This is a genomic window from Gilliamella sp. Pas-s95 (genome assembly GCF_009795795.1).
Classification (GTDB): Bacteria; Pseudomonadota; Gammaproteobacteria; order Enterobacterales; family Orbaceae; genus Gilliamella; species Gilliamella bombicola.
Genome location: NZ_WTFC01000005.1, coordinates 1 through 88,460, shown reverse-complemented (window position 1 = coordinate 88,460; position 88,460 = coordinate 1). Strand labels below are relative to the sequence as shown.

Genomic DNA, 88,460 nt, shown 5'->3' with positions numbered 1-88,460 from the left:
TGGTTATTAGGGCCGTCGTTACTATTCAAACCGAGGTTATTGTTTAAACCTTCATTGTTATCTAAATCGGCATTGTTCTTCGTGGTATTGTTGTTGTCGTATTCACAGGGTTCTGTGGCATTAACGGCAAATACAACCAATACTATTCACGGAAGTGCGCCATATTTAACATTTGATGGAGGTCGAACAAAGGCAACGGATACAGACAGCTTTTTTGCAATAGAGTTGCCGAATGGTAGAACTATCACGCCTTCAACTAACACATCGAGTTCTACCAATCCGATAATGTTACCTAGTGGTAATTATACATTTAATGATATTCATATGGTGATACCGTTGGAGGCAACATATACCACTTTAAGTCGTCTAATGAGCGAAGGGAAGTGGGGAGATGATGATGGAGATGGCCGGGGGGTTAATGGAGGAGTAACAGCATCAGGTATTATATCGTTATCAATAAAGGATAAAGATGGCAGAACTGTTCGTAGTCGTGGTGAGACATTAAGTAGATGTAGTGCCCCGTATAAGGTAACTTTAAGTAGTGCAGGGGGAAGTATAACTACACGATATGGTTTGCCGAATAGTACTACTTTTAGTGAAGGTGCTGCGACGTATTACATCAAGCCAGATTCTTCTGGTGGTTGTTATTTTGCGAGTCACGCAAGGCCGAATCGCAACCATGGCACAGGCAATTACGCCGGCCCAGCTAACATATGGGACCCTAATAAGGGTTTTTTAACTCAGTCTACAAATTCATCCTCTTACGGCCAAAATTTTCCTACAACGGGTGCTGATGGGTTGTATTTTGACTTAGAGATGCCTACAGGAGTTAATGCAAGTCAGTTGACATGGTCTGTTGTCACGAATGGTGATATAGAAGCTACAGTCAACTGGGTGTCAAATAGGACAAGGGTAAAATTAAGCGGTCCTAGGGCTAGTGATACTCAAATAAACTCAAATAATCCTAGTCCTCTAGATGTACCCTCTTTGCCACAGAAGTTTGAGTTGGTCGGTGGGGATGGTCAAGGTAATCAGGTGAGGTATGGGTTTGTCTTAAAGCAGTGGTTCGTCCATCGGTATGATAAACGGGATACACAGTCTAATCAAATATCTTGGTGTAGTAGTTTGGGTTATCGTGCGCCACAGGTTAAGGATTTAACCAATGCAGTCAGAACTGGTAGTTATCCTATTTCTGGCGCCTTGCCTCATTCATCTGGTAATAATTACCAGCGTAACATAGGTGCAGGATTTTTCACGGAGTGGGGCCGCATTTTCAACTACGCTGATGCGGGCTTCGCCTACAGCCTCTACTGGACGAGCGACGCAACAGGTAGCAAGGGGGTCCTTGTCGGCCCGACCGACGGCCATGTCATCAGCGACGGTGCTTCCTACAGCAATTATGCTGTTTGTACCGCACCTTAGTTTTTAGCGTTTATTCCTTAATCCTTGGGCCGCGGGGGCGGTTATGGTGCCTGAGAGGACAATCTAACAAAGAATAACGCCCCCGCGCAAGTTGGGGGCTACAACTTGGCTCTGTTGATGTTTTTTGTGATAGAGCATTTTTTTTGTTATTAATAAATTTTAGCAATATCACTCACTAGCAACGGTAAAACGTTGCTTAATATGCTTCGCTTTTTCTGCCTCATCAATCATGGCAATTGCATAATCGGCATAACTGATTTGGCTTTTTCCTTGGCTGTTAAATAACACCTCTTCACCACCCAAGATATAATGACCAGTTCTTTCCCCGTCAGCGTTAAACTCAATGGCTGGGCTTAAATAAGTCCATTGCACATCATCGCACGTTCTAAGCGCATCAAGTGCTTTGGCCATATTAGTGGCTAATGGTTTAAATGCCTCAGGAAAATCAGGTGAATCAACCAAACGTAGTGAATGCTGTGGATTAACATATAAACTGCCTGCTCCCCCAACCACTAATAGGCGATTTGTTTTACCGCTTAATATATCCGTTAAATGCTTTAAACTGGTTTGATGTAACGGCAGTGATTCCAGTGCCCAAGTACCAAATGCATCGATAATCACATCAAAGGGTTTTAAATCAGTATAGGTTAATTCGAATAGATCTTTAATCATCACGGTTGCTTTGGGATCGAGCTGTTGACTTGCTTTACGCACTATTGCGGTAACATCATGCCCTCGTGAAATCGCCTCTTTTACTAAAAGTTGCCCTGTTTTACCACTCGCACCAATGACTGCAATTTTCATATTTTGCTCCTTTCAAGCGTTTAATGATTAATATGATATAAGAATGGTTTTAGATTAGTCTTTAACGTTTCTACTGTAAAGTAGGTACCAAATAGTGCTATAGTATCTTTTTTGAAACTATTGTTGAATTTTAAGCATTAATGATTAAATTAAATGAAGAAAACCCCGTTTGTCCTGTTGAAATAACATTAATGTTAATGGGCGATAAGTGGAAAGTCTTAATTGTACGAGACCTGCTTACGGGAACCAAGCGCTTTGGTGAACTAAAAAAATCGCTGACCGGCATCTCGCAAAAAGTCTTAACTCAGCACCTGCGTGCTATGGAAAAAAATGGGTTATTAACTCGCAAAGTGTATGCCGAGGTTCCGCCAAGAGTTGAATATACGTTAACCGAGGTTGGACAAAGTCTAAAACAGGTACATGATGCCATGTTAGCGTGGGGAAAGGCTTACAACAAATTAAAAGCGGATGAGTAATCTTTTCCTCATCCGTCAATCAATCATAATTAGCCGTCAAATGCTTCACAGCCAAAATAAAACTCATCTGATTTGGCATTTTTGTCACGACCGATAAGAATGATACTAGGAAAATGATTTTCTTTTGTGATTGGGGCTGTATATCGATAATATTGACCTATATCACCCCAAGACATTTCTTCTTTTAAATCGGCTGGGATTGGGATTGCCCCCATTGCTTTGGCAAATGTATCTATATCACCTTTAGCAATCGCATAAAAGTATGAACCACTATCGCCTTGGTGTTTAATTTGCGATACAGTCGTATTCATTATTTCCAGAGGTTTGGCAAAGTGATACTCTAAATTAATCAGCCCATCATCTTCTAAGTTTTTTACGGTAATGTTTTGTTGGTTAAGTTGTTTAACCACTTTTGCATCACGACCATCAATCGGAGCAACCTTGCATAATAAAGCCGCTTTAAATTGTGCTTCAATTGTATTATTTGTTTCGGTCGCTAATGCATATGTTGAGAAACCGAAAATGAGCAGTGAACTGCATAAAAATCTGTATGGCACCTTTATTTTTTCCTTTTAAAATCATCATTTCAATTATTTTATATTATTGCAAAAAATAAATGATTGATATTACATCTTATACCAAATTTGTGATTGACAATGAATTAGAATGCATAATTTTATAGCCTAATTTAACCAATTTCTTTTGACTAGTAACAAGATCATTTTATGTAAAAAAATTCAATCCGATATGTGTACATAACACTTCAATTGGACGGGATAAAAACATATTGGTTTTTAGGTGTTAACTATATAAGTCTTGTTTAGATTTACATGGGATTAATATAACTTGCTGTATTTTCATTGTTATGATTTAAATTTCTAAATTAAAACAAAGCATTGATAGTTTACAATAAAGTATCGGTTGTATATAATGTCGCACTCTTTTCTAAAGAGAAAAGTTGTAGGAAAACAGTAAAGTAGAGGTTAAGCACGTTAAAATCCAATATTTTTTTCATGTGTATTAACTGTTACAGCAATCATTGAAAATTAAATTGTTATGTAGTTATTTTTTTACATTATCTGTTTAATAATCAATAAGTTTTTAATTATTATAAATATTATATTTATTTGAATTATCTTTTATTATTTAAAGTAAGGAGTTTTTATGGAAACCAATTCTGATTTTGTAGGAAGTAACCGTTCAGTTGTTGTAGCTCTTTTATTGTGGTTTTTTTTCGGTACATTTGGTGTTTATAGAATGTATTTAGGTAAAGTTGGTACAGGTATTTTAATGCTTATATTAACACTATTAGCGTTTTTGACTTTTGTTTTTTTTATCGGTATTTTTATATTTTTAGGGCTTTTCATCTGGTGGATAATTGATTTAGTTAGAATACTAAAATCACCTAAAATGGCTAATATGCCTTAATTTTGAAGTTTTAAGGACGATATAATTACTAAAACGACAAAATTAAAAGATTATTTTATTAATCCTGATTTTATCTTTAATAGTAAGCAAACTGAAGTAGTTATAACAATTATTGAGAGGAGACTTCTTTTTAAAGAAGTAAACCTAATTGAATTATAGCTTTCTTCCTAAAAGTTGAAATTTTAATTTAATTGAAATTTCAACTTTTACCTACAATCATTATTCTTGCATTTTCCCTGTTCATTAATTTTATTAAATCAACCTTAAATGCTAGTAAGTAGCATCAATTAAAAAAATCTTTAATAAATTGCGAATGACTAATCAAATAATGATTTCAAATTATATCAAATTTTATTCTACAGAAGTTGTAAATATCCCAAACTTAGTACAATGTGGCGGTTGGTAAAGGGAATTCAGATTGGTTATGGTCTTGCTCGCATGGTGCGGGTAGAGCTGAAAGACGGCAATCAATGCGTAGCAAAAAAGTGGTGATTGATAAGGTTAATTTGCCATGGCAATGTATTACCTTAAAAGAGGAACGTCTACGTGAAGAATCCCCTGCGGCTTATAAACCGATCACACCGGTAATCGAATCGCAAGAAAATGCTGATTTAATTCAGTCTTTGGTAAAACTTAAACCTTGGATCACGTTTAAAGCGTGATCAAGCAAACAGCCCAAGCTTTGTTAGTTTGGGCTGTTTTTATAATCAATTACTATTCCAAATTTTTAGCATTGTATTTTGTTTATGTTGTAATATCACTAGGTATTGAGTTTGGAATAAATTGCGCAATAAAAAGCTTTAAAGATTGAGTTTGTTTTACTCATCTAGCTCTCGGCATTATTAACCCAATAAGTTTGAGACAATATTTTTTCCTTTTAACCGATTTAGCATTCATACATGACAATCGACAATCCCTATTGCAAACAAGAGAAATACAATAAATAGGTTTATTATAGAATTTAGTGACAGAATTAACCATCAACTTTATTATTTATTATTATTTTTTTCCTCTATACAAAAACAGGCAATGTTATGTTCGTTATAATTAATCAGCTGCGGTTGTTCAATTGTACAACGTGGAAATGCCAAACGGCATCGAGCATGAAAAGCACAACCCAAAGGAGGGTTAAGAGGGCTTGGTAACTCGCCGTCTAATTTAATTCTATCTCGCCTAAGATCTGGATTTAATCGTGGTGTTGCTGATAATAGTGCCTGCGTATACGGGTGCTTAGGGTTATGATAGATTTCATCTTTCCGTCCTTGTTCAACGCAACGGCCTAAATACATCACCATTACTTCATCAGCAATATGCTCAACAACGGAAAGATCATGAGAAATAAAAACATAAGATAAACCAAGTTCTTGCTGTAGATCCATCATCAAATTTAGCACTTGTGCACGCACAGAAACATCTAATGCCGAAACAGGTTCATCGGCAACCACTATTTCAGGATCAAGCATTAAACCTCTTGCGATAGCAATACGTTGCCGTTGCCCTCCTGAAAACATGTGGGGATAACGATTATAAAACTCTTCTTTCAAGCCAACTTTTTGCATCATTGATAGCACTTTTGCTTTACGATCATTTGCGGTTAAATCCGTATTGATAATTAGAGGTTCTTCTAATATGGAACCGATTTTTTTGCGTGGATTGAGTGATGAGTATGGATTTTGGAAAACGATTTGGATCTTTTGGCGACGCAATTTTTGAGCTTGCAGATCATCATCTAACAGATTCTGATCTTTAAAATAAAGTTCTCCCGATGTGGGTTTTTCGATCATGGTCAATAATCTTGCCAATGAAGATTTACCACAGCCTGATTCACCAACAATTGCAAGTGTTTTACCTTTACCTAATGTAAAAGATACACCATCAACAGCTTTAACTTGTTTAGCTTCAGAAAAAAAACCAGTTTTAACATGGTAATACTTTGTTAAATTTCGGGCATCAAGCAGTAATTGTTTATTTTCCATATTATTGTTCATATTGTGGTATCCCTTCGCTCGATAATGGATAATGACATTTTACTTTTCTAGTTTCACTATAGCTAAATAATGCTGGCTCTTGGGTATAACAACGTTCAGTAGCATAAGGACAACGCGGATTGAGTAAACAGCCCATTGGTCGATCATATTTCCCAGGTACAACACCCGCTAACGATGCTAACCGCTCTTTATCTTGCGTAAATTCAGGCAGCGAGCGTAATAATGCTTGCGTGTAAGGGTGTAATGGCTTTTTAAAGATAATTTCAGCATCACCTATTTCAACGACTTGTCCGGCATACATGACAATAATTTTTTGCGCTGCTTCAGAAACTAACGCTAAATCATGCGTAATCAAAACTAATGCCATATTATTTTTGCGTTGTAACTCAAGCAATAATTCGATAATTTGTCCTTGAATTGTGACATCCAGTGCGGTTGTTGGTTCATCAGCAATTAATAGTTTAGGGTTACATGCAATTGCTATTGCGATCATGACGCGTTGGCTCATACCACCAGATAATTGATGCGGATAAACGTTTAATCGATTTTCCGCATCAGCAATACCCACTAATTTAAGCAATTCAATCGCTCTTGCTTTGAGTGCTTTTTTACTGCCACCTTGGTGAATTTTCAAGGTTTCAATGATTTGATAACCTACGGTAAAACATGGGTTTAAGCTTGTCATCGGATCTTGAAAGATCATTGCCACATCTGCACCGACAATTTTACGACGCATTTTAGTTGACAGCTGTTGCAGGTCTTTACCATCAAAATGTAATGCATTGGCATTGACTTTACCTGGAAAGTCAATTAACCCCATAATAGCGAGAGAACTTACTGACTTTCCTGAACCTGATTCACCCACAATGCCAACAACTTGTCCTTGTTCAACCTCATAACTAATGTGATCTACCGCTTTAAATCCACCAAATTGAACAGATAATTCTTTTACTTCTAATAGTGCCATAACTGTATCTCCATTACTGCTTCAATTTAGGATCAAGCGCATCTCGCAAACCGTCTCCCATTAAGTTGAAAGCTAACACGGTCATTAAAATGACTAAACCAGGAAAGGTAACTACCCACCATGCAGATTGTGCAAATTGCAATACGTCAGCAAGCATGGTTCCCCATTCTGGTGTCGGCGGCTGTGCACCCATGCCTAAAAAACCTAATGCAGCCATGTCTAAAATCGCATTAGAAAATCCTAATGAAGCTTGCACAATTAATGGTGCCAAACAGTTTGGCAGTATATTTATAAACATTTGCCGTAAGGCTCCTGCTCCAGCAACTCGTGAGGCAATGACATAATCTTTATTAATTTCAGCAATCGTTGCGCTACGGGTTAAACGGACATAATGTGGTAATGCAACAAAAGCTAATGCCATTGAAGCATTAATAATAGATGGACCAAATATCGCAACTAAAACAAGTGCAAGTAATAAGCTGGGTAAAGCAAGCATGATATCGACAGCACGCATAATTATATTATCTAAAAAACCCCCTACATAACCGGCAATCAATCCCACTGAAATTCCTAAAATCAATGAGATAATAACGACTAAGCAACCAACTAATAAAGATAAACGCGCCCCATAAATGAGTCTAGATAAAATATCCCGCCCCACATCATCAGTCCCTAAAATAAATTGCCAACTGCCATCTTTCATCCAAACCGGTGGCGCTAATAAGGCATCTCTAAACTGTTCAGAAGGAGAATGCGGTGCAACAAAATTAGCAAAAATAGCGAGTAATACAACAATAATAATAAAGACTAATCCAACGACAGCACCTTTATTTTTTGAAAAATAAAACCAGAACTCACGCATAGGCGTTAATGGTTTAGGTTCAACCAAACTGGTGTCCCTCATATTGGTTGATTCAGTAATAACCTGTTTATTCATCTGTAAACACACTCTTATTTATGTCTAATACGCGGATTGATAACGCCGTACAACACATCAACTAATAAATTTACCAAAATAATCATGACCGCAACAATTAAAACGCCACTTTGCACTACGGGATAATCTCGACGTTGCAGCGATTCAATTAACCAACGACCAATTCCCGGCCATGAAAAGACGGTTTCGGTCAATATTGCACCAGCAAGCATTGTACCAACTTGTAAACCGATGACTGTCACCACAGGAATCATCGCATTGCGTAATGCATGAATAAGGATGATTCGCATTCGACTAACGCCTTTAGCTCGTGCAGTTCGGATATAATCTTCACTCAACACTTCTAACATAGAAGAACGGGTCATGCGGACAATGACCGCTAATGGAATGGTACCTAATACAATGGACGGTAAAATTAAGTGAGTAACGGCATCGATAAAATCTTCTGTTTCGCCCCATAGTAAAGTATCTATTAACATAAATCCGGTTAAAGGATTACTTTCATCTAAGAAAAGCATATCACTCACACGGCCTGATACTGGGGTTAAATTTAAGTGCACAGAAACTAACATTATTAGCATCATTCCCCACCAAAAAATTGGCATGGAGTAACCTGTTAAAGATAGTCCTATTGCTGTGTGATCAAATATTGAACCGCGTTTTACAGCGGCAAGTACGCCGATTGGGATCCCAAAACTAATTGCAAACAACATCGCGCAAAATCCAAGCTCAAAGGTGGCTTTAAAGCGGGGTACAAATTCATCCCATACCGGAATTTGGCTTTTAAAAGAGATGCCTAAATCGCCATGAAGCATGTTTATAATATATTGAAAATATTGTTGATACAGTGGTTTATCTAAACCCAGTTGAGTCATTAATTCAGCATGGCGCTCTGGGGTTAAGCCTCGCTCTCCTGCAAGGACCGTAACGGGATCACCCGGAATAAGGTGAACAAAAATAAAAGTCAGCAGTGTAATACTAATAAAAGTCGGAATAAGTACACCTAACCGTTTTAAAATAAATTGAAACATGTAGTGGCTCTTAAATATTGCTTCTAAACTATCGTTTATAAAATAGATTTATAGCTCTAAATTTAGCAAAACCCAACGTAGTGATTAACCACACCTGGGTGGTTAATCGCAAGGAATACTATTTTTCAAGCGTAACTTGGTTAAAATTATGTAATGCTAAAGGAGCCATAATGTAGCCTTTAACCTCTTTACGCATCGGCAAATAAATCATTGAATGTGCAATCATTAATGCAGGTGCTTGCTCACGCATCTCAACTTGCGCTTGTTTATATAGCTCCACTCTTTTTTCGTGATTTGACTCAACACGAGCTTGCTGTAATAAATCATCAAATGGTTTATAGCACCAGTGTGAATAGTTTGAACCTGCTTTAACCGCATCACAACTCATCAAAACAGAATAAAAGTTATCAGGATCACCATTATCCCCCGACCATCCCATTAACACTGCATCATGTTCACCATTACGAATACGAGATAGATATTCTCCCCATTCATAACTCACAATTTTAGCTGTTACACCAATTTTAGCCCAATCAGCTTGGATCATTTCAGCCATACGGCGTGCATTTGGGTTATATGGACGTTGTACTGGCATTGCCCATAAGTTGAGAGTAAATCCGTTTTCTAATCCTACTGATTTTAATAACTCTTTTGCTTGCGCTGGATCATAAGGATAATCTTTTACTTCATCGTTATAACCCCACATAGATGGTGGAATAAAGTTTTTAGCCGGTTCAGCCGCGCCTTGAAAAACAGCTTTTATAATCGCATCTTTGTTCACGGCCATATTTAATGCTTGACGAACTTGCAACTTATCAAGTGGTGGCTTATCTATATTGTAGGATAAATAGCCAATATTAACCCCAGCCATTTCTTTAACAACAATATTATTGTCTGATTTCATTCGCTCAATATCTGCTACATTTGGATATGGCATTGCATGACATTCTCCTTTTTGTAACTTGGCATAACGAATTGCAGGATCTGGTGTAATTGAAAACACTAAACGATCAAGCTGGGCTTTAGGGCCAAAATAATCGGGATTTGCTTTATAAAGAATTCTTGAATCTTTTTGGTATTGAACAAAAGTAAACGGACCAGTACCAACGGGGACTAAATCAACTTTTTCGGGTGTGCCATTTTTAAGCATCACATCGGCATATTCGGCTGATAAAATAGAAGCAAATGACATTGCTAAATCGGCTAAAAAAGGGGCTTCTGGATGGTTTAATTCAAATACGACAGTATAGTCATCAATCTTTTTAATTTCTTTGATTAAATCTGGAAATCCCATACTTTCAAAGTATTCATATTGCCCACCTGAAACGTTGTGATAAGGATGATTCTTATCCTTTTGTCGCATAAATGTAAAAATAACATCATCAGCATTTAAGTTTCGGGTTGGTTTGAACTCTTTATTGCTATGCCACTTAACATCATCGCGTAAATGGAAAGTATAAGTTAAACCATCTTGGCTGATATCCCAAGATTTCGCTAAAGCAGGTTCAATTTCGGTAGTACCTAATTTAAATTCCACCAAACGGTTAAAAACAGGAACTGCACTCGCATCCATTGAAATACCGCTGGTCACTAACTGTGGACTAAATGTTTCAGGTGAAGCCTCTGCACAATAAACTAATGTTCCTGCAGCATGAAGTTGTGCACTAGCAAGCATTGTTATTAGCCCTGCGCCCAACAAAAATTTACGTTTATATTTCCTTAGATTCCTCATAAAATCACCCCAATTATTGAACTGTAAACCTATTTTGTAATACTTAACCAAAGTTAAGATCATCATATTTATAATATTTTTTAAATACAGATTGAGTAAAATGTGCCAATTTTGATTTTTACATCAATTAACTTTTATTTAAATTTATATTTTCGCTATCTATCGCACTAATATGGTGCAAAAATGCACCATAATTAAAATTACGATATTGCCTAGCAATCTACAATAACATTCCATTTTTGATTAAAATAATTTCTAACACGAGCATAACGGAAGTCAAGTGCTGTGTAACAGATATAACATGCAAAAATAGTGCCATTTTTAATTCACATTAAAGGCAATACTAAAAAAGAGCATATAAATATGTTCTTTGTATTTTGTTCAATTTATATAGTTCTAAATTTATTATAGAGTTTGTTTCTTAATAATTGATTTTTATAGAATGTATTATAATTATTGTAAATAAAATAATCATTAAATTAATGATGTAAAATTAACTTATTACTGGATTTAGCTTAATTTCAGTTGAACACAGTTGAGGAGTAAAACAAGAAGAAAAGCTTATCTGAAAAGGCTTTAGGCATAAAAAAACAGTTAAATGCAGGTCTTAGAATTTGGTGATTGGGGCTCGGATACGGGTTTAAGCCTTGTGGTTACTGGATTTAAAAAATTTAGATGAAAAATATACCCGTATTTGTATCCCTAAATTGAGCTACTTTTAAAATGTATAATTAAGCTCAATTTTATTACCATAAAGAGATTAGCATTGTTCTTTCCTGAATTCCTGAATCAACAAATCCAAATTTAATATAAAACGCATTGGCTTCATCTGTTAAGCTATGTACCAATAGTGCTCTAGATCCAACTTGTTTAGAGACTTCTTTCGAGCGTAATATAGCATCTTTTAATAATGCCGCACCTAATCCTTTTGCTTTGTAATTTTTATCAATAGCTAAACGGCCTAAGATAATAACCGGAATAGGATTGGGCATATTGCGCTTAAATCTACTCAATGTTAGTTGTCGATGTTGGATACTACCAGTTGATAAACAATAAAAACCGATTACTTTGTTATTGTCACAAATCACAAATGTACGCGAAGCACCACTCTTTTGATTTTTTAAGGATTTTTTCTTCAACCATTCATTCAAAGACAACTCTTCACAATCAAATGATGTAAAATCATGATGTTCATTCAATAAGTGCGGCGCTTCTATTTTTCCCATGGTGACTTCCGAGACAATAAAGCTTGTATTTTTTCATTACTATCAAAAGAGGCTTCTATTGCATGATTGAAGGCATTTATCTGTTCATCGTCGATTAAAAAAAGACGCTGATCAAGCAATACATCTTCAGCCTTTGAGCAGGCCGCTTCTAAAATAAAATCAGTGCGTGATTTAGATAGTAAATGAGCCGCAATATCAATCAATTCTTTTTGGGATGCCTTAGCTCTAATATTAATAGGCGATTCTTTGGTTTCAGTTCTCATTTTAATTGCCGTTTTTTAATTTAGTATGAATATGCATTGTATAGCAAATTGATATACAGGTGAAGTGGTGTTTAAAAATCAAAGAAATAATTAAATAGCATAAATGCCAGTGAGTATAAAACATTAAAACAAGCAGCATGGTTTTCTACGTTAGTTGTGTACTAAGTTGGGGGTATGTACAGGTTTGGCTTATCCCATTCGCCAAGGCGCCTTAATTCATTAAAAACAGCTCTAAAATAGATTAACTCTTTATTTAATGAAATTGCTTTCTTTTTTCTGTCCGGAAGAATTCGCTGGACATTCTTTTTTTTACGATAATTGGTAAATGTTTTAGCGGTAAAATTATCAATCAATGAATTATTAACACATTCACAAATAAAAGTTAAAATACTTTTTACCTTTTCACCATTATCAGTGCTTAATAATTAAACCAAGTATTAATTAAATCAGAAATTCTCCGGAGATAAATCTTTTCACCTAACCACGGCTTATCATTAGCTTGTTCTTCTAAATAATTTTCATTAGCCAACGTCTTGCCTTTGGTCGCAAAAGTCTTACGTACTCGCCGACCACCACCAAGGTATTTTTCAAAAAGCCATTTACCGCGAGTTTATTTGAGGACTGACAAAGTTGATTTCTTTTGAAATTATGATATTTATATATTTATATATTATAATAGAGAGTTAATTTGAGTATAAAATCAAAAAAATTAACCTATTGATTTATTATTGTATTTAAGGTCTGTATTATGAAAATAGAAGCAGTTGATTTGTTTTGCGGGGCTGGGGGATTGTCATACGGCTTAATGAAAGCAGGTATAACTGTGAATGCTGGTATTGATTTTGAAGAGGCATGTAAATACCCATTTGAGCAGAATATTAATAATGCAAAATTTATTCATTACGATATAAGTAAAATTCCTGAATCACTAATAATTGAACAATACAATGCCGGTACAATAAAATTGTTAGCAGGTTGTGCTCCATGTCAGCCATTTTCATCACTTAGTTATAGCCTCACCAAAGATCGAAAAAAATCAGATAAATGGCCTTTGTTAAATCATTTTTCTAGATTGGTATCAGAAGTAAAACCAGATTTAGTAACAATGGAAAACGTCCCTCAATTAAGTAAAGAAGATATATTTCAAGATTTTTTAAAACTATTAGTTTCTGAAGGCTACCATGTATTTTATGAAGTTGTAAATGCTGAGAAATATGGTTTACCGCAAAGACGTAGAAGACTTGTTTTGTTGGCATCTAAATTAGGTGATATACGATTATTAACACCAGAAGAGTTAAAAATTTCTCGAAAAACAGTAAAAGACGTAATTTATGATTTACCAAAAATAAATGCTGGAGAGAAAGATCCTAATGACATGTTACATTTTGCTCGCGCATTAAGTGATATTAATTTAAAAAGGATGAAAGCATCTAGGCCAGGTGGAACTTGGAAAGATTGGCCAGAATCATTACGTTTAGAATGTCATAAAAAAGATTCTGGAAGTACCTATACCAGTGTCTATGGGCGAATGGAATGGGATAAACCATCGTCGACAATAACAACTCAATGTACACATTTTGGCACTGGTCGATATGGTCATCCTGAACAACACAGATCAATTACACTTCGAGAAGCTGCTATACTTCAATCCTTTCCTAAGGATTATAAGTTTATTGAAAAAGAAGAGGATTTTTCTTTCAAAAAATTAGGTTTAATGATAGGCAATGCCGTTCCTGTTGATTTGGGTTATGTAATAGGAAAATCTTTTGAAGAGCATATAAAAAATTTTAAACTAATTGAGGATTTGGACTAAATGGAAAAAGAATATAAATTGAACATTGACCCAAAAATACTTGAATTACTAGGACCTAGCTTATATACAAATATTTATTATATATTAGCTGAATTAATTGCAAATGCATATGATGCAGATGCGCATAATGTATACATAATTGCCGATAAAGATTATATCGCTGTTGAAGATGATGGAACTGGGATGTCTTATGAAAAAGGTGATATCGCTAAATATTTGAATGTCGCAGGAACATCCAGACTTACGGCTGAAGATTCTGTTACAAAATTGAACAGAAATAAAATGGGCAGAAAAGGTGTAGGTAAACTTGCGGCTCTTTCTGTTTCAGAAAATGTATTTATAAAAACTATTTCTAATGGTGAAAAATCTGGATTTATATTATCTAGAAATATAAATCAAGGAAATTTATTAACACCATTGGATGAAAATGACATTACATTTTGTAAAATATCGGGTAACGGTACAGCTGTTGTAATGACACATCCACAATACAAATTACATTCAACTTTGAATGCAATCAAAAGAAATTTATTAAAAATTTTCCCGTTGGTTAGTAATGACTTTAAAATTCATATAATAAGAGATAATGAAGAAATTATAATTGATAAATTTGATAAAGAAATGATCAAAGAATTATCTACCCTTATAATTTTAGGGGATGAATTTGAATATCTTAATGAATTTTTTACAACGCCATATGATGCTCAAATAAATGAATTATTAAAAATTCAGCCAACAAAAATAATACCTATAAGAATGGCTGATAAACAGGGAGATAAAAATGATTATTCTCTTGAAATAAAAGGATGGATCGGTACCTATATGACAACTAGAGGTAGAAAAGTCGAAATGACCGATTTTCCAGATAATTTTATTTCATTATATTCCAACAAAAAAATGGGAGAATTCAATATATTACCTTTTGTTGGACAAAATAAACTACCTGAAGTATATGTTGTAGGTCAACTTCATGTTGATATTTTTGAACGAACTGAACTTCCTGATATGGCATTAAGTAATAGGCAGGGTTATAAATCTGACGACCCTCGATATCAAGCTGTTTTAGCATTTGTTAGAAATACCTTGTTACCTGATGTTTTAAAAATACGCGACTATTTTGTCACATTAGGAAAGGAGAAGAAAAAATTATTAGATATTAAAAAACAAAAAAATTTAGAAATAGATTTCAAAAAGTCAGTTGATACTTTTAGAGAAAATACAACCAATAATGCCACATCAAAAATATCATTATCTTTAGGTTTAGATAAAGCTAAAGAGGAAAATATAAAATCAATTATTGCAGAGCAAATAAATACTAACAGCCCTGATATGGGAATAAAAAGCAAAATTGACTCACAAAAGAAGAAAATCTTAATCAGTCAAACATATCCAGATAAAGATTTAGCTGATATAGTTTATGAGATGTTGTTATTCAATAATGTACCGCCTGAAGATATCATTTATACTAATTGTGATGATGAAATTTCTCGTATCCCAGAGGGTGATGTTGGTAATAGTGGTATATACGGTTACTTAAGACAGTTTTTTGTTGATAGTTATTCCACTCAAAAAATATACGTCATATTTGTTACTAGTGATAATACAAAAGTTTCGTGGGGAGCTTTAGTCGAAGTTGGGGCTGCCTGGATAACACAGATTGAACATAAAATTTTTAATATTCGTAACTTTAGACCAGAACATCCTCTTGATGATGAACAACAATGGCATTCAAGTAGCCGAGATCCCGAGGATGATAATAAATTATATATGCCAAAAGTCAGCGCTGATATTTTTTGTCAAAAAATTGAATACATTTGTGACAAATTAGAATACACAAAACAAAAAAGGATTGATAACATGAATCGTCTACAAACATTAGTGAAAATAACAACAAAGTAGCCCTAAACGGCTACTTTACTATTGATTCGCTGCAAGATCACTAAAATACTCGTCATATCAAAAATATTAATCACCGAAGTTAAATAGAATAAATGAATGAATGATCAATTTCAGACTGTTTTGCTTTTTTTTCTACCTGTGGGTCAATATTTCTTGTAAATACCCCAAACTTAGTACAAGATTCAAGTAGAAAATCATGCTGCTTGTTTTAGTGTTTTATACTCAATAGGCGTCATATTATTTAGTGCTTCATGAGGTCTTTCGGTGTTATAACTGGTTAGCCATTCTTCGGTTACCTTTCTTACTTGTTCCAGATTATTAAATAAATATAAATCTAATACCTCTGTGCGATTAAATCGTTCAATATACCCGTTTTGATATGGGCTGCCGGGCTCTATATAATCAATGGCTATATCATGTGATTTAGCCCAGTTTATCTAAGTAACGAGTAACTCTCCCTGCCGGTAAGCTTACTGCAATATCAATACCTAATGCCTCACGATTAAAGTCATGGATGACATTGAAGGTCCTAAAGCGCGTTGATTACGGATACTATCACTCATAAAATCCATTAACCAGCATTCACCTTGTTTATTAGGAACCAATAGCTTTTCTGGTGTTCGTGGGGGGATACGTTTTTTACGTTTAGCCCTAATATTAAGTTTCAACTCACAATACACCCGATACACTCGTTTATGGTTCCATTTATAGCCGAGCTTTCTGATACGATTAAAGCATTTAGGAAAGCCCCAGCGTAAATGCCGGTCTGTGATAGCATTCAACACCGAAATAATCACCGAATCATCCTGTAACTTAGGTTGATAATAGTAAGCACAACGGCTTAAGCCAACAATGGCACAACTCATAGCAATAGTAACTGAATGATTTTGTTGTAGTTGCTGTGCCCACGTTTTACGTGCCTTTGTGGGCACTAAAGCTTTTTTATAATTTCTTCCTGAAGCTGGGATTTTAAGCTCAGTTCGGCAAACATCTGCTTAAGCTTGCGGTTTTCAGCTTCCAGCTCCTTTAAGCGTTTGATGTCCGAAGTTTCCATGCCGCCGTATTTTTCCCGCCATTTATAGAAAGTTGAATTACCCATGCCATATTTACGGTACAGTTCTTTAACGGGAATACCCGCTTCAGCTTCTTTTAAAATAGCGACGATTTGATGTTCAGTCATTTTTTTCATATTTAAATCCCCTTTTACTTTTATCATAGAGAATTTTCTACTTTTTTGCTGTACTATTTTAGGGGATAGTTACACCGAGCTAAATTGGGATTTATCAGGGTAAATGTCTGCATAGAGCTAGCATGAAAAATCATCAATGCCGACAAATAAATATCTTCTAGTTTTTCAAATTACAGTAAACAACGCAAGTAATTTCTACAGCATAAATTAAATGCAAGCATTCTTCCATAACCCTTGCAAACAAAGGCTTTAAAGCTATTTTATGGATACACGCCATTATCGAACCAAATGTATCCGGGTTTGTATCCGATTTTCCTCTTGATTTGGGGTAATTCCAGTTGAATTCGGTTGAGTAGTGAAACAAGGTGAAAGGCTTATCTGAAAAGGCTTTAGGTATAAAAAAACCTGCTAGAAGCAGGTCTTAGAATTTGGTGATTGGTGCCCGGACGCGGAATCGAACCACGGACACGGGGATTTTCAATCCCCTGCTCTACCGACTGAGCTATCCGGGCAACAATGGATGCACATTAAACACGATTCGTGATTATCAGTCAATCCTTTTTGTAATATATTTTAAAAAAAATATATTGTTTGATTGAAAAATAGCTAATCACCTTCATATTAATAGCTAGTTTCTAATAATATGTCTTTATGCTTATAGGAATTGTTATATGCGATTTATTGGTTTTATTATTTTTTTTATTTACGTTTATTGTGAGGTTAGTTTTTTCATTGCAGTTGCAAATACAATTGGGGTTTTCCTCGCTTTAATTTGTATTATTGCAACGTCTATTCTTGGTTTTTCATTAGTCAAGACTCAAGGTTTGAAAAATCTTAGTATTATGCAACAAAAAATAGCAAATAAACAAAGTCCTAAAGATGAAATCATTAAAAGTGTTGCCTTGCTTTTCGCTGGTTTTTTATTGTTTATTCCGGGTTTTTTGACCGATATTTTAGGAACTGTTCTTTTAATACCTAACGTTCAAGAGCATATTGTGAAGTTTATTGTGCGAAAAATGCCGATTAAATCGAGATTTGTATCGTCACAAACACTTTACCAAAATAATGATATTATTGAGGGTGAGTTTAAATATAAGGATGATGAATAAATAGTCAATTAAAAAATTTTTTATTTTATCCTCTTGAAGAGTTTGAAATAATCCCCATGTAAAGTGAACAATATTATAAAATCGTAATTTTATGATTTATTTTTAATAATTATCTATTTGAAAATTAGTGCTAGGAGATAACTAATGAAAATTCGTCCATTGCATGATCGTGTGATCATTAAACGCAAAGAAGTAGAATCAAAATCAGCTGGTGGTATTGTGTTAACTGGTTCAGCAGCAGGTAAATCAACACGTGGTGAGGTTTTAGCTGTGGGTAATGGTCGCATTTTAGAAAATGGCCAAGTTCAGCCGTTAGATGTTAAAGTTGGCGATATCGTAATTTTTAATGAAGGGTATGGCGTTAAAACAGAAAAAATCGATAATGAAGAAGTGCTTATCTTATCAGAAAGCGATATTCTAGCCATTGTTCAAGCATAATTAGTAACTAGTTTAACTTATATACAGAATTTAGGAGAAAGACGAAAATGGCAGCTAAAGATGTAAAATTTGGTAATGACGCTCGCGTTAAAATGCTTAAAGGCGTTAATGTATTAGCTGATGCAGTTAAAGTAACTTTAGGTCCAAAAGGACGTAATGTAGTATTAGATAAATCATTTGGTGCACCAACTATTACTAAAGACGGTGTTTCTGTTGCGCGTGAAATCGAATTAGAAGATAAATTCGAAAATATGGGTGCACAAATGGTTAAAGAAGTTGCATCTAAAGCAAATGATGCAGCGGGTGACGGTACAACTACTGCGACTGTGCTTGCTCAAGCAATTGTTAACGAAGGTTTGAAAGCGGTTGCTGCTGGTATGAACCCAATGGATTTAAAACGTGGTATTGATAAAGCGGTTGTTGCTGCTGTTGAAGAGCTTAAAAAATTATCCTCTCCTTGTGCTGATTCTAAAGCGATTGCCCAAGTAGGTACTATTTCAGCTAACTCTGATGAAACTGTTGGTACTTTGATTGCTCAAGCAATGGAGAAAGTTGGTAAAGAAGGTGTTATCACTGTTGAAGATGGTACAGGTTTACAAGATGAACTTGATGTTGTTGAAGGTATGCAGTTTGATCGAGGTTACTTATCTCCATATTTCATTAACAAACCAGAAACAGCAACAGTAGAATTAGACAATCCATATATTTTATTAGCCGATAAAAAAGTATCTAATATCCGCGAATTATTACCAGTGCTAGAAGCCGTTGCTAAAGCAGGTAAATCACTATTAATTATTGCTGAAGATGTTGAAGGTGAAGCACTTGCAACGTTAGTGGTTAACACTATGCGTGGTATTGTTAAAGTTGCTGCGGTGAAAGCGCCTGGTTTTGGTGATCGTCGTAAAGCAATGTTACAAGATATTGCAATTTTAACTGCTGGTACTGTTATTTCAGAAGAAATCGGTTTAGAACTTGAAAAAGCAACACTTGAAGATTTAGGTCAAGCAAAACGTGTTGTTATCAATAAAGACAACACCACTATTATTGATGGTGTGGGTGAAGAGTCATTAATCAATGCTCGTGTTGAACAAATTCGTAAACAAATCGAAGAGTCAACTTCTGACTATGATAAAGAAAAACTTCAAGAACGCGTTGCAAAACTTGCTGGCGGTGTTGCTGTAATTAAAGTCGGTGCTGCCACTGAAGTTGAAATGAAAGAGAAAAAAGCACGCGTAGAAGATGCTTTACATGCAACTCGTGCTGCTGTTGAAGAAGGTGTGGTTGCTGGTGGTGGTGTTGCTTTGGTTCGTGCAGCATCAGCAATTTTAGACCTTAAAGGTGCTAACGAAGATCAAAACGTAGGTATTAAAGTTGCATTACGTGCAATGGAAGCACCATTACGTCAAATCGTAACTAACTGTGGTGAAGAAGCATCAGTTGTTGTTAACGCTGTTAAAGGTGGTAAAGGTAACTATGGTTATAATGCTGCTACAGAAGAATATGGCGATATGATTGCAATGGGTATTTTAGATCCGACTAAAGTTACTCGTAGTGCATTACAATATGCTGCATCAGTTGCAGGCCTTATGATTACAACTGAATGTATGGTAACTGATTTACCTAAAGATGATAAAGCTGATTTAGGTGCCGCTGGTGGTATGGGTGGCATGGGCGGTATGGGTGGAATGATGTAATTTCCGCGTCAGTACAACAGATACATTTCAATATAAACCACTCGGTTATGCGAGTGGTTTTTTTTATAAATTCTTTTCTTTTCTAGCATTAATAACTGTTTTCACTTGTCAAAATAAAATGTTGAATAGATAATAACATCATGAAAAGATGAAACTTATCTTTTTAAGAATAAATTTGTATTTCACGATTTATCTTTTTTATTTGAAATAGGATTTAAAGTCGGTAAATAATCAGTAAATATAGAAACAAATAATATAATAAGGAAAGAAATAATGAATGTATCTTCAAGAAAAAAAGTGGCCACTACTGAACAGAGTGATTATTCGGTTAGACAGCGACAAAAAGCAGTTAAAGTAGAAAATCCGCTTGATAAAATTAAAGAAAATACTTTTTTTAAAGTTATTTTTTCAGATAGTCTTTCTCTTGAACAAAAAGTAGAAGAAGTCACTCACATTTTAGAATTTACTGATAATAAAGAGGCTGATCGAGCCAAAATTCAAGAATTTGATACATTTAAAGAATATTTGCAATCCATTTCAGAAGAGATGTCTAAGCAACGTATCGAGATGACCGATACCGAAGTATTTGCTGAGTTACAAAGAGTTTATGCGGATTTTAATAATGATCTTAATGACTTTATTGAAAAAATAAAACCCCTTACCGAGCTTACTGATGCACTGTATAACTTACGCCAAAATGGTGAAACTCGAAATGCTTTAGCTCAAATCAAAGCCGATCAAGAGTGGGATGAAGAAAAGGCTGCGCAAAAAACCAATGTGCAAGGCGAAATTACAAATATAGAAAAACAAATATCAGGACTACAAAAAGAAATAGTTTTATTGCAGCAAGATAAAACATTCTTTGGTTTTGGGAAAATTAAGGCTTTATCAAAAGAAAAAATTGATCTTAATGAAGAAAAAATCACTCAGTTAAGAGAACAAATCCAAAATAAGAATAAAGTGTTAAATGATATCCAAACAGAAATTACACAACGCCATGAGCAACGTACGGAATCACTGGATGTTGAAAAATTAAAAGAGTTGCTGAATTTAACTTCAGAACAGCATACATTGCGCCAAGCAGATATGGTTGAATCAGCGTTAAAATTTGTTAATCAAGGCAAAGAACGTTTTGGTGCAATTCGTAATCATCTGGAAAAAATGGTTAAACAAATTGAAGGGCTTAGTGACAATAATGGCAATATGATACAAATTTATGCCATTATGAACGAAGCCACTAAAAAAGTTGAAAAAGTACATAGGGAACGTAGACAAGAGCTTGAAAATAAAGATGTTGGTGATAATCTGTTAGAGTCAATGAAGCTTGATGAGGCTAGACGCAATTTAGATGAACATATCGACACTGTGTCAACTGCCACGGTTGATACCATGCAGACCTATGGCGAATTAACAACAGAAGCCATCAAAATTCGCAATATGCAAGCAGCAACGAAAAAACAAGTTGAAAGTGCAAGAGCAATGCATTCACGAGGTATTGCATCGGTGGCCTCACAACTTAGTGTTGTGGTAACTGCTGTTAACTCAGCAGCGATTAATGAGGCACAATCAATGGCAGGTAATACTTTAGCCGAAATGACTCGAGTTACAAATGATATTGCAAAAAATGAAGCAATTCGAATTGCAACTGGGCGTGATGAAATTAATAACGATTTAGAGGCTATGCTACAAAACCTAGCAGAATTTGGTGATACCCAAAAAGAAGCGACTGAAATCACTCGTTCAGCACTAGAAACAATGCGTGCGAATTTAGAAGAAATTGAAAAAATGTCTAAAGACGTTCAAAGTGATACGAGAGAGTTTATTGCGGTGACAGGAGATGTTTTATCAGAAAAATCTGAAACTAAAAAAGAAAGCACTAGTGGCACAACGTCACCCTTTAAACTGTAATAAAGGAACGCATAATGTTGTTAGTTAGAGGGCGTGAATATTTAGCGCAATATCCTAATTTTACCTTAGTAGGTAGGGAACATGATTTAGAACGAATATCATCTATTCTAATTCGAAAATCATCAAATTCACTTTTATTAACAGGACCAGCAGGGGTAGGTGTTTCAATGCTTACTCTTGGTTTACAGGCTATTAAAAATAGTCCAGATACACCATTTGATTTGATTGTAAAAAAATTATTTTGGTTGAATTGCGATGCGCTCTTTTCGAGCGGTGATAGTGCTAAGATTAATAATGAATTTCAAAGTATCTTAAAAAAGTTAATGCAAACGCCTGAATCTGTGTTAATTATTACCGATACAGCTAATTTTTTAGAGGGGGCACATAATACTGGTAATGCTCATTTTATTAATGCGTTAAATAACGCCGATAAATCAAATAATTTTCAAGTTATTTTGGAGGTACGAGACGATAAACTGAGTAGTGTATTAAAAGCTAGTACGAAAATGCCAGAACTTTACACGCTTTACGATGTTAAAGAGCCGGTTGGTGATGATTTGAAAAATATTGTTTCGGTGGTTGCAAAAGATCTTTCTGATCATCATAAAATTCAAATTAATGAAGGTGCTATTGATGAAGCGATACATTTAACTAGTAAATATCGCGATAGTTTAGGCTTAGGTGGAGCACAACCTCAAAGAGCGATTTCGTTACTTGATCGCGCACTGGCTAGTTACCGACAACTTACGCATAAACAGCATCCTAAAATTGTTGAATTAATGGATAAAATTGCAAAAAGTAACAATGAAACAGAACGGCAAGATTTGCAACAACAACTTGAACAATGGCAGAAAGATTGGCATGAACTGAAGTCAGAAATTAATAAAACTTATCAATATCAACGTGATGCTGAAACATTACGCTTTCAATTGCAAGATGAAATCACTCAGCTGCAAGAAGAAGAGGATAACAACAATAATTCACAGCCGACTACTGTAAAAACGTTTGCTCAGTTTACGGCTGGCGGATTTGATTCTCCTTCAGTAGCTAAATTGAAAGAAAAGATTCGACAAATTGATACCGAAATTGCTCAAAATAACGAACGACACCAGAAATTGGTCATGCTAGCCAATAAAGACTTGCGACTTAATCGCCAAGAAGTAATCATTGAGTTTAGTAAAGTTTCGGGAATACCTGCAAACAAACTGGATGAAAATGAAGTTGAAAACTTGATTAATTTGGAGGCAAATTTATTATCAAGAATTTTTGGTCAGGATAGTATTGTCAAACATGTAGCTAATTCAGTAAAAGTTGCTAAGGTTGATGCTTTAGAAGAACCCGGCCCTGCAATGTCTTACCTATTTTTAGGACCATCAGGAGTGGGTAAAACTGAAATGGCTAAAGCGTTAGCTAAATATGTCTATGGTGATGAAAAGTCATTAGTTCGTTTTGATATGTCTGAATACATGGAAAAACATGCAGTTGCTAAATTGATTGGGGCTCCCCCTGGATATGAAGGATTTGAAGCTGGTGGTATCTTAACTAACTCAGTTAGATCAAAACCTATTGGTATCTATCTATTTGATGAAATCGAAAAGGCACATCCTGATGTATTTAATATCTTTTTACAGATCTTATCGGATGGGCGGTTAACTGATAATGTTGGTAGAACAGTAGATTTTTCTGATATTATGATTATTATGACTTCAAATATTGGACAACCTTACTACTTAGATCCCAACCTTTCAGATGAAGCTGCACGCGAATTAGCGACAAATGAACTTAATAATACTTATCGTTCTGAACTGCTTAATCGATTTAATGGACGTGAAAATATTCTCCATTTTAAACGTCTTCCTATGGAGGTTATTGAGCAGATTATTCGACGCGAAATAGATAAGCTAAATCAAGCATATCAGCCTCGTGGTTTTACTGTAGAGATATCAGATTCTTGTATAAGTGCATTTTGTCATGATCATTACGATTTAATTCGTGGTGCTCGGGGATTGCCTGGTTATATTAAAACTAATATTAGGCCATTTATCGTAAATCATATTTTACAAAATCCTAATGATAAAGGTGTATTCCAAGCAGTTTATAATCAGCAGACTCGTAGTTTTGATATGACATTTTGTAAAATTTAAAAAGATGTAAAATAGAGATGTTTTCCACAAACTGTTATCAGCAAAGGTAACAGTTTTATTCTACATTACCATGGGTTTACTTTAAGGGCATATGATAACGCTATAAGAATCCTCTTTAAAATAAGAAGTTCGGCAAGATAAAAACCAGAGAAGGGCTAATTAGATAGATGTTGATAAAGTGTTATTGTTCCAATCATGATAAGCACTAGCCCCCCTAAGAATTCAGCTCGCTTACCAATTAAACATCCCATTTTATTGCCCAATAATAATCCGAAGGTGACCATTAAACAGGTTGCAATCCCAATCATTGTTGCAGCAAAACAGATATTGACACTAGCGAGTGCCAATCCAACACCAACAGCAAATGCATCTATGCTGGTTGATATAGCAGTAAAAACTAACATCAAAAAAGATTTTTTTGATGATGCAACTTCATTTTCTTGACAATTATCATCAGTCTGTTTGAAACTATTATAGATCATGTTAAGTCCTAAAAATAACATGACGCCAAAAACAACCCAATGATCCCATTGTTCGATATATTGCAGTGCAATATAACCAATTAACCAACCGAGTAAAGGTGTAATAGCCTCAACAACACCAAATAAAATACCGACTTTTAATGCGTCAATGAATGGTATTGATTTAAGGGAAATCCCTCGACAAATAGCAACTGCAAAGGCATCGGTTGACATTGCCAATGCTAATAACAAAATAGCCCAAAAGCTCATGACATATACTTTTATTGAAAATTATAGTGATATTAACGGTTTAAATAATAATTGTTTGTGACTTATTCTTTTGTTACTGAAAACAAATAATTTGCAATTTTAGTATCCCCCTTTTTTTCATAAATTGCAGCTGCTTTTTTGACATTATCTCGTCTATTTCCGTCATACTGGAAAAGTTGTTTAAACATTAAATCAGCTGTTTTTTTATCATTATTTTGGATAGCACAATAACCATATTGCTCATAAGCATCAGCTTTCCAACGATGGCGATCTAACTCAATACTTTGTTCAAACTGTGCTTTTGCTTCTTGATAACGATTCAGACCACATAAAAAAGAACCATAATGTACATGATATAATCCATTACCTGGCTGCATTAACGTAATACGTTTGTAAATCATTTCGGCTTCGTTATATTCACCCACATGTTGATCAAACATTGCCATCGCCAACATGACTTGAGGGTTGTCTGGTGAGTATTGCGCTGCTAATTTTAGATTATAATGTGCTGCTTTAATATTCTCTTCTGACTCATTTGCTTTAGCAAGATAACCTAGCCCAAGTCGCATTCTTGCTAAAGCTGCTTTTTCTGGGTTAAATTCATCGTTGCTTTTCATTTGACAACCAGACAGCATTATTATCAAAAAATAGCTAAATAACATTAACAATTTTTTCATCTATCTTTCCTTTCTTTATAAAGGTTTATTTTTATGCTATTTGTTGGACAATATTTTGTTTTTTATAAAGTGTTCTTTTAGTACGGTCAACAACTTCGCCAGCTAATTGGCCGCATGCGGCATCAATATCATCACCACGTGTTTTACGGACAATGACAGTAAATCCATATCCCATTAATGTTTTCATAAAACGGTCAATACGAGTATTTGAGCAACGTGAATAAGGCGCACCAGGAAACGGATTCCAAGGAATCAAATTAATTTTACTTGGCACATTTTTTAAAAATGTAGCAAGTTCATGGGCATGTTCAACACTGTCGTTAATTTGATTAAGTAGCACATATTCAATTGTTACCTTGCCATGATTAGCATTTGAAGTAGAAAGATAACGCAAAATAGAATCACGTAACATTGCCATATTATATTTTTGATTTATTGGCATAATTTCACTTCTAATCTTATCATTTGGAGCATGAAGTGAAATGGCTAATGCAACATCAATCATACCGGCAAGCTTATCTAAGGCAGGAACTACGCCCGAAGTGGAGAGTGTTACCCTCCTTTTGGATAAACCATAGCCAAAATCATCTAACATAATTTCCATTGCGGGAGCGACATTAGATAAATTAAGTAGTGGTTCGCCCATTCCCATCATCACTACGTTGGTTATAGGTCTATCAGCTAATTTACCCGTTACCCCAATAGCATTTGATGCACGCCAAACTTGGCCAATAATTTCAGAAACAGTTAAATTACGATTAAATCCTTGTTGAGCAGTTGAGCAAAATTTACACTCCAAGGCACAACCAACCTGAGAAGAAACACATAATGTAGCACGATCTCGCTCAGGTATATAAACAGACTCAATCAATTGGTTGTTACCCACATCAAGAGCCCATTTTATTGTACCGTCAGACGAACGTTGTTCTATGGCAATCTTCGGAGCTTTAATTTCAGCTAAAGTTTTTAATTGCTCTCGTAGTTTCTTATTGATATCGGTCATTTGATCGAAATCATCTATCCCAAAATGATAGATCCATTTCATCACCTGATCAGCTCTAAATGGTTTTTCGCCGAGTGAAACGAAGAACTCTCTTAATTGTTGGCGTGTGAAATTGAGTAAATTTATTTTTTCGTTACTTGGATTCATTGTAGTTAAATTCATTGCGTTTGGAGAGTCTGAACAACTTGCAGACATAGTGGGTGTACATGGTGTTGACATAAGGCCTCGTTTTTACACATTATGGCTATTTCAATTTTTAGAAAAAAGATTATACTGTTTTTCACCTTATCTTGCTATTAAAGAATAGATGTAATATTTAAAATGAAAGGTAAATCAACAAAATTAAAAACCATTCTTTGTTTAATTCAATCATTAACGTTACTTTTATGTTCGACTGCTACTATGGCGCAAACAATATCATTAAATAAACTAACAGGACAATTTGATGAAAAAAAGGACAAGGATTTTATTACATTAGACTCAACTGAGTTGCCTGTTAATAAAAAGGGAATGTATCTACAAAAAGAAGCAGCAGAGCAGCTAGTAAAAGCATTTAAAGACTTTAAAAAAGAGTATCCAAATATCCCTTTTATTGTGGTAAGTGCAACACGTAACTACACTTACCAAAGTGGAATTTGGCAACGGAAATGGGATGCATTGTCTGCTAAATTTAATGATCCTCAAAAAATTGCGGAAGAAATTTTAAAATATTCATCAATGCCAGGTACTTCCCGTCATCACTGGGGAACTGATGTCGATATTACTAGTGTTTCTTCGGAATATTTTAGAAATGACCCAAAAGGTATTATTCTTTATAAATGGCTTCAAGCGAATCTACCCAAATATGGATTTTGCCAAGCATTTAATAGCGGAAGAAGCGGCGGATATCAACTTGAAGAATGGCACTGGTCATACCAGCCTATTTCTAGTCAATATATTGCGCAATATAAATCTATATTAGAGCGTGATCCAGATGCAATCATGAGGATCTTAAACTTCACTGGTCACGATAAAATTAAACTAGAAAGCCTTGTGAAAGAGTATGTATTGACCGTTAATGCCGACTGTTATTAACAGTAGAGTTAAAGATTTCTCCAATAAGGCAAGCAAATTGTTACAATAAGCCCACCGCCATCCCGATTTGTTGCTTGGATAGTACCGTTATGCATAATGACGGTTTTTCTGGCTATTGCTAACCCTAAACCATAGCCTTTACCTAATTGAGGTGACTGAATTCGGACAAACGGTTCAAAAATACTGGATAATTTATTTGCTTCAACACCAGGTCCACGATCTTTAACTTCAATTTGTAAATACTTGCCTGTTTCTTTTAAAGAAACTTCTACCGCTTGTCCTGATTTTGAAAAGCGGATTGCATTTCGTATAATATTTTCAACTGCGCGGCGTATCTGTTCTGAATTGCCTTTAACAATTGAATGAGTAATTGATGATGAAGTGAAATGTACATCAATTAATTGGTGATTAGCCTCGTAGTTAGCATCGTTGATAACGACACTTATTAAGGCTTTTAAATCAAAATATTCATCAGTACGATTATTCATTTCAGCACGAGAATAATTTAGAATCTCACCAATTAACTGATCTAATCGTTGTGATTCTAATTCTATTCTAGCCAAAGCTGTATCAATATTCTGCTTATTTTGTTGAGCAAGCCCAATTGCTAACTGTAAACGGGCCAGTGGCGTTCTAAGTTCATGAGAAACATCATGAAGGAGCGATTGACGATCAGAGATTAAGATATTAAGTTGTTCAACCATCATATCGAAATCTTTACCTAGCTCACTTAACTCATCGCGACGAGGTTTTAATTTATTGAATAATCTAACTGAAAGGTCGCCTTGAGATACTCTGAAAAAACCTTGTCTTAATAGCCTCATTGGCCTGGTTAAATTCCACGCCAAAAAAAGGCTAAAAACAAGCCCAACACATATCCCCATTAACACAATTGGCATTGGCATATTAAACAACGCTTTTTTGTTATGGTCATCTTTATCCTCTTTAAATGAAATAGAATAAAGTGTGCCGTCTGGTGCTACGGCCATGCGTTGATAGGCATAGGTTGGTGTTTCTAATTCATCGGTTAAAATATTGACTTGCTCATTAATAGGGGAAACTAATTTTATTGACAATAAACTCCTTTCTTGTTCAGGTAAATGTGCTATAAAATTAAGCGTCTCATCTTCACCCGCCACATGTAATAACTGAGCAATCATATCGACTTTTGTCGGCATATGATTGAGGAATCTTTGCGTTTTATTTTCTACATAAATTGAAAACGCAATCCAAGTTAATTGGAAGGTAAGATAAAAGATGACCCCAAATATAATGAGTATTTTCCAAAATAATCGATGATTCATTTCAAGCCTATTGGATCATTAACGAATACGGTAACCGACAGCCCTAATCGTTTCAATTGTCACATCATTTTGTGCAACTTGATGTAATTTTTGACGAATGTTACTGATATGTACGTCTACACTACGATCGTAAAGTTCTCGTGCTCGTCCAAGACCAATTTCGGATAATTCTTCTTTTGTTACTACACGTTCGTTATGTTTTACCAATAGAACTAACAAATTAAACTCAGTGGATGTTAAGTCAATAACTTGTCCATTCCAAGTACATAATCGCTGTGGTAGATCCAGCGTCAAGCCGTTAAAATGGTATTTTTTATCATCAACCATTTCAACTGAACGTTCGTCAAATCGTCGTAAAACAGCACGTAATCTTGCCAATAGTTCACGCGGATAACATGGCTTAGGAATATAATCATCAGCACCTAATTCTAATCCCAAGACGCGATCAATATTATCGCCTTTGGCTGTTAGCATTATAACAGGCATATTACATTGTTGACGGATACTTTTTAATACATCAATACCATTAATATCTGGTAGCATCACATCTAAGATTGCTGCACGATATTTACCCGACAATGCTTCATCGATGCCATTTTTACCCAAATAAACGCTTTTGATATTAAAGCCTTCATTAGTCAAATATTCACTAAGCATCTGTGATAATTCAATATCATCATCAATTAATAAAATATTTATCATATATCGCCATTATTATCTAATTTTAGGTAGTTACATTATTGCAATAATAAAAAAAAAGTCAGGTAGTTTTACTAAAATATTACATATTTTAAGCTATTCCTGATTATTTAATTTACTATCAAATTACGTAAAAAAGTTCATATTAACTATACATTTCAGTATAAATTTTAAACTAAAAATAAAATATAAGTGAAATTGAATGATTATTAGGAGATCATATCATTCAATTCTTAACTAAGTTATACAAAATAACATTCGTAATAACATATGTAATATTTTATCAACGAATATTATTTTATAAATATAATATGGAGATAAAAAGTGAAACAACAAGTATTATGAAACTAATATTTATGAATATCCAATCATGTTAGAAGCATTTAAGGTTGTCAAATTTTATACTTCTAACGCTTTTTATATAATCAATTGATGTGTTTTTTTAAAATTATACTGGACAATATTATTTTTTATGCGTAATATTTTGTCCTGCTTCTATGGTGGCTATAGCTCAGTTGGTAGAGCCCTGGATTGTGATTCCAGTTGTCGTGGGTTCGAATCCCATTAGCCACCCCATTTAATAGAGCACCCATCTAACGGCGAGTAGCGCAGCTTGGTAGCGCAACTGGTTTGGGACCAGTGGGTCGGAGGTTCGAATCCTCTCTCGCCGACCAATTTTAAATTAAAAGCCTATTTATTTTAGTAGGGTTTTATTGTCTTCTAAATGATCGATTTATTGCTGATATTCTAACAAATAATTCAAAATATTGTTTATTCTCTTCATATTATAAATTCCATCTCAAGTTACTATGTATTTCTACCATTTTTTATTTTTACCTTAATGATTTTGTGTATTGATACTGAAAATTGTGATCAAGGCAACAATATTGGCACTAAAAATTAGTAACATGTATTTTTTTATTTCTTTTTCACAGATTGTTGTGTAGATTTAAATACACATTTTGGATAAATGAATCCAAAAAATGGGGGAAGTGCCTTTGGAATATCGTGATGTTGCCTCTAAAACTTATGTTGAAGAACAAATTAAAGCAAATCCGTCTGTTATTAAGAAAATACCAACAGAAAGAGGGCTTGCTGAACACTTTAATGTTAGTCGAACAACAGTAAAAAAAGCATTACATAGCTTAATGCTAGAAGGCTATTTATTCAATAATGGGAAAAATTTAGAATGTAGTAAAGCTTTTGAAATAAATATGTTAAAAATGTCTTCATTAAGTGAAGAAGTTAAACAAGCTGATAATGCTCAAATCAAAATAAAAGTCATTTCTAATAAAATCATTACAATGCCCGCTGAACTAAGAATATTTTTTGGTTCAAATGAACAATTAACTAGAATTATAAGACAGCGTGTATTAGGTGAAATTCCACTATCATATGAAATTACCTACTTATCATCCCAAAAGTTCAAAAAACTAGATCAAATGGATTTAAATAATGTTTCTCTTTATCAGTTTTTGAAAGATCACTACCACCTTGTTCCAAGCCATGGGCGTGAAGAGATTACTTATGAAGTAGTAACCAAGGATAAAGCAACGTATTTACAATTGATTGAAGGTACACCGATTTATAAGGTGTCAAGTTACAGTTTTGATATTAATTTTCAGCCTTTTGAACATACCGTTCAATATTTAGTAGGAAATAAATTTAGATATCATTTGTCTGCTAAAAATATTTTTGATTACGGGGAAAAATATAAATGAGTTTATTTGTAAAAATAGCAGCTCATTTAATGGAGCAAATTAAAGCAGGGCAATATGGCGTAGGTTCAGAATTACCCCCAGAAGGGAAATTACAAAAAGATTATGATGTAAGTAGAACAACTATTCGGAAAGCAATTGATATATTAGTTGATAAAAATTTAGTTGTTAGGAAAAAAGGTGTTGGTTTATTCGTTGCACCAACTCTTTCCACTAAAACGATTCTAAAAATGACAGGCATTATTAAACCTCATATTTATGGAAACCATAAGAAAGTTATTAAAGAATCTTACCTAAGGCAAGCAGGAAACTATTATAGTCAATTATTAAAAATAAAGCCTACTGAACTCATGTATTACATTAGCTTTTTAGAGGTCTCTGAAAAAAATGTAGTGAAAGAAATTTTTTTATTGCCTCTTAGCTATTTCCCAGACTTTCAAGTTTCCATAATAAAAGTTTTATCGCCGCTCGAAATTACTAATTCAGGAAAGAAAAAAGTAGATAAATTAGAACAAGATTTGCAGTTAACTGCAGCCAATGCTGAATTAGCCAAACAGTTACAGTGCAAAATAAATGATCCATTATTTAAAATTTCTAACCATTATTTTGATATTAATAGCGAACCGATTGCCATTGAATATAAGTTTGCCTGCAATACTAAATATGTGGTCGATTTCACCTAGGAGGTACACCAATGATTAAATTATTACGTGTTGATCATCGCTTATTGCATGGTCAGGTTGTTGTTTCATGGTTCAAAAATGTTGGAGCAAATACTATTTTAGTTGCTAACGATATTGTTGCAAGTGATGAATTACGTAAGTCTGCTATTCGTTTAGCTAAGCCTGAAGATGCGAAATTAGTGATGAAATCAATAGATGACAGCATTGACGCTATTAATTCAGGTATAACCGACAAATATCAAATGCTAATTGTTGTTGAATCTGTTGCTGACGCTGAAAAACTAATACGAAACACTCAAGATAAAATAGTAAGCCTCAATTTAGGTGGAACTAAACCTCGAGAAGGAACCAAAAATTATTCTAAAACTATTAATCTAACCGATCTAGAAGCAGATTTATTGACAGGATTACAACAAGATGGAGTTGATGTCTACATTCAACAAGTTCCAAATGAATTAAAGCAAAAATTTGAAAAATAGTTTAGAGGGTACATAAAATGAGTATCGAATTAACAGCCATTTTTTTAGCTTTGATTGCGATGTTAGCAAACGGTGAATATTTTTTAGGTTCATCAATGTTATCAAGACCGTTAGTGACTTGTACCTTGGCTGGTTTAGTCATGGGGGACATCACACAAGGCATTATTATTGGGGCAACATTAGAATTAGCTTTTGTTGGATCGTTTTCTATTGGGGCATCTATTCCCCCTGAAATTATCTCTGGGAGTATTTTAGGTACCGCCTTTGCAATAGGTGCAGGTAAAAGTACGGAAATAGCTTTAACGCTAGGTATTCCGATTGCTTCATTTGTTTTATTAGTTAAAAACTTATGCTTTCTTTTTATCCTTCCTTATTTTGTTCATAAAGCCGATCAATACGCATGTGAAGGTAATGGTAAAGGTATGGATCGAATGAATCTATTAGGTGGATTTTTTTCTGTTAATCTTCCAATTGGTTTAGTTGTAGGATTATCTTATCTATTTGGCAGTTCTGCTATCAATGACTTATTAGAAATGATTCCTAAATTTATTATAGATGGTTTAGGTATAGCAACAGGATTATTACCTGCGTTTGGTTTTGCTATGTTAATGAAAATAATGATAAAAAAAACCAATGTAACATTCTTTGTTCTTGGTTTTACTTTGGCTGTTTATATGAAAGTGCCTGTTACTGGAGTGGCCATCTTCGGTGCGTGTATTGCTCTAATTTTGACAGGTTATTCCGCATTTAATGGAAAAAAAGACGTAATAGAGGATGGTAATCAAAGGTTAAATAATAATACTGGCGACACTTTAGGTATACAGGAGATCAATTATGAAAATGAAGAATTCTAAATTAATAACCAATAAAGAATTAACAAGGACGTTCTGGCGATCTTTTACTGCTGAGTGGTCATGGAATTATGAACGACAAATGAACTTAGGTTATTCCTATGCTATGCGTCCTGCTTTAGATAAAATTTACAGCAATAACAAAGAAGAATTAACTGATGCTTATCAACGGCATTTAGAATTCTACAATATTACACCATGGTTAATCACTTTTCCTCTAGGAATTTCTATTGCTATGGAAGAACAAAATGCGACAGATAGTAATTTTGATAAAAGCTCTGTTAATGACGTCAAAATAGCGTTAATGGGACCATTAAGTGGTTTAGGTGATTCATTTTTCTGGGGAACACTACGTGTTATAGCGACCGGAATAGGTACTTCTTTAGCACTTGAAGGTAATATTTTAGGTCCTCTTTTATTTTTATTAATTTTTAATATTCCTGCAATGTTAGTACGTTATTTTGGTTTATTAATCGGATATAACATTGGGGCATCGTTTATTGAAAAGGTTCAAAAGACTGGACTAATGGATAAATTATCCTATGGCGCATCAGTTTTGGGACTTTGTGTGGTTGGGGCTATGGTTGCCACCATGGTGACATTAAATATGCCATTAAAATTAGGTTCGGGCACAAACGCTTCATCTTTACAAGATATTTTTGATGGTGTTATGCCACAAATCTTACCTTTACTTTTTACACTATTTATCTTTGTGTTAGTCAAAAAAGGGATTAAAGCCCACTGGATTCTCTTATTAATTGCTGCTATTGGTATTTTTGGTGCTTGGAGTGGATTATTAGGCTAGTAAGGAGAAAAAATGAAAAGTATCGCAGATTATGTCGCATTAGAACCTGAATATTATCAAAATATTTTAAATAACCATCAAACATTATTTGGCAATACCATTGATTTAAGTAAAGTTAAACAACTTAACGCAATTGTTATATTTGCAACAGGTTCAAGTGCTAATGCCGCTTATGGTGCAAGACCTTTAATGAGCAAATTATTAAAGGTACCTGTCTATATTGAAGATCCATCAATGGCAGCCAATTACTTACACTATGGTGATCTTAATACCTTATATCTTGCTATTTCACAAGGGGGAGAAAGCTACTCAACTATTCACTTGGTTGAACAATTTGTTCATAATAATCAAACTATTTACACACTTACCAGTAATTCACAAAGCCCATTATATCAGGTAAGCAACCATGTGTTATCTATGGGAATGCCTGTTGAAGAAATGCCTTATGTAAGTGCTGGTTATAGTGTAACGATTCTCGATTTAATATTAATCACGTTAACTATTGGTCAAAAAATAGGGGAAATAAATCAAGAGCAATTTGAATTATATTTTAATCAGATACAAAAAATAACTCAGTCACTACCACAAATCATTAAACAATCACAGGCTTGGGTAAATCAAAATCAAGATCTTTTTTATCATTCCAAAAGAGTGATCTTGATTGGTTATGGTGCAACTTATGGTGTAGCCAGAGAAGGAGAGACCAAATTCACAGAAACAGTACGAAATACTGCTTTTGGTAAAGAACTAGAAGAGTATATGCATGGTCCATACCTAGGTCTACATACGGATGATTGTATTATTTTTATTGAACCTCATGGGCGACTAACACAACGGGCGGAATCTTTAAAAGAATTTTTAAAGCAATATGTCTCCAATATTTCAACCATTTATGCAAACACTACCAGTCGCTTCAAAGCGGGGGATTTATGCCTAAATATTGAATGTGATGAATTGTTAACTTCGTTATTTATGACAATACCTATTCACTTGTTAAGTTATCAAGTATCACAATTAAAAGGACACAATCTTGAAAAATCAACATACCCGGAATTTGACCAAATAACTAAATCTAAAATTAAGAGGATTATAAAATGAGAAAATTTGATGAACAAAAAGAACTAGACAGCATGAATGGCGCATTAGCTTTGCGTCCAAAAATCAATCAATTTATCGATCAAATCCACAAACGTGGTTATAGCAATGTCTGTTGGTTGGGTATTGGTGGTACTTATGCATCTTCAATGCAAGCAGTTGTACACATGAAAGAAAAATCAGCTATTGAAACTTTTATTCAACATGCAGCGGAATACTTAGTAACAGGTAATAGAAGAATTACTAAAGATACATTGATTATTATTTCATCTGTTACAGGCTCAACCCAAGAGGTAGTTCAAGCTATCGATAAGATTCAAAAAGAAGTTGGCGCTACGGTTTTAGCTTTTTTGGATAAAGCTGACTCCCCATTAGGTAAAATGGCTGATCATGTTATCTCTTACCCAATGAATGAGCAATTAAAATTCTTTATGGCTGCTGATCGTTTAATGTTTTTAGCTGATGAATTTTCTGATTATGATGAATTTTATCAACAAATGGATCAACATTTTGCAAAAAATATCGTCGCTATAGCCAAAAAAGCTGATAAATTTGGACAAGAAGTTGCTGAAAAACATCATAATGATGCGATGCATTATTTTGTGGGAGCAGGAAATCAATGGGGGGCGACTTATTCACATGCAATGTGTTATTGGGAAGAACAACATTGGTTACGCTCAAAATCCATTGAATCAGCCGAATTTTTCCATGGTACTTTAGAAGTTATCGATCGTGATACCGCAGTTACTGTTTATGTTGGTGAAGATACTCAGCGCCCATTAAGTGAAAGGGTTGCAAGGTTTTTACCTCAAATTTGTGGGAATTACACCATTATTGATACTAAAGACTACGAATTGCCGGGTATATCAGAAAAATATCGCGGCAATCTTTCTCCATTTGTTTTTCGAGCTATTAATAATCGTATTGATGCATATGTTGAGCATTTAAATCGTCATCCAATGACAATTCGTCGTTATTATCGTTGTTTGGATTATTAAGGGGTGCAATATCAATGATTGCAGTATTAGTAAGCACTCATGGATCTACAGCTAATAGCATGATTGAAACAGCTGAAATGATTTGCGGTAAACAAACTCAATGTGAAGCAGTGCCTTTTCTAATGGGGCAATCTTTAGATGATTTTCAACAGCAGATTGAGCAGAAGTTAGAAAAGTTAACCCGTGAAAGCTCTAATGTTTTATGTTTTGTTGATTTAAAAGGAGGGACACCGTTTAATACGTTGGTTAATTTGGTTTCTAAATATCCTCGATTAGAAGTCATAGCGGGTGTTAATATTCCAATGTTATTGACAACTTTTACATTAAGAAATGATGACGGAAATAAATTGAATGATTTGCTATCAGAAGTAATTGATGTATCGGTAAAAAGTATTGAGCGATATAACATTGTTTCAATAATGGATAATAAAAGTCAGGATGAGGATTTCTGATTTCATCCTATATTTTGTGTATTTTCTATTTATAGGTGACAGTTAATTCTGTCACCAAATTCTATAATATGCCCTAATAATGTTTACATCTTTGTCATATATCCATATGCGCTAAGTTAACAATCATTTTAATTTTATGATTAAGTTATTTATTTGAGTTCTTTTCAAGTTTTTTTATTCTTTCTTGTTTCTTTATTTCTCTTTTGTGTTTTTTATTATGTTCTTTATTCATAAAAAATAGACAACTTTTTTACTCTGTTTGTACCAACACGCACGAAGAAGTATTTCAGCTAAGAAAGTGTTAGAGACATATAAGCTATTATAAATAAGTCGGCTAATAACCCGATCATTTAAAAAATAAAATTAATCAACATTTTAAAATAATAAATGAAATTATTCAGAAAAAGTATTTGGTATAGATGATGATTTGTTTTTTGTTTGTTATTGTCGTTGTTTTGTCTTTCAATATATAACACCACGTTATTATTTACTCTTATGTAAAAATAATTCTTATCTTACTTGTTTTATGGTGATATTTTGTTTTAATAGATAAAAATATTGCTTTATATAACCTCTACTTATTGGAAATAAATTATGAAAAATGTTGGTTTTGTCGGTTGGCGTGGAATGGTGGGCTCTGTGCTTATGCAACGTATGGTTGAAGAGCATGATTTTGATTATATCAATCCTATTTTCTTTTCTACTTCTCAAGCTGGTCAAGCAGCCCCAACTTTTGGTGGAAAAACAGGTATATTACAAAGCGCAAATAATATTGATGCTTTAAAGGCATTAGATGTTATTGTCTCTTGCCAAGGTGGTGATTATACCTCTGAGATTTATGCAAAATTACGCGCAACAGGTTGGCAGGGTTATTGGATTGATGCAGCTTCAACGTTACGCATGGAAGATGATGCAATTATTGTTCTTGATCCTGTAAACAAAGCTAACATTTATGCAGCTTTAGATAGAGGTATTAAAACTTTTGTTGGCGGTAACTGTACGGTTAGTTTGATGTTAATGTCATTAGGTGGGTTATTTGCTGAAAATCTTATAGATTGGGTTTCTGTTTCGACTTATCAAGCGGCATCTGGTGGTGGTGCTCGCCATATGCGTGAGTTATTAACTCAAATGGGTATGTTAAATGCCGAAGTAGCAAAAGAGCTACAAGATCCGCATTCCTCTATTTTGGATATTGAGCGTAAAGTGACACAAAAAATGCGTGATGGTAGTTTACCTACAGATAATTTTGGTGTGCCACTTGCAGGAAGTTTAATTCCTTGGATCGATAAAGCACTAGATAATGGACAAAGTAAAGAAGAGTGGAAAGGACAAGCCGAAACCAATAAAATTTTGGGAACAAGTCAGATTATTCCTGTTGATGGACTTTGTGTCCGTATTGGAGCTTTGCGTTGTCATAGTCAATCGTTTACGATTAAATTGAAAAAAGATATTAGTGTGCCAGAAATTGAAAAGCTTCTTGCTGCGCACAATGATTGGGTAAAAGTCGTTCCTAATGATCGAGAAATTTCAATGCGAGAATTAACTCCTGCAGCGGTTACAGGTACGTTAACTACACCTGTTGGGCGTTTACGTAAATTGAATATGGGTAAAGATTATCTTTCCGCTTTTACAGTGGGTGACCAATTATTATGGGGTGCGGCTGAACCATTACGAAGAATGTTACGCATTTTAGCCTAAATTTAGAAATAAAATAGCAAAGCCCGATTAATTGGTCGGGCTTTATTTTTTATCACAATAGATTACTGTTGTGTATCGTCTAATAATGTCATTAATAACGATCCATTAAATAAAGCTTGCTGCACTAGTGCAAATGCCCCAATTGCCGATCTATCATTAAGTGATGAGCAAGTAATAGTCAGGTTTTTGCGTAAATCTTCTAAGCTTTGAGCGTTTAATGCACTATTGACTGCGTTTAATAGTATTTCGGGCGACTTGGTGAGTTCACCGGCTAATACGATTCGTTGGGGATTAAATATGTTTACCATAATTGCAACTGCTCTGCCAAGGTTTTCACCAGCATCTTTAACTAGTTTTATAGCTAGCTCATCACCTTGATTGGCGTATTGACAGATATGATTGATGTCACAGTGCTTGGCTGTCAATTTGGATACATAACCTTGTTCAATCATCTGTTTAGCTCGGTATTCAATGGCTTTGTTCACTACACGGTTTTCTAAACAACCAAAATTACCGCAATGGCAGCGTTCACCTAATGCATCGACTTGAATATGCCCAACTTCGCAAGCGCTTTGATTATGGTTTGTAAGTAGTTGCTGATTAACGATAACGCCAGAGCCTACACCACGGTGTACACGAATTAAAATTGAATCATCAATATATTGTGTTGATCCAAAATAACTTTCAGCTAATGCTAAACTTTGAATATCATTACCTAAGAAAATAGATACATTAAATTTTTCTTGTAGGACTTTGGCTAAAGCCCACTCTTTCACTTGAATGTGTGGCGTATAACGGATAACGCCATTGACAGAATCAATTAAGCCAGGAAGTACAACGGATATTGCAACTAAATGTTTTATTTTTTTTCTATTTTCCTCAATGAATTCTTTAATCAATGTAATTAAATATTCTTGTACTTTTCGTTGGGTAAAATTGGTAATTGGATATGTGTTTGACGCAAGACATTTAGCCCCTAAGTCAAAAAGCTCAATGGTGACATGAGAACGGCTTAATTGCACAGCAATGGCTTGGTAGTGTCCAAATTTAGCTTCAATTGAAACCGCAGGTCGTCCCCCTGTTGATTGCTGGGCATCGACTTCTTTAATTAATTTCTTTTTAAGAAGTTGGCGGGTTATTTTAGTAATACTTGCTGGTGCTAATTGACTAATTTCGGCCAATTGAATACGAGAAACAGGCGCTTGCTGAACAATCAAACGATAAATCATTGCATAATTTAGCTGTTTGATTAATTCAGCATTACCAACTAAGTTCAGATAATTAAATGTCATATATTACTCAATATTTTTCATTAATTATCTGATATTCTAGCGATTCATTTCTCCATTAACAACCGTTTTAACTACCGTAAAGTCACGATTAAAGATAACAAGGTTTGCAATTTTACCATCACTAATACTACCAAGATGTTTATCCACACCAATTGCTTTGGCAGGATAAAGTGTCGCCATTCTTAACGCTTCATCTAATGCAATGCCTACATATTCCACAGCATTTTTTACTGCATCAATCATGGTTAATGCTGAACCACCAAGAGTGCCTTTTTCGTCCACACAGCGACCATTTTTATAATAAATGGTTTTACCTGCAAATATGCCAGATTCTAAATTAGAGCCAGCAAGTAGCATGGCGTCGGTAATTAAGATTAAATGATCTTGTTTAATTTTGTGACTATTGCGAATATTTGCCCAACTGACATGTTGACCATCAGCAATAATGCCAACATATACTTCAGGTTCATCATAAATTGCACCAACTACGCCCGGTTCTCGTCCAGAAATATAAGGCATGGCATTGAATAGGTGAGTTCCTAAACGAATACCATCGTTAAATCCGCGACGACAATCATCATAATGACCATTGGAATGCCCAACAGAAACATGAATACCTGCGTTAACCAGTTGTTTGATAAAATGACTTTCAACTTTTTCTGGTGCTAAGGTAATAATTTTAATGACATCAGCATTTTCACATAGAAAATCAATCATTTCTTGCGAAGGCTGACGAATAATATTTTCATCATGGATCCCTTTCTTTTCTGTACTAATATAAGGACCTTCAAGATGTAAACCAAGTGCTTGATTGGCATGCGTGGCTAAATATTCACGCATCACTTTAACCGCCTTTATCATAAATTCATCAGTTGATGTAATTAAAGTCGGTAAATAACTTGTACATCCATAAGTTAGGTTTGTTGCTTGCATTGCTTCTAATGTTTCAATACTTAGGGCATCAAGCGTTTCATTAAATTGCACCCCACCACAGCCATTGACTTGAATATCAATAAAACCAGGTGCAACCATTGCACCTTGTAAATTTTCAATTTTAATATCCACAGGTAATTCATCTTGTTTGCAGATCTGTGCAATTTTATCTCCGTTGATAATAACAGCGTGATTTTCAAGAATTTCATAACCTGTATAAATACGACAATTTGTTAATGCGTACATTGATTTATCCTTTATAAAACGGTAACTTTAAGATTATCAGCTTCCATTTGTTTAAAATATTTTAGTGTTTTCACTTTAAGATCATCAGTACTTGGTTCATCACAAACAATGATTGAAGCCGGATGCATTTGTAGTGCAGTTACTGTCCAAAGATGATTAACGGAACCTTCAACACCAGCTTGTAACGCCAAGCTTTTGTTATGGCCACAAACTAACAAAATGACTTCCTGTGCATCCATTAAAGTGGCAACACCAATAGTTAGCGCATGTTTTGGTACTTGATTAACATCATTATCAAAAAAGCGAGAATTCGCAATGCGTGTATCTTCAGTTAATGTTTTGATACGAGTACGAGAGCAAAGTGAAGATCCTGGTTCATTAAATGCGATATGTCCATCTTGACCAACCCCACCTACAAAAATATTGATTTTGCCATAAGCTTTGATCTTCGCTTCATATTGACGACATTCTTCATCAATATCTGGCGCATTACCATTTAATATATGGATGTTGTTTTTATCAATATCAATATGGTTAAAGAAATTTTCGTACATAAATGTGTGATAACTTTGTGGATGATCTTCTGGAAGTCCAACATATTCATCCATATTAAAAGTCACAACATGTTTAAAGCTAACATGACCTGCTTTATAATGTTTAATTAATTGTTGATACATGACTAACGGTGAGCTTCCTGTTGGTAAGCCTAGTAAAAATGGTCGGTCTGCGGTTGGTTTGAATTGGTTAATTTTATTCACAATACGCTGTGCAACCCAAGCACCGACTTCTTGTGCATTTTCTAAAGGAATAAGTCTCATGTAATAACACCTCTTCTGATATAATTAAAATGGTTTCTTTTTTTCTAAGGTAAAATATGTTGACTATATTTTACTATATTAAAGGAATTAATCCAAAAAAATAGTGATAAAAGTCACAAAAAATAAACAATTAATTTGCTAAGTAAAATAATATAATATGAAATATGAATAAAGTGATTACTGGTACCTAAAAGTGTTTTTTAGGTATAGTTCAATAATATATGAGGTTAACTTATGGGAATTTTAGCTTATTTACAACGTATCGGGCGCTCACTGATGGTACCTGTAGCGGTATTACCAGCTGCTGCAATACTACTAGGGATTGGTCAGTGGGTTAGCCATATAGAGTGGGTTAGTCATGTAAACTTGTTTGGACTGATGGAATGGGATGCTAGTATTGTTGCTAAATTTTTAGTGACATCTGGTAGTGCTATTCTAAGTAATATGCCAATACTTTTTGCTATTGGTGTGGCTTATGGTATGTCTAAAGATAAAGATGGAGCAGCTGCGCTTTCTGGTTTAGTAGGTTTTTTAATTATCACTACCTTATTATCACCGGAATCTATTGCGTTTTTTCACGGAATAGATATAAAAGCAGTTAAAGATTGGCAAAAACTAGTACCACCAGCATTTAATAGTATCAACAATCAATTTATTGGCATTTTAGTTGGGATTATTTCAGCAGAGTTATACAATCGATTTAGTTCCATCGAGTTGCATAAGGCATTAGCCTTTTTCAGCGGTAAGCGCTTTGTTCCTATTATTGTCTCAGTTGTGATGTTACTTGTGTCTGTACTCTTCTATTTTATTTGGCCTGTTGTTTATAGCGGATTAGAATATTTTGGCCAATTGATCCAAGGATTAGGCTCTGTTGGCGCAGGTATTTATGGATTCTTCAATCGTTTACTTATTCCGGTCGGTTTACACCATGCTTTAAACTCAGTATTCTGGTTTGACGTGGCTGGTATTAACGATATTCCTTATTTCTTAGGCGGACAAGGCTCTATTGATGCAGGTAAAGCTGTTGTAGGTATTACTGGTCGTTACCAAGCTGGATTCTTCCCTGTTATGATGTTTGGCCTGCCTGGTGCAGCATTAGCCATGTACCATACAGCTAAAAAAGGCAATAAAGAGAAAACTGCATCAATTATGTTTGCTGCCTCTATTGCTGCATTCTTTACTGGTATTACTGAGCCACTAGAATTTGCCTTTATGTTTGTAGCACCAGTGCTTTATTTTATCCATGCGGTTTTAACAGGTATCTCATTGTTTATTGCTGCGACTATGCAATGGATATGTGGATTTGGTTTTAGCGCTGGCCTGATAGATATGTTACTTCAGTCAGGAAATCCACTAGCAGTACATTGGTCTATGCTAATTCTTCAGGGCTTAGTATTCTTTGTGGTCTACTATGTGGTATTCCGTTTTGTTATTGTTAAATTTAACCTTAAAACCCCTGGTCGTGAAGATGAAGATATCACGGTTTCATCAACTGAAAACACTCAGCAAAAACAAGCAATTGGTGATACATCTAAACTTGCTGAACAATATTTAGTAGTTGTAGGAGGTAAAGAGAATCTAACCAATATTGATTCTTGTATTACACGCTTACGTTTAGGTGTAAATGATTCAGAGTTGGTTGATGAACAAGCCGCTAAAGCACTAGGTGCGATGGCAGTCATTAAATTAGGTAAAACTGGTGTGCAAATTATTGTCGGTACTCAGGCCGAAAAAATTGCCGATCAAATGAAGAAATTAGTCTAGTTTAATAAGATAAAAGCTAAATTAAATGAACAATAATCCACTCTATATTAAACATAATAAAAATAGAGTGGATTCTTTATTGGCTTTAACCTTACAGAAACTCTATTAGTCTATCTATCAACGTAGAATACATCTTTTATGAAAAATTGGTTATTTTGCTAAAAACAACAAAATAAATAAAATCAAAATGTTTTCTGTATGTTTTTTGTTTGGATATCAAGCTTATTATTGTGGTGTGAGATTTTTTATTTCAATATAAAATTAAAATCGTAATATTACATCCTGAATGGTTAATAATTGAGTTAATAACTGATTATTAATGAGTTTACTAGGGATATTACGAGGTAGCTGCACTAGATTTCTTGATTTAAGTGAAGATTCACATACGTACACATTATCAATGTCATAAAGCTCAAGCATATTGAAAGTTGCAATATAATCGCGCATTAAAATTTCATCTGGTTGCTGATTAGGTAACAAATGAAATACACCATCATCGACAAAAAAAACAGAAATTTGATTAAAAGCTGAGGTAGCCAATGCGATATCTAGTGCTTCTCGGCCTTTGGCATTTCCGTGAGGTGGCGAGCTAATGATTATTGCTACTTTTTTCATTTGCCCTTAACCTTAAAATTGAATAGTGCGATCTGTTGTTGCAATTGATTCACTCAATTCACCAAGGCCAGTTAATTGAAAATGATCAGCTAGGTTATTTTCGATAATGCCACGACGCTGTGCTGCTGCTACACAAATCGTCAAAGCGAAAGCGTGTTTTTGAGATAATTCTTGCCATGCAGAAATTAAATCAAATTCATCGCTGGCAGGATCGGTATAGCGGTTACCATTATAAACACCATCGGCATAAAAAAAGATATTCTTAATCGTATGAGGAGTATTAGATAGTAAAACTTTTGCAAATTGATATGCACAATAAGCAGATTGGGTCCCATAAACAGGACCCATAACAATAAGTGTATAGCTTAATGAGTCAAACAAGTGAGTCTGTTGATTATTATTCAGCTTGCTCTGACTCTGGCTCTGATGTTGGTTCTTCAGCTGGTTCTTTATTTGTATCATTTTTATTATCAATACCAAGTAATTCAACTTCAAATACTAATGTTGATGCAGGTTGGATTCCTGCTTTACCTTCTTGACCAGGAATGTCTTGATCGCCATAAGCTAGATCTGGTGGTACAACAAGTTTAATTTTACCACCAACACCAACTAGTTGAATGCCTTCAATCCAACCTTTTATCACACCATTAAGAGGAAATTTAGCAGGCTCATTACGATCATAAGAACTGTCAAATTTACGTCCATCAGTTAAAGTACCTTTATAATGAACGATAACGGTATCATCGGCAGTCGGATGATGGTCTGAGCCATTTTCCAAAATTTGATAAAGCAATCCAGATTTAGTTTTTTTAACACCATCTTGTTTAGCAAATTCTTCACGGAATTTGTCACCGGCAGCTGTATTTTCGGTTTTTTGTTTTTCAAAACGCGCTTGGCTTTCTTCTTGAACTCGTTTACTAAACGCTACTAAGATAGTTTTAACTTCATCTTTACTTAGTTGTGATTCACCACTGAATGTTTCATTAAAACCACTGATTAAATATTCTTGATCTGGTTTAACTTCATTTTGTTCTAAATTTGCTTTCACGTATGTTGCAAATGATGAACCTAATGCATATGCCTCTTTCTGTGCATCTGTTGAAATTGTTATTTTATCTGTTTTTTTATCACAGCCAGCTAATGCCAATACAATTGCGCTACTTACTAAGGTTATTTTAATCAATGATTTCATTCTACTTCTCCAAGTTAGAAATTCTTTTAGATTGTTAATTCGACTATTATATATTATTTAACAAAAGATAACATAGTGTTTACCAATCATTTATTTAATAATTTATATTACTGTGCTGATAATAAAATAGGATAAGTAATATTGTGTACTTTAAATCATCCTTGAGTGAATGAGGCTTCATCAGTTATAATGTATAAAATTTATAGCAAATAATGTATAAGGATAGCTATTTTGACTACCGAACTTAATGCCCTTGATATTGAAGAAATTATCAGTTTATTACCCCATCGTTATCCATTTTTGATGGTTGATCGCGTACTTAGTTATGAAAAAGGTAAAACATTAAAAGCGATAAAAAACGTTACTGTAAATGAACCATTCTTTCAGGGACACTTCCCTAATAAGCCGATTTTCCCTGGTGTATTAATTTTAGAAGCTATGGCACAAGCTACAGGAATTTTGGCATTTAAAAGCATTGAAGAGTTATCTCCAGGGCAACTTTATTACTTCGCTTCAATTGACAAAGCACGTTTTAAACGTCCTGTTGTACCGGGTGATCAACTTGTGTTGGATGTTGAATACATTAAAGAGCGTCGTGGCATTGCGCTATTCCATGGTATTGCAACCGTTGATGGCAAGTTAGTTTGCGAAGCTGAAATGATGTGTGCTCGTAAATAACATTTGGTATTTTACATATTCCAAATTGTTTTAAGGAAATACTATGGCAACAGAAATACACCCAAGTTCAGTCATTGAAAAAGGTGCTAAAATCGGCGATAACGTCAAAATTGGTCCTTTTTGTTTTATTGGTGAAAATGTTGAAATTGGTGACGGAACATTTTTGAAATCACACGTTGTCGTCAATGGCCACACTAAAATTGGTAAAGATAACCAAATTTATCAATTTGTCTCAATTGGTGAAGTAAACCAAGATTTAAAATATCGTGGAGAGCCAACGCGTACCGAAATCGGCGATCGCAATATGATTCGCGAAAGCGTTACTATTCACCGTGGTACGGTTCAAGGTGGCGAGTTAACTCGTGTTGGTAGTGATAATTTATTGATGATTAATGCCCACGTTGCGCACGATTGTTATATTGGTAATCACTGTATTTTAGCAAATAACGCCACCTTAGGTGGACATGTTCAATTAGACGATTATGTCATTGTTGGTGGCATGACAGCTGTTCATCAATTTTGTGTGATTGGATCGCATGTTATGATCGGCGGTTGTTCTGGCGTTGCGCAAGACGTTCCTCCTTATGTTATTGCCCAAGGTAATCATGCAACTCCTCATGGCGTAAATTATGAAGGCTTAAAGCGCAGAGGTTTTAGCAAAGATGCCTTACAGGCGATTCGCAATAGCTACAAGGTCCTTTATCGAAATGGCTTAACGTTGGATGAAGCTAAATCTGAAATTGCAACCATTGCCGAACAATATCCTGAAGCCCAACTCTTTGTTGACTTTTTTGCACGTTCAACGCGTGGCATTATCCGTTAATGACCAATAAACCATTAACCATTGCCTTAGTCGCGGGAGAAACTTCTGGCGATATTCTTGGCTCGGGATTGATTCGTGCGCTAAAAAATCATCATCCCAACATTGAATTTGTTGGTATAGCAGGTCCTAAAATGCAAGCCGAAGGTTGTAGGGCTTGGTATGAAATGGATGAATTATCGGTTATGGGCATTGTTGAAGTATTGGGACGATTACGCCGTATTTTATCTATTCGCCGAGATATCACTAAACGTCTAATTGAACTTAAACCCGATATATTTATTGGTATTGATGCACCTGATTTTAATCTTTTCCTAGAGGGTAAGCTAAAGCAAGCAGGAATCAAAACCATTCATTATGTTAGCCCCTCTGTTTGGGCTTGGAAGCAAAAACGGGTTTTCAAAATTAAACGTAATACCAATCTTATTTTAGCTTTTTTACCGTTTGAAAAAACATTTTATGATAAATTTGATGTGCCTTGCCGCTTTATTGGTCATAAAATGGCGGATGACATTCCCCTTATTCCCGATCAAATAGCGATGCGTCAGCTATTAGGTGTTCCGACTGATTGCCCCTGTTTAGCATTATTACCGGGTAGTCGTCATGCTGAAGTGACATTACTATCAGCTCCTTTTTTAGCAGCCGCGCAACTATTACGTCAACTTTATCCTAATTTACATATTGTTGTGCCATTAGTGAATGAAAAAAGACGAAAAGAGTTTGAACAGATTAAAGCAGAAGTTGCCCCACAACTTGACATACAATTATTAGATGGTCATGCCCGTGAAGCAATGATTGCCAGTGATGCTGCAATTTTAGCCTCCGGTACTGTGGCACTAGAATGTATGTTAGCCAAATGTCCTATGGTTGTAGGTTATAAGATGAAACCTTTGACTTTTTGGCTTGCTAAAAAATTAATTAAAACACCTTATGTCTCTTTACCTAACATTTTAACTGGTAAAGCCCTGGTTCCAGAGTTATTACAGCAAGATTGCACACCTGAAAATATCGCCAATCACATTATTCCCTTGTTAGAAGGTGATAATTCTGAGCTAAAACAGACATTTTTATCTTTGCATAAACAAATCCGTTGTAATGCCGATGAACAAGCGGCTAAAGCAGTACTTGATGTATTAGAGGATGTACATTGTTGTTAGACTTTACTTATCCAGATATAACACTTATTGCAGGCGTCGATGAAGTAGGACGTGGTCCACTGTGTGGTGATGTGGTCACTGCTGCGGTTATTTTAGATCCTAACAAGCCAATTAAAGGCTTAACTGACTCTAAAAAACTGACCGAAAAAAAGCGAGAACAGCTGTTTGATATAATCAAACAGGATGCTTTAGCGTGGAATATTGCCCGCGCTTCAGTGGATGAAATAGATAAATTAAACATATTACATGCCACTATGCTAGCAATGCAGCGTGCTGTATCAGGTTTATCTATTAAACCCAATTTTGTATTAGTCGATGGTAATCGTTGCCCTGATTTTGGTATTCAATCTCAAGCGGTCATTAAAGGCGATTTATTGGTGGCAGAGATTAGCGCTGCTTCAATTTTGGCTAAAGTTACACGTGATCGTGAAATGGTTGAGCTGGATAAGTTGTATCCACAATATGGTCTTGCTAAGCATAAAGGTTATCCGACTAAAGCGCATTTAGCGGCAATCGAACAACACGGTATTAATCATCTATATCGTAAAAGCTTTGCACCAGTTAAGAATTTAGCGTTATTTTAATACTAGCTTTAATCCTACCATTGCTTATCAACCGTTATCAGCTATGGTGAATTATACATAGAAAGAGATAAAACAACTATTTCTTAATAAAGGCATCTTATTATCGTAACGTTTTCTATTTTTAATAAAAATAATACCCATATGGCTGTATGGCGAGTTTATTGTTTGTTTAGTAGCTAGGTTTTATTCTGATTGTGAAGATGGAAAAATGTTTATAGCTAGCAATACTAATTAAAGTGAATTAAAAACAGCATAGACACTAAAACAAAACGTATATACATCAATAATGCTATACCTATTTTGAATAAATAGCTACTTATCAAAGGTATTTTGTAAGTAGCTATCAAAAGGAGAAGAACCTAATCTTGATGAGTAAAGATAGATGCAAATTTACTTTTGTACATTTCTTTGCTAGCTTTAGCAAATCGGATTGTTTTGAAAATACCCAATAAGCTTGCTTGATGCATACGATACAATAGGCGATGAATAGTTAGAGCAAAAAATCCTTTAACATTCATTTCTCGTTTGCCTGCAATTTTAACCACACCTTGTGCTGTATCATGCAGGGAAATAATCGTTCCATTATCGGTATAATTAAACGATTTCATTGACTTATTATTTAACATGTTAACAATATTTTCATAACAGATTTTTGCCATCTGATGTGCAGCTTGTGCTGTAGCGGGAGCGGCTCGTCCGCTGTCTTGCATCGCGTAAGCACAATCACCAATAACAAAAATATTATCATCGCGTGTTGTTTGTAGCGTCGGTTTAACTACAAGTTGATTAGAACGACTTGATTCTAAACCAGCAATATCTTTTAGATAGTCAGGTGCTTTTACACCCGCAGTCCAGATCATAATATCAGCGTTAATGGTATCGCCTTCTTTTGGATAAAAGCCATCACTTTCCGCTTTAGTTATCATGGTTTTGGTTAACACATGAATACCACGTTTTTGTAATGTTTCGGTAATACCTAATGCTGTTTTTTCAGGTAATGCAGGTAAAATACGATCAGTTGCTTCAATAACCGATACATCTAGCAAATCTGAACACATTTTATTACGTCCACAAACACCGAATGTTTCAACCATATGGGGTAATTCTGAGGCCAATTCAACACCTGTCGCACCGCCGCCAACAATAGCTATACGAATTTTATCTTCAGTTGTTGCTTCATGTTCATCAATAATTGAACAAAAACTAGAGAATTTTGCAATGAGTGTTTCACGTAAACGAATAGCGGCATTTTGATCATCTAAAAAGATACAATGTTCTTTAACACCAGGTGTACCAAAATCGTTTGAAGTGCTGCCTATTGCTATAACTAAAATATCATATGGAATAGAAACAGACTCGTGATTTAAGTTTTCAATAATAACTTGTTTTTCTTCACGATTAAGATTAGTAAACGTACCTTGATTAAATTGGAAATTGTGTTGTTGCCCTTGTTTTGCGTAGTCAATTCTATCAGCTTGTTCGTTCAAAATACCAGTAGCAACTTCATGTAATAAAGGTTTCCATAGGTGATAACTATTTTTATCAATTAGTGTAATTTCGGCTTGGTTGCTTTTTCCTAGTTTATCACCAAGGTCTGTAGCTAGTTCTAAACCCCCAGCTCCACCACCAATAATTATTATTTTTTTCATAAATTTCAAACCTTATCGTAATCAATTAAAAATATCATACTAAATAAGTAGGTTTTTATCTATTTCTTTTAACGAATATCATTTATAAACAAAACCTATTAAAGTGGTGTTTTACTATTATTAAAATTTATTTAAAACTCAAATGGAGTATAGTCGTATCTATTATTGATTGTGTTGATATATTCTTTTTTTAAATAAAAATTTCTCTTTATTCGTTAAAATAAAGCACTTTTAGTATAGTTTGTAATACAGTAATCGTTACATTTTATAAATGTGAGATCTATAATGCATACCATCATCCTAATTGTTTGGGCCATATTTAATCATTATCACTCTATGCAAAATTTATGAATAAAAAAATTTTTATTATTATTGTGTTAATTGTTATTTTAATTTCAATGACAATTCTAATTCGATCACATAATAACCAGCTTATATTACAAGGCGAGGTTGATGCACCTAATGTTAGCATTTCGTCAAAAGCGAAAGGACGTGTGCAGGTTATACACGTCAATCGAGGTGATGATGTAAGACCAAGCGATATATTGATAACGCTTGACAGTCCAGAGCTATTAGCACAAGTCAAAGCTGCGCAAGCGGCTTGCGATCAAGCACGAGCTCAAGTTGCGCTTTCTGAACATGGGACACGTGAAGAAAGCATTCGTTACTATGAAGCGTTACTTCAACAAGCTAAAGTTTCTTATGATAATGCATCTAAAGAATATGATCGTAACAAAGCTATTTCGGCCAAAGGTTATGTTTCTCAATCGATCTTAGATAATGCATTAAAAACGCGTGATGCAGCTTTTCAACAAGTTCAGTCAGCGCAAGCTAATTTAGATCAAGCTAAAAATGGTGATCGTATTGAACAACGCGAAATTTATGATGCTAAATTAAAAGAAGCGGAAGAGCAACTTAAACAATTACAAATTCAATACGATGATTTACAAGTAAAAGCCCCTGTTGAAGGAGAGGTTGGTTCAATACCAGCTGAAGTTGGCGAGTTATTTAATGCCAATAGTCCATTATTGACCGTAATTCAACTACCAAAAGCGTACTTTATATTTAATCTTCGTGAAAATATTATGCCTAATATTCATAAAGGTGATCATGTTAAGCTTGAAGTCCCTGCTCTTGGTAATAAAGAAGTTGAGGCTGAAATTCGTTATATTGCACCCATGGGGGATTATGCAACAAAACGTGCAACACGAGCTACCGGTGATTTCGATTTAAAAACCTTTGAAGTTAGACTTTATCCAACAACTCCTATTGTTGGTTTACGTGCAGGTATGAGCACACTATGGAAATTAGACAACTAATTTGGGATTTTTGGCACCGCTTCAAAGAAGCGTTTAATGCTGAAATACCTGTGATATTTAAGCGGTTTACTTTCCATTGGTTAATGTGGATCTTACCGTTAATTATTTTTATATTAATCAGTAGTATCTTTTATCGTGGTGTACTTTTTGATCTACCTGTTGGCTATATCGATAATGATAAAAGTGTTTTGTCGCGTGAAATCGTGCGTGATCTTAATGCTGGAGCACATGCCAATCTGGTCAATTATGATAGCCAGCTTTCTGAGGCTGAACGTGATTTGCAAAAAGCAAAAATTTATGCCATTTTTTATATTCCACCGAATTTTGAAGCAGATGTATTAGCCGGTCGCCAGCCAACACCAATGTTATATTATAACGCGTTATATTATAGTGCTGGGTTATATTCTATTATGGATTATTCTGGCCTAATTGCGGCATTAAATACCCAATACCGTAGCACCATGGCAACTAGTATTGGGATACCGGTACCTAAACTTGCAAAAGTAAATTTCAATTATGATGGGTTATTTAATGCCAGTGGTAACTCAATGTACTTTCAGCAATTCTCAGCTGTCGTGCATCTACTACAACTATTTGTTGTCACAACAACGATTCATCTATTAGCACAATTACCAAAGCGAACTCGTCCTAATTATCCTTTTGTTTTAGGAAAATTAGCTCCTTACACAATTTGGTTTACCATGTTGCTTATTTTTGAAATTGCGATGCTTGTTCTGTTTTCTCATGCTCGTGTATCAGGTTCGCCTTTTGCCATGGTAACGGTGGTATTTTTCTATGTGATTGCCGCACAAAGTATTGGTATTTTGCTATACACTTTTACTAAAACACCTATTGATGCTTATACTTATATAGGTATTTTAGTCGGACTTGCGTTAACTTATTCTGGTGTTGTTGTGCCCGAACTATCTATGCCTTGGATCGCAAGGTTTATTTCATCATTAGAACCATTAACTTATGCTCTCAATAAGCTGTTTGATCTATTTTTACGTCACTCTAGTTATCTTTCAGTATTAAAAACCTGTGGTATTTTAATGGTCTACCCAATAATTATTACTGTATTAGTGAGAAAACGTCTAGTAAGACGACTACATTCACAGTAAGAGGAAACACCAAGATGCTTAAAATATTTTGGTCTTCATTTATAAAAATATTTTTGCTTTTATTAGTTAGACCAATGTGGCTGTTGCTATTATTGTCTGTCTCATTAATGAGCTTAGTTTATAGTAATGGCACCATTACCAGTTTGCCGGTTGCGATAGTCGATCAAGATCATACGCCAACTAGCCGAAGTTTAATTCGTTCTTTAAATACTAGTTCAAAAATAGAGACCATTATATATGAGAGCTCTTTGCAAGCTTATGATGATATTAATAATCACCGACTCTTTGCGGTATTTACGATTCCAAGAGATTTTGAAAAACGGTTATTAAATGGTGAAGAAGTAACAATACCAGCATATGGCGATGCTTCAAGTCGTTTAGCCAATGGTTTAATACAAGTCGATATAAAAGGGATCTATCAACAGATATTGACTCAATATAATACTCGAATAATGCGTAATAGTGGGTTTTCAGATAAACAGATCAATATTATTCTATCACCAATAAACGGTCAAACTGAACCACTTTATAATCCTGGCGTTAGTTTTGCTGCTATTACTTTTCCTGGATTATTGGTCATGTTATTGCAACACTCATTTTTAATTGCTTCAACACGTACTAATATTACATTAAACTCGTTATCACAGGGTAAACCACCTAAAATTGTGATGTTGGGTAGCTTGTGTGGTCTTATACCGATATGGTTATTTTTATCCATTGTATTATTTGGTTTATGGCCTTGGGTACTTGGTTATCGACAGCTTGCAAATATACCTGAAATTCTAATTATGACATTCCCATTGTTACTTGGTGTTTTAGGGTTAAGTAAATTACTGACAGAATGTTTACGTAAAACTGAAATGATTTATCTAACACTTGCATTTTTGACAACACCAGTGTTTTACCTATCAGGCACAATTTGGCCACTTGATGCTATGCCTCTTTGGGTACAAATTGTTTCTAAAATGTTGCCATCAACTTGGGCAACGAATATGATTGCAGGCGTAAACCAAATGGGATTAGGTTTAATAGATAATTTATTTAATGTTTTTATGATTTTATTACTGGGAATCATCTATGGTTCACTTGGCTTCTTTATTGCAGCATTGCGGGAAGGTCGAATAAGACGATTCTTAAAGGGTTATTGAGCATAAAATCAGAAAAGTAACATAATAAGTAAAACATAATGAACACTTAAAATGCAAAGATAATATAGTGGCTTATTTATACTAATATTATCACTATTTATTAAACATATTGATGCGGTTTTACAATTTAATAAACATAAAGATGGAATACTGTTGTTATTACAGATGCTCAAACTTGCTTTATTGACTAATTTACTTTATTGTTTGGGTATTATTTTGAGCTAGCTCACGTTTATTTAAATTTAATATCGTTTTACTCAATGTTAGCGTTATACTAAATTTAATTAAAAATGACAGCAAAAGGAGAGTAGGTGATGGAGTTTGATACTTCAATTCTTTGCGATTATTACCCTGAAGATATTAATGTCGTTGAACCGATATTTAGTAATTTTGGTGGTGTGACATCATTTTCAGGTCAAGCAGTAACGGTTAAATGTTTTGAAGATAACGGCTTACTATACGAAATTTTACAATCAAGTGGCTCAGGTAAAATTTTAGTAATTGATGGTGGTGGTTCTGTTCGCCGTGCATTAATTGATGCTGAACTGATTGATATCGCTATTCAAAATCAATGGGCAGGTATTATTGTTTATGGCGCGGTTCGCCAAGTTGATTATTTGGCAGAAGCTGACATTGGTATTCAAGCAATTGCAGCCATTCCTGTTGGAGCCGAAGATCAGGGGGTTGGTGAAATCGATATTCGTGTAAATTTTGGTGGAGTGACCTTTTTTTCTGGCGATTTTATCTATGCTGACAACACGGGTATTATCTTATCTGAAATTGCACTTGAAATTGAAGATAAATAAAAATAGCCATACCGCCGATGAATTATCGGCGGATTTTATTCATAACTAAATGCTTTTCTAAAATTTTTTAATAAAATAATTCTATTTTTAAAGTGTTCTATTACGAATATAACCACCAGTCACCGTTTTAATTAATCCTTTTAATTCCATATCTAATAATTTAGTCGTCACTTCTGAAATCGACATATTAATTTGCTGAGCAATTATATCTACCGGAATAGGTTGATGATGAATCACAGCAAAAATTTCAGGATACAAAATAGAATTATTTTGTTCTTTTTTAAACTGATTATGCGAGTTATTGGCTACTGATAAATAACTACAATAATGTTCTAAAATATCAGTTGGTTTAGAAACCAAATAGGCGCCTTGTTTAATTAGATAGTGTGTTCCACTACAGTTTTCATTATTAATATCACCAGGTAAGGCAAACACATCGCGATTTTGCTCAAGTGCATAGCGCGCAGTAATTAACGAGCCACTTTTTTCTGAAGCTTCAACCACAAAGGTACCTAAACTTAATCCACTAATAATTCGATTTCGACGAGGAAAATAGACCGATCTAGCCTTTTCAAAGGGAAAAAACTCGGACACAATGGCACCATCTTGAGCTAAAATATCATTGGCTAAGTTTAAATTTGATCTTGGTGCAATTTTTGCTAAACCACTACCTAAAACTGCAATAGTATGGCCAGATACCTCAAGCGCACCACGATGGCAAATCGCATCTAACCCTAGCGCCAGACCACTGGTTATTGTTAAGCCATTAATAGCCAATTCACTTGCAAAATATCGTCCCCATTGGGCCCCATATTCACTAAATTCACGGCTTCCAACCATAGCTAGTTGAGGAGAATGTAATAACTGTCGATTACCTAAAACAAATAGTAACAAAGGTGGGGAGCAAATTTGTTTGAGTAATAATGGATAATCACTATCGCAATAGGCAATAAGGTATTTTTGTGGGCCGGGTGAATCTAACCATTCAAGTATTGGTTCAAAATGAAGATATGAAGTTTCATAAAAACGTGCTAATTGAACATCCCATAAACCTAGCTTATCTAACAAAAAAGGCACATTTTGTATGTTATCAGGTAAATCATTTGCAGTAAGTTGTCCAATTCTTTTAAAAATAGCTTGTTTGCCATGTCCAAGCATTGAAATTCGTAATAAGAACTCATATTTACTCATCATAACTTTTTTGTTCTCATGTTAAATAATTTAACTATCTTGAATTGATAAGATAAATACTAGTAATAGCCAACAAAGACTATTCATCAGTATGATAAATGTTTACAATGTGCAAAAGTTTGAATAAACCCGAAATTTGAGGAGTAGATCGAATAATTTATGGCTATTTTACCGGTATTACGTTTCCCTGATGAGCGACTTCGCAAAGTTGCTAAGCCAGTTACCCAGTTCACACCAGAGTTACAAACGATCATTGATAATATGATTGAAACCATGTACGCCGAAAATGGCATTGGCCTTGCGTCAACTCAAGTGGATGTGCATGAGCAAATTATTGTGATTGATGTATCAGAAGATAAAAGTCAAGTTTATGTGATTATCAATCCAGAAGTTATTAGCCAAGAAGGTGAGACCGGTATAGAAGAAGGTTGCCTATCAGTACCTGATTGTCGAGGTTTTGTACCAAGGGCTGAAAAAATCAAAATTAAAGCACTTGATCGTAATGGTAATCCTTATGAAATTGACGCCGATGAACTACTTGCTATCTGTATTCAACACGAAATGGATCACTTAAAAGGTAAACTATTTGTTGATTATCTTTCACCATTAAAACGTCAACGAATCGAGCAAAAAATGAAAAAGCTTGCTCGTGAAGAACAACGGAATAAGTAAAATTAACCGCCAAAGCGATGGCGGTTAACCCATTTAAACTAAACTATTTAGCAACAATGACCATCGCAGGACGAATTAAACGACCATTTAAGGTATAACCTTTTTGAATGGTATTAACGATTTGGCCTGATTGATGTTCTTGCGATTCAACCATGCTAATTGCTTGGTGTACATCAGGATTTAATTGTGAATCTTCGGTATTAATTACTTCAATACCAAATTTTTTGACCGTATCTAAGAATGATTTTAATGTCAATTCTAACCCTTCCACAGTGGCCTTATGTTCTGGATTAGCTTTGTCTGTTGATTCTAAAGCGCGTTCTAGATTATCAATAACTGGTAATAATTCATTAGAGAATTTTTCTAGTGCAAATTTACGTGCTTTATCAACATCTTGCTCAACACGTTTACGAACATTATCAATTTCAGCTCGTGCACGAATCATCGCTTCACTTTCATTTTTTTTAGCTAATTGCAACGCTTGCTCAAGTTCTGCAATGCGTACATCTTTTGCACTTAATTGCTCTTCAAGATTTGGCTGTGACGCTGCTTCTTGTTCAATTGTATCTTCTGCCGGTGTGTCAATGCTAGTTTCATTTTCTGACATATTTTTATCTTGTTCTGTCATAAGGTACTCCAAATAATGTAGTCGAAAACTTAGTGAATAACGGTTATTATGGGGACAATTTTTCTGATTACAAGCTTATCGGCACATTGATATGTAATTTTTTGACCTGTGACAAAAAAAATACAGATTTTTTATGTAACAAATTACAAGGATATTTTATGCGAACACCGTTTAAATGCATTGGTCTAATTGGACTTCCGCGTAAGTTAGAAGCAATTGAAACCCATCAAGTGCTTTATGATTGGCTTGTTAAACTTGGCATTCGTGTGTTAGTTGAAGAGCGCTTGGAGGACCATATTCAATTTCCCGTTAGCCATTATGCTTCTTTAGAAACAATTGGCCAGCAAGCTGACTTAGCCATTGTTGTGGGGGGAGATGGCAATATGTTACGTTCTGCGCGTTATTTATCACCATATAAAATTAAAGTGATCGGTGTAAATCGTGGCAATTTAGGTTTTTTAACCGACATATCACACGAACAAGTGATTGAACAATTAAGCCCAGTGATTGCCGGCGAATATGACGATGACCCTCGCTTTTTACTAGAAGTTTCTATTTATGATGAAGGCAATTTAATTAATTCAAGTTTTGCTGTGAACGAAATTGTTGTGACCCCCAATACGGTTGCCCATATGATTGACTATGATGTTTACATTAATGAACGCAATGCGTTTTCACAGCGGGCTGATGGATTGATTATTGCAACACCGACAGGCTCTACTGCCTATTCACTATCAGCGGGTGGACCTATTTTAGCGCCTCATTTAGACGCATTAATTATTACACCAATGTTTCCGCATTCGTTAGCAGTTAGACCATTAGTTATTAAGGGAGATAATCCTATTCATCTTAAATTTCCAACAACTGCGCTTGATATAAATATTGCCTGTGATAGCCAAATTATTTTACCGGTCAAACCAACACAGGATGTAATTATTCGTCGTTCATCGTATGAATTTAATTTGATTCATACCAAAGATTATGATTACTTTAATAATCTTTCAACCAAATTAGGTTGGTCACAAAAGATGTTTTAGTCTAATTTTGTCAAAAACTTTCAGGAAAGCATGTGTTTTAGTATAAAATTTCATCTTAAATAATCAATGTCATGGCATAAACGGTGAATGATGAAAAGATAGCGGCAAGCACATCATCTACCATAATGCCAAATCCACCCGGTACACGTTTATCAAACCAGCGAATTGGCCAAGGTTTTACCATGTCAAACACTCTAAATGCCACAAAAGCTATGGCAACCCACATAACTGAAAGTTGCGGAATAAAAAATAAGGTGATCCACATGCCGACAAATTCATCCCAAACGATATGCCCTGAATCGTGAGTATGTGTATCATCCGAGGTTTTTTGACAAATAAAACAACCAAAAATAAAAGTCACTAAAATAAATATCCAGTATAAAGCTGGCTGTAATCCATAGAACAAAAGCCATAACGGGATTGCCATTAATGAACCCATGGTACCTGGCATAATCGGTGACATGCCACTACCCAATCCTACTGCTAAGAAATGAATGGGATTGGTCAGTTTTAGGTATTTTTTAAAATCTTTATTTCGCTCTTGTTTGGTCATGATTCAATATTCTTTTTAGATAAAATTATGCCGACATTAAGTCGGCAATAAAGAAAGGCGCTTATTTTAACAAAACACCTTTGTATTGATTGTGATAATATTATTCGTCTTTGGTTAATGTTGCAACCATTACCGCTTTAATGGTATGTAGCCTGTTTTCCGCCTCGTCAAATACAATACTATGCTCAGATTCAAATACGTCATTAGTTACTTCAAGCCCATTGATTAAACCATATTGTGCTGCCATCTGTTTGCCCACTGTCGTATTGGTATCATGAAAAGCTGGCAAGCAGTGCATAAATTTGACATTTGGATTATTGGTAAGTTTGATTACATTTTCATTTACTTGATAAGGCGTTAATAATTTAACTCGTTCATCCCAGACTTCTTTTGGCTCCCCCATTGAGACCCATACATCAGTGTATAAAAAATCAACATCTTTAACACCCAAAGTAACATCTTCAGTTAAGATAATTTTGGCACCGGTTGTTTTGGCAATATCTTGGCACTTTTGCACAAGTTCGGCTTCCGGCTGACAAGCTTTTGGGGCCACTAATCGAATTTCCATCCCCATTAACGCAGCACCTTCCATTAATGAATTTCCCATATTATTCCGAGCATCGCCTAAATAGGCAAATTTAATACTGCTTAATGGGCGATCTCCTATATGTTCTTTCATTGTCATAAAATCAGCTAATATTTGGGTTGGATGTGCTTCGGTCGTCAGACCATTCCAAACTGGCACCCTTGCATATTTTGCTAACGTTTCAACAATTTGTTGACCATAACCACGATACTCAATTCCGTCATACATTCGACCCAGTACGCGTGCAGTATCTGCAATTGACTCTTTATGCCCAATTTGACTACCACTTGGTCCTAAATAAGTGACATTAGCACCTTGATCAAATGCACCAACCTCGAAAGCACAACGAGTACGGGTAGAGTCTTTCTCAAAAATTAATGCAATATTTTTACCTATCAAATGTTGTTGTTCTTGCCCTTGTTGTTTGGCTTGTTTTAATTCAATAGCAAGATTAATTAATTGATTGATTTCACTAGGGCTAAAGTCGAGTAATCGTAAAAAATGGCGCTGATAAAAACCGTGCATAATATTGCTCCTAATAACCGTAATTATTCAAATAATTCTATTTGAATAATTATGCAAATTCAAGTTAAACATTATAATAATCCCAATATTTTATCTTTATGTTGAGAAGCGTCTCAAAAATTAGACTTATTTATTAAGATAATTTTTATAATATTGCTTCTTTTGTACAAAAAAGTGTAATAAAATGGTCAATTATTGTATCTTTATAGATAAATGAATTTGAATTTATATTCAAAAATATCGATAAATTATTCAAAAAGGTCTTTTTAATCATGCAAACTTATGCCCTGCTTATGTTACAAGATGGTTCGCAATTTATCGGAAAATCCATTGGTGCTGATGGTCAAACTGTTGGAGAAGTGGTTTTTAATACCTCAATGACCGGCTATCAAGAAATTCTTACCGATCCCTCTTACTGTGAACAATTGGTTACATTGACCTATCCTCATATTGGTAATGTAGGGACAAATGATGATGATGCCGAATCCGGTCAAGTTTATGCAAAAGGGCTGGTTATTCGTGATTTGCCATTATTAGCTAGCAACTACAGAAGCGAACTCGATCTTTCCAGCTATTTAAAAAAGCATAATGTTATTGCCATTGCTGATATTGATACACGGCGCTTAACGCGTATTTTGCGTGAAAAAGGGGCACAGCATGGTGTTATCATAACGGCAACGGATAAAAAGACCTTACTTGAAAAAGCCGAAATAGCCAAACAGCAGGCGATAAATTTTAAAGGATTAAGTGGGCTTGATTTAGCTAAAGAAGTGACGTGTTCAACAAGTTATATTTGGACTGAAGGAATATTATGGACAGGGCAACAACAGCAGACTAATCCAATACCAGAGACTCAATTACCATACCATATTGTTGCCTATGACTTTGGCGTAAAACGCAATATTTTGCGCATGTTAGTTGAGCGTGGTTGTAAATTAACAGTCGTACCAGCTAAAACAACAGCCAAAGAAGTCCTTGCATTAAAGCCCGACGGAATATTTTTATCTAATGGTCCAGGTGATCCTGCCCCTTGCAGTTATGCAATTGAGGCTATTAAGCAGTTTTTAAATACTGATATTCCTATCTTTGGCATCTGCTTAGGCCATCAACTTTTAGCGCTGGCATGTGGTGCCAAAACGATCAAAATGAAGTTTGGTCACCATGGCGGAAATCACCCTGTGAAAGATCTGGAAAATAATCAGGTGATGATTACCGCACAAAACCATGGTTTTGCAGTAGATGAAGCAAGTTTACCCGCTCATTTACGCGCGACGCATAAATCACTGTTCGATGGTTCACTGCAAGGTATTCATCACAACCAAAAACCAGCTTTTAGCTTCCAAGGTCACCCAGAAGCCAGTCCCGGGCCGCATGATGTCGCACCTCTTTTTGATCATTTTATTGAGTTAATTAAAATTTATAAGCAGGAGCAATAATTATGGCTAAGCGAACAGATATCAAAAGTATATTAATTATTGGCGCAGGCCCAATTGTTATTGGTCAAGCATGTGAATTTGATTATTCCGGTGCACAAGCTTGTAAGGCACTACGTGAAGAAGGCTATCGCGTTATTTTAGTTAACTCCAATCCTGCTACTATTATGACGGATCCTGAATTGGCCGATGCCACTTATATCGAGCCAATTGATTGGACATGTGTTCGCAAGATTATTGAACAAGAAAGACCCGATGCTATTTTACCAACCATGGGGGGGCAAACAGCATTAAACTGTGCATTAGAGCTTGAAAAACAAGGCGTATTAAAAGAGTTTAATGTCGAAATGATTGGCGCAACAGCCGACGCTATAGATAAAGCCGAAGATCGTAAACGTTTTGATGAGGCTATGAAAAAAATTGGTCTTGATACTGCAAGATCAGGCATTGCTCATTCGCTTAAAGAAGCGTATGCCGTTCTTGAGCAAGTTGGTTTTCCCTGCATAATTCGCCCGTCCTTTACCATGGGTGGCACAGGAGGTGGAATTGCGTATAACACGGAAGAATTTGACGAAATCTGTACCCGTGGGCTCGATCTTTCACCGACTAATGAACTGCTCATCGATGAGTCATTAATAGGTTGGAAAGAGTATGAAATGGAAGTGGTGCGAGACAAAAATGACAATTGCATTATTGTTTGCTCAATTGAAAACTTCGATCCAATGGGGATTCATACCGGTGATTCAATTACCGTTGCGCCAGCACAAACATTGACAGATAAAGAGTATCAAATCATGCGTAATGCATCAATTGCCGTACTGCGTGAAATTGGCGTTGAAACTGGTGGTTCCAATGTGCAATTCTCGGTCGACCCTAAAACTGGACGATTAATTGTTATTGAGATGAATCCGCGAGTATCACGTTCATCAGCGTTAGCTTCTAAAGCTACCGGTTTTCCAATTGCTAAAATTGCAGCTAAGTTGGCAGTTGGTTACACTCTTGATGAATTATCTAATGATATTACTGGCGGTAAAACCCCCGCCTCATTTGAACCGTCGATTGATTATGTGGTCACTAAAATCCCACGCTTTAATTTTGAAAAATTTGCGGGCTGTAACGATCGTTTAACCACGCAAATGAAATCGGTTGGTGAAGTCATGGCTATTGGGCGTACTTTCCAAGAATCATTACAAAAAGCATTGCGAGGGCTTGAAGTTGGCGCTTCAGGTTTTGATCCTAAAATTGATGATTATACCGATGAAAAAAATATCACTAAAATTCGTTATGAACTCCAAGAAGCGGGTGCCGATCGTATTTGGTATATTGCCGATGCCTTTAGGGCTAGATTGAGTTTAGATGAGATCTTTACATTAACCAATATAGATCGTTGGTTTTTGGTGCAAATTGAAGAGCTAGTTAATTTTGAAAACAAGCTAAAAGAGCAGTCACTAGCACAGATAGATCAAGAAACATTATGGCAATTAAAACGTAAAGGTTTTTCAGATTTACGCATTGCCAAACTACTTAATACTACTGAGCAATCGGTTTGCGATTTACGTCATCAATATCATATTCACCCTGTTTATAAGCGGGTAGATACCTGTGCAGCTGAATTTGCAACAGATACCGCTTATCTTTATTCAACCTATGAGCAAGAGTGTGAAGCTAATCCTCAATTTAGCCGTAAAAAAATTATGATCCTAGGTGGTGGTCCTAATCGGATTGGACAAGGTATTGAGTTTGATTATTGCTGTGTGCATGCGGCATTAGCTCTGCGTGAGGATGGTTATGAAACCATTATGGTTAACTGTAATCCCGAAACTGTGTCAACCGATTATGACACTTCTGACCGCCTCTATTTTGAGCCAGTTACGCTTGAAGATGTGCTTGAAATTGCACATGTTGAAAAACCAAATGGTGTTATTGTGCAATACGGTGGGCAAACACCGCTAAAACTTGCTCGTGCGCTTGAAGCCGCTGGCCTACCAATTATTGGTACCTCACCCGATGCTATAGATAAAGCCGAAGATCGTCAACGCTTTCAAGAAGTCGTCGATAAACTGAAATTAAAACAACCTGTCAACGCAACAGTGACCGATATTAATGAGGCAGTCATCAAAGCAGAAAAAATAGGTTATCCATTAGTGGTTAGACCTTCTTATGTATTAGGGGGGCGCGCAATGGAAATTGTCTATAATGAACAAGATTTAAGGCGTTATTTTAAAACCGCAGTAAGCGAATCAAATAATGCACCAGTCTTACTCGATCACTTTTTAGATGATGCCATTGAAGTTGATATTGATGTGATTGCTGATGGCGAACAAATTGTGATTGGTGGCATTATGGAACATATTGAACAAGCAGGCATTCACTCTGGCGATTCCGCTTGCTCACTGCCAACTCACACCTTAAGTGCAGAGATTTTAGACAAACTACGACAGCAGGCCAAACAATTGGCACTTGAACTTAATGTAAAAGGCTTAATGAATGGACAATTTGCCATCAAAGATAACCAAATTTATCTGATTGAAATTAATCCTCGTGCAGCACGTACCGTACCGTTTGTCTCAAAAGCAACAGGTTTACCATTGGCTAAAATTGCCGCTCGTGTCATGACAGGGCAATCACTTGCCAAGCAACATGTGACTAAAGAGGTGATCCCTCCTTATTATTCAGTAAAAGAAGTGGTATTGCCATTTAATAAATTCAGTGGTGTTGATCCAATCTTAGGTCCAGAAATGCGCTCAACGGGGGAAGTGATGGGGATCGGTAAAACCTTTGCTGAAGCCTTTGCTAAAGCGCAACTTGGTAGCCTATCGAATATGAAAAAATCAGGAAAAGCATTATTATCGGTTCGTGATCAGGATAAAACAAGGCTGTTAGAAGTTGCTAAACGATTAATTGCGCATGGATTTAGTATCGACGCAACTATCGGCACGGCAAAAGTGTTACAACAAGCAGATCTACCATGCCAAATTGTAAAAAAAGAAAACGAAGGCCGACCAAATATCCATGACCATATAAAAAATGGCGAATATAGCTACATTCTTAATACCACTTCTGGACGAGCAGCCATTGAAGCGTCAAAAATATTGCGTCGAAGTGCCATTCAATATAAGGTACATTACGATACCACCATGAATGCTGCTTATGCTACAACTGCAGCGCTAGATTACGATCCAGCACAAACTGTAACGCCATTACAGCAACTTTATTGCTAATCACAAAGATAAAGACGAGCATCGCTCGTCTTTAAAAATCCCTGCCATAATCTAATAACTTTGCAATAACTCAATTGCTCGTAATAGACAATAAAATGCTCGTTTTTCATATAAAATAATGTTAATTTGTTTGTTATATTTCAATTAATTTAATCAGTTATCATCATGGATATGATTCATGCTTCTGATCTAAAAACGATCATGCATTCCAAGCGAGCCAATATTTATTATTTAGAGCATTGTCGTGTTTTGGTTAATGGTGGACGAGTTGAGTATGTGACCGAGCAAGGTCAGCAGTCGTTATATTGGAATATCCCAATAGCAAATACCACCTGTATTTTATTAGGTACGGGAACATCATTGACGCAAGCGGCAGTGCGAGAGCTTTCACGAGCAGGTGTTATGATTGGCTTTTGTGGTGGAGGTGGAACGCCTCTATTTTCATCAACCGAATCTGAATTTGCCTGTCAGTTTTTTTCACCACAAAGTGAATATCGTCCGACACAATACCTACAAAGTTGGTGTCAATTTTGGTTTGATGACAAACGTCGATTACAAGCAGCAAAATTATTGCAACAAACACGGCTTAATATTATTAGTGAATGTTGGCCACAATTTGATTGGGATGTTGATACAACGCAGTTAGCGCATATTCTTACTGATGCAACACAACAATTTACCGATGTTGATAACAGCCAAGCACTTTTAGCTGCAGAAGGGCGAATTAGCAAACGTCTTTATGGCATGGCAAATCAATTAACCTTACAAGATGACAAATTTAAACGAGAACAAGGCACACGAGGCAAAAGTCATGATCCCGCTAATCAATTTTTAGATCATGGTAACTATTTAGCCTATGGCCTTGGCGCAACGGCTTGTTGGGTATTAGGTTTACCACATGGGCTGGCTATTTTACACGGAAAAACTCGGCGTGGTGGCTTAGTTTTTGATGCGGCAGATATTATTAAAGATGGCATTGTATTACCTCAAGCTTTTTTATCAGCCAAACAAGGCGACAGTGAAAAAGAATTTCGTATGGCATGTATTGCGCAATTTGCCCAATTAGGTGCACTTGATAGGATTATTGATACTTTAAAACAGATAGCAGATCAAATATGAATATTTTACTTGTTAGTCAATGCAAAAAGAATGCCTTAACCGAAACACGGCGGATTATCGATCAGTTTGCTGAGCGCTGCGGTGAACGAACATGGCAAAGCCCAATGACCGAAGCTGGGTTACAAACGCTTTATAAATTATTACGCAAAACCGCACGAAAAAATACTGCTGTTGCATGTTATTGGACACATGGTAAAAATTTAACTGATCTTTTGTGGATTGTGGGTGATCGTAGTCAGTTTAATCAAGAGGGACGAGTCCCAACTAATCGTACTAAACGTAATATTTTACGCAGTGACAGCGAAAATTGTTGTCAATATGCAACCGCCATTCAATTAATCACAACTATAGCAGCCCTACTTCATGATTTAGGCAAAGCAACGGTTGGTTTTCAATCTAAATTACGAGCGGAAACGGCTGTGGCTGCTGATCCTTACCGACATGAATGGATTTCGTTGCAATTATTTTTATTAATGATTCAAGACTGCACCACGAACGAAGCCTTATTTAATCGATTAGCGCATTTTACTCAATATCAACAACAGAATCCTAATTGGTACCAGCAACTTACCAAAGTTGACAAAAATGATCTCACGCAGTTACCGTTATTGGCACAATGGATTGCGTGGCTCATTGTGTCGCATCATCGAATGCCGTTTTTAACGACTTCATTAGATGGTGATAAAAAAAAGAAACAAGAAAAAGATTCATATCTCTCAGGCTTAAAAATAACTACCTTTTATAAAATATTGAATGCAGTTGATGGGTGGGTTAAAAATAGTCATAGTCAGCATACTTCGCCCGATGATTTTTTGCAGCTTAAAAGCGATATTACCTTAAGTCAGCTTTGGCTGAAAAAACTAAGCCGTTATGCAACCAAAGCCCTAAATCATGTTCCCTTAATGCAATTGTCTAATATTGACGCGTTTTTATTGCATATTTCACGTTTAAGCTTAATGGTGGCTGATCATAACTACTCAAGTTTATCTTTATCAAATGACGAGGCAAAAAAAAATAGGGCAATACTGATTGCCAACACAAATTACCAAAAAGAAGCCAAACAGTGTTTGGATGATCATTTGGTCGGTGTTGCTAATTTTTCAGCCCGTTTTGCTCGTTTATTACCTAAAATAATCACTGAATTACCCGCAATCAATCAACATAAACCTTTTACCAAACGAACAACTATAAAACGATTCCAATGGCAAAATCATGCTTTTGATTTAGCAAAAAGTTATCAACAACAATCTGATGAATGTGGCTTTTTTGGCGTGAATATGGCATCGACTGGCTGTGGTAAAACCTTAGCCAATGGGCGGATTATGTATGCGCTTTCAAATCCAAAACGGGGCGTGCGTTTTACCATTGCATTGGGATTACGTGTTTTAACGTTGCAAACAGGTAAAGCATTAAGAGAAAGATTACACTTAAGTGATGAACATCTGGCGATTTTAGTGGGTGGGCGAGCCACAAAAACCTTGTTTGAACTGAGTAATGAAGACATTGAACAAAACGATTCTCAAAAAAAATCAGAAAACCAAGGTAGTGAATCTATCGAATCGTTACTTGATGAATATATTGATGTAGCAGAAAGTGGTATTGCTGATTGTGAATTAGGCACCATTATCGAAAACAGTAAAGCAAGACAATTACTCTATGCGCCCATTGTGACATGTACTATTGACCATATTATTCAAGCGAGCGAATGTACGCGAGGTGGTAAATATATTGCACCAACGTTAAGATTGTTAACCTCAGATTTGATTTTAGATGAGCCAGATGATTTTGATCAACACGACTTGCCAGCGCTGGCGCGTTTAGTCCATTTAGCTGGATTGTTTGGGAGCAAAGTACTACTGTCATCGGCGACCTTAACGCCAGATTTAATTGCTGGATTATTTGATGCTTACCAAGCAGGACGAAAAATTTGGAATCAAAATAACCAATATGCCGATAATACCATAGTATGTGGCTGGTTTGATGAATATGAACAGTCGATATCACAAATTGCTGATACTAAAACGTTTAGCGATCACCATCAACAATTTGTAGCAATGCGCATTCATCAATTAGCACAAAGTGCAATCCGCCGTAAAGGGCATATTTTGGATCTACTAAATTACCAAGAAAATAAAACAGAAAACTCAAAAATCAATTATGGTGTGCTAGCTAAACAATTATTAGATCAAGCTTATCAATTTCACCAAAATTATCATCAAATTGATAAAAAATCACAAAAAAAGGTAAGTATCGGTTTAATGCGTTTTGCCCATACAGAAGATGTTATTTCACTTACACAACAAATTTATGCACAAACGAAGTTACCTAATGATACTGCTTTTCATATCGTGGTTTATCATGCTCGGCAACTGCTGTTATTACGTAGTCAATTAGAAGAAAAGCTCGATAGAATTTTAAATCGCAGTGATGAACAAGTACTATTTAGCCAACCCGAAATTCTCCAAGCGATAAAAAGTAGCAATAAAGAAAACCATATTTTTATTGTAATAGGTACGCCAGTCACCGAAGTTGGGCGCGATCACGATTATGATTGGGCAATTGTAGAACCATCATCCATGCGATCTATTATTCAGTTAGTTGGACGAGTATGGCGTCACCGGCCACAAAAAATTGCTCAAAAAGCTAATGTAGCCATATTAGGATCGAATTTAAAAGCGATTGAATCTAATTATCGTACTGATCAAGCCTGTTTTACTAAACCAGGATTTGAAGAAAAGCCATTATTTTTGCTGAAAACCCATAAAACAAATGAACTAATTCCTGAGCATCAGTTAGTAAATGTTGATGCGGTTCCACGTATTCATTCTTGCCCTGAAGATGGACTAACGCTAGCTGAATTAGAACATAAAGTCATGGCAGATCTGTTTGCAATTAATGCCCGTAAAAGTAATTATGTGACCAGCTATTGGCAACAAGGCTTAGCTCATCACCATTGTGTGCATTTACAGGCGATTTCACCATTTAGAGGAAATGATAAGACACAAGATGAATATATTTGCCAACTTGACGATGATGGCGATTATCAATTTAGCTATGCAGATATCGCATGGCAAACACCAGATGAATGCTGCAAAGATACACAAAATAGTATAATTGAATATAAAAATTGGTCATTTGCTAATCCTAACATCCAACCTTGGCTAGTTAATAGTGTCGAGCAAGCCATAGCAAAAATAACCGAATATTTTCCAAATAAAACGCCATATCGATTAGCAAATGAATTTTGTAGCGTAAGCTTATATCGTAATAGCAGTTGGTATTTTCATCCTTATTTAGGATTTTATAAAAAGAAAGGATAAAAGAATATTGTTTTTATACTAAAACACATAGTTTCCTGAAGCTTTTTGACAAAATATCGTCAGGTGAATAATGGTTGCTAGTAAAAAAGAATTAATTCTTTTATACTCTGAACGGACAGCCGTATAGGTTGCTGAGAAATGTTAAGTATTTACTTTTCTTTGAAGTGAATTTTACCGCTGAATAAGCGGTCTATAAAAGCGTTAATCTCGGACGGTGTAAATTAGCTAGCTTTACTTATAATATTGATTTTTTTAAATTATTTTTTTGTTTTTTATGTAATATACCTGTTAAGTTTTAACTTTTTCTTTGCTTCTTTCTTTTTTATATTTTATTTTTAGATTATTTTTTGTATTATTTGCTTGATTTTTAGCAAGGGTTATTTTATTCTAATTATATTAAAATTTAAGATAAATAAGGATGGGCAATGAATGACATAGCTTGGCAAGATATAAGAAAAGTAATTTTAGATTTTCTGCAACAACGGCTTGCCAATAATAGTAATTATAAAACTGAAACGTCTAAGCTAGAAAAAGCAAAAGAGTTAGGCGATCAGGTCGCAGTGAATGAAGTTCAGCAAAAATTAGATGAATTAGCCAAGCGATTTGAATTTGAAACGTGGATGGAAGATGCAGCTATTCGTCGTATTTCATGGCTTCTTATTGCTACCCATATAGCTAAAGGAGTGCACCCGAGCTCGAAGGCTTGTAACGCAAATTACAATACACAGATAAAGCCTAATAACCTGAATAATTTAGTATCATCTGCTACAGTGAACACTTTGCCTTTTGATGCCAGTGGCGCTGCGGCTTTAGACATATTTGGAATGCTAAACCAAACTGTTAAAAATGATATAACAATTTTACAGCTTATTATTAATAATCACCCTGCTGTTCAAGAAGCTTTATCTGATGATAAAAATAAATCTGCTCTTTATTTGGAAAATTTTCAGCAGTTACTTAGAGATAATTGGAGTGATGCGCAGGCTTCGGAACTTAATAAGCAATTTTTCTGGCCGAATAGTGAAGAAACTTATTTGTCACAGCATGAAAATAATTACCGCTTACTGATTCCACTACATCCTAGTGCTTTGTGCCATTTAGTTTATCAAAAGATACAAACCAGATTTTCGGAAGAAAATAAAAGTGCACGAGAGTTGCGTAGAAAAAAAGATGTTGAGTATCAACCTTATTTTTCTTTTCATGATTTAGCCGTTGTTAAACTGGGTGGCAGTAATGCTCAAAATGCAAGCCAACTTATTGGTAGTCAAATGGGACGCAATTTTTTATTACCCTCTATGCCACCTAAATTCCAAAAATCTCAATTCCCATCCATTTCTAAACAACAAGAAACAATTTTCAATAATGCACTGCAATATTTTTGTCGATTTGGTTTTAAATTACTGTTTGATATGGTTGAATCGCCAAAAAATATTGTAGAAGAACGAGATGATCGTAAAGATGCATTTGCGGTGATTTTATCATTGCTACTTAAGTTTGCTCGTCATATTCAAACTACTCAACCAGCTGGTTGGAGCCGTGATTATTCACTCAGTTTTAATGAAAAACTTTGGCTTGATCCACAGCGGGCACAATTAGAGAATGAAGAGGATTTTAAAAAACAGTATGAACAAGGCGAATGGCTACTTGATTTAGTAGATCAATTTGCTTTTTGGATTCAAACAATTTTAAAAAATAAGTTTGATAATATTCAAGAGCAATTTTCAGATTCTGAATATAGAGAGTGGTGCCGTGAATTTAGTACTGCGGTAAAAGTAAGTCAACGTAAAAGGGAGGGGATCTTTTAATGGCATTACCAGATTATTATTTATTTTTTGATCATGTCAAAATTCATAATGCTAATGCGATTTCTAGCCCATTAACGTATGGATTCCCAGCTATTTCGGGGTTTTTAGGCGCTATTCATGCTTTAAGTCGTAAAATTGAATCAGAAAATCCTATTTACTTAGATGGCGTGTTAATTGCATGTCATGAATGTGATGTACAAGTTTATCGGTCAAACAACTATGCGGATTATACTTTTCGATTAACACGCAATCCATTAGCTAAAAATGGTAGTACTCGTTCAATTATTGAAGAAGGTCGAGTACATCTTGATGTATCATTATTAATCGAAGTGAGAATAGAAGATGTAGAAACATTATATGATGCCGAGCAACAGAAATCCTTTATCCAACAGATGAAACAAAAACTTTACCAACAACGTATAGCTGGTGGTCATGTAGTATCTATTGGTGATGTCAAGTTAATTTCTTCTGATGAATCAGATGCTGATTTAGCTAATTTACTATTACCAGCTTTTGTTTTAGTTGAAGCACCGCAAGATTTGCAAGATATCACCGTTGAACTACAGCAAAAAGATCCAAATGCTACAGCGCTTGATGCCTTGGTTGAAACTGCAATGTTACATCATCATCCTCAAGAAAAAGATCATTGGCAAACTACATCAGTTAAACAAGGGCGCGGTTGGCTTGTGCCTTTACATTTAGGCTATCAAGCTATTTCGCCACTATTTTCAGCAGGTAAGGTTGAACATGCGCGCAGTAATGAGCATGCCACGCAATTTGTGGAGTGTATTTATGGGCTTGGTAAATGGGTCTTTCCTTTACGCTTGAAAGAGAATTTATCACAGGCTTTTTGGCGTTATAAATGCAGTGAATTGCAATCTAATGATGCAGAAATTTATGTTATTAATCAAGAAACCAATTAAGTAAATTTAGAAAATTATAGGATAAGGAATACATTATGAGTAAAGATAAAATCACCACCGCCAGCGTACTTGCTTTTGAACGTAGTTTTGATATTTCTGATGCGATTTTTGCACAGCAAGATAATAGGGATTCCAATAAATTATCTCCTGTTACAGTCACTGAAAAATCAGTCCGAGGCACTATTTCAAATCGCCTTAAAAATGCAGTTGCAAACGATCCAACCAAATTAGATGCTGAAATACAAAAGCCAAATTTACAAACAGTTGATGTTGCTGCGTTAGATGCCGATAAAGATACTTTGGTCGTGACATGGAGCTGTAAAGTGTTGCCATTTTTAGGTAAACCTTCCGTGTGTAATGATATCGAATATCAAAAAGAACTAGAAAAAACAACGCAGGATTATATTCAAACGCAAGGAATGCTTAACTTGGCTAAGCGTTATGCCATTAATATCTTAAATGGTCGTTGGTTATGGCGTAACCGTATGACCGCGGAGCACATTAGCCTTTCAGTTACTCGAAAAGATGATAAAAAACCATTCATTGAAGTCAGCGATGTTAAACAATATCAGCTTAATGTATTTGATTATGACGATAAATCGGTAAATGATCTTGCTAAACTGATTGAAGCTGGATTATCCGGTAAAGAGTTTGTGATTTTTAACGTTGAAGCCAAACTGAAAATGGGCTTAGGTCAAGAAGTCTATCCATCACAAGAATTAATCCTAGATACTGGCAAAACTAAAAGTAAAGTATTGTATGAGAAGAACCAACAAGCCGCCATGCATTCACAAAAAATCAGTAATGCAATTCGAACCATCGATACTTGGTATGAAGATAATGCACAATTTCCAATAGCGATAGAACCGTATGGCTCGGTCACTTCAATGGGGCATGCTTTCCGCCAACCAAAACAGAAATCAGACTTTTATACCCTATTTGATAATTGGGTTTTAAAAGGTGAAAAACCAGCGCTTGATCAGCAACATTATGTGATTGCGGTATTAATTCGTGGTGGTGTATTTGGGGCCAGCGGTAAGGAGTAAATAAGATGCACTCACACTATTTAGAGTTGCGAGCGATTTCGCAAATTGAGATAACCGAAGTGGATGTAATGAATCAAGTGATGCAATCATTACACCAAATTTTGGTCAATCACCAAGGCAATATCGCAATTAGCTTTCCTTGTTACAGAGTGCACCAAACATTAGGCGGAGTGATTCGCCTATTGGGCTCCGAGCAGGAACTGCAAAACCTTAAAGCAGATATACAGCAAAAATCGACAATTAGTGATTATGCTTTATTGATGCCTATCACTATAGTACCAACGACGATAAAAGGCTATTTACGGTTTAGTCGTGTTAATCCGAAAGGTCAGAGTGCATTAAGGCGTGCCGAACAACGATTAACAGCACAAGGAAAATGGACGCCTGAAGTAAAAAATAAAATGATTGAAAAGTGGGGAAGCGTTCATTTGCAATATCCACATTTTCATTTGCATAGTAAAAGTACAGGGCAAAAATTTATTTTGTGGATAAAACAAGAAAAATGCCGAGAGCCAGTACAAGGCAACTTTAATAGCTATGGACTAAGCCAAACCGCAACAGTTCCCGATTTTTAAATTTCTAACCCTTTTTTTGAGGATGATTTTAACATATTGATTATTATTGATATTAAAATAGAATCAAAAAAAGGGTAAAATTGGGTAAAGTGCAATATGCTCTTTTCCAATAAGGAACTATTGGGCACCAATTTGCGTGCTCACTTTTATCTCTCGATTATCGGTAATTTCTAAATTCGATAGCACCACTAATTGAGGAAAGCTCGGTCTTAAAAATTGCGATAACATCGGTCTTAATGCATGATTCACTAATAATACTGGTGGAGCGCCGATGGCATCTTGTTGATTAATGGCTTGTCTAATTTGTTCAATAATGTGTTCGGCAAGTCCCGGTTCAAAATTACTGGTATTTTGCAGCGCTTGTAATAACAAACGTTCTAAATTGATATTTAACCCTATGACATTAATTGGAGCATAGCCCGGAAACCATTGCTGTGTAATCACTCTGCCTAATGCTATTCTAACTATACTTAGTAATTGATAAGCGTCATTTTGGGTTGGTGCATGCTCGCAGATTGTTTCAATGATGGTTCGCATATCTCGAATTGATACTTTTTCGGCGATCAGATTTTGTAAAATTTTATGAAAAGTAGTTAATGTTACAACACCAGGAATAAAGTCTTCCACTAATTTAGGGATATCTTGTTTTATTCTGTCGAGAAGTTCTTGGGTTTCTAAGCGCCCTAACAAATCGCCAGCAAATTGTTGTAGTAAATGATTAAAATGAGTAGCGATCATAGTACTTGTGTCTACAACGGTATATCCCAATATTTGTGCATTTTCTTTATCGTTTTCATCTATCCAAATTGCAGGCAATCCAAAAGCGGGTTCAGTCGTTGCAATACCCTCAATGGTTTCTGTTACATTACCCGGATTAATGGCTAACCATTTGTTATTAACAATTTCCCCATTGCCTATTTCGCCACCTTTGATAAATATTTTATATTGATAAGGTGCTAACGAAAGATTGTCTCTTATATGCACCTGTGGGGGTAAAAAACCCAGTGTTTGAGCAAATTTTTTACGTAAACTACGGATTCGACCTAACAACTCACCGTTTTGAGTTTGATCGACCATTGGAATTAATCCATAACCAACTTCCATTGCTAATGTATCTTCAATATTAACATCAGACCATGTCGCTTCTATATTGGTCGGCGTGGTTGCTTGTACATTAGCTTGTTTGGGCGTGGCTGTCTGTTCTGTTTTTTTCTGTTTAGTTAGCCACCAAGCAATAATAGATAAAAAAGCTGTGAACAGTAAAAATACTAAATTTGGCATGCCCGGAATGAGTCCAAGTAAACCAATTACGACAGCGGTTAAAATCAAAACTTGTGGATTATTAAATAGCTGCTTGAGCATCTGCTCACTGACATTGTCTTGTGATGTGACTCGAGTCACAATAACCCCTGCTGCCGTTGAAATAATCAGTGATGGTATTTGTGCAACTAATCCATCGCCAATAGTTAGCAACACATAGGTTTTACTCGCATCGGAAAGAGCCATATCATGTTGCATAACTCCTACCAATAAACCACCAACAATGGTAATTGCCATGATAAGTAATCCGGCAATTGCATCTCCACGCACAAATTTACTGGCACCATCCATCGAACCATAAAAGTCAGCTTCTTGAGTGACTTCTGTACGACGAGCTTTGGCCTCATCTTCACCAATTAAACCTGCATTAAGATCGGCATCGATTGCCATTTGTTTACCTGGCATGCCATCTAATGCAAAGCGTGCTCCTACTTCGGCTATCCTGCCTGCACCTTTGGTGATAACCATAAAGTTAATAATGACCAAAATAATAAATACTACAATACCAATAGCAAAATTACCGCCAACTAAAAAGTGCCCAAAAGCTTCAATCACCCGTCCAGCAGCAGCGCTACCTGTGTGCCCTTTTAATAAAACAACTCGTGTAGAGGCAACGTTTAATGATAACCTTAATAAAGTTGCAAATAATAAAACGGTTGGAAATGCCGCAAAATCAAGCACTCGTTTAGTAAATAATGCCACAATTAATATAATAATTGATAAAGCAATATTAAATGTAAAAAACAGATCCAAAATAAATGCTGGCAAAGGTAATACCATCATTGAAAGAATCAATAAAATGAGCATTGGTCCAGCTAATATCTGATAGTGGCCATTTTTTAATGTATTAATTGATAATAAATTAAGTAGTTTAGATTTAATCATAAGATTAGTTATTGCCTTTATTTATTTACGGATAGTGACTCTGGTACGGGTAAATTATTAGGTTTTACTGGTTTATTTCCACCATATTTATGCCAATGTTTTAATTGATATACCCAAGCTAAGATTTGAGCAACAGCGGCATATAGTTCGGTTGGAATTGTTTCGCCTATTTCGCCGTGGCGATATAAAGCTCGTGCAAGAGGAGGTGCTTCTAATTGGGGAATGTTATGTTCACTAGCAATTTCTTTAATGCGCAGTGCAAGTTTGTCAGTACCTTTTGCCAATAACTTTGGTGCCATCATTGTTTTTTCATCATATTGCAATGCAACGGCATAATGAGTTGGATTAGTAACAATAACATTGGCTTTAGTAACATCTTTCATCATTCTTCGTCTAGCGATCGCTTGTTGCATTTGGCGAATTCGCCCTTTAATTTGCGGGTTTCCCTCTTGCTCTTTAAATTCATCTTTGATCTCTTGTTTTGACATTTTTAATTTTTTTAAATTACTCCAAATTTGATAAAAAATATCAAATCCCACCATAGGTATTAACGATATAACGCTTAGCATTCCACAAAGAATGACTAACTGTATTGCTTTAGCTAAAGCATTATTAAAATACATATGTGGTAACGAAAGCATATTAGGGAAATGGTGCATTAAAAACCATGTTGAAGTCATAGCAATCAACATCACTTTAAGTATACTTTTTAACAATTCAGAAAAAACTTTAGTACTAAATATTCTGCCAAATCCAGATACAGGATTTAGTTTTTTAAAATTTGGCTTAATTGATTGAAAGCTAAATAGTAAACCACCTACACAAAGTGGCGCGAATATAGCAACAATAACCAAACCCAAAAAAATTGGGACTATTGACCAAAAACCCTTGGTTAACAAGTCAACTAAATTAAAAACGAGTAATTTATCGTCACTTGTTTTATGCGAAACTGTTATTGCTGTTCTTATGACTGCGATTAACTGGTTAACTAAGTGTGAACCCAAAAACTCAAATAAAGTTATACCTATTAACAAGATTAACAACGAAGTTAATTCTCGAGATCGAGGGATCTGCCCCTTTTCTTTAGCCTTTTTTATTTTGCTATCGGTGGGATGTTCGCTTTTATCTAGATCATTATCGTCAGCCATGATGAAATTAAATAAAACTGCATAGTTTGATTAATATTTACAATGCTAACAGTATGAACTAATTACTAACGAGTTATTGGCTTAATAAGAGGGCATTTTTGGGGTATTTATCAGCTTTACAGTCAACAAATATCAATTCTCTTTAAACTTTAGCTCGTTTTGACGAGATAACATCGGTTTGTTGATAGCCATTATTGGTATAAACAGTAGGGTTATTTATACCTTTAAGGTAATTGATCGATTGCTGGGTTATATTCATACGATTTTGAATAATTAATCCGTTATCACGATTTATTTTTGATAATAGTTTTGTTGTATCAGTGATTGATAGCCAATGTGCCGCAATTGTTGGATTCTCTTTATAAGGTGGTTGAACATTAAATTTTTTACTTAACTTTATGCGGTTGTCATCCAGTAACTTTAATTGAATTAATAACTGACTTTTTTTATTAATAATTTCACTTAACTGACTTGTTAGACTATTTTCAACTAATATCTTTTGCTCTGTTTGCAGAATTTCTGACAGTGTTTGTAACATTTCTGTTATTTTGTTTAGGATGTTATTGAGTTCTAACATTTTTGTATTCCTGTAATTCTGACTTATCTTCAAATATGTTGTAGCAATTGCTTAATTAATTTATCTGCAATTTTATTGGTATCAATAGCCAATGTACCATTGGTAATGGCTTGTTTTATTTTTTCAATTTTTTCCACATCAATATCTTTATCAGTTGAATGTAAAAGATCCATTGAATTTTGGGTTATACTCACGTTAGCACTCACATTGGCACTGTTTTTGGTGTGTACAGATGCAGTCGGATTTTTTTGTTGTTCATTGACTACATCACAGTTAAGTAGTCTTGATATGGTTCTAACGGATTTTGTTGCATCTATACTCATAAAATACCTTTAATCAAATTTAAGATTTAAGTGTTTTGCTTAGTCTTATTATCGGCAATAATAAAAAAATCATTAATATTATTTATTGAAAATTATGACTCCTTGGTGAGTCAACGTACCTTCAACAATTTTGTTAGAATTTAGTTTGACTCTAATCTTCTCGTTTAATGCGGCATTGCCAAGTGTTTTTCCACTAGTCGCTACCTCATAACCCCCACCACGAATTATTACTTTAATTATTTGTCCTGCTTTTACCAGCCAATTGTTTTGAAGCATTGTTGTTCTTATTGGCTCATCCTGATTGATATTTCGTAAAGCAATATGATTAAGAGCATCAACTTCATTGACAACAACTGCAGAAGATATTTTATCTAGCCGACCAGATTGAATGCGTATGTCATCTTTATTGATTACCGTTCCAGCATGTATTGTTTGCTTGGCCACAATATAGTTACCTATAACAGCAACATGAATTTGGATAAATTTTTTCTTATTATCACATTGCGCACTAATCGTCATGTTGCCCCATTGCTTTTTTTTATTCAATAACGAAAGCACTGGTGTATTGCAATCTAATTTAGGTTTAGCGGTAGGATAAGTAATTACAACATCATCGACTTTATAGTTAAATTTTTGAGATATTAAATTATTTATCTGCTTATCAAGTGGATTAGCTAAACCTATATTCCAGCTAAAAAGCATAAAAATGGCCAGTATTAATTTTGCAATTTTAATCATGTCTACTTATTTGGAATTATTCATAAACTGATTTTACTTTATGATTACATGAAATGAATCTTGAAATAAGGGCAATTTTTATCGTTATTTTCTCAATGACTTTTTTTTGATTCGCTTAAAATCCTAATTATCAAAAAAAAGTGAGACGATTTTATGTTTGATAAATTGGATACATGGGTTAATTTTCACCAGCAAGCATTAAATATACGTGAAATGCGACAAAATATATTAGCGGCAAATATTGCAAACAGCGATACGCCTAATTATCAGGCTCGAGATATTGATTTTAATGCTGAGTTAAGCAAAGCGCTTAATAATCAGGCTACCATCAATCATGTTAGATTGAATACTACCTCAAATAACCATATCCAGATAAAAGCTCCAATCGCACCTAATCAAAATATACTTTATCGTATTCCTTATCAAGCGTCGGCTGATGGTAATACAGTCGAAATGGATCAAGAGCGTACCTCATTTATTGATAATAGCATTCATTACCAAAGCAATTTAACCTTTTTAGGTGAGCAATTTAAAAATGTAATGTCGGTATTACAGCAAGGATAATAATAATGAGTTTTTCTATTTTAGCCATTTCGGGGTCAGCGTTAATGGCGCAAACCCAACGTATGAATGTCAGTGCCAGTAATTTAGCCAATGCGGATAGTATTACAAGCACTTCAGGTGAGGCTTATCGTGCTAAGCAAGTGGTTTTTCAGGTTGATGATAATGGGTATTCAAATCAAGTGGTTGGCGTTAAAGTTTCGCAAGTGATTGAAGATCCTGCACCAATGAATTTAGTTTATGAACCTAATCATCCTTTGGCCGATGCAAAAGGCTATATTCAAAAGCCTAATGTCGATGTAGTTGCTGAAATGGTGAACACCATTTCAGCATCACGTAGTTATCAAGCAAATGTCGAAGTGATTAATACGGCAAAAAATTTAATGTTAAAAACTCTCACATTAGGGCAATAAAAAGGGATAACTTATGGGTATAGCTAATGTTGCTGTTTCACAATCATCTGGAGTAAAAAGTGCGCAAGCAATTCAAAAAAGCTCATCGGATGGCAATTCGAGCAAAGAGTTACAAGATAACTTCTTAACACTACTTATCGCCCAGATGAAAAATCAAGATCCGACTAACCCAATGGATAATAGCCAGTTAACATCACAACTAGCACAAATTAATACTTTAGCTGGTATAGAGCGACTTAATACCACCTTAGGAATGGTTTCAGGACAGATCGATGACAGCTTATCAGTTAATGCCAGCAACATGATTGGTAAAGGGGTCATGGTACCGGGTAACAAAATTTTAGTAGCAACTACGGAGCATGATGGGGCAGATACTGAAAAAGAAACCGTCACAACCCCATTTGGATTTGAATTAGTTCGTGATGCTGATTCAGTGGTTATCACTATCCAAGACAAAAGTGGCAATGTGGTCCGCGAAGTTGATTTAGGCGCGATCCCAGCAGGGGTAAGCTCTTTCACATGGGACGGCATGCTCACCGATGGCACACTCGCACCAGATGGCAGCTATACTTTTTCAGTTAATGCCAGTTACGACGGGCAAAAAGTATCATCAACATCATTATCTTATTCAGTGGTATATGGTGTTATCAATAGCAAAGTTAATAATAAAGTATTACTAGATTTAGGAATACTCGGTTCAATTAGTATTGACGAAGTGCGTCAAATTCTTTAGAGGAGATAAAGTTCACATGGGATTTTCTCAAGCAGTAAGTGGCATGAATGCGGCATCAAAACAATTAGATGTCATTGGTAATAATATCGCTAATTCCGCAACCGTAGGGTTTAAAAGCGCAAGTATCTCATTTGCCGATATGTATGCCGGTTCAAAAGTAGGAATGGGCGTAAAAGTCGCTAGCGTGATGCAAAATTTCAATGATGGCATAACCACAACAACTAACAACAGTTTAGATGTCGCAATTTCTGGTAATGGTTTTTTCCGTTTAGTAGATAGTAGTGGACAAATTTACTATACCCGTAATGGACAATTTCAATTAGATGCTGAACGAAATATTATTTCGGCAGATGGACTACAACTGACAGGATACCTTGCAACTGGAACACCGCCCCAAGTACAACAAGGTGCAGCGCCGGGGCCACTAAAAATTTCACAAGAAATGTTGAATGCTTCAGCAACGACAAAAGCCACTTTGCAAACCAATTTAAATTCAAATAGCAAAGTACCAACAAAACAACCCGTCAATGCTCTTGATGCTGACACATTTAATTATTCTACAACGATTACAACTTATGACTCCTTAGGTAATCAACGTAATGTTCAGCTTTTTTATGTAAAAACGGCTGATAACCAATGGGATGTCCATTGTCTTGATAGTAGTGACCCTAATGGCAGTTTACAAACAATTGGCCAAATGGAGTTCGACTCATCAGGAAAATTAATTAGTGATCCTGAAATGACTATTAACATTAACGGGTTAAATGGATCTGCAGATAACACCTTCACTTTATCCTTGGCGAACAGCTCACAACAAAATATGGGTAAAGAAATGGGCAGCATTAAAACACCAATAGTTGATGGCTATGCACCGGGTGATTTAATTGGTTACAGCATTAATGACGACGGCTCAATTTATGGTGTTTATTCAAATCAACAAACCATGTTATTAGGTCAAATTGCTATGGCAGATTTTGCCAATGTTAACGGATTAGAATCAGCAGGTAACAACAATTGGCGATCAACCATCAAATCGGGCGGTGAAGTCTTGGGGGTTGCGAATTCAGGTACATTTGGTTCATTAGCCAGTGGTGCGCTTGAATCGTCAAATGTTGATATGAGTCAAGAATTAGTAAATATGATTGTTGCTCAGCGTAATTACCAATCTAATTCACAAACAATCAAAACACAGGATCAGATCCTAAATACGTTAGTTAATTTGCGTTAATTTAAGGGTTATTTATGGATAGGGTTATTTATACGGCTATGTCGGCTGCGAGGCAAACGCTCAATCAGCAATCGATAACAACACATAATTTAGCTAATGTATCGACTTCGGGATTTCGAGCACAGTTAACTGCAATGAAAGCGGTACCGATTGTTGGCAATGGTATGGCGACACGAACGATGGTTGCTGCAACAACCCCAACTTTTGATTCGACTATGGGGGCATTTAATTATACTGGACGGAATATGGATGTCGCTTTAGAAGAAGATCATTGGCTAGCGGTACAATTAGCCGACGGCAGTGAAGCTTATACTCGCAATGGTGCAATCCAGATTGATGCAAACGGTGGACTCAATGTGCAAGGTTATCCATTAATTGGTGACAATGGTATTTTAACGGTTCCTCAACAATCTAAAGTGAGTGTAAGTAGTGATGGTACTCTCTCAGCGTTGGGAGCAGGTGATAAACCAACCACTATTGCTCAAGTGGGAAAAATCAAAAAAGTACATCTTGAGCGTCATGAAGTAATACGTGGAGATAACGGTTTTTTTCAATTAACTGAAGAAGCTCGTAATGCACGAGGTGCAACATTAGAAGATAACCCAAAAGCAAAACTCATGTCGGGTGTATTAGAGGGCAGTAATGTTAACCCCGTTACAGCGATGGTGGATTTAATTAGCCATTCTCGTCAATTTGAAATGCAGATGAAACAAATTATCACTGCTGACGAAAATGCACAAAAAGCGAATCAAATTTTATCACTTTCATAAAAAGGAATAACAATGATTAAATCATTATGGATTGCCAAAACGGGATTAACGGCACAACAAATGAATATGGATATCATCTCTAATAATTTAGCTAATGTCAGCACCAGCGGTTTTAAACGACAACGAGCAGTATTTGAAGACTTATTATATCAAACCATTCGCCAACCCGGCGCTCAGTCTTCAGAACAAACAACATTACCGTCTGGATTACAAATTGGTACTGGCGTGCGTCCTGTTGCAACAGAGCGGGTTCACAGCCAAGGGAATTTAGAATTAACCGATAACAGCAGTGATATAGCTATTAATGGACAAGGTTTTTTCCAAGTGCTACTACCCGATGGCACGCAAGCTTATACTCGTAGTGGTGCATTTCAGGTTAACCAAAATGGTCAACTTGTTACCGCATCTGGATATGAAATACAGCCAACAATCAATATTCCAGCCAATGCTATCAAAATGACGGTTGCGCGTGATGGTATCGTTAATGTAACCCTAGCCAACCAATCAGCTCAAGTACAAGTTGGTCAATTAACATTACATACTTTCATTAATGAAACAGGTCTTGAAAGCATGGGCGAAAATCTTTATTTAGAAACTGAAAGCTCAGGCTCACCAACCGAAAACACTCCGGGGTTAAATGGAGCAGGTTTGTTATATCAAGGCTATACCGAAACCTCTAATGTTAATGTTGCTGAAGAGTTGGTAAATATGATTCAAGTACAACGTGCTTACGAAATTAACAGCAAAGCGATCTCAGCATCCGATCAAATGCTACAACGCTTAAATCAACTCTAAAGTTAACAACATGATAAGCATATTGAAATATTTTTATATTCTCATTGCATTGTGCCTAATTGGTTGTGCTCAATTACCCAAAAAAGCATTGGTTGATGGGCAAACGAGTATTGTTCCGCAAATGCCTGAAATTGTGAACACTAGCGGATCAATTTATCAGGCTGCTCGGCCCACGAGTTTTGGCTATCAGCCAATGTTTGAAGATCGTCGCCCGCGTAATATTGGTGATGTATTAACTATCGTTTTACAAGAAAACGTCAGCGCAAGTAAAAGCTCATCAGTTAATGCAGGACGAAATGGTTCGGTCAATTTAGGTGTAAAAACAGTGCCTAAATTTTTAGATGGCTTAGTCGGAAGGGGCAAAGCTAATACCGAAATGTCTGGCGGCAATGACTTTAAAGGGTCTGGAGGTGCTAATGCAAAAAACACCTTTAATGGCACCATCACCGTCACCGTTCAAGATGTCATGATCAACGGCAATTTAAAGGTTATTGGTGAAAAGCAGATAGCCATTAATCAAGGCACCGAATTTATTCGCTTTTCTGGTATTGTTAATCCAAGAACCATTAACGGCAATAATACTGTTATCTCGACTCAAGTTGCTGATGCACGTATTGAATATGTTGGTAATGGGTATATCGATGAAGCACAAACGATGGGCTGGCTACAACGACTATTTTTAAATCTGTCCCCTTTTTAATGAGTATCATTATGCTAAAAAAGTTGCGTATTTTTGTTTGTTTTATCTTTATGATGATATTAATCGTCCCAGCAAGCTATGCTGAACGCATTCGTGATTTAGTTACCATTCAAGGCGTAAGGGAAAACGCGCTAGTCGGTTACGGTATTGTTGTCGGACTAGATGGTACTGGTGATCAAACATCACAGACCCCTTTTACTATTCAAAGTATCACTAACATGCTATCTCAATTAGGTATTACCGTACCATCGGGCAGCAACATGCAATTAAAAAATGTTGCAGCGGTCATGGTCACGGCAAAATTGCCGTCTTATTCACGAGTTGGACAACAAATTGATGTTGTAGTGTCTTCGCTCGGTAATGCTAAAAGTCTGCGTGGTGGCACATTAATCATGACACCACTAAAAGGCGCCGACAATCAAGTATATGCCATTGCCCAAGGCAACCTTTTTGTAGGGGGAATGGGGGCAAGTAGCAAAGGAAGCAGTGTCAGTGTTAACCAAACAGCAGGCGCAACTATACCTAATGGTGCAACGATTGAACGTGAATTAGCCACTCGTTTAGATGAGCAAGATACTATTCACCTACATCTTAACCAATTTGACTTTACCCGAGCTCTAAAAATAACAGATGCAATTAACCGATTACAAAAAAATAGCGCAGTCGCCCTAGATGGCACAACAGTGTCTATAAAAATGCCCAAAGAAAGCCAAGCACGTGTACAGTTTTTGTCTAAAATACAAAATTTAGAAATAGGCAGCACGCCAATTTCTGCCAAAGTAGTCATCAATACGCGAACAGGCGTTGTTGTCATGAATCAAAAAGTACAGCTTGATAACTGTTCGGTAGCCCATGGCAATTTATCTGTTGTAGTGAACAACAAACTCAACGTAAGCCAACCCAACACTCCACTTGCGGGTGGTGCAACTGTGGTAACACCTGAAACAGAAATCGGCATTGAGCAAAGTGGTGGTGCATTACACAATTTGGCGGCAGGAACAGACTTAAATCATGTCATTAATTCACTCAACTTATTAGGTGCAAACCCGACCGAATTAATGTCGATTCTTGAAGCACTAAAATCGGCAGGTTGTTTACACGCAACGCTTGAAACAATTTAAAGAATATGGCTTATGAATAATACAATTGGTCAATCAATTAACCGTTTTGCTTATGATTTATCTGGGCTAAACCAACTAAAACGCAGTGTAATAAATGGCTCATCAGAAAGTGTTAAACAAGTGGCTAAGCAATTTGAATCACTGTTTATCAACATGATGATGCAATCCATGCGTAAAGCAGTGCCTGAAAGCGGCTTATTTAGCCAATCTGCCACACAGCTGTTTACTTCAATGTTTGATCAACAAATTGCCCAACAAGCTGCGGGAAAAGGATTTGGATTAGCCGACATCATTACCAAACAATTAACTCATAATGAATCGCCATCGACAAAGGTGAATTTACAATCGAATGCAAGTAACACCCAGCAACATCTTCGTTTAGCGCAATCTTTATTTAGTGATAACTCATCGAACATCACCCCCCAAGCGTTGGGGCAAATGCTTTATCGTAGTCATAAAGAAACTCAAACTACCAAGCAAACTAGCCCTACGCATGAATTATCACTAAAAACACCAACAAAAGCCGATAAAGACGAACACATTATTAAATTTGTAAAAGACTGGCTAGAGCCCGCCAAACAGGCGGCAAAAAATTCTGGCATTCCTTATGAAGTTATTATTGCACAAGCCGCATTAGAAACAGGCTGGGGGCAAAAACAGATCAAAACCGCAAATAACCAATCAAGCCATAACTATTTTGGTATCAAAGCAACCGCATCGTGGAGTGGGGATTCTACACGGTTAATCACGCAAGAATTTTTGAATAATAAAATGATTAAAATCGAAGATGATTTTAGAGTCTATAATAGCAAACAACATGCACTGACTGACTATATCCATTTATTAACCCAAAGCCCTCGTTATCGTGCTGTCGTCAATGCACCAGATGCCAGAACGGCAGCTAAAGCTCTACAAGCGGCACATTATGCCACTGATCCAAATTATGGCGACAAACTAATTCAAATCATCAGCCGCATTGAACAAATCGCCGAAACTAATCCGCCAACAAAGGTGACGGGCTTTAAGCAAATTGCGTTTAATTAACAGTGGGTTGCTAGGTTTAAAAATAACCAAATAAAAACTTGAATAAAATAAATAGTTTTTATGACATTTTTTATTGAGGATTGAGTTTGGGGATACTGGCTTTGGACATTTGTGATTTAGATATTCAAAATAGCTACAGCCAACCTATTCCATCCGCCAAAACAAAAAGGCATTATTTTTCATCAAAAATTGGTTAGAAAAGGTATTGATTTTATTTAATTTTTTATTTGGTTGTTTTTAAACAAAATCTCTGCCCAAAACGTTTCCAAGACACCACCTCATTAATAAAACTTTACAAAAATCAACAAAAAAAGCTAGTCCTTTATTTTTGGGAAGAATATAATTTTTCAAACTGGGACAAAAGTCCTGGTTGTTGAGCGGACAAACAATCCTAAAATTTCTATAAAAAATTCACTTAACAGGTCGGTTGGTATGTATTGCAATTCCTCAGTGTATCTTTTGGGTTATCAAAGTTGTAGTTATCAAGATTCCTCACGAGTTTTATTTTTACCGCTGAATTTAGCGAAATTATTAGTATTTTCTCTGAGGTTGACACCTTTGTTATTACTTTCTTCGTTTAGTGTACAGGCATTATCGGTTTATACATCACAAACTATTGAAGGTACTGCGCCGTATTTAACGTTTGACGGTGGTCGAACAAGGACCACATCAACGGATAGTTTGTTGTCTATAAGGTTGCAGGATGGCCAAGTCATCACGCCGTCTACTAATACATCAAGTGTATCAAATCCAATAAGATTGCCTTATGCAGGGAATACTCTGGATGATATAGATATGATAGTCCCGTCATCGGCTAGTTCAGTTGATTTAAGTGATTTAATCACTCGATATAATTATTGGGGGGATGATGATGGGGATGGACAGGGTACAAGTGGTATTACTGCTACAGGGAGTATATCGGTATGGATTAGGAATAAGAATGGTCGAACAGTAAGTCGTAGTGATGCATTAAGTATTTGTGATGCTCCTTATCGGGTAAATTTAATGAGTACAGGGGGAAGTTTAACTACCCAGTATGGGGTGCCAAGGAGTAGTAGTTTTAGTGGATCTGAGGTGGATTATTATATCAATCCGTATGACAATGTTCCTCGTATTTGTTACGCAAGGCCAAATCTTGATGGTTATGTCATAGGCAATCACGCAGGCCCAGCTAACATATGGAACCCTTATAAGGGTTTTTTAGTTCAGTCAACAAGTCCATCATCTTATAACCGAAACTTTCCGACAACAGGTGCTGATGGATTATATTTTGATTTGGACATAGGTGGAATCGATGCAAGTCAGTTGACGTGGTCTGTTGTCACGAATGGTAGTAGTATAACCGCTACCGTGACAAACGTTAGACCTAGTGATATATGGATTCCTAGTATTGAGAGAAGAAATGTTGTCGCACGAGTTAAGTTAAGCGGTCCTAGCGCTGATAGTACTCAGATAATTTCAAGTAATCCTAGTCTTCTAGATGTACCATCTTTGCCACAGACATTTGAGTTGGTCGGTAGGGATAGTCAAGGTGATGAGTTGAGGTATGGATTTGTGTTACAGCAGTGGTTCGTCCATCGGGATAATGTAAGCGATAGTCAGTCTAACCAATCCTTTTGGTGTAGAAGTTTGGGTTATCGTTTGCCAAAAGTAAAGGATTTAACCAATGCAGTCAAAACAGATAGTCCTTCTATTTCTGGTGCCTTACCATCTTCATCTAATAATTATTTCCAGCGTCACATAGGTGCTGGGTTTTTCACGGAGTGGGGCCTCATGGACGAGTATGATGTGGGCTTCTCCTTCTACGACTACTGGACGAGCGACGCATCAGGTAGCGATGGCTTCTTCATTGTCGACGCGGCGAACGGCGCCGTTAACAGCAACAGTGCCAGGTACTACCATTATGGCCTTTGTTCTGCACCTTAGCTTTTATTTCTTAGTCCTTAATCCTTGGGCTGCGGGGGCGGTTATGGTGCAGATAGAGGATAATCTAACAAAGAATAAAGCCCCCGCGTAAGTTGGGGCATTTTTCCTTAGGGTTGCGCTGTTGCGGCGAAGCCACAATCGCGCCTCCCTCCGCCGTCGACGCTAAAAGCGCGGCTGGCAATTCTAGTGATTACGCTGTGGCGGTTTAAATTTGTGATCTATTTATAGTACGGCAAGGTTTCGGACGTTTTGGTCTTGGGTGAATAAAATATCTATAGTGACCACGTCCGAGCTAAGGGAATTAGAGCGAATTCCCTTAGCAATCCCGCGCTTTGGCTGCAGAATGTGGCCTTCGGTTACGCTACTCGTATCATCCTGATACTCGCCTCTTCGAGGCCACCTTCGATATGCTCAGGTGTTCAAATTTGTTCCAGACAAATTTGTCCGCCGGTGCGTCAAGACCGAGCGAAGGCGGAGGGCAGCCGTAGGCCACATTCTGTAGCCAAAGCGTCGGATTGCAAAGGGAATTCGCTTTTGAACTGCCCCCCAAAAGTTGGATTGTTTAAATCTACTTTTGGGAATAAAATTATGGCAAAAAAATATACATTCGATTTTAAAAAACAAGTTATTGAACATTATTTCAATAGTAATGATGGTTATGGTTTAA

At 35.6% G+C, this 88,460-nt stretch carries 79 protein-coding genes, 3 tRNA genes and 2 pseudogenes; 52 read left to right on the top strand and 32 right to left on the bottom strand.

The genetic code is table 11. The features are described 5' to 3' along the window. A partial coding sequence (locus GQ598_RS02470) for a hypothetical protein (RefSeq protein ID WP_160402206.1) occupies nucleotides 1–1,422 on the top strand: 1,422 nt, incomplete at its 5' end. Nucleotides 1,423–1,590: 168 nt separating this feature from the next. Here GQ598_RS02470 and GQ598_RS02465 read toward each other — a convergent pair. After that, a complete protein-coding gene (locus GQ598_RS02465) occupies nucleotides 1,591–2,226 on the bottom strand; it encodes an NAD(P)-dependent oxidoreductase (RefSeq protein WP_160402205.1) in 636 nt (211 codons plus the stop codon). Between the two features lie 140 nt (nucleotides 2,227–2,366). Here GQ598_RS02465 and GQ598_RS02460 point away from each other — a divergent pair, with 140 nt between their 5' ends. Then, nucleotides 2,367–2,702, top strand: a complete 336-nt coding sequence (locus GQ598_RS02460; RefSeq protein ID WP_160402204.1) for a helix-turn-helix domain-containing protein — start codon at nucleotides 2,367–2,369, stop codon at nucleotides 2,700–2,702. Nucleotides 2,703–2,731: 29 nt separating this feature from the next. On the opposite strand, the gene GQ598_RS02455 is transcribed toward GQ598_RS02460, so the two are convergent. After that, the gene (locus tag GQ598_RS02455; RefSeq protein ID WP_160402203.1) at nucleotides 2,732–3,259 is read right to left on the bottom strand and encodes a hypothetical protein; all 528 of its coding nucleotides are present in this window, start codon (nucleotides 3,257–3,259) and stop codon (nucleotides 2,732–2,734) included. A 607-nt stretch (nucleotides 3,260–3,866) separates the two neighbouring features. On the opposite strand from GQ598_RS02455, the gene GQ598_RS02450 reads away from it, so the two are divergent. Together GQ598_RS02450 and GQ598_RS02445 are read left to right on the top strand one after the other, a co-directional pair. Continuing rightward, on the top strand, nucleotides 3,867–4,130 hold the full coding sequence (locus GQ598_RS02450; protein WP_160402202.1) for a TM2 domain-containing protein: 264 nt from the start codon (nucleotides 3,867–3,869) through the stop codon (nucleotides 4,128–4,130). Between the two features lie 392 nt (nucleotides 4,131–4,522). Continuing rightward, nucleotides 4,523–4,792: pseudogene (locus GQ598_RS02445) on the top strand (RtcB family protein); the annotation flags it as partial. A gap of 327 nt (nucleotides 4,793–5,119) precedes the next feature. Here GQ598_RS02445 and GQ598_RS02440 read toward each other — a convergent pair. The 7 genes from GQ598_RS02440 to GQ598_RS02410 all read right to left on the bottom strand — a co-directional run bounded on the left by GQ598_RS02440 (nucleotide 5,120) and on the right by GQ598_RS02410 (nucleotide 12,274). Then, nucleotides 5,120–6,118: a peptide ABC transporter ATP-binding protein gene (locus GQ598_RS02440; protein ID WP_160402200.1), complete on the bottom strand. Its 999-nt coding sequence runs from the start codon at nucleotides 6,116–6,118 to the stop codon at nucleotides 5,120–5,122. Next, nucleotides 6,108–7,085, bottom strand: coding sequence for a dipeptide ABC transporter ATP-binding protein (gene dppD, locus GQ598_RS02435; RefSeq protein ID WP_160402199.1), 978 nt, complete (start codon nucleotides 7,083–7,085; stop codon nucleotides 6,108–6,110). Before dppD ends, GQ598_RS02440 begins: the two co-directional genes overlap by 11 nt. Before the next feature lie 13 nt (nucleotides 7,086–7,098). Then, nucleotides 7,099–7,989 carry a dipeptide ABC transporter permease DppC gene (gene dppC, locus GQ598_RS02430; RefSeq protein WP_160402210.1) on the bottom strand — a complete coding sequence of 297 codons (891 nt, stop codon included), beginning with the start codon at nucleotides 7,987–7,989 and terminating at the stop codon, nucleotides 7,099–7,101. Between the two features lie 47 nt (nucleotides 7,990–8,036). Further along, the gene (gene dppB / locus GQ598_RS02425; protein WP_160402198.1) at nucleotides 8,037–9,053 is read right to left on the bottom strand and encodes a dipeptide ABC transporter permease DppB; all 1,017 of its coding nucleotides are present in this window, start codon (nucleotides 9,051–9,053) and stop codon (nucleotides 8,037–8,039) included. A gap of 118 nt (nucleotides 9,054–9,171) precedes the next feature. Then, nucleotides 9,172–10,785: an ABC transporter substrate-binding protein gene (locus GQ598_RS02420; RefSeq protein ID WP_160402197.1), complete on the bottom strand. Its 1,614-nt coding sequence runs from the start codon at nucleotides 10,783–10,785 to the stop codon at nucleotides 9,172–9,174. Between the two features lie 746 nt (nucleotides 10,786–11,531). Then, the gene (locus tag GQ598_RS02415) at nucleotides 11,532–12,002 is read right to left on the bottom strand and encodes a GNAT family N-acetyltransferase (protein ID WP_370516519.1); all 471 of its coding nucleotides are present in this window, start codon (nucleotides 12,000–12,002) and stop codon (nucleotides 11,532–11,534) included. Beyond that, the gene (locus GQ598_RS02410; RefSeq protein WP_065561594.1) at nucleotides 11,999–12,274 is read right to left on the bottom strand and encodes a DUF1778 domain-containing protein; all 276 of its coding nucleotides are present in this window, start codon (nucleotides 12,272–12,274) and stop codon (nucleotides 11,999–12,001) included. Before GQ598_RS02410 ends, GQ598_RS02415 begins: the two co-directional genes overlap by 4 nt. Before the next feature lie 748 nt (nucleotides 12,275–13,022). On the opposite strand from GQ598_RS02410, the gene GQ598_RS02405 reads away from it, so the two are divergent. Then, nucleotides 13,023–14,087: a DNA cytosine methyltransferase gene (locus GQ598_RS02405; RefSeq protein WP_160402195.1), complete on the top strand. Its 1,065-nt coding sequence runs from the start codon at nucleotides 13,023–13,025 to the stop codon at nucleotides 14,085–14,087. Further along, nucleotides 14,088–15,986: an ATP-binding protein gene (locus GQ598_RS02400; protein ID WP_160402194.1), complete on the top strand. Its 1,899-nt coding sequence runs from the start codon at nucleotides 14,088–14,090 to the stop codon at nucleotides 15,984–15,986. It abuts the gene before it with no gap. Nucleotides 15,987–16,180: 194 nt separating this feature from the next. Here GQ598_RS02400 and GQ598_RS02395 read toward each other — a convergent pair. Further along, nucleotides 16,181–17,202, bottom strand: a pseudogene (locus GQ598_RS02395) (IS3 family transposase). A 409-nt stretch (nucleotides 17,203–17,611) separates the two neighbouring features. Continuing rightward, a tRNA-Phe gene (locus GQ598_RS02390) sits at nucleotides 17,612–17,687 on the bottom strand. Between the two features lie 159 nt (nucleotides 17,688–17,846). Between GQ598_RS02390 and GQ598_RS02385 the strand changes: the two genes are divergently transcribed. The 5 genes from GQ598_RS02385 (at nucleotide 17,847) to GQ598_RS02365 (ending at nucleotide 24,468) form a co-directional block, all read left to right on the top strand. Continuing rightward, entirely contained in the window at nucleotides 17,847–18,284 is a 438-nt protein-coding gene (locus GQ598_RS02385) for an FxsA family protein (RefSeq protein WP_160402193.1), read from the top strand. A gap of 144 nt (nucleotides 18,285–18,428) precedes the next feature. Next, a complete protein-coding gene (locus GQ598_RS02380) occupies nucleotides 18,429–18,722 on the top strand; it encodes a co-chaperone GroES (protein ID WP_034915350.1) in 294 nt (97 codons plus the stop codon). 47 nt (nucleotides 18,723–18,769) lie between these two features. After that, a complete protein-coding gene (gene groL / locus GQ598_RS02375) occupies nucleotides 18,770–20,416 on the top strand; it encodes a chaperonin GroEL (protein WP_160402192.1) in 1,647 nt (548 codons plus the stop codon). A 273-nt stretch (nucleotides 20,417–20,689) separates the two neighbouring features. Further along, on the top strand, nucleotides 20,690–22,324 hold the full coding sequence (locus GQ598_RS02370) for a hypothetical protein (RefSeq protein WP_160402191.1): 1,635 nt from the start codon (nucleotides 20,690–20,692) through the stop codon (nucleotides 22,322–22,324). 14 nt (nucleotides 22,325–22,338) lie between these two features. Continuing rightward, on the top strand, nucleotides 22,339–24,468 hold the full coding sequence (locus GQ598_RS02365; protein ID WP_160402190.1) for an AAA family ATPase: 2,130 nt from the start codon (nucleotides 22,339–22,341) through the stop codon (nucleotides 24,466–24,468). Between the two features lie 155 nt (nucleotides 24,469–24,623). Here GQ598_RS02365 and GQ598_RS02360 read toward each other — a convergent pair whose 3' ends face one another. The 3 genes from GQ598_RS02360 to GQ598_RS02350 form a co-directional block, all read right to left on the bottom strand. Next, nucleotides 24,624–25,199: a manganese efflux pump MntP family protein gene (locus GQ598_RS02360; RefSeq protein ID WP_160402189.1), complete on the bottom strand. Its 576-nt coding sequence runs from the start codon at nucleotides 25,197–25,199 to the stop codon at nucleotides 24,624–24,626. A gap of 62 nt (nucleotides 25,200–25,261) precedes the next feature. Next, nucleotides 25,262–25,876 carry a tetratricopeptide repeat protein gene (locus GQ598_RS02355; RefSeq protein ID WP_160402188.1) on the bottom strand — a complete coding sequence of 205 codons (615 nt, stop codon included), beginning with the start codon at nucleotides 25,874–25,876 and terminating at the stop codon, nucleotides 25,262–25,264. A gap of 31 nt (nucleotides 25,877–25,907) precedes the next feature. Continuing rightward, complete coding sequence (locus tag GQ598_RS02350; RefSeq protein WP_160402209.1) at nucleotides 25,908–27,074, bottom strand: bifunctional tRNA (adenosine(37)-C2)-methyltransferase TrmG/ribosomal RNA large subunit methyltransferase RlmN; 1,167 nt, start codon at nucleotides 27,072–27,074, stop codon at nucleotides 25,908–25,910. A 126-nt stretch (nucleotides 27,075–27,200) separates the two neighbouring features. Here GQ598_RS02350 and GQ598_RS02345 point away from each other — a divergent pair, with 126 nt between their 5' ends. Beyond that, a complete protein-coding gene (locus tag GQ598_RS02345) occupies nucleotides 27,201–27,953 on the top strand; it encodes a D-alanyl-D-alanine carboxypeptidase family protein (protein WP_160402187.1) in 753 nt (250 codons plus the stop codon). Between the two features lie 8 nt (nucleotides 27,954–27,961). Here GQ598_RS02345 and GQ598_RS02340 read toward each other — a convergent pair whose 3' ends face one another. Both GQ598_RS02340 and GQ598_RS02335 read right to left on the bottom strand, forming a co-directional pair. After that, nucleotides 27,962–29,257, bottom strand: coding sequence for an ATP-binding protein (locus tag GQ598_RS02340; protein WP_091348089.1), 1,296 nt, complete (start codon nucleotides 29,255–29,257; stop codon nucleotides 27,962–27,964). A gap of 18 nt (nucleotides 29,258–29,275) precedes the next feature. Next, nucleotides 29,276–29,956, bottom strand: coding sequence for a response regulator transcription factor (locus tag GQ598_RS02335; RefSeq protein WP_091348191.1), 681 nt, complete (start codon nucleotides 29,954–29,956; stop codon nucleotides 29,276–29,278). 500 nt (nucleotides 29,957–30,456) lie between these two features. On the opposite strand from GQ598_RS02335, the gene GQ598_RS02330 reads away from it, so the two are divergent. From GQ598_RS02330 to asd, 11 genes are all read left to right on the top strand, one after another. Continuing rightward, nucleotides 30,457–30,532, top strand: a tRNA-His gene (locus GQ598_RS02330). Nucleotides 30,533–30,553: 21 nt separating this feature from the next. Continuing rightward, a tRNA-Pro gene (locus GQ598_RS02325) sits at nucleotides 30,554–30,630 on the top strand. A gap of 309 nt (nucleotides 30,631–30,939) precedes the next feature. Next, nucleotides 30,940–31,677: a GntR family transcriptional regulator gene (locus tag GQ598_RS02320; RefSeq protein ID WP_160402186.1), complete on the top strand. Its 738-nt coding sequence runs from the start codon at nucleotides 30,940–30,942 to the stop codon at nucleotides 31,675–31,677. Next, on the top strand, nucleotides 31,674–32,357 hold the full coding sequence (locus GQ598_RS02315; protein WP_160402185.1) for a GntR family transcriptional regulator: 684 nt from the start codon (nucleotides 31,674–31,676) through the stop codon (nucleotides 32,355–32,357). Before GQ598_RS02320 ends, GQ598_RS02315 begins: the two co-directional genes overlap by 4 nt. A gap of 11 nt (nucleotides 32,358–32,368) precedes the next feature. Continuing rightward, nucleotides 32,369–32,836, top strand: a complete 468-nt coding sequence (locus GQ598_RS02310) for a PTS sugar transporter subunit IIB (protein WP_091348080.1) — start codon at nucleotides 32,369–32,371, stop codon at nucleotides 32,834–32,836. Nucleotides 32,837–32,853: 17 nt separating this feature from the next. After that, the gene (locus GQ598_RS02305; protein ID WP_160402184.1) at nucleotides 32,854–33,690 is read left to right on the top strand and encodes a PTS sugar transporter subunit IIC; all 837 of its coding nucleotides are present in this window, start codon (nucleotides 32,854–32,856) and stop codon (nucleotides 33,688–33,690) included. After that, entirely contained in the window at nucleotides 33,671–34,492 is an 822-nt protein-coding gene (locus tag GQ598_RS02300) for a PTS system mannose/fructose/sorbose family transporter subunit IID (RefSeq protein WP_160402183.1), read from the top strand. The genes GQ598_RS02305 and GQ598_RS02300 overlap by 20 nt, the downstream gene beginning before the upstream one ends. A 12-nt stretch (nucleotides 34,493–34,504) precedes the next feature. Then, on the top strand, nucleotides 34,505–35,590 hold the full coding sequence (locus GQ598_RS02295) for an SIS domain-containing protein (RefSeq protein WP_160402182.1): 1,086 nt from the start codon (nucleotides 34,505–34,507) through the stop codon (nucleotides 35,588–35,590). Beyond that, nucleotides 35,587–36,585, top strand: a complete 999-nt coding sequence (locus GQ598_RS02290; RefSeq protein WP_160402181.1) for an SIS domain-containing protein — start codon at nucleotides 35,587–35,589, stop codon at nucleotides 36,583–36,585. Before GQ598_RS02295 ends, GQ598_RS02290 begins: the two co-directional genes overlap by 4 nt. 14 nt (nucleotides 36,586–36,599) lie before the next feature. Further along, the gene (locus tag GQ598_RS02285; RefSeq protein WP_160402180.1) at nucleotides 36,600–37,037 is read left to right on the top strand and encodes a PTS sugar transporter subunit IIA; all 438 of its coding nucleotides are present in this window, start codon (nucleotides 36,600–36,602) and stop codon (nucleotides 37,035–37,037) included. Nucleotides 37,038–37,631: 594 nt separating this feature from the next. Continuing rightward, entirely contained in the window at nucleotides 37,632–38,735 is a 1,104-nt protein-coding gene (gene asd, locus GQ598_RS02280) for an aspartate-semialdehyde dehydrogenase (RefSeq protein WP_160402179.1), read from the top strand. 62 nt (nucleotides 38,736–38,797) lie between these two features. On the opposite strand, the gene GQ598_RS02275 is transcribed toward asd, so the two are convergent. The 3 genes from GQ598_RS02275 to nagB are packed head-to-tail and all read right to left on the bottom strand — an operon-like array spanning nucleotide 38,798 to nucleotide 42,024. After that, nucleotides 38,798–40,027 (bottom strand): ROK family protein, encoded by a 1,230-nt coding sequence (locus GQ598_RS02275; protein ID WP_160402178.1) that lies wholly within the window; start codon nucleotides 40,025–40,027, stop codon nucleotides 38,798–38,800. A 36-nt stretch (nucleotides 40,028–40,063) separates the two neighbouring features. Then, the gene (nagA, locus tag GQ598_RS02270; protein ID WP_160402177.1) at nucleotides 40,064–41,206 is read right to left on the bottom strand and encodes an N-acetylglucosamine-6-phosphate deacetylase; all 1,143 of its coding nucleotides are present in this window, start codon (nucleotides 41,204–41,206) and stop codon (nucleotides 40,064–40,066) included. Nucleotides 41,207–41,217: 11 nt separating this feature from the next. Beyond that, a complete protein-coding gene (gene nagB, locus GQ598_RS02265; protein ID WP_160402176.1) occupies nucleotides 41,218–42,024 on the bottom strand; it encodes a glucosamine-6-phosphate deaminase in 807 nt (268 codons plus the stop codon). Nucleotides 42,025–42,258: 234 nt separating this feature from the next. On the opposite strand from nagB, the gene nagE reads away from it, so the two are divergent. Beyond that, nucleotides 42,259–43,788 (top strand): N-acetylglucosamine-specific PTS transporter subunit IIBC, encoded by a 1,530-nt coding sequence (nagE, locus tag GQ598_RS02260; RefSeq protein ID WP_160402175.1) that lies wholly within the window; start codon nucleotides 42,259–42,261, stop codon nucleotides 43,786–43,788. Between the two features lie 261 nt (nucleotides 43,789–44,049). Here nagE and tusC read toward each other — a convergent pair whose 3' ends face one another. From tusC to fkpA, 3 genes are read right to left on the bottom strand one after another with little or no spacing between them, the layout of a single operon-like run. Further along, on the bottom strand, nucleotides 44,050–44,403 hold the full coding sequence (gene tusC / locus GQ598_RS02255; RefSeq protein WP_160402174.1) for a sulfurtransferase complex subunit TusC: 354 nt from the start codon (nucleotides 44,401–44,403) through the stop codon (nucleotides 44,050–44,052). Between the two features lie 12 nt (nucleotides 44,404–44,415). Next, the gene (gene tusD, locus GQ598_RS02250) at nucleotides 44,416–44,784 is read right to left on the bottom strand and encodes a sulfurtransferase complex subunit TusD (RefSeq protein ID WP_202112641.1); all 369 of its coding nucleotides are present in this window, start codon (nucleotides 44,782–44,784) and stop codon (nucleotides 44,416–44,418) included. 16 nt (nucleotides 44,785–44,800) lie between these two features. Then, nucleotides 44,801–45,595, bottom strand: a complete 795-nt coding sequence (gene fkpA / locus GQ598_RS02245) for an FKBP-type peptidyl-prolyl cis-trans isomerase (RefSeq protein ID WP_160402172.1) — start codon at nucleotides 45,593–45,595, stop codon at nucleotides 44,801–44,803. Nucleotides 45,596–45,826: 231 nt separating this feature from the next. Here fkpA and fabZ point away from each other — a divergent pair, with 231 nt between their 5' ends. From fabZ to rnhB, 4 genes are read left to right on the top strand one after another with little or no spacing between them, the layout of a single operon-like run. Beyond that, on the top strand, nucleotides 45,827–46,273 hold the full coding sequence (gene fabZ, locus GQ598_RS02240) for a 3-hydroxyacyl-ACP dehydratase FabZ (protein ID WP_085247596.1): 447 nt from the start codon (nucleotides 45,827–45,829) through the stop codon (nucleotides 46,271–46,273). Nucleotides 46,274–46,316: 43 nt separating this feature from the next. Next, entirely contained in the window at nucleotides 46,317–47,096 is a 780-nt protein-coding gene (lpxA, locus tag GQ598_RS02235; protein ID WP_160402171.1) for an acyl-ACP--UDP-N-acetylglucosamine O-acyltransferase, read from the top strand. Next, on the top strand, nucleotides 47,096–48,250 hold the full coding sequence (gene lpxB, locus GQ598_RS02230) for a lipid-A-disaccharide synthase (RefSeq protein WP_160402170.1): 1,155 nt from the start codon (nucleotides 47,096–47,098) through the stop codon (nucleotides 48,248–48,250). The genes lpxA and lpxB overlap by 1 nt, the downstream gene beginning before the upstream one ends. Beyond that, nucleotides 48,244–48,834: a ribonuclease HII gene (gene rnhB, locus GQ598_RS02225; RefSeq protein WP_160402169.1), complete on the top strand. Its 591-nt coding sequence runs from the start codon at nucleotides 48,244–48,246 to the stop codon at nucleotides 48,832–48,834. The genes lpxB and rnhB overlap by 7 nt, the downstream gene beginning before the upstream one ends. A gap of 359 nt (nucleotides 48,835–49,193) precedes the next feature. Here the strand turns inward: rnhB and GQ598_RS02220 are convergent, their stop codons facing one another. After that, nucleotides 49,194–50,483: an NAD(P)/FAD-dependent oxidoreductase gene (locus GQ598_RS02220; RefSeq protein ID WP_160402168.1), complete on the bottom strand. Its 1,290-nt coding sequence runs from the start codon at nucleotides 50,481–50,483 to the stop codon at nucleotides 49,194–49,196. A gap of 347 nt (nucleotides 50,484–50,830) precedes the next feature. Between GQ598_RS02220 and GQ598_RS02215 the strand changes: the two genes are divergently transcribed. The 4 genes from GQ598_RS02215 to rraA all read left to right on the top strand — a co-directional run bounded on the left by GQ598_RS02215 (nucleotide 50,831) and on the right by rraA (nucleotide 54,877). Beyond that, nucleotides 50,831–51,802: an HlyD family secretion protein gene (locus GQ598_RS02215; RefSeq protein WP_160402167.1), complete on the top strand. Its 972-nt coding sequence runs from the start codon at nucleotides 50,831–50,833 to the stop codon at nucleotides 51,800–51,802. Continuing rightward, nucleotides 51,784–52,923, top strand: a complete 1,140-nt coding sequence (locus GQ598_RS02210; RefSeq protein WP_160402166.1) for an ABC transporter permease — start codon at nucleotides 51,784–51,786, stop codon at nucleotides 52,921–52,923. The genes GQ598_RS02215 and GQ598_RS02210 overlap by 19 nt, the downstream gene beginning before the upstream one ends. A 14-nt stretch (nucleotides 52,924–52,937) precedes the next feature. Then, nucleotides 52,938–54,071: an ABC transporter permease gene (locus tag GQ598_RS02205; RefSeq protein WP_160402165.1), complete on the top strand. Its 1,134-nt coding sequence runs from the start codon at nucleotides 52,938–52,940 to the stop codon at nucleotides 54,069–54,071. 314 nt (nucleotides 54,072–54,385) lie between these two features. Continuing rightward, the gene (gene rraA / locus GQ598_RS02200; RefSeq protein WP_160402208.1) at nucleotides 54,386–54,877 is read left to right on the top strand and encodes a ribonuclease E activity regulator RraA; all 492 of its coding nucleotides are present in this window, start codon (nucleotides 54,386–54,388) and stop codon (nucleotides 54,875–54,877) included. A gap of 87 nt (nucleotides 54,878–54,964) precedes the next feature. Here the strand turns inward: rraA and dprA are convergent, their stop codons facing one another. After that, on the bottom strand, nucleotides 54,965–56,068 hold the full coding sequence (gene dprA / locus GQ598_RS02195; protein WP_237410299.1) for a DNA-processing protein DprA: 1,104 nt from the start codon (nucleotides 56,066–56,068) through the stop codon (nucleotides 54,965–54,967). 159 nt (nucleotides 56,069–56,227) lie between these two features. Between dprA and def the strand changes: the two genes are divergently transcribed. After that, nucleotides 56,228–56,740: a peptide deformylase gene (gene def / locus GQ598_RS02190; protein WP_085247587.1), complete on the top strand. Its 513-nt coding sequence runs from the start codon at nucleotides 56,228–56,230 to the stop codon at nucleotides 56,738–56,740. Nucleotides 56,741–56,783: 43 nt separating this feature from the next. On the opposite strand, the gene grpE is transcribed toward def, so the two are convergent. Then, a complete protein-coding gene (grpE, locus tag GQ598_RS02185) occupies nucleotides 56,784–57,368 on the bottom strand; it encodes a nucleotide exchange factor GrpE (protein ID WP_160402163.1) in 585 nt (194 codons plus the stop codon). 158 nt (nucleotides 57,369–57,526) lie between these two features. On the opposite strand from grpE, the gene nadK reads away from it, so the two are divergent. Further along, nucleotides 57,527–58,405 (top strand): NAD(+) kinase, encoded by an 879-nt coding sequence (nadK, locus tag GQ598_RS02180; protein WP_160402162.1) that lies wholly within the window; start codon nucleotides 57,527–57,529, stop codon nucleotides 58,403–58,405. 55 nt (nucleotides 58,406–58,460) lie between these two features. On the opposite strand, the gene GQ598_RS02175 is transcribed toward nadK, so the two are convergent. Both GQ598_RS02175 and argF read right to left on the bottom strand, forming a co-directional pair. Then, nucleotides 58,461–58,958 (bottom strand): phosphatidylglycerophosphatase A, encoded by a 498-nt coding sequence (locus tag GQ598_RS02175; protein WP_160402161.1) that lies wholly within the window; start codon nucleotides 58,956–58,958, stop codon nucleotides 58,461–58,463. 100 nt (nucleotides 58,959–59,058) lie between these two features. Beyond that, nucleotides 59,059–60,069, bottom strand: coding sequence for an ornithine carbamoyltransferase (argF, locus tag GQ598_RS02170; protein ID WP_160402160.1), 1,011 nt, complete (start codon nucleotides 60,067–60,069; stop codon nucleotides 59,059–59,061). 272 nt (nucleotides 60,070–60,341) lie between these two features. Here argF and carA point away from each other — a divergent pair, with 272 nt between their 5' ends. The 8 genes from carA to cas6f all read left to right on the top strand — a co-directional run bounded on the left by carA (nucleotide 60,342) and on the right by cas6f (nucleotide 73,511). Beyond that, nucleotides 60,342–61,505, top strand: a complete 1,164-nt coding sequence (gene carA, locus GQ598_RS02165) for a glutamine-hydrolyzing carbamoyl-phosphate synthase small subunit (RefSeq protein WP_160402159.1) — start codon at nucleotides 60,342–60,344, stop codon at nucleotides 61,503–61,505. A gap of 2 nt (nucleotides 61,506–61,507) precedes the next feature. Beyond that, complete coding sequence (carB, locus tag GQ598_RS02160) at nucleotides 61,508–64,723, top strand: carbamoyl-phosphate synthase large subunit (protein WP_160402158.1); 3,216 nt, start codon at nucleotides 61,508–61,510, stop codon at nucleotides 64,721–64,723. A gap of 165 nt (nucleotides 64,724–64,888) precedes the next feature. Beyond that, on the top strand, nucleotides 64,889–65,842 hold the full coding sequence (gene cas1f / locus GQ598_RS02155) for a type I-F CRISPR-associated endonuclease Cas1f (RefSeq protein WP_160402157.1): 954 nt from the start codon (nucleotides 64,889–64,891) through the stop codon (nucleotides 65,840–65,842). Continuing rightward, on the top strand, nucleotides 65,839–69,162 hold the full coding sequence (cas3f, locus tag GQ598_RS02150) for a type I-F CRISPR-associated helicase Cas3f (protein WP_160402156.1): 3,324 nt from the start codon (nucleotides 65,839–65,841) through the stop codon (nucleotides 69,160–69,162). Before cas1f ends, cas3f begins: the two co-directional genes overlap by 4 nt. Before the next feature lie 425 nt (nucleotides 69,163–69,587). Next, the gene (gene csy1, locus GQ598_RS02145) at nucleotides 69,588–70,967 is read left to right on the top strand and encodes a type I-F CRISPR-associated protein Csy1 (RefSeq protein WP_160402155.1); all 1,380 of its coding nucleotides are present in this window, start codon (nucleotides 69,588–69,590) and stop codon (nucleotides 70,965–70,967) included. After that, entirely contained in the window at nucleotides 70,967–71,890 is a 924-nt protein-coding gene (csy2, locus tag GQ598_RS02140) for a type I-F CRISPR-associated protein Csy2 (protein ID WP_160402154.1), read from the top strand. The genes csy1 and csy2 overlap by 1 nt, the downstream gene beginning before the upstream one ends. 35 nt (nucleotides 71,891–71,925) lie before the next feature. Next, nucleotides 71,926–72,936 (top strand): type I-F CRISPR-associated protein Csy3, encoded by a 1,011-nt coding sequence (csy3, locus tag GQ598_RS02135; protein ID WP_160402153.1) that lies wholly within the window; start codon nucleotides 71,926–71,928, stop codon nucleotides 72,934–72,936. Between the two features lie 5 nt (nucleotides 72,937–72,941). Beyond that, on the top strand, nucleotides 72,942–73,511 hold the full coding sequence (gene cas6f / locus GQ598_RS02130) for a type I-F CRISPR-associated endoribonuclease Cas6/Csy4 (protein WP_160402152.1): 570 nt from the start codon (nucleotides 72,942–72,944) through the stop codon (nucleotides 73,509–73,511). 117 nt (nucleotides 73,512–73,628) lie between these two features. Here the strand turns inward: cas6f and flhA are convergent, their stop codons facing one another. The 5 genes from flhA to flgA all read right to left on the bottom strand — a co-directional run bounded on the left by flhA (nucleotide 73,629) and on the right by flgA (nucleotide 78,502). After that, nucleotides 73,629–75,716: a flagellar biosynthesis protein FlhA gene (gene flhA / locus GQ598_RS02125; protein WP_160402151.1), complete on the bottom strand. Its 2,088-nt coding sequence runs from the start codon at nucleotides 75,714–75,716 to the stop codon at nucleotides 73,629–73,631. A gap of 17 nt (nucleotides 75,717–75,733) precedes the next feature. Continuing rightward, a complete protein-coding gene (flhB, locus tag GQ598_RS02120) occupies nucleotides 75,734–76,864 on the bottom strand; it encodes a flagellar biosynthesis protein FlhB (RefSeq protein WP_160402150.1) in 1,131 nt (376 codons plus the stop codon). Nucleotides 76,865–77,006: 142 nt separating this feature from the next. Continuing rightward, the gene (locus GQ598_RS02115; RefSeq protein WP_160402149.1) at nucleotides 77,007–77,441 is read right to left on the bottom strand and encodes a flagella synthesis protein FlgN; all 435 of its coding nucleotides are present in this window, start codon (nucleotides 77,439–77,441) and stop codon (nucleotides 77,007–77,009) included. A 29-nt stretch (nucleotides 77,442–77,470) separates the two neighbouring features. Beyond that, nucleotides 77,471–77,764 (bottom strand): flagellar biosynthesis anti-sigma factor FlgM, encoded by a 294-nt coding sequence (gene flgM / locus GQ598_RS02110; protein WP_160402148.1) that lies wholly within the window; start codon nucleotides 77,762–77,764, stop codon nucleotides 77,471–77,473. Between the two features lie 78 nt (nucleotides 77,765–77,842). Further along, nucleotides 77,843–78,502, bottom strand: a complete 660-nt coding sequence (flgA, locus tag GQ598_RS02105; protein ID WP_160402147.1) for a flagellar basal body P-ring formation chaperone FlgA — start codon at nucleotides 78,500–78,502, stop codon at nucleotides 77,843–77,845. Nucleotides 78,503–78,655: 153 nt separating this feature from the next. Here flgA and flgB point away from each other — a divergent pair, with 153 nt between their 5' ends. The 10 genes from flgB to GQ598_RS02055 all read left to right on the top strand — a co-directional run bounded on the left by flgB (nucleotide 78,656) and on the right by GQ598_RS02055 (nucleotide 87,793). Further along, nucleotides 78,656–79,066 (top strand): flagellar basal body rod protein FlgB, encoded by a 411-nt coding sequence (gene flgB / locus GQ598_RS02100; protein WP_160402146.1) that lies wholly within the window; start codon nucleotides 78,656–78,658, stop codon nucleotides 79,064–79,066. Between the two features lie 2 nt (nucleotides 79,067–79,068). Continuing rightward, a complete protein-coding gene (gene flgC / locus GQ598_RS02095) occupies nucleotides 79,069–79,476 on the top strand; it encodes a flagellar basal body rod protein FlgC (protein WP_160402207.1) in 408 nt (135 codons plus the stop codon). 13 nt (nucleotides 79,477–79,489) lie between these two features. Next, nucleotides 79,490–80,209, top strand: a complete 720-nt coding sequence (gene flgD / locus GQ598_RS02090; RefSeq protein ID WP_160402145.1) for a flagellar hook assembly protein FlgD — start codon at nucleotides 79,490–79,492, stop codon at nucleotides 80,207–80,209. Nucleotides 80,210–80,225: 16 nt separating this feature from the next. Then, nucleotides 80,226–81,437 carry a flagellar hook protein FlgE gene (flgE, locus tag GQ598_RS02085; RefSeq protein ID WP_160402144.1) on the top strand — a complete coding sequence of 404 codons (1,212 nt, stop codon included), beginning with the start codon at nucleotides 80,226–80,228 and terminating at the stop codon, nucleotides 81,435–81,437. Between the two features lie 14 nt (nucleotides 81,438–81,451). Next, nucleotides 81,452–82,207, top strand: a complete 756-nt coding sequence (locus GQ598_RS02080; RefSeq protein WP_160402143.1) for a flagellar basal body rod protein FlgF — start codon at nucleotides 81,452–81,454, stop codon at nucleotides 82,205–82,207. 12 nt (nucleotides 82,208–82,219) lie between these two features. Continuing rightward, the gene (gene flgG, locus GQ598_RS02075) at nucleotides 82,220–83,002 is read left to right on the top strand and encodes a flagellar basal-body rod protein FlgG (protein ID WP_091347929.1); all 783 of its coding nucleotides are present in this window, start codon (nucleotides 82,220–82,222) and stop codon (nucleotides 83,000–83,002) included. Between the two features lie 10 nt (nucleotides 83,003–83,012). Then, nucleotides 83,013–83,702, top strand: coding sequence for a flagellar basal body L-ring protein FlgH (locus GQ598_RS02070; RefSeq protein WP_160402142.1), 690 nt, complete (start codon nucleotides 83,013–83,015; stop codon nucleotides 83,700–83,702). Between the two features lie 50 nt (nucleotides 83,703–83,752). After that, nucleotides 83,753–84,823, top strand: coding sequence for a flagellar basal body P-ring protein FlgI (locus tag GQ598_RS02065; RefSeq protein ID WP_370516518.1), 1,071 nt, complete (start codon nucleotides 83,753–83,755; stop codon nucleotides 84,821–84,823). A 12-nt stretch (nucleotides 84,824–84,835) separates the two neighbouring features. Continuing rightward, nucleotides 84,836–85,867: a flagellar assembly peptidoglycan hydrolase FlgJ gene (gene flgJ / locus GQ598_RS02060; protein ID WP_160402140.1), complete on the top strand. Its 1,032-nt coding sequence runs from the start codon at nucleotides 84,836–84,838 to the stop codon at nucleotides 85,865–85,867. Nucleotides 85,868–86,425: 558 nt separating this feature from the next. Further along, on the top strand, nucleotides 86,426–87,793 hold the full coding sequence (locus GQ598_RS02055) for a hypothetical protein (protein WP_160402139.1): 1,368 nt from the start codon (nucleotides 86,426–86,428) through the stop codon (nucleotides 87,791–87,793). The last annotated feature ends 667 nt before the right edge of the window (nucleotides 87,794–88,460 follow it).

Coding starts and splice junctions, on each gene's coding strand:
- GQ598_RS02465 (WP_160402205.1), bottom strand. CDS start 2,226: ATGAAAATTGCAGTCATTGGTGCGAGTGGTAAAACAGGGCAACTTTTA.
- GQ598_RS02460 (WP_160402204.1), top strand. CDS start 2,367: ATGATTAAATTAAATGAAGAAAACCCCGTTTGTCCTGTTGAAATAACA.
- GQ598_RS02450 (WP_160402202.1), top strand. CDS start 3,867: ATGGAAACCAATTCTGATTTTGTAGGAAGTAACCGTTCAGTTGTTGTA.
- GQ598_RS02440 (WP_160402200.1), bottom strand. CDS start 6,118: ATGAACAATAATATGGAAAATAAACAATTACTGCTTGATGCCCGAAAT.
- dppD (WP_160402199.1), bottom strand. CDS start 7,085: ATGGCACTATTAGAAGTAAAAGAATTATCTGTTCAATTTGGTGGATTT.
- dppC (WP_160402210.1), bottom strand. CDS start 7,989: ATGAGGGACACCAGTTTGGTTGAACCTAAACCATTAACGCCTATGCGT.
- dppB (WP_160402198.1), bottom strand. CDS start 9,053: ATGTTTCAATTTATTTTAAAACGGTTAGGTGTACTTATTCCGACTTTT.
- GQ598_RS02420 (WP_160402197.1), bottom strand. CDS start 10,785: ATGAGGAATCTAAGGAAATATAAACGTAAATTTTTGTTGGGCGCAGGG.
- GQ598_RS02410 (WP_065561594.1), bottom strand. CDS start 12,274: ATGAGAACTGAAACCAAAGAATCGCCTATTAATATTAGAGCTAAGGCA.
- GQ598_RS02405 (WP_160402195.1), top strand. CDS start 13,023: ATGAAAATAGAAGCAGTTGATTTGTTTTGCGGGGCTGGGGGATTGTCA.
- GQ598_RS02400 (WP_160402194.1), top strand. CDS start 14,088: ATGGAAAAAGAATATAAATTGAACATTGACCCAAAAATACTTGAATTA.
- GQ598_RS02385 (WP_160402193.1), top strand. CDS start 17,847: ATGCGATTTATTGGTTTTATTATTTTTTTTATTTACGTTTATTGTGAG.
- GQ598_RS02380 (WP_034915350.1), top strand. CDS start 18,429: ATGAAAATTCGTCCATTGCATGATCGTGTGATCATTAAACGCAAAGAA.
- groL (WP_160402192.1), top strand. CDS start 18,770: ATGGCAGCTAAAGATGTAAAATTTGGTAATGACGCTCGCGTTAAAATG.
- GQ598_RS02370 (WP_160402191.1), top strand. CDS start 20,690: ATGAATGTATCTTCAAGAAAAAAAGTGGCCACTACTGAACAGAGTGAT.
- GQ598_RS02365 (WP_160402190.1), top strand. CDS start 22,339: ATGTTGTTAGTTAGAGGGCGTGAATATTTAGCGCAATATCCTAATTTT.
- GQ598_RS02360 (WP_160402189.1), bottom strand. CDS start 25,199: ATGAGCTTTTGGGCTATTTTGTTATTAGCATTGGCAATGTCAACCGAT.
- GQ598_RS02355 (WP_160402188.1), bottom strand. CDS start 25,876: ATGAAAAAATTGTTAATGTTATTTAGCTATTTTTTGATAATAATGCTG.
- GQ598_RS02350 (WP_160402209.1), bottom strand. CDS start 27,074: ATGTCTGCAAGTTGTTCAGACTCTCCAAACGCAATGAATTTAACTACA.
- GQ598_RS02345 (WP_160402187.1), top strand. CDS start 27,201: ATGAAAGGTAAATCAACAAAATTAAAAACCATTCTTTGTTTAATTCAA.
- GQ598_RS02340 (WP_091348089.1), bottom strand. CDS start 29,257: ATGAATCATCGATTATTTTGGAAAATACTCATTATATTTGGGGTCATC.
- GQ598_RS02320 (WP_160402186.1), top strand. CDS start 30,940: ATGGGGGAAGTGCCTTTGGAATATCGTGATGTTGCCTCTAAAACTTAT.
- GQ598_RS02315 (WP_160402185.1), top strand. CDS start 31,674: ATGAGTTTATTTGTAAAAATAGCAGCTCATTTAATGGAGCAAATTAAA.
- GQ598_RS02310 (WP_091348080.1), top strand. CDS start 32,369: ATGATTAAATTATTACGTGTTGATCATCGCTTATTGCATGGTCAGGTT.
- GQ598_RS02305 (WP_160402184.1), top strand. CDS start 32,854: ATGAGTATCGAATTAACAGCCATTTTTTTAGCTTTGATTGCGATGTTA.
- GQ598_RS02300 (WP_160402183.1), top strand. CDS start 33,671: ATGAAAATGAAGAATTCTAAATTAATAACCAATAAAGAATTAACAAGG.
- GQ598_RS02295 (WP_160402182.1), top strand. CDS start 34,505: ATGAAAAGTATCGCAGATTATGTCGCATTAGAACCTGAATATTATCAA.
- GQ598_RS02290 (WP_160402181.1), top strand. CDS start 35,587: ATGAGAAAATTTGATGAACAAAAAGAACTAGACAGCATGAATGGCGCA.
- GQ598_RS02285 (WP_160402180.1), top strand. CDS start 36,600: ATGATTGCAGTATTAGTAAGCACTCATGGATCTACAGCTAATAGCATG.
- asd (WP_160402179.1), top strand. CDS start 37,632: ATGAAAAATGTTGGTTTTGTCGGTTGGCGTGGAATGGTGGGCTCTGTG.
- GQ598_RS02275 (WP_160402178.1), bottom strand. CDS start 40,027: ATGACATTTAATTATCTGAACTTAGTTGGTAATGCTGAATTAATCAAA.
- nagA (WP_160402177.1), bottom strand. CDS start 41,206: ATGTACGCATTAACAAATTGTCGTATTTATACAGGTTATGAAATTCTT.
- nagB (WP_160402176.1), bottom strand. CDS start 42,024: ATGAGACTTATTCCTTTAGAAAATGCACAAGAAGTCGGTGCTTGGGTT.
- nagE (WP_160402175.1), top strand. CDS start 42,259: ATGGGAATTTTAGCTTATTTACAACGTATCGGGCGCTCACTGATGGTA.
- tusC (WP_160402174.1), bottom strand. CDS start 44,403: ATGAAAAAAGTAGCAATAATCATTAGCTCGCCACCTCACGGAAATGCC.
- fkpA (WP_160402172.1), bottom strand. CDS start 45,595: ATGAAATCATTGATTAAAATAACCTTAGTAAGTAGCGCAATTGTATTG.
- lpxA (WP_160402171.1), top strand. CDS start 46,317: ATGGCAACAGAAATACACCCAAGTTCAGTCATTGAAAAAGGTGCTAAA.
- lpxB (WP_160402170.1), top strand. CDS start 47,096: ATGACCAATAAACCATTAACCATTGCCTTAGTCGCGGGAGAAACTTCT.
- GQ598_RS02220 (WP_160402168.1), bottom strand. CDS start 50,483: ATGAAAAAAATAATAATTATTGGTGGTGGAGCTGGGGGTTTAGAACTA.
- GQ598_RS02215 (WP_160402167.1), top strand. CDS start 50,831: ATGAATAAAAAAATTTTTATTATTATTGTGTTAATTGTTATTTTAATT.
- GQ598_RS02210 (WP_160402166.1), top strand. CDS start 51,784: ATGGAAATTAGACAACTAATTTGGGATTTTTGGCACCGCTTCAAAGAA.
- GQ598_RS02205 (WP_160402165.1), top strand. CDS start 52,938: ATGCTTAAAATATTTTGGTCTTCATTTATAAAAATATTTTTGCTTTTA.
- rraA (WP_160402208.1), top strand. CDS start 54,386: ATGGAGTTTGATACTTCAATTCTTTGCGATTATTACCCTGAAGATATT.
- dprA (WP_237410299.1), bottom strand. CDS start 56,068: ATGAGTAAATATGAGTTCTTATTACGAATTTCAATGCTTGGACATGGC.
- def (WP_085247587.1), top strand. CDS start 56,228: ATGGCTATTTTACCGGTATTACGTTTCCCTGATGAGCGACTTCGCAAA.
- grpE (WP_160402163.1), bottom strand. CDS start 57,368: ATGACAGAACAAGATAAAAATATGTCAGAAAATGAAACTAGCATTGAC.
- nadK (WP_160402162.1), top strand. CDS start 57,527: ATGCGAACACCGTTTAAATGCATTGGTCTAATTGGACTTCCGCGTAAG.
- GQ598_RS02175 (WP_160402161.1), bottom strand. CDS start 58,958: ATGACCAAACAAGAGCGAAATAAAGATTTTAAAAAATACCTAAAACTG.
- argF (WP_160402160.1), bottom strand. CDS start 60,069: ATGCACGGTTTTTATCAGCGCCATTTTTTACGATTACTCGACTTTAGC.
- carA (WP_160402159.1), top strand. CDS start 60,342: ATGCAAACTTATGCCCTGCTTATGTTACAAGATGGTTCGCAATTTATC.
- carB (WP_160402158.1), top strand. CDS start 61,508: ATGGCTAAGCGAACAGATATCAAAAGTATATTAATTATTGGCGCAGGC.
- cas1f (WP_160402157.1), top strand. CDS start 64,889: ATGGATATGATTCATGCTTCTGATCTAAAAACGATCATGCATTCCAAG.
- cas3f (WP_160402156.1), top strand. CDS start 65,839: ATGAATATTTTACTTGTTAGTCAATGCAAAAAGAATGCCTTAACCGAA.
- csy1 (WP_160402155.1), top strand. CDS start 69,588: ATGAATGACATAGCTTGGCAAGATATAAGAAAAGTAATTTTAGATTTT.
- csy2 (WP_160402154.1), top strand. CDS start 70,967: ATGGCATTACCAGATTATTATTTATTTTTTGATCATGTCAAAATTCAT.
- csy3 (WP_160402153.1), top strand. CDS start 71,926: ATGAGTAAAGATAAAATCACCACCGCCAGCGTACTTGCTTTTGAACGT.
- cas6f (WP_160402152.1), top strand. CDS start 72,942: ATGCACTCACACTATTTAGAGTTGCGAGCGATTTCGCAAATTGAGATA.
- flhA (WP_160402151.1), bottom strand. CDS start 75,716: ATGATTAAATCTAAACTACTTAATTTATTATCAATTAATACATTAAAA.
- flhB (WP_160402150.1), bottom strand. CDS start 76,864: ATGGCTGACGATAATGATCTAGATAAAAGCGAACATCCCACCGATAGC.
- GQ598_RS02115 (WP_160402149.1), bottom strand. CDS start 77,441: ATGTTAGAACTCAATAACATCCTAAACAAAATAACAGAAATGTTACAA.
- flgM (WP_160402148.1), bottom strand. CDS start 77,764: ATGAGTATAGATGCAACAAAATCCGTTAGAACCATATCAAGACTACTT.
- flgA (WP_160402147.1), bottom strand. CDS start 78,502: ATGATTAAAATTGCAAAATTAATACTGGCCATTTTTATGCTTTTTAGC.
- flgB (WP_160402146.1), top strand. CDS start 78,656: ATGTTTGATAAATTGGATACATGGGTTAATTTTCACCAGCAAGCATTA.
- flgD (WP_160402145.1), top strand. CDS start 79,490: ATGGGTATAGCTAATGTTGCTGTTTCACAATCATCTGGAGTAAAAAGT.
- flgE (WP_160402144.1), top strand. CDS start 80,226: ATGGGATTTTCTCAAGCAGTAAGTGGCATGAATGCGGCATCAAAACAA.
- GQ598_RS02080 (WP_160402143.1), top strand. CDS start 81,452: ATGGATAGGGTTATTTATACGGCTATGTCGGCTGCGAGGCAAACGCTC.
- flgG (WP_091347929.1), top strand. CDS start 82,220: ATGATTAAATCATTATGGATTGCCAAAACGGGATTAACGGCACAACAA.
- GQ598_RS02070 (WP_160402142.1), top strand. CDS start 83,013: ATGATAAGCATATTGAAATATTTTTATATTCTCATTGCATTGTGCCTA.
- GQ598_RS02065 (WP_370516518.1), top strand. CDS start 83,753: ATGATGATATTAATCGTCCCAGCAAGCTATGCTGAACGCATTCGTGAT.
- flgJ (WP_160402140.1), top strand. CDS start 84,836: ATGAATAATACAATTGGTCAATCAATTAACCGTTTTGCTTATGATTTA.